The organism is Vibrio sp. R78045, assembly GCF_042466085.1.
GTDB lineage: Bacteria > Pseudomonadota > Gammaproteobacteria > Enterobacterales > Vibrionaceae > Vibrio > Vibrio cyclitrophicus.
Map to the genome: position 1 here is coordinate 749,728 of NZ_JAXHBS010000013.1, position 115,343 is coordinate 865,070.

Sequence of the window (115,343 nt, forward strand, 5' to 3'; positions counted from 1 at the left end):
AAAGATCACCATCGCCAGAAGCAATTTCAACCATCGCTTTTTCAACATTTTGAATCGGTTTAACGATAAAGCGATTCGACAACCATAACGCGAAAGCAGCAGCCAGGATCGCCACACCCATGCCGACTTCAATGATCACCTTGCTTGATTCAATAGATTCATCGGCTTGTTGACGAAGTTCTTTCTGCTTCAATTCGATCAAGGTTCTGATGTCACGAAGTTGATCTCGAATAATCGCAAACTCAGCATCTAACGCAGGAGAGTAATCAATGTTGTATTGGTATGCATTCTCAGGGTCGGCAAACATAGGTTCGTGCAATGCCACCCACTTGCTCATCGCGTTAACAAGCTTTGATAATTCACCACGAGAAGATGGATCCAACACCCCTGCTTGATATAAGGTTTCGACACTTTGAAAACGAGGCACTGCTTTGTAAGCATTGTCTTTAAATTCAAACTTTTGGTACTCAATCGCCGCTTGGTCTTTTGCTAATAATAGACCTTGAGCAGAAGCGATAACTTGGTAAATATCACGATAGCCATCTTCCAAATTATCTAACACTGGCTGAACCACATTATTCAACTCATGGTTGATTGCAGCTTGAGCGTTAGATTTAAGAACATTAAGCACAGTAACAGTAGAAAAAACGATCACGATAACCATTAATGGGATCGCAATTTTACTCTTAATTGAAAGGTTGTTGATACTCATAAGGGGGCTTATAACCATACAATAAATAGGGACGCGCGCATAATATACAGTATCAATTTAAAAGCTAGCTAAAAGTTTGTGAACCTAGTCGCATAGCAAACGTTACCCTTGAATCGACTGTCTATTATTCAACCAAAGGTCAACATTAAAAAGTAGAGCCAAAGACATTTTTGCACTTATTTACCACAGACATGCTCAAATACTGGAGAAGTCATAGAAATAGCACCATAATGTACGGCTCAAAAGTAAATAGGTATGAACATGAAAATTTGTGGTGTTGAAATCAAAGGTAACGATGCTGTCATCTGTCTTCTTTCTCTGTCAGATGGTGTATTTAATATCCCTGATTGCCGAGTTTCTAAAGTTGCGATTAGCGACGCAAACGACACGCAGAATATGAAAGACTTTCAATTCTCTTTTGCAAAGTTGATGGAAGATTACCAAGTAGATAAAGTTGTAATTCGTCAACGCCAAACAAAAGGCAAATTTGCTGGCGGTGGCTTTGGCTTCAAACTAGAAGCAGCAATTCAACTGATCGACGGCCTAGACGTAACGGTTGTATCACCTGCTGACATCAAAGAGAGCCTAAAGCGCAACCCTCTTATGATGAAGTTCAAAGAGACTGGCCTTAAGCAATACCAAGAAGCACCGTTTACAACGGCTTACGCTTGCTTGATGCAGCGCTAATCAATAGACGCTAACCAATGATTAAAACGGAAAGAGCCTGAAGATTCAGGCTCTTTTTATATCTATCGATCAAGTGCTGCTTGCCTACGAACTTTTAGTAACTCTGGCTTTTTCACGACCAAATATACCGCTGTCGCTGACAACGCGAATCCCATTGCGCCGTAGATATCAAACGACTCTCCAAAAATAAGCCAAGCTTGAATTGCCGTCGTTGGTGGTACTAAATAAAACACCGATGCTACACTCGAAGAAGCCCCATGCTCCACCATGTACAACAACAACAGAATAGCAATGCAAGATAAGACAATCACTAACCAAGCTAACGTTAGTGTAAATTCAATAGTCCAATTCACATGCATGGTTTCGTAACGCACGGCGAAAGGTAAAAATAGCGAAGCCGCAGCAAGATATTGCACCATCGCACCACCGACCATGTCTGTCCCTTTGCAGAAACGCTTTTGGTACAATGTACCGACAGTGATACCCACCAGCGAAACCAAACACAACAACGTCGCCATGCCCTTTTGGTCATCAGATTGCCATTCAATATTGCCCATCAACACCAAACTAATACCCACAAAACCGAGGGCTAATCCTAGCCATTGTGCGAAATTAAAACGCTGCGAACTACAGCTGATCATAATCAATGCGGTAAGAATCGGTTGTAAGCCAACAAGTAGAGAACTCAACCCGGCAGGCATACCCATATCAATCGCCAGATAGGTGCCACCAAGGTAGAAACCATGAATCAAGATGCCGACCACACAAGCATGGAAGAATGCGCGACCAAGAGGGATACGACGCTTAAGGATTGCAATCAAAACCAAGAACAGCACCACGTTGGCTACCATCCTCAGTGAAAGTAATGTTGCGGGTTCCGCGTATTCCACACCAAGACGTGCACCGACAAAGCCTGACGACCACAATATTACAAACACAAACGGAATCATTTTAATCAGCATTACAAACCTCTGGTCAACTCTTCATCAATGCTGTTACCTTAGTTGGGTACAGATAACTAATAAAGATACAGATATAACACTTTAAATGGTTACAGATTGAGAGTGAGCAACGAGGGAGAAAAACGTGGAAGCAGAACTCAGCGGCAATAAATACCTTGCTACCGAACAACATATTAAGGCTCAGATCGATAAAGGACTCTTTCAACCAGACGATCGCCTTCCCTCAATTCGTCAATTAAGCGAGCAGCTTGGTGTGAGTAAAAATACCGTGATTCGCGCCTACCAAGAACTGGAAGCGACAGGCTGGGTTTATTCAGTACCTAAATCAGGCTATCGTGTGAAAGCGCCCAATACCACCAGCTGGGATGCACCAAGCCAACCTCAAAAAGTTGACCTCTTATCTGTCACTAAATCAGTTCTCTCTCGCCCCAAAGGTCGTTTAAAGCTTCTAGCTGGCTCTGCCCATCCCAACATCAATAACCCCGCAATACGAAGCTTGTACGCTGAGATCGGTCGCCACAGCCGATTGCAAACTCAGTTACCCGGTTACTACCAATTGCCTCCTGGTGACGAGCAATTAGTAAAACAATTGTTAAAGATCACCCACGATCTAGGCGTACCTGCGGGATCGAAAGAGATTGCGATTACGCATGGCGCACAACAGGCGATCAGTTTGGCTTTACGCGCGCTCACCAAACCGGGCGACATCGTGGCGGTAGAGTCACCGTGTTACTTCGGCAATTTGTTGTTGCTCGAGTCGCTAGGTTTAAAAGCCCTTGAAATACCAAGCAGTGTTAGCCACGGAATCGACATCCCTTCTCTACAAAGTGCACTGGATAAATGGGATGTAAAAACGCTAGTGCTAACACCAAACTTTACCAATCCAACGGGCTCACGGATGCCATTATCTAATCGAAAAACGCTGTTGGAGATAACCGGAACTTTGCCGATTATCGAGGATGATGTGTTTGGTAGCCTGGCGTTTGATGCACCTATTGCCAGCCTAAAAGAGCTTGATGACCAAGATCGAGTTATCTACGTGAATTCGCTCTCTAAAACCTTAGACTCACGCCTACGTATAGGTTGGTTGCTCTCGGGGCGTTACCAAGCTCAAGTCGAAAAATATCTCCTTTGTGACAACATGGGGAGCTCAAACCTGATGCAATCCGCAGTAGGTCAGTTTCTCACTACAGGCAAATACCGCAGTCATCTTTCTAAAATTAAACGACTCTATCAAACCAATCAAAAGCAGTTCCAAAGCCTATTAATCCATGCATTAGATAGCTACCCTCACCTTGTCGGGCGTTACCACCTATCAAAACCTGAAGGCTCATTTTTAAACTGGATAACACTACCGGAATCGGTCGACAGTTATTCCGTCTATCAAGATTGCTTAAAACATAAATTAGGTATTTTACCTGGTACTGTCTTTGGCACACACGACCAATACAAACACTGTTTGCGCTTCACGGTCGCGAACATTGAAGAGAACAAAGATTGGAAAGAAGGGATAGTGACACTGGCTATGATCATCGCTAAACATACACATTAACCGTTCACTTTCCTCAATTAGAACTGACACCAACAAAAAAGCCCCACTCAACCAAGCGGGGCTTTCACTATATCCATAGCCAAAGGTTAATTAGCGTAGCCTTCAAGCAACCTACTCTCTAAGCAAGTTGATATTTAAGCGATTAACCTTCCCAAGCAAACTGTTCAAATACTTTGTCTACTGGTGTTTGAGCAACGTGGTTTACGTAGTTACTGATCACTTTCTGCGACAAGCCAAGAATCACTTCTAGCACTTGTTGTTGACCGTAACCCGCAGCGAAAAAAGCTGCCATTTCACTTTCTGGCACATTGCCACGATTACGTACCATACTTAGCGTGAAATCATGCAGTGCTTGAAGTTTTTCAGTTGGCAGTGCAGCACGGTTACGCAGTGCTTCGGTAATCGCTGGGTCTACATTCATTGAATGTGCGATACCCGTATGTGCAGGAACGCAGTAGTGACACTCATGTTCAACGTTGATAGTTTGCCATACCACTGTCAGCTCATCGGCATCAAAAGATGACTCATTAAATGCTTGATGAAGCTGTGTGTAAGCTTTCAGAGTATTTGGTGATTCAGCCATCACACCAAAAAGACCAGGAACTCGGCCCATTTGTTTTACTGCACCCTCAAGAATAGGTTTGCTTTGTTCTGGTGCTGATTCTACTGAATGAATTTTAAAGTTGCTCATGTTCTATTCCTTTCGATTCTTTATCTTAATTTGGTTCACAATCGGAGTGATATGAGACTGTTCTCCGTTGGCGTGAAAACAATATAGAACAAACAAGAACGATCGTTCAAGTTTTATTTTGAACATTCGTTCAAATAGGCTGAATTTATCGAATCAACAATTATGGAATAACTATATTCATTTGAACAGTTCTAACTCTAACTGCATGATTTAAAATGAAAAACCAACCAGGTAACACCTGATGGGTTTTGTTCTAAGTCTGAATTATTACTTAAATCAACGCTCCAATATTAACGGCACAAGCCCTCAGGTGATCTAATCACATTTAATCTCATCACAAGGTTAGACATTTTCACCTTCAAACTGGTAAAGATCTCTAAGCGTGTCTTTTAGCCATAGAACGATTGGGTTATAAGCATTGCGTTTATGCCAAATCATGGTGAACGGGATTAGCAGCTTTTTGGCATTCTCTTCATCTAGAGGAATAGGCAGACAAGTAAGATTAGGATGAAGTTGTTCAACGTAACGTCGGCAGTAATTCGGTGCCACGGTAGTCATGGTGTGGTTTGACTGAGCCGCCATAAACAAAGACTGCTCAAAACCCGCTAGCGTAAGTGCGATATGTCGGTCGAGTTGCAAATCTGTGAGAATTTCATCCAACGCCCATGCTTCACTTTTCTCCCACACAATATTGATGTGAGGGTATTTGAGGAAAGCCTCAAGGTTCCACTCTTCTTGCAAGGCTGGGTGGTCTTTTCTCAGATACACCACGGGCAAATCGTGGAACAGCACCTCGAAATCAATGAAGTATGGCAGTGCGTCTAGAGATTCTTTCGAACGTGGGTGGCTTTCTCGCCCTGAAAATCCAATATCAGATTCGCCACGTACGATGGAATCTATCGAATCGTAATCCCAATTACGCATTTTAATCTTCGCATTGGGATAACGTTGATACACACTTTGCGTCAATTCGTTCAGCATGATCAATGATAACGGAGATTCAGCTTCTAAGTTTAAACGTAAATCCTTTGGGGCATCGTCGCCACGAGTAGTGAGTATTTGACTACCAATCTGCAACCAGTCTTGAAGATCTTTCACCATGCTCAGTGCAAGTGGTGTTGGCGTTAAGCCCCTCGGCGTTTTCACAAATAGAGGATCATCGAACCAGTCTCGCAGCTTAGTCAGTGATTTGCTTACCGTTGAAGGCGTTACGTTAAGCTTTTTGGCAGCTTTTGAAACACTCTGTTCTTGCAACAGCAATTGCAGAGTGAATAACAAATTCAGATCAAGACGGGCTAGTGGCTTCTTCATAATCACTTTTTACTTGGGAAGGACTTATCCATAGTATTAGAGCAATACTGATAACTCCACCAGCAGCCAATATAAATACCAACATATTCAATGCACTTAGCCCGATAACGCCCATAAGCCAGATAAACAGTGCTGAAGTACATACTTGGGAAACTCCGAGTATTGAACTTGCCACACCTGCGCGCTGTGAATAACAGCTCAATGCTTGGCTCATCGCGACACCAAAACCCAATGAGAAGCCGCCGCACACAAAAGCAAAGCCCAACAACGTCACGTAATGCCCTAACCCACCATCAATCGATGCGAGCAACAAGATAGCCGCAACGACAAAGCAAACTTGTGAAGTCAGCATTAAGTTCTTTTGCTTAAACACATTCAAAGCAAATGGTGCAGAGAATGACACCAACATACTCACCAATGCGGTTAATGCCATAGTGTAAGAATACTGACCTCGGTCGAAGCCAAGCTCTGTCATAATCAACAGTGGAGAGACATTCACATAAGTGAGAATTGCGGTCACTCCTAGGCTGGTCATGATCACTCGGCTGATAAACAACGGGTCTTTGAACGTTTCAGTTGAAGTCGGTTGAAATGTCTCAGATAAAGAAGCTTTCGCTAACACCGACCCTATAACTTTAGGTTTAGTCTCTTTTAGCACGAGCACCGACAACAAACACACCACCACACCCATGCTCGCCATGGTCGTGAACAAACTCGGCCACGGGTAAACCGTCATGATTAAGTGGCCAATCACAGGCGCAAGCACTGGTACGATGCAGGTAATGCCATTCATCATCGACAGCACCTTAGCGCGTTTTTGGTCATCCAATACATCTCGCAAGATAGCGAACGCCACCACATAACAAGAGCCAGCCCCCACACCTTGAAAGAAACGCACGAGAAGAAATGGTTCTGCACTGGTCACAACACCGCCGAACATCGAAGAGGTAGCAAAGACAATTGCACCGAAAATAGCGACAGGTTTTCTTCCTACACTGTCGGCAAATTTACCGGCAAACAACATGGTGGTTGCCATTCCTGCGAGATAAATAGAGAACGCGGCATGAAGCTGAGCCTCAGACGCATTTAGGTCCGCGGCAATTTGAGGCAACCCAACTAAATACAAATCAATAGCCGTCGGATACAAGAGAACAAGCGTAAAACTACAAAATAGAAAACGGTACATAACACCCCCACATAATTGGTGTGAGGATAATAAGAGCGAAACGCCAAACTACCGAGTGGCATCTACGACAACAGATCTTTCCATTTACGACAAACCATAATGCTACAACTGGATCCTCTCCTTCTTGACGCTCACCAATTAACTCTCATCAGATAAAGAAATAAGACAAGACTCCATAAAAGAAGCGAGGTTTGACTGGCTTTCACTTAAATTAATGCATCCATTAAACATCCGTATCAAGCGAATTACTAAACGGCTATTAATTTGAAAAAGTTATCAAAAAGCTAAAATAAATCACAAGGTGAATACCAAAAATCACCAACCATATACACCACAAATTCCTCTGAAATGATTTTAGAAAAATTCAAAAATTATTAGTATTTAACCCCTAACTTTAGTGAGTAATTTGATAGTCTTGGCAACAAATATTTACAATCCAACTAAAAATTAATTGGGTACCTCGAGGTTGTTTTCTTGAATATGAAATTATTCGGTAGTTCTTTGATTCTGTCAGGAACTGCATTAGGGGCTGGTATGCTTGCCATTCCCATGGTCCTGGCCCAATTTGGCTTCATGATCAGCTCTGCGCTGATGCTACTTATCTTTATCGGCACCACTTACTCAGCTCTTCTACTGGCAGAAGCGTGCACTAAAACTAAAGACAACAGTGGAATGAGCAGCGTTGCTTACCTAACTCTGGGCAGCAAAGGTAAACACTTTATCAATGCACTCTTTTACCTGCTGCTGGTATGCATGCTGATCGCTTATATCTTGGGTGTTGGCGATATCATTCATAAGCAATTGCTCGATGTGGGCGTAGACATCTCTGCATCGGCTGCTTATACCGTTTTCAGCCTATTAATGGGTGTGATTGTGGTAGCGGGTAAATCGTATATCGACAAGTTAAATCGCAGTTTATTCATCATGATGGTGGTGATGCTATTTATTGTTATCGCCTCTTTGTTTAGCAACATTCGCCTTGATTACCTGACTCAATCCAGCAAATACACGGCTAACGATGTGGTGCAATACAGTGCGGTTATCTTTACTAGCTTTGCCTCTATGGTGGTGATCCCGTCCCTGGTTATCTACAACCGAGAAGCGACTCAAAAACAGATCCGCAATATGATTCTGCTGGGCTCGGTGATTCCACTAATCTGCTACCTAACTTGGTTATTTGCGATTATCGGCAACCTTGGCACAGATGCAATCAGCCAATTCCATAATATTTCAGAACTGATCTCAGCGTTTAGCGGACAGTCTGCTTGGCTGAAAGTCGTGATTGCTTTGTTCTCAGCATTGGCATTGGTGACCTCTTTCCTTGGTGTGTCGATGGCACTTTACGACCAAAACAAAGATGCCGTCACCAATAACAAACTGCTAGCTTACGCTCTGACCTTTGTATTGCCTTTGGCACTCGCTGAACTGTTCGCGAGCCAGTTTGTGAGCATGCTGGATTATGCGGGCATGGTATTGGTGTTCTTAGCTATATGGGGCCCTCTCGCGATGGTAGTTAAGGTTCGTAGACCTGATTTCCCTCACCTTCAAACTGAAGGCAGCTATACTGCAGCCGGTGGCGACACGGCACTTATCGCAACATTCGGTTTTGGTGCTCTGATCTTTATATCTTGGTTCATGAGTTAGCCCCCAAACGAATGACATACCGACTGTCATTTAAACGATAGTCGGTACCAAAAAGCCTTGAACATAGAACGAGAGCCTAGAGCTTAACTATGTAAATCAACACGCCGACGATAAACATGAATGCCATTCTTACCTCAATGTAGAGAAAGCAGGATATCGAGATATTGCGATATCTTACTTTAAAGAGTATATTTCACGTTAGTCGAAAACAGCAGCCAAACGCCATGTCAGATATGAATGAAGTTTTAAAGTCAATCAACAACCCAGTACGAAGGGATATTCTACACTGGCTAAAGTCACCGCATGAGCACTTTAACCTAGAGAAACAACTCGTTGATACCGACGTTGAAGGGGTATGTGTCAGCATTATTCAAGAGAAAAGTGGCTTATCCCAATCGACCGTCTCGTCTTATCTTTCTAACTTGCAACGTGCAAAGCTGGTTACTTCAAAACGCATTGGCTCGTGGACGTACTACAAGCGTAATGACGAATACATCGAGAAGTTTTTAAAAGAGTTATCTAACTCACTCTAACAAGCAGAATCAAAACAGACTGGGTGGATAACGCCGCCCATTTTAATCTTGTCTATTTTTAGAAGATTAGATATCGAAATTTCTCAATATCTAGCTATGTAGATATGTAATTAAATAGAAAAAATATACGAAAAATTAAACGGAGTTGGTAAACATGAGCAAGTCTATTCAATCTTTTAATCCTAGTAATGGAGAACTGCTTGGTGAAGTCAATAGCGCCTCTAGAGATGAAGTCGTTCAAACGATCCGCCAGTCAAAGTCAGCACAAAAGGTATGGAAAAAACTCCCGATAAATGAGCGCGTGCGAACCATTATTAGAGCTTACCAACACCTTGATCAGTATGCAGATTCCCTCTCAGAACTACTTGCTCGCGAAATGGGTAAAGATATCCGACGCGCCACTGGTGAAGCAACAGGCGCAATTTACATGGGGCAGCATTATGCAGAAGAAGCACACCGCGCGCTCAACACTCGCAAATTGTCAGGGTCAACAGAGCTTCAATACCGCCCACTAGGTGTTGTCGGAGTTATATCTCCTTGGAACTACCCTGTGATGATGGCAAACAACCTCATTGTGCCAGCACTGGTCGCGGGCAATAGCGTGATTTTAAAACCTTCAGAAGAAACGCCTCTCATCGCTGAAGCATTCTTTGGTGAGCTGCAAAAACACCTACCCGAAGGCGTATTAACAATTTTGCATGGCGACCGAGAAACTGGTGAGGCATTAGTCGAAGGCGACATCCAAATGATCGCGTTCACTGGCTCAAAAGCAACAGGCCAAGACATCATGCGACGCGCAGCGAGCAAGGTAAAACGCTTGGTCATGGAGCTAGGTGGCAAAGACCCAATGATAGTGATGCGTGATGCCAACCTAGAACAAGCAGCTCGCTTTGCCGTCGCAGGCAGCTTTGAGAACTCAGGACAAATGTGTACTTCGATTGAACGTATCTATGTTGATGATCGTATCGCTGAAAAATTTGAACAACGTGTCACCGAGATCGCCAACATGTACCAGATTGGCCCGTGGGATATGCCTAACGTAAACATAGGACCGATCATCAATGCCACGCAGCATGGAAAAATCGTTGAACAATTAAAAGACGCACAACAAAAAGGGGCAACTTTCCTTCTAGGCGGGATTGAACAACCAGATCGTTATATCCGTCCTACTGTTATCACTGGAATGACTCCTGAAATGAAGTTAGAAACAGAAGAGACTTTTGGACCAGTGGTCGCTATCACTCGCTACTCCAACATTGATGATGCAATCGAACGTGCTAATGCCAGCGAGTATGGATTGGGAGCTGTGGTATTCGGCAACCAAGGTGCCAACGAGGTTGCTGATGAACTTGACGCTGGCATGGTTGGCATCAATCAAGGTCAGGGCGGTAGTGGTGACGCTCCCTGGGTTGGTGCGAAACAGAGTGGCCTTGGCTACCACGGTTCAGTAGATGGTCATCGTCAATTTGCTCAAGTGAAAGTAGTTTCAAAATAAGGATTCATAATGAATAACGAACAGAAATTCTACGTTGTTAGACGAGAAGCAGGCACTCAGTGCAGTGACCTACCAGTCTGGGCACCAAAATCGGCTAATCCATTTTCACTTAATGACAGCGTCAGCGCAGTATCACGCATTGAAGTAAACAATGTACCTGGAGCTTTCCAGCTAAGAGATGTACTTCTTCCTGAAGAGGTTAAGCGGATACTTGATGAAGCGAACCAACTTGGTTTCACAGAAGATGCCGCAGTTTCATTGCCAAGAGAAATACGCCATAACCGAAACCTCAACCTGATCGCCGATCCTAAAACACTCGAAATCATCTGGAACCGATGCAAAGATCATTTCGTTGATAAGTACGACCATTTTGCTGGTGTGAAACCACTTGGAATCAACGGTCGTTTTCGATTTTATCGCTACGATGAAGGGGATTTCTTTAAAATGCACACCGATGGCTCTTGGCCCGGTAGTCAAGTTGTCGGTGGAGAACTGATCGATGACTCTTTTGGCGACCGTTGGAGCATGTATACTTTCTTGCTTCTATTGAGTGATGATTTCGTCGGTGGTGAAACCCAATTCATGGTTAACCGTGACGACCCGAGTAAGCCTGCTCGTCGTCAAAGGCATGAGAATGCGGATATAGAATCGGTTAAAACACCTAGTGGTAGTGTCCTATGTTTTCCTCACGGTACTCACCCTGCCCATTGTATACACGGCTCAGCACCAATACTTTCTGGGACTAAATACATTATTCGTACTGACGTATTGTTTGAGCTTTAACTTGTCGTTTTTATAAAGCGCAGTCTTAGCCGCTTCAACCCTAAAAAATGTCCCGCACTAAGCGGGACATTTCGTTATGTAAGATAGCTCTTAACTCTTAACTTTAAGCCATTAGCCATTAGCCATTAGCCATTAGCCATTAGCCATGATCTCGGAAAAATTAACTCTTAAACGTATTCGAGAGTTCTTTTAGTGATGTTGCCAATTCTGCTTGTTCTTTCGCTGTCGCCGCAATTTGAGTCGCGCCCGTCGTAGATTCTGTCGACTTCTGCTCTACCGCCACTACGTTCTGAGCAATGTCTTGTGTCACTACCGCTTGCTCTTCTGTTGCCGTTGCAATCTGCTCTGTCATACTGAATATCTCGCTCACAGCACCAGAAATATCTTGTAGCGTTTGTTCTACGTCTCGCGAATCTTCAACCGCTCTTGATGACATTTTTTTACTGTTATCAATCACATTGAACGCTGTTTGTACATCAGACTGTAGCGAACTAATGAAGCCTTCAATTTCCAACGTCGACTCTTGAGTGCGTTGAGCCAATGTACGGACTTCATCAGCTACAACAGCGAAACCACGACCTTGTTCACCAGCACGAGCCGCTTCGATCGCAGCGTTTAGCGCCAACAAGTTTGTTTGATCAGCAACCGACTTAATCACATCGATCACGCTATTAATATTATTACTGCTTTCGTGTAGATGAGTAATTTTCTCAGCTAAGCCGTTAATCTCAGACGCTAAGATTTCAATCGATTCATAAGAGTGTTGGACCGTGCTCAAGCCCTCTTGTGACTGTTGATCCACCATTTTCGCCGAAGTCGCCGTTTGCTGCGTTTTAGCCGCGACTTCATTCACGGTTGCCGAAAGCTCCTCAGTTGCCGTTGCAATCAGCCCAATTTGGTTTTGTTGCTCAACCAAGGTATTGGAGTTGTATTGGCAAGTTTGCGCCGTCTCTTCTGCTGCCGAAGCGAGTGTTAAGCTCGATTGAGACAAGTTGTCGATCACCTGCGAGAACTTCTCTAAAGTTTCGTTAAGCGATAAAGATATCTGGCCAAGCTCGCTGCTACCTACGTAAGTCGCACGAACTGTCAAATCATTATCATCACGAACTTTTGAAAGCACTAAAGTAAGGTCTTTCACTCGTGTGGTTAGATCGGTTATAGCCTTGAAGCTAACAAAAGTTGCAAACAAAGTAATCACAACAAACATCGCGATACTCGCCATCATGGCAGTCTGCGCTTCTGTCGTTTTTTGTTCCGTGAGTGCGATCAGTGAATCAGCTAACTGGTTCTCTGTTTTCTTCAACTGAACAATACGCGCCGTTGATTGTGCAAACCAGTAAACAGGGTCAACATCAAAACCACTCATTTTCGATTGTGCAAGCTGTCGAAGTTTTTCAACTTCTGCGACAGATCGATCATTCAATTGTTGCTCAAAAAAACTCACATTGCTTGGGGTGCTCAGCACTTTAAAGTTAGAGAAATAGGTATTTTGCTCAGTCATTAAAGAGATAAACCTCACAAGCATACCCGGGCCAAACTCATTTTTAGAGAAGGTATTATTGAGTACAGCACGTTCAATACCAGCACGCTCTTTGCCTTGCAAGAAGTTGTAGTAAGCGATGGTTTCTGTAGTAATGGTGGCATCCGAACTCAACTCTGCAATCAATGCCGATACGCTCAATAACTTTGCGTTAAGTTGAGTGTAGTAACCTAGAGCCTCAGAAAGTGGGATAGATTGAGAGTCGACTCGATTACGAATAGAAGTGATCTGATTGAGGCTTCGGCTGATTTCTGTATTCAACTTTGTGATTTGCGGTAAATCGATATCAGCCGACTGCCAATATTCGCTTCTCTGGTCACGTCGAGTATCCGCACTTGCTCTTTGTGAACGTAGTTCACTGACAAACTGAGTACCCTGTGAGCCGATAAAACCGGCAGTCATTCCACGCTCTTTCTGTAACTCGTGCACTAATTCACTGTATACAACCGACAAACGCGTCAGTTGGTTTAATGATGACATTTCACTGGTGGTCTCTACGCCTTTTGATATCGCAGAAACACTAAGCCATAGAAAGCCTAAGATCGGCAAAATAAGCAAAGCGATGATTTTTTGCTTAAAAGACATATCGGTTAATTTCATTTTTATTCCCTAGCAGCTAACAAATCTCTTTCTGGTTGTAATTAGACACACTTATATATCAATGTGCCCTTGTTGAGATCATATAATTATTCAGTTTTAGTAATTACCATTCCCTATCGGCGGCAATCGATAAACCTAACACTTAACCTTGTAGAACTCATTGACTTGTTTATAAAACTGTTAGCTATGCAACTTAAGCGGAAAACAAATACGATCTTCAACATTTTTCCGGCGCAAGTGACTGAAAATTGACAGATTTTACATAACCACAAAGTGGTAGACCACACTAACTGTACAAGCCTTATCAAGCTATGTCCTCACGACCGTCTATATATTCAACATCAACTATGTATAATGCCGAGCTCGTAAAATTAACGTAGATGCATAATTAGAGGTTTTTTATGGATTGTCCTGCTTGCGAACAAAACATTGGATGGGAATGGGTAGAAGAGGCAGCAATTGAACCCAACGAAGAATTCAACTGCCCAGAATGCGATGAAATTTTAATGTATACCATTGATGAAGGCACCTATTACGGTGCGCAACATAAAACCGTAGAAGTTGTTGACGCATAAATTGCAGCCTGCAGTTACACACTAGCCATTTTGTTTCAATCATTTAGCAAATAACTAGACTAAGCAGCCTGTTTTCTTACTGGTGTGGCTTTACTAGAACGAGCGTTCAGCATAAAATATTGAGTATGTGTTCAGTTTAATGAAGTAGATGTTATGGCTAAAACGGCAAAGTTCGATAGACAAGATGTAGTAGACAAAGCAACTAACCTGTATTGGGAAAAAGGCTTTCACGCAACATCTATGCGTAACCTACAGGACGTGATTGATATGCGCCCGGGAAGCATCTACGCGACTTTTGGCAGCAAAGAAGGACTGTTTAAGGAAACTCTTGCTCGCTATACCGAACTTGGCATCCTCAATCTGAACCGCTTTCGCAATGAAACTGACTCGCCCATTCAAGCACTCGAAAACTTTGTAAGACGCGTTGTTGTCGAGTCTAAACAGAGTTCACCTAACGGCATGTGTATGCTGGCAAAAACGGTTGCTGAACTCACTGATGAACATTCAGAATTATTGGAAGAAGCAAAGAAATCACTAAAGATCATGGAAGGTGAATTTGCTAAAGTGATTGCGGAAGCACAAGAGCTAGGTGAGATAAGCAAAGAGCGAGAACCGGCTCAACTTGCTCGACATGTTCAGGTTCAAATCGCCGGCTTGCGTACCTACGCAAAAACCTGTGACGATATCGATTTACTCAATTCAATGGTTGAAGACGTATTTAAATACCACCCTTTTTAGCGTCTGACCTGTTAGATTGAGCACAATACAAAAAGACTCCACTTTCACCTTAACAGGTCTAGAGCGGAGTCTTTTTAGTTTGGAGCCGATAAACTGTGCGGTCTAAGGATTACACCTTTCTCATGATCAACGCCTGCGCATTAAGCATCGCCTCTTTGGTGCTGACATCTAACGTTTTGACATTCGCAAAGCGCTCGACTTCCTTAATCGCCACATCGTGAGCGAAGATCACCAACCTTGCCCTTTCAATGTCTTTTTGTGTAATGCGATTACCTATCCCGTTGGCACCTTGTGTTTCGACTTTAATCCGAACCCCAAGATGATGCGCCGCCTTTTCCAAAGACTTAGCCGCTAGGAAAGTGTGGGCAACACCAGATGGACAAGACGTGATCGCAAGTACATCCGCTTGCCCTTCTTCTGTCACCGAACAACCCGCAAACTGGTTAGAGTGAGCCTCACCTTCGACCACATTCTTTTTCAGCAGTATCACAATTAAAGCTGTTGTTAGTGCTCCCGCGAGTGTGCCAATGATGTAGCCAATCTTGCCATCTACCACAGGCAGCACAATCCAACCACCCCATGGCGCATGGTTAACCACATGAAACATAAAGCCAACCACATTACCGACAATACCACCAGCCACGACAGCAGGCAGAACACGAGCAGGGTCGGCGGCTGCAAAGGGAATCGCACCTTCACTGATGCCGATCATTCCCATGATTCCCGCTGCTTTTCCGGCTTCGCGTTCGTCTCGTTTAAACTTCTTCGGCGATATGAAAGTCGCCAATGCCATGCCAAGTGGCGGTGTACAAATTGCTATCCCGACGCCTCCCATCAACCATGGCTGAGTATTCACCTGCGTTTGAGCAAACAGTGTAGCGACCTTGTTGATCGGGCCGCCCATATCAAAGGCCGTCATCGCGCCTAAAATACTGCCGAGCACCATCTTTCCTGAACCCGCCATGCCCGTGAGCATTTGGTTCATTTCAAGCATTACTTGAGCTATCGGAGAGCCAATCACCCACATCACCGCCCCACAAGTGACGAAGGTGCCAACGAGTGGATAGATGAAGATAGAGCTTAACGAGATCATACTGTCTGGCAGCTTGATCTTCTTTAGTAGGTTCACCACAAAACCCGCAAAGAAGCCGACCACTATCGCCCCAAGAAAGCCTGTGTTGTATTGATTCACCGCAACCCAAGAACCAATCATACCGGGCGCTAAACCCGGTTTGTCGGCCATTGAGTAGGCGATGTAGCCGCCTAATACGGCAGTAAAGAGGGTTAAGCCAGCGATGCCCATCTGCGCGATATCTGCCAGCACGCCACTCTCTGGTACTGCGCCGTGACCCGACATCATCACCGACAAAGACAACAACACACCGCCCGCGACCACGAATGGGATCATGTGCGAAGTTCCGTACAGCAGGTGTTCTTTTAGACGATTAAGAGATTGAGCCCAAGGGCTAAGTGGTTCGACGTAAACTTCATGATGGCTTGAGGCGTAACTATCGAACGATTCAGAATTAGCTTCGAGAAACAACTCTTGAGCTTCCTCGACCGACTCAACCGCCTTTAATTTTGTAACAAAGTTATCTTCAATCAGCTTGGTCGAGATCTGAGCCAGTACCTCGATATGATGGTCATCATTGTTGTCAGGCGAAGCGAGCATGAAGAACACATCAGACAGTTCACCACCATCAGCACCATAATCAATACCCGCTCGGCTAATCCCAACCGCAACGGCAGGCTTAGCAACCGCGGTACTTTTCGCGTGTGGAATGGCGATACCATCGTCAAAGCCCGTATTACCAATGGCCTCACGCTTCCAAATGTCATCAAGGAATTCACTTTTATTGGAAAGCTTACCAGCACGGTCGAGCAGTTCGACAAGCTCTTCAAATACCGCCTGTTTTGAGTCTGCTTTCAATTCCAAGCAGATAATCTCGGGCTCGATAATGTCAGTGATATCCATGTGCTGCCTCGTCCGAGTACCAATTTGAATGAATGAGATAAAGAGGTTAATAAGATGAAAAGATTAACGGTGTGGGGGCACTCAATATATAGGACGAAAGGTGCATTAACTGGATTATTGTAACCAAGAACTCAGAGTGTGACTTTCACCTTGGAATAAAAAACGCCAATCCATAAAATCCACAGAACCCATAACAATATCGCCCCTCCCCTATGCGAGCTTTCCATACTGGATTTCCCACGCAAGATAGCTTTTGCAAAATAGCTTCTGAAAGGTAGCTTATGTAACGTAACAGGGACGAGATTAAGCCGAGAATAATAATGAGAATTGTAGCGGTAACTGCGTGCCCTACAGGCATCGCACACACCTATATGGCAGCTGATGCTTTAAATAAAACAGCCCCTAAATTCAACGTTTCAATCAAAGTTGAAACACAAGGCGCTATGGGTATTGAAAACTTACTCTCTGCACAGGACATTAGCCTCGCAGACAAGGTGTTGATCGTCTCTGATATCGACATTGAACAGCCAAGCCGCTTCGACCCAGCTAAAACCTTATTCATTCCAATGGAAGAAGTGTTGTTGAGTGTCGATAAAGTCTTTATTAAGCATTGTCGAACCTAAACCTTTCATGAACGAATATCAGATCACCTTCTTCGTTGACGATCCTGCAGCTAACTCACACGTTGCGCAGCCACTTAGCCGCTTAGCAAAGAAATTCAAAAGTACCATCCGAATTATCAACATCACTCAAAATCGAACGGCTGATCTCTCCAAATCTGTTGCGATGTTGCAAGTGGGCCTACTTCGTGGCGATTTGTGCCAGATCACTGCCATTGGCATCGATGCCGAGCTAGCGTGTTTCGTTCTTAAAGATGTGATTGCTGAGCATTACGCCATGGTCGGCTCACAAGTGAACCATGAGTTCTCGAAAGACTTAATCCAGCGCATGCCGCAGATATGCCCGCCTTGTGACATCAAGTGGCACCATGCCAAAGCACAAACTCAACTGACCAAATTTGAATGCTTGAAAGGGCTTGCTCATCTGGTGTATCCACAAGATCCGGATGAACTGATTCTGGCGTTTATTAAACGAGAGGAACGCTCTTCGACGTGTGTGTCACCTGGGATCGCACTGCCGCATGTGATGTTTGAATCGACTCAAGATCTCTCGATTGCAGTCATTGTCAGTGATGATCCTATTGATTGGGCATCACGCATTGGTGAAGTGCATGTTGCCATCGCTTTGGTACTGCCTACCAAGCCACAGCGAGAGCACATTGTGGCGGCCACTAATCTAACCAGAAACCTGCTTCATGATCAGGTCAATGAACGTCTACAAAAGACCCGAAGCAGTGTCGACCTACAAGCCCTGTTGATGTACATCTCTTCACGTCTGATTTAATTCTTCTCTCCCTTTTAAATTCATTTCCTTGATTAACTAAGTTACTCGCTCCATTGGTTATAATCTCCATTGTTCACACAATAAAAAACGGCTGAGCAATTACGCTCAGCCGTTCTATTCTAAATGGCTTATCTTGTAGGTTTAGTTACCTAAGCCGTTTTGTTCTCTTGTTTCGCATCTTCCACCGAGTCGTCCACGGCTTTCACCAGCATCAGACCAACGATAAACACGATACCGCCACACAGTACGAACATCATTCTTCCCCAGAATGGGTTCGGTAGAGCAAACATCGCCATTACTGCCACACCAGATACTGCAATCAGTGAGCCCAGCATGTGACGTTGTTTGTTATCCAATTTCTTCTGTGCTGTTGATTCAGAAACCAACGGTGTCGCAAGGTTGTTGAAGAAGGTATCGACATCTTTCTGACGAGACGCTTCTAATGGTTTGTAGAACAAAGTCGACAGAATGAAGAAGCCACCGGTAAACGTTAAGTGAGCAATCAGACCTACCGCTACTTTCAAATCAGACCATTCACGGCCTGTTAGCGGCTCTAGATTGAACCAGTTTTGTAGCATTTCAGCGGTAATCACGAAACCTACGATGTAAGACACAATCGCGCCAACCACTAGCGTGCCCCAACCTGCCCAGTCCGGAGTCTTCTTAATGAAGAAGCCACAGAATGCTGGAATCGTCATTGGGAAACCGATTAATGCACCAACGTACATCATAGTGTCGAACAAGCTCAAACCTTTCAGCGAGTTGATAAACAGTGCGATAAGGATGATAGCGACACCGAAAACCGAAGACATCAACTTAGACACAACCATCAACTCTTTCTCTGTCGCGTTTGGACGAAGAATAGGTTGGTAGAAGTTGATAACAAAGATACCTGAGTTACGGTTTAAACCTGAGTCCATTGAAGACATAGTTGCTGCAAACATTGCTGCGATGAGAAGCCCCACCATACCTGCTGGCATGTATTGCTCTACGAAGTATAGGTAAGCGAAGTCGCCCGCTTTAGAACCAGCATCTGGGTAATGCGCCGCAAGATCAACGCCTTGCCCTGCCACGAACCAAGGTGGCATGAACCAAATGATTGGACCAATTGTCATCAGAATACACGCCAACAGAGCCGCTTTTTTCGCATTCTTTGAATCTTTTGCAGCTAAGTAACGATAAGAGTTCAACATGTTGTTGGTGATACTGAACTGTTTGAAGAAGATGAAGAATGCCCAGATTCCGAAGATGCTTACGTAGTTCAGATTGTTACCAGAAACAAATGACGCGCCTTCTGCAACAGGGAAATCGTTGATGATTTCAGTAACGCCACCACCCTGCACGATAGCCACAGCTGCACACGTTACCGTTACCGCCATGATGATAACCATCTGCATGAAGTCAGACGCGATAACCGCCCATGAACCGCCAGTAACCGACATCACCAGTACAACAAGACCGGTTAGAACGATGGTTGTCGTCATATCGAAGCCAAAGATGCCCGATGCAATAATCGCCAAGCCATTTAGCCAGATACCCGCAGAAACAATACTGTTCGGCATGCCAGACCAAGTAAACACTTGCTCGTTGAAGCTACCAAATCGCATGCGTATCGCGTCAATTGGCGTTACTACACGCAGTTGACGAAATTTCGGAGCAAAGTACAGGTAGTTCATCAAGTAACCAAATGCGTTTGCTAGGAAGATTACCGCGACAGCCATACCATCGGCATACGCTTTACCTGCTGCACCGGTGAAAGTCCAAGCACTGAACTGAGTCATAAACGCAGTTGCGCCAACCATCCACCAAAGCATGTTACCGCCCCCGCGGAAATAGTCACTGGTTGTACTGGTGAACGTTCTAAACATCCAACCTATTGCGATAAGGAAAAGGAAATAAATTCCTACGATCAGAGTATTGAGTTCCATGAATTAAGTCTTCTTTATTATTAATATCTGAAGAGCATATTATCCATAGAAAATTTAATTTGTAGTATTATAAGTCAAGATTGTGATGGGACATATAAACCTGAATATTCTATTTCGAGGCATTAATTACGCGCTAGTAAACAAAGAATAATCCGACATGAAGTAAACATTTAAAATCAATCACTTAAAAGAACCTCAATCAGTAACTCGGACAACAATAACAAGATTTTGTCGTCTCGATAAGTGGTTTTTAATTTACTTAACATTCATTAAATGCATCGCGTTAATACATCAACTCTCACACGTTTAATTCAATTAATAGAGAGCGGAAATAATAAGCAACTCGCAAAGCTAACTCTTAATGTTATTAATTAGGGGTATTTAGTGAAGTGGGATAAATAGAAAAACGAGCTTAGAGATGAAGCGTAGGAATAAACACTAGAGGAAAACACAAAGTAAGTGACCACCACAGCTCAGAGCCAGCAGTGATGCTCTAGTCATACAAATTTCGGTCGTATAAGCTCAGGTCAGAAAAGGGAACTTTAGAGTATATTAGATTGAACCACGATATTCGGTTGGGGTTTTTCCTGTTCGGTTTTTAAATACTCGGCAGAAGTAGTTCACATCTTTAAAGCCACAGCGGACTGACACTTCATTGAGTTTGAAGTTGTACTTCTTAAGCATGAACTTAGCGCGGTCGACACGAACACGGGTAATGTACTCCGCCAGGGTCATGTGGCCTTGTTGACGGAACATTCGCGACAAGTGGTTCGATGAAATGCTAAAGCGAGAGGCAATGCTGTCTCGGGTTATTTGGCGGTGGAAGTTCTCTTGAATGTAGATACAGATCCCCTGATACACATCCTGTACTCGGCTATGAGATTTTTCTACGGGCGCTTCCAACATCGTCTTGCTGTATTGCAGTAGAGCTTGCAACAATAACTCATCCATCGGCTGCTTGTTACTCTCTCTCGCTAACGAACTTAGCGCCTCCAAAATGTTATCAATCGCAAACCCAGAACGAGTCTGAATACTGTGCTTTTGAATATCGTAAAAGCTCTCCTCGCCTTTGCGCTTACTCACCAAACTTAAACCCAGCTGACGACGACCAAATAGCATGCTCAACACCGAACAGTCGGTATCCCAGTTAGGTTTATTCCAACAGTTCGGAGGGATGAAAATTGCGTCTCCGGCTTTGGCAATAACGTTGGTTATTTTGCGATCATGACTCTCCATTTCATTAACGTACTCTCCGTCTAGCACCAACTCTAAACGTGGAAAGTTCACCTGGTAACTGCACGCTGGAGGCGTATGAAAATCTCCAGCAAACCAGATGTTGTGAAACGGTTCTCGCTCATTTAATACAGAGGAGATTAAGTCATGAAATATCATTTTTAAAACTCTTATGGGCAGCAATAAAGCTATGGGAATAGATATACTCCTTAGTGAAACATAGTGCTATTGAGCAAAATCACAATTTGAGATCTAGGTTACAAAAATCCAGTTTTAGAAATAAATTTCCAGTGCGGAAATTGATGAAGCACGTTGTTTCCTGGATAACGAAATACGCCCAAGCCCTTATAAATAAAAGCCTCAAAACATCTTAAACTCTGTCAACACAAGCCTAAAAACGACCACTCGACCGATCAAAATCACACTCCATTTATAACGCAACAATCATCCAGTAAATGCATTTTTTCTTCACTACAGAAGCTAAGCCATAGATTCCAAAATACCCCTAACAAAATAAAAATAGAGTAGGGGTTCATTATGATCACAACATTGATCAATCAAGATTTGATTAAGCTTTCGCTTAGCGCTGATTCAAAAGAAGACGTATTTAAAGAGCTGATAGACGTACTTTATGCGCAAGGTCGAATTTCAGACAAAGCACAGTTTCTTGCCGACATTAAGGCGCGTGAAGAACAAGGCAACACAGGGTTTGAAGAAGGCATCGCCCTGCCACATGCGAAAAGCGCTGCGGTGATCAAACCCGCGGTTGTTATCGGCGTCCATAAACAGGGCATCGAATACGGCGCCGATGACGGTCAGCCATCAAAACTGTTCTTCATGATTGCCTCTCCTGATGGCGGCGATAATCACCACATCGAAGTATTGGCAGAGCTTTCTTCAAAACTGATTAAAGAAGGCTTTATTGAAAGCTTTATGAATGCTCAATCTGAACAAGAAGCATTAGAACTACTGCTTAGCAAACCTGAGCCTTCAGAAACGGAAACCAACGTTGAGAAACAAGGCTTCATCATTGGTGTGACAGGCTGCCCAGCTGGCGTTGCGCACACTTATTTGGCAGCTGAAGCGCTAGAGAAAGGCGCGGCGGCTCTTGGCTACGACATCAAGGTCGAAACTAACGGTTCTATTGGTGTTAAAAACAGCCCGACTCAAGAAGAGATCGAACGCGCCGACGCGATTGTCGTGGCTTGTGATAAACAGGTCGACATGGCTCGCTTTGCCGGAAAACGCGTCATCAGCACCAACGTAAAAGCACCAATCAAAGACGCACAAGACTTGATTAAGCAAGCGCTCAACGCACCTAGTTACCAATCTGAACAAACGCCGACCAACCAATCTGTTGTAGAAAAAGCCTCACAAGCGCGTTCAGACCTTTATCGTTACCTGATGAATGGCGTATCACACATGATCCCATTCGTAGTCACTGGCGGCCTATTGATTGCCCTTGCACTGGCGATTGGCGGCGAGCCAAGTGAATCAGGCATGGCGATTCCTGCTGGCAGCATGTGGAACCAAATTCTAGAAGTCGGTGTGGTTGCGTTCACCCTGATGATCCCAATCTTGGCTGGCTACATTGCTTACGCGATTGCTGACCGCCCTGCCCTAACCCCTGGCCTTATCGGTGGTTGGATTGCTAACAACGGCTCTTTCTACGGCGCTGACGCAGGTACAGGCTTTATTGGCGCAATCATCGCTGGCCTATTAGTCGGCTACTTCGTTAAATGGATTACCTCGTTTAACTACCACAAGTTCGTTCAACCGCTTGTGCCTATCATGATCGCTCCGATCACAGGTTCTCTATTCATCGCGGGTCTATTCATCTTTGTTATCGGTGCACCTATCGCAGGGCTAATGGATGCTCTAACTGCACTACTAACGAGCATGAGTACAGGCAACGTGGTTCTGCTAGGCATCGTACTGGGTGGCATGGCCGGTTTCGATATGGGCGGTCCGTTCAACAAGGTGGCGTTCCTATTCTCAGTCGGCATGATTGCCAGCGGTCAAACTCAGTTCATGGGTGCAATGGCATGTGCAATTCCTGTCGCTCCACTGGGTATGGCTATCGCAACCAGACTTGGCCGTAAGTTCGACCTGTTCGAATCTTCTGAAATTGAAGCGGGTAAAGCAGCAGGCGCGATGGGCTTAGTAGGTATCTCTGAAGGTGCAATTCCTTTCGCGGCTCAAGACCCGATGTCGGTTATCCCTGCCAACGTACTTGGCTCAATGACTGCTGCGGTAATGGCGTTCTCATTTGGTATCACCAACAGCGTTGCCCACGGTGGTCCAGTTGTCGCTCTATTAGGCGCTATGAACTACCCAATGCTGGCACTTCTGTGTATGGCTTCAGGTGCGGGCGTGACTGCGGTTACTTGCATCGCACTTAAAAATCTACGCAAAGCCAAGCTAACGACAGCAGCGGCTTAAACCATTTCAACTCCAATGGCTTGAACCCTTCTACTCTCCTTTTTTTAGTCGCTAATACTTTAGTTGCAAATAGGTCGAATAGAGCTCAAGCCATGTTTCCCTTCATGGTGATTTCGATGTCTGATTTTTCTTTAGCGAACGATTCGTTCGTACAACGCTTTTTCTACCCTATGACCAACGTGATTCAAAACTACGCATGGGGTAGCCCTTCTTCGTTTAGCCAACTGTTTGGTATTGATAACCAGTCTGGTGAGCCGCAAGCGGAGATCTGGATGGGTGCTCACCCGAATGGTTGCTCAATGGTCACTGATAACGGGCAGCAGACCACATTATCGAGCTTGATTTCTAAGAACCTCAACCTGTTCTTAAGCGAGAAAGTAGCAAGTCGTTTTGGTGAGCTGCCATATCTATTCAAGGTGTTAGCAGCAGAGAAAGCGCTGTCTGTTCAAGTTCACCCGAACAAGCAACAAGCGGAATCTGGATATGCTCTTGAAGAGCAGCAAGGCATTCCGATGACAGCGGGTAACCGTAACTACAAGGATCCCAACCACAAACCAGAGCTGGTGTATGCCCTAACCGACTACACCGCGATGAATGGCTTTAGGTCGATCAACGAGATTCTTGAGCACTTCCATTACCTTGATATTCCCGAACTGCATTCGATGGTCAATGACCTCGCGGGCGACCAAACGCCTAATGGATTAGCGAGCTTCTTCGCGAGCTTATTGTCTTTGCAAGGTGAACAAAAAGGCATGGCGCTGACCATGTTGCTGGTGAAGGCGAAGCTTTCAGATACACCTGTGTTTCAGTTGATTTCAGAGCTGGAAGATCAATACCCAGGTGATGTCGGCCTATTCGCACCACTGCTATTGAACGTGATCACCCTAAAGCCGGGGCAAGCCATGTATCTGGATGCCGAAACGCCCCACGCTTACATCAAAGGGACAGGCTTAGAGATCATGGCGAACTCAGACAATGTGTTGCGCGCTGGGTTGACGCCTAAATACATGGACGTGAATGAGCTGGTTTCTTGTACTCGATTTAATGAAAAGCCTGCGGATAGATTACTGCTCAGCCCTATTGAACAAGGTGATGTGATGGAATACGAAATTCCAGTGGAGGATTTTAAGTTCTCTATCGTGCAAAACTCACATCAACGACAGATCACCACCGAAGGTGCCGAGATCCTATTGCCGCTTGACGAATCTATGGTGCTCACTCACCAATGTGGCGAAACCTGCGTGATAGAGAAAGGCCAGTCCGTGTTCATTCCTGCTTATGCAGAGAGCTATAAACTGGATTGCGCTGGACGCGTAGCGCGCGCTTACAGCTAGCTCCCTTAGAACTCAGTACAAAGTCTTACTGCCCTGCTCATGCGGGGCATTTTTGTTTCTGAGGAGGTCGCTCGGCGTATCAAAAACATAATCAAATATGACCTATCTCGCACTGCATTAATGATGCAAATCACACTTAATTTTGCTGGATACAAATGTACAGTGAAGGGCTTTTATTTGCTATTTCGCGAATGCCGTTAATCCATTAATTTTAATTCAAGAACTTCAAAAGTGAATGAGTTAATAAATGATCACACAGCTAACTAACGTCAACTTAATTAATAACAACCTTCAAGCGAATAATAAAAAAGAACTGTTTGAAGAATTGGCAGGTATGTTATTTGAGAACAACCGAATCAGTAATAAAGAAGCCTTCTTGGCAGACATCGAAATTCGTGAATCTCAAAGCATTACCTCAATGGACGGTATCGCTTATCCGCACTCAAAAAGCAAGGCTGTCACTGAGCCAGCAATCGCTGTCGGTGTTAAGCGTGAAGGCATTGAGTATGGCGATGAAGACGGCATCAATCCAACCGTGTTTTTTATGATCGCATCACCCGACAACGGTGCTGACCATCATATTTATGTACTACAAGAACTGTTTGGAAAATTCAGCGATGAATTTATCCAGAATATCCATAACGCAAAAGATGAACATCAAATCCTTGATATTTTAATTAATTCATAAGGCGTAGAAAATTATGAGCACCCTAGCAAATCAAGCTACGAATACCAGTAGCAATTCTAATAATAGAAATAGTAGTAGCGACTATAAAAAAATCCTCAGTACCATGAAAGGCCATCTGCTTTTCGGAACCTCACACATGCTGCCTTTCATCGTAGCCGGTGGTGTTCTGTTGGCCTTAGCGGTCATGGCATCAGGCAAAGGTGCGGTTCCAGCCGACGGTTTGCTGGCAGACATCTCTAATATCGGTATCAAGGGCCTTGTTCTTTTCCCAATCATTCTTGGCGGCTTTATTGGTTACTCAATTGCAGATAAACCAGCACTTGCTCCTGCGATGATCTCTTCTGGCATCATGGCTGACATGGGCGGTGGCTTCCTTGGTTGTATCGTGGCAGGCTTTATCGCCGGTGGCGTGGTGTTCCAACTTAAGAAGATCCCGCTTTCTGCAAACATGACTGCGCTGGGTGCTTACTTCATCTACCCGCTTCTAGGCACGTTAATCTCTGCTGGTATCGTACTGTGGGGCATCGGTGAGCCAATCAAACTGTTCATGTCTTCAATGAACGAATTCCTAGCTTCAATGGCTGGCGCATCTAAGATGGTTCTAGGCACAATCCTTGGCGGTATGACGGCGTTTGATATGGGCGGCCCTATCAACAAAGTAGCGACCCTATTTGCTCAAACTCAAGTAGACACGCAACCTTGGCTAATGGGCGGCGTAGGCATCGCAATTTGTACACCACCTCTAGGCATGGCACTGGCGACTTTCCTATTCAAAAACAAGTTCTCTAAACAAGAGCGAGAAGCAGGAAAAGCAGCAGCAATTATGGGTTCTATCGGTATCTCGGAAGGAGCTATCCCATTCGCAGCAAACGACCCAATGCGCGTACTTCCTTCAATCGTTGCCGGTGGTATCGTGGGCTGTGTATTCGGCTTCATGACAGACGTTCTACTGCACGCACCGTGGGGCGGCCTAATCACGGCACCAGTATCTAGCAACATTCCAATGTACGTTGTCGGTATTGCGCTAGGTTCACTGACAACAGCGGTTATCGTTGGTTTCTGGAAACCTGTAGCAGTTGAAACCGAAGAAGACATGGTTGAAGCACCAGTACAAGCTCAAGCAGCTCCTGTAGCAGGCGAAGGCGAGTACGACATCGTAGCCGTAACATGTTGCCCTTCTGGTGTTGCACACACCTTCATGGCAGCGAAAGCTCTAGAGAAAGCAGGCTTAGCAGCAGGCCTTAACATTAAGGTAGAAACTCAAGGGCAAAACGGTATTCAGAACCGCATCACTGACCTAGATGTGGCGAACGCAAGACTGGTTATCTTGGCTCACGATATTCAAGTGAAAGACGCTCACCGCTTTGCGAATGCGAACGTGATTGAGTGTTCAACGAAGGAAGCAATGAAGAAAGCTGCGACTATGGTGGCTATCTAAAATCTGAAACAAGTTAGAAGATAAAATTACTACCCCCTAGTAGCTAAAATCCCCATTCGTTTTGTCAGCGAATGGGGATTTTTTTATTGGTAGACCGACAAATCCTTCTCGATAATCAGTCATCTGAGTGTCTGTCATATAATATGAAAAGAAACTCGTTATGTTGCTGAACATGGTTCTGTTTCAGAAGTGATACTTTCTTTTAACTGTTTGGACGGCACCGGATAGCCAAGATAATAACCTTGGGCTTGTTCGCAATTTAACGTTTTTAAAATTGACAACTGTTGGGCATTTTCAACCCCTTCAGCCACCACATGAATGCCAAATCCTCGAGCTATATCAATGATCCCAGACGTTATGGCTCTAGAACGATAATCATCTTCTAACCCATTGATATAACTGCGATCAACTTTAATCTCATCAACATCCAACTTACTGAATATACCAAAAGAAGTGTAACCAACACCAAAGTCATCTATCGAAAAAGATACCCCATGCTTTTTTAATTTTTGAACAGCGATTGCACACTGATCTATATCTTTTAAAATAGCGGTTTCAGTGATTTCAAGACAAAGTAAGCGAGCAAATTCGGGGTCCTTTCGTAGATAATTATCCAGATGGTCCATGTCATCCACGCTATTTAGCTCTACCGCTGAAATATTGACCGAGACACTATTAAGGACACTCCCAAGCAAACCACAAGCTCTTAGTTGTACCGCAGTTTTCTCTAGAACTAACGTGGTCAAATCTCGACAAAAATGATTCTCTTCTGCTAGCGCGACAAAGATATCAGGTGAAACAACACCATAGCGTTCATGCGTCCAACGGGATAACACTTCCACACCTGAGACGAGTCTATTTTCAATGTTGTATTTCGGCTGAAAAACAATATCAATCGCTTTGTCATCAATCGCTTTACGTAACTCTTGCACCATTTCTTGACGCTGGCGTTCAAGCTCTGTGAGTTTGGGGTCATGAAATTCAATCGAATTTTTGCTTTTTTTTGCTTCCGTTAAAGCATGGGTCGCTGACGCCATAAGTTGTTTGGCATTATGACCATCCGAAGGAAATAGGGCGGCACCGATACAGCAAGTTGCGTTGGTATTATAACGATAAGCACATTGGTTAAATCTACGATGTACGAGAGCAATGTAGGATTCAATATCTTCTTTATCATTGAGTTTGACTAAACACGCAAAACCATCGGAGTGTACCCGAGACGAAAGCGGTAGATGCTCAATAGGAAGTTCAATAGATCGTGCGATATCTTTTAAAAATGAATTAGTGTTTTCAAACCCAATCTGGTCAGCGACAGATTTGAAGTTATCAATGTCGAGTAAGAAGAGGACATAATGATCAGTGACCTGGGACTTTTTCAGTCTTTTGTTTAAATATCGATAAAAAACTGATGGGCTATGAAGTCCAGTTACACTATCAAGGTCGTTGGCGCTCTCTAAATCACGATTATTTTTCCGAACCATTATCCACAATAAAGTAGACGTCAGAACGATAAAGATCAGACCTTTGATTGTCTGTGCTAAAGCATGTTCTTGTAAGTCATTTGATAGTGATTCAACCGCAAGATCAGAGAAAAAAACCCATAATGATGACAGTATTAAGTAGCTGAGTACTATATTTACCGGATATCGTTTTATCTTATTCATCGTTAGCTGCTGTCTCTCAATCTAATGTGTCATGACTCATATGTTATAAATTGTCCATAACGTAGCACTAACATAAGTCACAATCTACCGTTCGAGCTTTTATTTTTTAACCTTAGTTTGGCAATTTTCATCACAGCTCTAGGCAACAAAAAATTTTAAGGTTAAAACATTACAAAAACAATTTGTGAGAATGCTAGGTATCCACTGAACTAACTCTTAGTCAAACTAGGAGTTGCTTACCGCTTTTGTTGGTATCGAGTAATTGTTATGTGACTCTTCAATCACAATGGTATTTCGTCCTTTGAGCTTTGCTTGATAAAGAGCTCTGTCCGCGCGCGCGACACAGTCTTTCCAATTTTCATTTTCTGATAGCAAGCTAATACCAAAACTTGACGTAATTTTCAGGGATGGTTGTTGCTCAAGTCTGATCTTCTGAATCGCCGAGCGTAGCTTTTCTGAAAGCGCAGCGGCTCGTTCCAGGTTCGAATTGGGTAACCAGATAAGAATTTCATCTCCTCCAAGCCGGAAGACCGTATTAGGTAAATCGATTAACCTCAATACCGTTGTCGCTAAAGCTTTAATCGCATCGTCACCTACAAGATGCCCAAACTGATCGTTCACTTGTTTAAAGTTATCGATATCCAGTAATACAATGCAAACCGGCTTATAATTCACCTGTACTTGATGTTTTTTTACTGCCTGATCCAGAGCTCGACGGTTCTTTAGTGCCGTAAGAGGATCCTGTTGTGAAAGGCATTGAAGTGAATGTACGAGCCTCGCGTTTATCAACCAAAGCATTGAGAAGGACATAGATACAATAAGAATAATACTTAAAATATACGTATATTCATTTAAGTAGTTCGCGCTGATAAGGCTATTCATCTCGTTCAATGAAAAATGCGTTTTTATAGCTCGAAAAGTCATAAAAAAGCTATAAATAATAAAAGGCAAAGCCATCATATTTACAGCCAACGAAAGATCATTCCTTTTCCCGTTCAGTATCACTATAGCCGAACTTGCGGTTACGAATGCTAAGTAGAGACTCATAACAATAATGCGGTTTTGAATAGACTGTTCGTAATAAGTAAATTGAACAAAACTTACTAAAACCAAAAACAGTGCAATGCGACTATATTGAACAATCTGACGTGAATGACGACGAAAAACAGTCAAACTATGTAGTACCAAATGAAAACCATAAGCAATGGTTAAATTTCCAACAATAATACTCATAAAGTCCGAGATAGAGCCTCTCAAGCTTAATAGTATGGTACCACTGCCAATCACGAACATAGATGATGAAAAAAGGGAAAGCCCCAGAACTTGTTTCTGAGCTGACTGGAATAATAACAAGCCAATACTAAAGATAAGTGAGAATATAATGAAAATTATACTTAGAGTTCTTATATCTAACGGGAAATTATCCATATTTTTCCTTAAATAGGATAGAAAATCATATCATATTGCTTTTATTAAACATGACATGTTGCTTTCTACCTTCCTTCTCTCATTTCAATTTTTCATCAAGCAAATTAAAATGCACTAAACTGCATAGCACCGCAACAATACAGGCGGCCGAGTATAGCAATTTTTAATACAAATCACATCTCTGAACCATTTCTCCTACCTTGAGAGATTTTGTTCTATGGAACGAACTGATATAAGGGTTAGTAAAAAATCAAATAGCTCCATAAGCGATAATCCAGTTCTTTAAGTTACTGCCTTTCTTAGTTAATCCATTATAAATAAAGTGGGTAACAGTTGAAATATGTCACTACCTGAAATAGGGTTAAACAGGTATTTTCATAATAAGAACATCAGAAGGACATTGATCAGATATTGATGATCAACGTCCCTTTTCTTCTATTTCTTATTTCTATTTTTATACTCAATGCCTTCGCTTCGTCATATCAGAGCTCGCATCAGGATTATCTATTCTTTGATATAAAGATCCTTAGAATAGATGCGCCCTTCAACGTTGTTCTTAGCAAAACCACCGACACTTGGTCGCACTAGGCGGGCCTGCATGTAGTAATAGATTGGCGCGATAGGCATATCTTCAGCCAGTAACTGCTCGGCTTGATCATAGAAACTTTGGCGATCTTGCTCATTGGTTGCGGCTAATGCGCTGTCCATCGCTGAGTCGTACTTGTCGTTGTTGTAACGAGCAAAATTACCCGATGACTCAGAGCGCAATAGGCTCAAGAAGGTCGACGCTTCATTGTAGTCACCACACCAAGACGCTCGCATTACATCAAAATCACCTTGGCGACGTGATACTAGGTAAGACTTCCACTCTTGGTTTTCCAGCTCAACTTGCGCGCCTAGGTTACCTTTCAACATTGAAGCGATGGCCACTGCAATCGACTTGTTCGACTCACTGGTGTTGTAGAGCAATTTGAAATCCAATGGATTAGCTGCATCGTACCCCGCTTCTTTCAGTAGCTCTTTTGCTTTTTGGTCACGTTCCTTTTGAGTCCATGTGCTGTATTCAGGCTGAGTCGCATCAAAACCTGCCGTGTACTCATGGGCAAAAGTATAAGCAGGTAGGTTACCCACCTGAGTGACACCATTGGTGATCACATCACGCATCATTGAATACGATACCGCTTTACGCACTCGTGAATCGTCAAACGGTGGACGCGTGGTATTGAACGCGTAGTAGTAGGTACACAACAAAGGTACCGCGGTAAACGCATCTTGGTATTTGGTTTTAAGCTGCTGCGCCATGTGTGTTGGTACGTCAGACGTGATATCGACCTCGCCCACCGCATAACGGTTAATCGAAGCGTTTTGGTTTTCGAACGGAATGTAAGTCACTTGGGTTAGATTGGTATCTGAGCTATCCCAGTAGTTAGAATTCTTCTTCAGTTCAATCCGTTCGTTAACCACCCACTCATCTAAAACAAAAGCGCCATTCCCTACAAACTGCTTAGGGTCGCTCCACGGCTTATCGCTGTTTTCTAGCGTTGCCTTATGAACGGGCATCATAGATGTGTGACCCGTCATCGCAACAAAGTATGGCACTTTGCTATCAAGATCGAACTTCACCGTGTGTTTATCGACAGCAGAGATACCGAGCTCTTCGACGGGCTTTTTACCTTCTGCTACGTCAGCAATATTGTTGATTTTGGTAAGCTTGAGATACCAAACATTCGGCGAAGCAAGTTTCGGGTCTACCGCACGTCTTATCGCATACACGAAATCATCGGCTGTCACCGGATCGCCATTCGACCATTTAGCATCTTTACGTAGGTGGAATACAAACGTCTGGTTGTCTTCGGTTTCCCAAGATTCCGCAACACCAGGAGTAATGTTGCCATCGCGATCTTGAATCACTAAACCTTCAAATAGGTCTCGTAAAATGTGCATTTCAGGCAGGCCTTCAGCTTTCGCAGGATCGAGTGTCGCCGCTTCTGCATCATTGGCACGAACTAAGTGTTGGTCTTTTGCCAATGAAACACCAGCAGGTAAGGTTTCAGCAACGGCTGTCACTGCGATAAAAGGGGTCAATAGAGATGAAATGAGTAAAGCCGTTGAATGTTTTTTAAAATCCATGTTTTTTTGCTCTCCTAGCCTATCTTTGAAGCAAGTAATAAAATTAACAATGTGACGGTTGACGAGTTTTGACGCTATGGTTTATTAAATAGAGGTCATCTAAATAGTAGTTATAGCAATCACAGTAAGTAAGTGTTCAAAAATAGCGCAGGAAAAAAGCTTGAGAACAAGGCGGCTTTTTTCGATAAGTAGTTATTCTACAATCAAAAAATCTAACGACGTTATCGAGATTTTTAACAAGCTAGGGTGAACAGTTATTTACTACGATTGGTTTTACTATTTGATAGTACTTGATCAATCAGGAGATTAAGGTGAGTTTAATTCCAAGAACGGAAAGAGCTGCGTTTTCGATAAAGCCGCTGTCATATGGAAAATCGGTGTTAGGTGCGCCTTTGCTCTACTTCCCCGCACAAATAGAAAGCGAATCTCGCGGGCTGATTTTAGCAGGCACACACGGCGATGAAACCGCTTCTATCGCGGGTTTGTCTTGCGCCCTAAGAAGCTTGCCTGCCGCCAACTTACGACACGATGTGATTCTGTCGATGAACCCAGATGGCAATCAGCTAGGTACCCGCGCTAATGCTAACCAAGTCGATTTGAACCGCGCCTTTCCGACTCAAAACTGGACTGAAAACGGCACCGTCTATCGCTGGAGTTCCCACACACCTGTCAGAGATGTCAAAGTGAAAACCGGCCAAGCCAACCAGCTCGAACCAGAAGTGCAGTCACTCATCAACCTCATTGAGCAACGCAAACCCAAGTTCGTCATCTCTTTCCACGAACCTCTCGCCATGGTCGACGACCCAAACCAATCAGAACTCGCCTCTTGGTTAGGCAAACAGTTCAACCTACCAATCGTCGAAGACGTTGATTACGAAACCCCAGGCTCATTCGGCACTTGGTGCCAAGAAAGAAACCTACCGTGTATTACCGTAGAATTACCACCCGTTTCTGCGGATTTGACTATCGAACAGTATTTGGATGCGTTTGTGGTGGTGTTGAGGTGTGAGGGTATTGTTTAGAGAAACACGTTTGGGATATTTCTGAGTTAGAGAGAGGCGTAAAAGAGTTTCATATGTTTTACGCCTTTTTGTAGATTAATTTAGAGCTAGCTAATAAAAAACACTAAATCGCCAATAGATACGATTTCACAGACGCAAGACGTAAAGTGGCCCCACCAATGATGTCTATAAAACCGAGTATAGGGTAAGGCTTAGACGCACTGATCCATGCTGAGCCTGTCGCGCCAATCGGTATTTTTTTCATCGTTTCTTCATCAATTTCTAAAATAACGGTTCGACCAATTGCTGGAGAGCCCCTTTGAATGTGTGCCGAAACTCGCTGCTCTTGTGGTAGTAAATTTCCTTGAGCCTCACCGGTTGCTTTTACTTTACTGTGAACTCGAGAGCGGAAAATTTGCCCTGGAAAAGTATCAATAAAGAACTCGCTAAACTGACCTTTTTCGATATTGGCAAACGCTTGATCAGGGATACGCATTTCGACAAACTTCTTCGATGTATCCCACACATGCAGAGAACCAACTCGAGATCCATCAGCAATAAAAACATGGGTGATCATGCCATCAAATGGCGCTCGAACCGTAAGGCGGTCAAGGTCAAACATCAAGCTTTGTTTCTTAGCGAGCAAACCATCTTTCTTGGCATGCAACACGTTCAACTCAGCCATAAAAAACTCAACGTTGTCTTGAGTTTCTTCTAACTCTTTAAGGCTAACATGTTGCTCTAAGTTCTGGTTACGCGATAGGTTTCGCTTAGCTTGGGCCACTTTCACTTCTTGAGCTTCAATGGTTCTATCAATTTCAATCAGACCAGAATCAACCTCAGAAATCGACGCAGAGATCAGATCATCTTTGAGAGTGTAAAGTACTTCGCCTTTTTTCACATCGCTATTATGATCAACGTATATTTTGTCGATGTGTTGACCAAGCGTTGGAGACATCACAGCATGGGGGGCTTTGACAGTGGTTGAATTGGTCAAATCAATCGGCGAATAGAAACGATGGCCGACAAACAAACTCACCAGTAACAGCAAGCCAATCACAACAGACACAAAGTAATTCTTAGGGGTTCGTTTGAGTACATTAAATTTGAATAACAACCAAACCACTAATATGTAGGGGAGCATGATCTCTTTCATTGCGAAGCGCCTCTAATCCACTGTTGTAATTTATCCCAGTCCGTCACAATCGCGAGCACCGCAATAATCCAGAGCGGTTTGTAAAACATGCCCAATATGCACAGCCAAAAAATCAACTTGGCCTGAGCCAAACCACGCTCTTTAGCAAGATGTTTGGGAATAGAATGGACATACCATAGCTTGCTCAATGTCCATACAAGGATGCCCAACGTGACTGCCACAATGAACCACATGAACAATGTCGATTCTAGAATGTTGTAGACCGAAGGATACGCATCGTAAACTAAGGTAGTTGGATGAATCTTCATACGATTTCCTAAATTATCATCCCGCCTCTAAGGCAAAGCCATTGGGACTATTCCAATCACTTAAGCACTTGTGTACTTATATACTTACGCACTTAAGTACTGAGCCCGGAATGAACGAAAAAAGCCGCCTATCAATACCCATTGTCATCGGTATCAATAGACGGCATACACTTTATTGTTCTAGGTACTTAACACGAACTTCTTTGATTTTGCCGTCAAATTTGAACGGCATCTCATCATAATAAGCTTGTGATACTGGCGAGCCTAAATCAGAGCCAATATCAAACCCATCATTGAATGAGAAGAACGAAGGCGCTGTTTTTGGAACCACACCAGAGGCGAACGCTTCACCATTCACCTTGATGGTGATATCGAAAGGCGTAAACGGCCCCGGCTTAGTGGCTTTAGATTCAACTTCTATCGTCACTTCACCTTCTGGTAACACTTTCTCAGATTGGATATGTGTGTGTTCCATCAAAAACAGGTTGTACTCATAGTTAAGCTTTCCGTCTTTCACGTACACCGTCATACCACCTGAGAATGCACCGACCGCGTAGAGCACACCATTCGTATCAGGAGTAACCACCGCATCAAACTCGACGAGCGTAGAACGGTTGCCGACTTTTGGTGCTGCAATTTCAGGGATTCTGGTGATTTCATCAGGATACGTCCATTGCGTATATTTACTCTCTGGCGCATCTTGCGGGCTGTGTGCTGCAGTAGACCATAATGATCCACCAATCGGGAAGGCTTTGTTATCCTGCGCTTCTTGCTTGAAAATCGCCTTCATTTCTTCCAGTTTTTCAGGGTACTTATCAGCCAGATCAACCGCTTGAGACCAGTCCTCATCAATGTGGTATAGCTCCCATTTATCCGTCTCAGGACTCCACTCTCTAAAACCTTCGGGCATACCTTGAACCCAAGGAGCTCTTGGCCCAAACGCACTCGCAAACCAACCATCATGATAGATACCGCGACTACCTAAGATCTCAAAGTATTGGGTTTTCTTCTGCCCTTTCACATCCGCATCGTCAAACGAATAAGTCATGCTTTTACCATCGATTTCATCTTGAACATGACCGTTGACCACTTTAGGTGGTGTAATGTCTAAAATGTCGTAGATAGTAGGCGCGATGTCGTTAACGTGATGGAATTGCGAGCGTGGCGTCGCATCGGGTTCAATTTTCGCTGGCCAACGCACCGCAAGAGGTTGACGTGTCCCACCAAAATGAGCCGCAACTAACTTGGTTGATTTATAAGGTGAGCTGCCTGCCCAAGCCCATGCTGCATGCGCCATGTTTTCAAATTTAGGACCGCCTAACTCATCAATTGAACCGACCTTGTTCATCGCTTCAATTTGTTGCTTTGTCGTGGTTGGAATGGCGTTTTGAGCGAGCAATTCAGCAAGCGTGCCGTTTTGCCCTTCCGATGACGCGCCATTGTCACCCCACAAGTAGAAGAAGACAGTGTTGTCTTTGTAGCCAAGCTCATCGATTTCATCGACCAAACGACCAACCTGAGCGTCGGTATGCTCAATGAAGCCGGCGTACACTTCCATTAAACGTGCTTGGAATGCTTTTTCATCTTCAGGTACATCGTCCCACGCAGGCATACTTTCTGGCCTTGGTGTTAGCTGCGCGTTTTCAGGAATCCAGCCCATTTTCTTGGCTTTTTCGTATACGTCTTTTCTGTATTCATCCCAACCAGCGTCGAATTTGCCCTTGTACTTATCAGCCCATTCTTTGGTTACATGGTGAGGGCCGTGTGCCGCACCACTAGACCAATACATCATGAAAGGTTTGTCAGGCTGCAAAGACTTGTGCTGACGCATCCATTTGATCGCTTGATCCGCAAGATCTTCACTCATGTGATAGCCTTCGCGGTGGATTTTTTCTGGATCAACAAACGTGGTGTTTTCCACCATAGTCGGTTCATATTGAGATGCACCAGCACCAACAAACCCATAGAAATATTCAAAACCATAACCCGTAGGCCAATTATCAAAAGGCCCCGCAGCTGTGGAATCTAACGGGTGAGTGTTGTGCCATTTACCAAAAGCAGAGGTTGAATAACCGTAGTTTTTAAGTACTTCAGGAAAGGTCGCACTGGTTTTCGGGATCACCCCTGCATAACCATCCCAATCGTTAGCATATTCCGCAATAACACCCGCGCCAACACGGTGATGGTTTCGACCAGTAAGCAATGAAGCTCGTGTAGGCGAACACATCGCTGTCGAGTGGAAACGGTTGTAGGAAATACCTTCACCAGAGATTTCATCTAATGTAGGCGTATCGATTGGACCGCCGTAAGTCGACGTTTGGCCAGGACCTACATCATCGATCATCACGATGACGATATTAGGAGCATCTTCAGGTAAATGGTTGGAAATAGGACGCTTGCTATGAGTAGATTCAGCAAGAGTATGTTTGGCCACCGAGGTCGATGGCTGACTAGGAAACGGTAAGACCTCTTGTGCGACAGAACCCGCAGCAAAACAAGACATCATGATGGCACTAAGCTTTTTCATTCGGACACCTTTGAGAACAGGAATTAACTCCGGTCTACCTGTTGTGCTAAAGACATCCGTATACCGTCATTTAGCGAAGCAAAATAGATCAGAGATGTAAAACTCAATGGCGAGGGGTCAAAGAAAATAGCCTCAGCACCAATGTAGTTTTTCAGTGCTAAGGTTATTCAAAAGGGGGATATGCAGGTAGAGCGTGGCGTTTATATCAGCAATAAGTGGGGTTTATAGTACTAATCCGCGCATCCTAGGTGTGCTCGAATAGTTTCTCTAACTTTTATGTGGTTTTCTGTTTTTTGATAGCGTCGATGGTAAGCCAGACAGTATTCCAATGGCTTATGCTCTATCGGGTTTTCCAGTACTTGAAAATTTAAACGCTCTTGCCAATTGAGTGCAAGATGTCGAGGTACGATCGCAACTCTATCGCTGATGGTGACATCAAGCAGCATCGCTGAAATTGAATGGGTCTTGCATTGGATATTCCTACTTTTTGGACTCTCCAAGCGGATATGTTCGAATCCATCCATTCCTTTCCATTGGGTAGCTAATGCGACATGCCCCTCTTCATAGAATTGATTCCGTGAAATATGACCATGAATTCTTGGATGGTCACGACGGCACACAATAACGGTCGATTCGCTGAATAACGGCTCAGTGACAATGGAGTGATCTTTGACCATAAATATACCCACGGCTAAATCGACAGATAACGATTTAAGTTGGTGCAGCAGTATTTCCTGATCTAATGGAGTATGTTCTATCATCATTGACGGTAGAACGGGCAAATCCAATGCCAGCGCCTCGTTCACATAAACCGAATAAGTAAAACGCTCACTCAAGGCATTTTGTATTTCATCAAACCCAACGCGAAATCGAGTGGCTAAACGAATGGCCATCGCGGTCGGTTTCATCGTCCGCCCCTCTCGATAAAACAGGGGCTCACCAATCTCTTGTTCCATTCGCTTTATAGATGCACTCACCGCTGGTTGCGTGATACCTATGGTTTCAGAGGCTTTGGTATAAGAGTGATACTGGTAAACTTCTAAGAATACTTTTATCAAATTCAGATCAAAATCCATGGTTTACCTTCTTACTCCGCAGCAATGTTTGTATTTTATACCACTTCCACAAGAACAGGATTGATTACGACCAATGGTCACCGAGCTTTTGCTTACAACTGCTGTCAGCTTCACATCTTGATAAGCCAATGCCCACATGATTTCATCTGCAAAACGACCAACAGATAATAGCCTACGCATTTCTTTCATGTATTGAGCACTGTACTCGAAGAATTTTTTATAGCCTTGGCAAAAATAGTTATGCCCTGGATGTCCGCTTGAACTGCGTTCAAAACGATGTTTTGGACACCCTCCATTGCAGGCAAACTGAAATGGGCATTTTTTACAGTCGGGAGTCAATGTTGTTTGTTTTTGTAGACCGAATTCAATGGCTTGCTGGCTGTTATTGCATTCAGAAATCGATTTATGATGAATATTGCCCAAACGATGTTCAGGGTATACATAATGGTCGCAATTGTATAAGTCCCCGTTCGCCTCAAGAGCAAAAGCATGACCACAACGTTCAGTAAAATGACACATTCCAGACTGCTGTCCGCACCAAGCACTCAACGTACTATCAAACATATTCACAAAAATGGAGCCCACATCTTTGCGTACCCATACATCAAAAATATCACAAAGAAATTCGCCATAGGCTTGCGAAGGCACCGACCATGACGTCACTTCCGCTAAAGGCTCATCGGGTAAGACAAGTTTTAAATCCGTTTCAGAACATGTTTGCTTCGCTCGTTCGACCAACGGAATAAACTGAATATACGTTGAACCAATCTCTTTCAAATGCTGATACACCCGCTTTGGATGCTTTACATTTTCATTATTGACGACGGTAAGCGTATTAAACTCAACACCATGCTTTTTTAACAATTCGATACCTTGCATAACTTGAGCATGTGTTTGTTTACCCGAGCGGGTGACTCGGTAAGCATCGTGTAGATCTTGTGGCCCATCAATGGACACACCGACTAAAAAGTGATGTTTTTTGAAAAACTCACACCAAGCATCGTTAAGCAAAATGCCGTTGGTTTGAAAGGTGTGTTCAAGTTTTTTTCCCTTTCCGTACTGTTCACATAACTGCATGGCTTTTTCAAAAAACGCGAGCCCCATCATTGTTGGTTCACCGCCCTGCCAAGTAAATTGAACATGGTTGTTGCTTTGAGCTTCAATGGTCTGCTTTATATAGGAACTTAGCGTGTCATCACTCATTCGCCAGTTTGTTTGACGTTCAGGATAGAGTTGGTGTTTTTCAAGATAGAAACAGTAACTGCAATCAAGATTACAGACAGAGCCGGTCGGCTTGGCCATTACGTGACAATTGTGAGGTGCTTGCATGAGTGAACCTTATAGTCAGCCCATCCATTGTGGCTAATTAGTGAGAAGCGTCCATAAGTGTGTATCACCATTCTATAGGTTCAGTTTCTGGCTAAATAGTCGGTGGTGGTTACATTTACTATAAACAGGATTTATAGTTCATACCTCTGAATAGCTCAAATCCACGACCACCGACAAATATCGACACATTTTAGTGATTAACCAAAGCCTTCTTCTGCTCTCTACTCTTATATTCTTCTGCTTTGGTTCTGGGTGAGTTTAAAGTGTATAACTCGACATCTAGGCTTGTTAAACGAATCAGTGACGATAAGAAAGGGTCACAAAGTGAATACGGTTATCTTCATAACTTCCTGTTGGCTGGAGTGTCACGTTGTCGGCTGTGATATCCGCGGTTCCATTATTTTGATATTGATACGCTAAACCTAACTTGTTGCCAGATTCAAGCTCATACTCACTACCAAACCCAATGCGCCATTGCTGGTCAACGGGCAGTAGTACGTCTCGCTCATTCTCGTTCACTGGAGAAGAGTCGTAGCTAGCGCCACCATAAATCGTAAACTTATCCATCTTATGCGCTGCGCCAACGCCTACAGAATAGGTCCATGTATATTTGTCGTCATAATCTTCCCAGTTTTCAAACTTAGCGTTAACCATTACATCGGTTTGTTTGGAAAGAGCATGCTTAAGCCCCAAGTCGATACTAGTAACCCAAGACAAATTCGCGGTTGGATTCACATCTAGCGACGTTTCAATATCAATTTCATGGTCTGTTTTATGGCGATATTGCAGACCCAAGTGTGTATTGTCGCTCAACGTGTAGTAAGAGCTCAGAGCAAAAGAAGGAGCAACACTGTCACCGGTAGCAAGTTCTTCCCATTGAGTGTTCACGCCACCAACGACGTCTATCTTCATGTATTGAAGAATCAAAGAACCGCCAAGGGAGAGCTTGTCTGTAACTTGATATGAAACACCAGTTGTAATATCGACGACAGCAATAGCATTCTCTGAAATGGCATTGATTGGATTAGCGCCGACACCATTGCTATATTCAGCACCTAAGCCACCCGCGGAATGAAGACTAATTCCAAGTACCGCTTTCTTATTCACTCTTTTAGCATAAGAGGCGTGAGGTGCGATTAATCCCTTTGAGGCTTCAGTGCTTTCTCCTGAATCATCACGAGTGAACTGGTTGAATACATTGATATACTGAGCGCCCGAAACATACGAGCGCTCTTCAATGCCAGAAAGTGCAGCGGCGTTTGAGATTGTTGCAGAAGAGTCAGAACTATTTGTAACGTTGGCGGCCCCTGCTGTTGCAACGCTTTTGGTTGTCGCTATTTGAGACATGCTTAAGCCAGCACTATTGACCCAAAAGGGGGAGAGAGTGGCACATGCAACCACAACATTGAGAGCGACTTGCGTCATCTTCATTTTATAGATTCCTTAGGATGTTTCGAGAGAATTTTTCGGCGTATTGCACACATGCAACAAGCCCACACTTGAACCATCCGCAATAAAAGCTAGAGCGTTCACGTAATTAGTAATTAAGTGGCGCCCGAACCTTTCTTGTCATTCAACTCAGCCACAAAACTCAATATTGTCTTGGATTTCGTTTAACTTAGACCAATTTCACTTGTAGATTTTCGATGCCCCGATTCATATCCGCATTTAACGTGTCATCACTCATTTAACAATTGATTAGGTGTCCAGGACAGAGTTGGTGTGTTTCGAAATAGAAAAGGGAGTTGCAACCAAAATGACAAACAGAACCCGTCGACTTGGCCATTAATGAAAACGGTCCATATAAGTGTGTTCCACTATTCTATAGGTTCGGTTTTGGTCTAAATAGTTGGTGGTGATTACATTTACTATAAACAGAATTTATACTTACTAACTTCGCAGTAGCGGGCTGAAGTTGGTTGCTTAGTCGGAGGTAATCTTGGGGAATATATCCACTTAATGAGGTTACTATTTGTAAGTCAGACTCCACTATCTGGAATAAGTGGGAGTAGACAACGTAACGCAGAGTTGGGCACTTTTGAGCTAGAAAGTGCCACGGTAAAAGTTCAACCTGAGAAGATTCTGGACAGAAACTTGCTAGCTCTTCAGCTCTAATTACAGCGTTCCGGTTAATTTTTAGTATCGCAAGCCATCATTAACAGCCAGTAAACGAGTAAAGGAATATTGAAAACCTAAAAAGCGACTGTTCGTTATTGCCTTTCCAACAGTATCTTTCTCAACAAACTTGCCAACTGATCTTGTTCTTGGCTACTAAGTACGCTCAGCATGTTATCCATATTAGCAACATGTGCATTTAATGCTGTGTCCACCAACTCAACTCCCTTTTGAGTCAGGGTAACTTTACAGCTGCGTCTGTCTTCTTCACTGGCAATACGTTGGACAAAACCACGTTTTACCAACTGTTCAATACGTGTACTGACCGCACCAGACGAAAGCATCAGAGTTTGATACAGCTCAGTAGGAGTGACCACTGTATCGCTGCGGCGCATAGTAGCCAAAATATCAAACTCAATACTACTCAGCCCATGTTCTTGAAAAACCGACTCCAAATTCTTCTTCCATATACCACTGGTTCGACGTAATCGCCCGACAACACCCATTGCTGAGCAATCCAGATCCGGCCTGACTGCAAGCCATTGAGCAAGAATTTTATCAACTTTATCTGATGTCATTTTTATCTCTCAAGTAAATATCTTTTCAAAAATATACTTGATTAAAGATTAGGCTTCCATTACTTTAATAAAAGTATCTTTTGTAAAAGATACTTTTATTAAAGTAATAACCAGTCAGTTAAGGAGAGTTATGAACAGGATTCAACAAGTTAAGACAATAGCGTTAACCGCAATTGCACCTATTATCTGGGGCAGTACCTATATAGTCACAACGGAAGCGCTACCTCCAGAAAGTCCGCTTATTGCTTCAACAATCCGTTCGCTTCCTGCTGGTATATTGCTTGTGCTTATTAGCCGAACGGGGCTAACTGGATTGTGGTGGCTCCGTATGGCAGTGCTAGGTTTTCTGAACATCGGGCTATTTTTCTATTGCTTATTTTTCGCGGCAACCTACCTACCGGGTGGCATGGCATCGATGGTGATGTCTATTCAGCCGGTGATTGTAATGATCATGAGTTGGTACCTATTGAGTGCCAACTTCTCTTCACAACAACTGACCGCTAGTGTGTTGGGAATTCTCGGCGTAGGCCTGCTAGTGCTTAACAGCTCAGCCGAAATCAATATTGAAGGTGTGGCTACCGCCATACTTGGAACGCTGAGCATGGCTTTAGGCGTGGTGCTGACAAAAAAATGGGGACGTCCTACGGGCATGACGATGCTTGGGTTTACAGGTTGGCAATTGTTATTTGGCGGCATCATTTTGCTACCAGTCTCGCTTTGGCTAGAAGGCGTTCCAAACCAACTTACGTCAATCAACTACCTAGGCTATGGATACCTAAGCCTGATTGGTGCCGTTTTGGGTTACTTTCTGTGGTTTCGCGGTATCGAGAAACTGCCTCCGGTGACCGTCTCTTTTCTCGGATTTCTAAGCAGTGTTTCTGCCTGTTTTCTTGGATATCTAATCCTAAATCAAACACTGACTTGGCCCCAATTACTTGGTGCCTCTGTAATTCTATTTTCAATTGTGCTGGCTACGCCTCGCTCACCATCAAACCAATCAACTAACACAATTTCAGACCGTAAAAAGGAATTAATATGAATATTACAATCGTATCAGGAAGTCAAAGAGCGCATTCTCAGAGCCTAAATGTTGCCTATTACCTACAAACACTGGCTGAGCCTCATTTTGACAAGGCAACCGTTCTCGATTTACACCAACTGAATCTACCGTTTTGGAATGAAGGAGTATGGCAAGACAGTGAGGAGTGGAAACAATGGAAACCTGTCGCTCAAATCCTTAAGAAATCGGACGCGTTCATTTTTATTACCCCAGAATGGCATGGAATGGCAACGCCGGCATTAAAGAACTTTTTGATGCTGACCACTGACCAGGAACTGGCTCATAAAGCAGCGCTGCTGGTGAGCGTTTCAGCGAGCGTAAATGGTGTCTACCCGATCAGTGAATTACGGATGACGGGTAATAAAAACAATCATGTGTGTTTTCTGCCTGATCATCTGATGTTTCGTAACTGCGAAGATATTCTGACAACTGAACACGAATGTACCGACCTGCATCTGCATGACCGCAGCGAATATACCATGAAGCTACTAGCTGCCTACGCTAATGCACTAGCTCCAGTGCATCGCGATATGGTCAATATAGGTAAAAAGTTCCGCTATGGGATGTAGCCACTAGCAATACAAAAGTCACCAGCCCAAACATGTGGTTCTTGTTAAGAACGAAGATGAGTAGTCATACGCTCGCTTATAATTATCCTAATTATTCGAATACACCGTATAAGGATAAAGTGAGCGTAGTACCCTATTCATCTTCATATTAGCTCTGGGATTGAATGCCTGAATTAACAGCCTATAAATAAAAATTAGCACTAACAATAATTGGATCAGAAGCGGTTTAGATAGTTCCATTGACTGTGCTTCCACAAGCTCTTACTACAAAGGGGTCACTTCAAATGCCTGCCGCCATCAAGGTGCAAAGTCCTTCCTGTCATATAATGACTAGCCAGAACAAACTTAATACCATCTATCACTTCTTCAAAGCCTGCCTCGGCCGGAATCAGAGCTTTTTTCAGAGCTTTGGTTTTGTACGCCTCATCGTCATTTTCATTAAACTTAATCATAGCTGGAGAAACGGTATTTACTTTCACCTTGGGAGCCAGCATTGCAGAAAACGATAGCGTCAGGTTGTTGAGCGCTGCTTTACTAGCAGCGTAGGCAATGTGTTTTTTACTGCCTTTTTCCGCAACGTAGTCACTGATGTGAATGATGTCTGAAGTGTGATCGTCAGACATCAGTTGGTCTTTGAGTGTTAAGTTGATCAGATAAGGCACGGTGGCGTGAATCGTCATCATCTGGTGCATGATTTGTGATGCATTTTCACTTGGATCTTTCTTGTTCTCAGGCTTCCAGTCGGAAGCGTTGTGTATGATGGCTCGAATTACCTTGTATTCTTGACTAACGTAGTCAAGAAAGCCCTCTAAGCTACTTTGTTGATAAAAGTCTACCTGTTGCAAGTCTGCCCCGTTGTCTCGCAATAGCTGTAGTTGGGGATAGTGGCTGCGGTAGGTGCCAACCACTTTGTACCCTTCCGCTAGAAGTTGCTGCGCCAAAGCGAAGCCTAGACGTTTTCCAACGCCAGTTATTAGTATGGTTTCACTCATCGTAAAAACTCAGCTCTGGTTTGAGGGTTAGTTTTGAAGATACCACCGAGAGCGGTTGTTGAAGTTTCAGAGTTGGCGTCCATGACACCTCTGGATTTAACACAATAGTGGGTTGCTTTAATCGTCACGGCCACGTTTTCTGTTTCAACTAGAGTCTGTATCGCGACCAAGATTTGCTGGGTAAGGCGCTCTTGGACCTGAGGGCGCTGAGCAAAGAATCGTACAATGCGGTTTATTTTAGACAGCCCAAGAATCTTGTTTTCAGGGATATAGGCCACTTCTGCTAAACCATCAATGGTAATGAAGTGATGTTCGCACGTCGAAGTTAAATCTATATTCGATACCTTGACCATTTCATCAACCGACATTTTGTTGTCTATCACACTGATTTTTGGAAAGTTATCATAATCTAGACCTGAAAATATTTCATGAACGTACATCTTTGCAATGCGATGGGGTGTTTCAGCGAGACTGTCATCGGTTAGATCCAACCCAAGCGTACTGACAACTTCCGTTAAAAGCCCTTTGATGCGGTTGTACTTCTGATCAGGATTCATTTCGCTCGGTATCATCGGGGTTTCAAGTCCTTTTTCGAGCAAAGCTTCTCTTACTTTTTCGGCTTCCGTATTTAACATGACTCACTCCTTATGAATTATTGTCGTTATCTGCTTCATAGCTCAGGGTGAGCGAAACAGAGTCGGCAAAACGCAGAGCATGAGGCTTGTCAATTCTCACTTGAGCGTATTGAACCCATGGATGGTCGATACAAATGCCGAGTACGTCGCTTGTTAACTTTTCTAGAAGCAGAAATCTTCCTGATTCGACGTGTTGAATAATTTTTTTGCAGATATTTTTGTAGTTGAGAGCATTGTCCACATCATCAGAGAGACAAAGCTTATTAGCGGGGTAATGGATTTCTGCATTGATGACGATGTCTTGCTGCTTGGTTTTTTCTTCTTCGTTAAAGCCGATGAAAGTTCTTAATCTGAGATTTGTGATGGTAATGATAGCGTTGTGATTCATAACAGTGTCCAATCCTTAGAAAGTGAAGTCAGTTACGTGCATGTTTTAAGAAAAGATCATTAGAACGCGAGCGATTACAATTTCAGTCATTCATTTTGCAGTCGTTGCAAGGGCTTAATGAAACTGAGATCAAAAGGGATGGGTTTAGTTTTCTGACTTAACTGGTCAAAATTTTTCCAGATCTGTTGAAACGAAATGTCTAGAGTGGGGTGAAGTGTTTGCGCGGCAATATCGACTAACGGCCTGAGCACAAAAGCGTATTCGGTGATTTCGCCTCTAGGCAGTTCTACCCCGTCGATCATGCCCACTTGATTGCCATAAAGAAGTATATCGATATCCATCGTACGTGAAGCATACGCTTTAGTCTGACGCTTACGATCATTCTCTATTTCAATTTGATGTAGAACCTTAACCAGTTCTGCGACAGAGAAGTCACATTCGAATCCAACGACTAGATTTAGGAAATTATCCCCTTCAAAACCAACAGGCTCGCAATCGTAGAAATTAGAAATGTGTAGGGGTGCAAAGAGGTGACTTAATGCCTTAAGAGATTCTGTGATGTGATGTTCGCGGTTAATGTTGCTTCCGATGCTTACATAGACTGTAGCCATATTATTTTCTTCCTTTTTAGTTGGCCTATACGTCCAACTCGCTATGAAGATCAGCTATGTACTCCTTTTAATGTCAGGAAGATAAAAGAAAAATACGCATCTGTGGCAAATTTAGATATTCACGCAATAGAACCATTATCTAGAACAATTCCCATGCGAGCGCATATGACGGTTGATAAGCTGTAACACCAATCTTGAAGATGATGATGCACAGAGCTACAAATAGCATTAGCACTAGACGCACCCCACTGACAGCCTGCTCTGAGCACAACAAGCATGGTGTGCTCCTCATCATGATTATCGACTCTTTTCGATGCATGCTTGGAGGGGGTGCCATCGTGGATAAGCAGTATCGGTTTGATTTTTGACCTAAACCATTGTTGGACAGAGCTTTGTCAACATGAATAACACCGATTGAGAGGTTCGATAGGGGTAAGCGAGTTTTATAACCCCCTACCCCTTTCGCTTACTCTTTGGTCTGGTGCCCCGTCTTCTTCGCAAACTTTTGCATCGCCTCGGCAAACGTTGTTGTCCCGCCTTTCGCTTGAACTTGCACCACCTTATATCCCATATTTTCCAGCGCTACACGCTCTGCTAACACGGCTTTGTCATCTTGTTGACTGCCTTTAACTGGCTGATGAATGTAACACCCCTCTAGTTGACCATCTTCGACCAGTTGGTGGTGTTTCAGTGCATTGATATCAAAATTCATAGTAAGTCTTTTAGTTTAAGTTGGGGAGTCACTGCAGCAAGGCCGGAAGTATTTACAACTTTATCGCATATACCAAAAGGCATTTTAACCCCAAAAAGCTGACGCTGATACAGGAATCCACTGACATGTAATCGAGTACTATTTACCTTAGAAAGGGAGAGGTATGCAACGCTCCACCAAATGGTTCGATCCATGCTCAAAGCACAAGAAACGCGAGCTAGACCTTGCTCAGTGGCTCACAGACGATGAAAACAGGTTGATAATCACTACGCCAGATAAAATCAAACCGATCCCAATCACCGCGTAGATATCGAGTTTCTGCCCGTAAACCAACCAAGACAGTGCCGCGACCAACACGATGCCAGCTCCACACCAAACTGCATACGCCACCCCCAAAGAAATAGTTTGTACCGTGAGAGACAACAAGTAAAAAGCGAAACCGTAGCTAACCAATACAGCAATTGTTGCAGGTACAGAAGTAAACTGCTGCGTTTTAGGTAATAGAGAAGTCGCGACAACTTCAAGCACGATGGCAAGTGATAGCATCACCGGGGGCGGGAGAGATAAAAGCATGTTTGACTCCACAACATTAAATTCGGCGGCTAGAATATTGTAGTTTTGTGTCTAATTCATGTGTTTTTCAGTAAGTAATTATTATTACGTCCCCTAAAAGGTCTTAACCAAAGAAATCCATCAATAGGTCTTTAGATCTTCATATACTTACAAAATAAAAGAACCCGCTAACTCATAGCTAACAGGCTCTTTTTTAATCGAGAAATCAAGACACTTAGTCTTTAAAAAAGCAAAGCTGCAACGTTTAGTTTACTGTCGTAGAGCCTCTAAGAATATCGCGCTTCACTTCACCTTTCAGATCGGTCAAGGTTTGCTGGTCGATATCGATCAAGAAGTGGTCACTCGCTTGGCCTGTTGCGAATTTTTCAAGAATCACGAACAAGCTACCAAAACGAGAGCGGAATACTTCACCAACGGTATATTGGCCAAGGTCACCCAGTTCAGAATCCACCGTGCCATCAAACTCTGAAAGCTCTCGGCTTAGCAACTCGTATTGGCGAAGTTGTGTTTCACCGATATCACGGAATGCCAGTTCGTCTGCATTACGTAGTCGGTAGAAATCTGTCGCTAGTAGCTCACCGCTCCACTCTGCAAAATCAGCTAATTCTAGTCCTTCTAAAGAAGCCAGCTTTTGAGCAACAACCTTAGCTGTCTCCCAATCTCGTTGAAACTGTTCGTAATCATCCACACCATTTTCAACGCAAGTCCCTACGTCGTAGCCGAGTTCATTCGCTAGCTGACAAACCGTGAAGTTGGTTTTTAGCTGAGACATGATCATCATCTCTTCACCGTTCATTTCCATGATCATTGCGCGCATCTCTAGCGGCCAGTCACCCGGAAGGAAACGCAGACGCGTTAGTTCACGAATGTGCCAATCAGTCAGTTCGTAGTAGTTTTCTGAATCCAAAATGTCTTTGTTCCAGATTTTCGCTTGTGCTTCTGGGTCTCCGACTGCAGCTTGAGTAAGGTACTCATGCTCTTCTTCATAGTGACTGAATAACTCGTTGTAACGTGCCACTTGGTCGATAATTACTGTCTCAACTTCGATCTGATTATCTGGGCGAATATTTAAGAGCTTATATGCAGGAACATAACCCGCTAGCGATGGTGCTTGGATATTAAAAAGGGTGTGCTGAACGCCATCAAAATTGAAGCTCTTCTTACCTGTATCGTTAAAGTGCATGTGACCGCCAACGTGGATATTTAAGCCAGTCGCTGCCAATGCGCGGCTGGTATTGTCATCAGGCTCACGTGCAAGTTGGTGGCTACCTTCACCAAACAAGTCTTCAATCTCTTCAGAAGCGCCGTTATAGAAATCGGTCATCGGGAAGTGCGAGAAGGAAACCAGCGTCTTGTTCTGCTCTTTCGCCGCCTTTACCACATCAGAGATCCAATCGATCACATGCTCTTTGTGAGTCAGCATCATGTTGTAACCAGCGTTGCTTGAACCGTCAAACGTGCCACCATCGACAGAATTATCAGACGAGTTTTCTTTCGGGCGATAAACGTTCGCGTCGATCGCCAACAACCAAAGTCCTTTCACTGGCTCTACTAAGTAACTCGTATCCGGCACTTCAGAACAGCTTGTGTAACCATTTTCTTTGTAACTGCCACCTGTGCCTTCGTAACAGATCTCATACATGCGTTTATCAAAGGCCGCTTCTTCTTTCGCTAAATCATAGCTGTAATTAGTTCGAGCTTGGTCGGTGCTGTAAGGGGTTTCAAAGTAGAGGTAATCTGGTTGAGGGTAGAAGCCGTGAGTACCAAGAATACTCATGATCTCTTCATAGCCCCACTCACGTACTTCTTCAGTACAAATCGTGTCTAGGCTGTCACCTTGGCCTGGAATAGTTGTCCATTCATCGTCATAACCAACACACTCTTCTTTACCAAGGCTGAAGATGCGTTGCTCTTTACCACCTTCTCCTAGGTAATCAGATTTACCTGCGGGGATAGTAAATGGGCGTACTGGATCGTGGTTACCAGGTGCTGCGAAAAATTCGAGGCCGTGTGTATCACGGTAATGATCAAAAATGCTGACCAAACCACGCATATGGACTGGCTGACCGTCATCACTAAAGTCACCCGGCAAGGCCACATACTTCACGCCACGCGCAACCACATCATCCAGTGCTGCGATCATCGCAAAGTAGTTTTCATTAAATAGACGGGTAGAGTTCATCTGAGACTCCATCGTTCGAATTGTCGCATACTCACGACTATCTGAGTTGTAGAGCCCTGCGAACGAACCATCTTGAAAGTCACCGTAGACATCATGGAAATGAATATCAGGCATGAATGCGACTTGTACTGCGCTCTCTAGATTACCGTTGTCATCACCTGATGAACTATCACTTGGCGAATTCGAATTGCAACCAACCAGCGTGGCTGCTATCAAGCCTGACAGTACGGTCAATGTACTCTTTTTCATTTTCTCTTTCCAAAAGTTAGAACTCAAAATTTGGCGAGGAGATTAGATGAGAAAAATGACACTATTGTTTCTAATATCTTACAAAACGTCGCACAGAGATTGCTTATGCGACATTGATCCAATCATTAAAATTCAATAAGTTACCATCTATCTCAGAAGCTGATAGTTCGACAGCATGAATTGGCGATTAATATACAATTCATCATAAACCTTTCGCTTAAATATCCATAAAAGCAATGTATTCAGACCCATTGGATAATACACGTGTCCTCGAAACATAAGCCGTTCTGATTCAGATAATTGCCAAAATAAGTTCATCGCCTTATATCAATTATTACAAATAAGTAATAATCATTTTCCATTTAGGGGGATTATCAAGATCTATAGTCGCCCCTATACTAGCTCCAACAAAACGAGAGAGCGGAAACAAACTTGCTCAACTAAGCTTAACGAGTTGAGCATATTGAGAATCAAAAAGTCCGCTGTAATGACATAAATAGGAAGCATCCAATGACTATCGAAATCAAACCTGGTCAAACTCATATCCAATCTAAAGCAATGGTCGCTTGGAAAGCGGGTGAACCTCTAAAACGTGAAACTGTTGACGTTGAACTGCCAAAAGCAGGTGAAGTTCTTGTTCGTATCGTAGCGACTGGTGTTTGTCACACTGACGCATTCACATTATCAGGTGACGATCCAGAAGGTATCTTCCCTTCAATTCTTGGTCACGAAGGTGGCGGTATCGTTGAGATGATCGGCGAAGGCGTTACCAGTGTTGAAGTTGGCGACCACGTTATCCCACTTTACACAGCAGAGTGTGGTGAATGTAAGTTCTGTAAATCGGGTAAAACTAACCTGTGCCAAGCCGTTCGTGAAACGCAAGGTAAAGGCCTAATGCCAGACGGTACAAGCCGCTTCTCTATCAATGGTGAGACAATCTTCCACTACATGGGTTGTTCTACTTTCTCTGAGTACACAGTACTTCCAGAAATCTCACTAGCGAAAGTAAGCAAAGAAGCACCACTTGAAGAAGTTTGTCTTCTAGGTTGTGGTGTAACTACAGGTATGGGCGCTGTACTGAACACAGCTAAAGTTGAAAAAGGCGACAACGTTGCTGTATTCGGCCTAGGTGGTATCGGTCTTTCTGCAATCATTGGTGCTCGCATGGCTGGTGCTAACCGCATCATCGGTGTTGATATCAACGAAAGCAAATTCGAGCTAGCGAAACAGCTTGGTGCGACAGATTGCATCAACCCAACTAAATTCGACAAGCCAATCCAAGACGTTATCGTTGAGATGACAGACGGCGGTGTTGAGTACTCTTTCGAGTGTATCGGTAACGTAAACGTAATGCGTCAAGCACTTGAGTGCTGCCACAAAGGTTGGGGCGAATCAGTAATCATTGGTGTTGCGGGTGCAGGCCAAGAGATCGCAACTCGTCCATTCCAACTAGTGACTGGTCGTGTATGGCGTGGTTCGGCTTTCGGTGGTGTTAAAGGCCGCTCTGAGCTTCCAGAAATCGTAAACCGTTACATGGCGGGTGAATTTGGTCTTCAAGAGTTCATCACTCACACAATGAGCCTTGACGAAGTAAACGACGCATTCGACCTAATGCACAAAGGTGAATCTATCCGTACTGTTCTACACATGGATAGATAATACCTCATGGTCTTGGCACTTAGGTGTCGAGACCACAATTCTGACTTAAACATCAGAGCGAAACTGTCTTCACCACCTCCTGCCCGGTGGGTGGTGAAACTTTAAGTGATATAGACAAATTTACTCCCAAACCATCAACCTAACGGAGCACAATAGATGACAATCGAAAACATTAGCCAAGCAAAGGTTGCTGGTGGTTGGCACAAACAATACACCCACTTTTCTGCAACGCTTGACTGCAACATGCGTTTTGCGATTTTCTTGCCACCTAACGCAAGCAAAGAAAACCCAGTTCCTGTTTTGTATTGGTTATCAGGCTTAACCTGTACCGATGAAAACTTCATGCAAAAAGCCGGTGCTTTCAAAGCCGCGGCTGAGCAAGGTATTGCTATTGTCGCGCCCGATACTAGTCCGCGCGGCGAAGGCGTTGCCGACAACGCAAGCTACGATTTAGGCCAAGGGGCAGGCTTCTACGTGAATGCCACTCAAGCACCATGGGACAGTCATTACCACATGTACGATTACGTGGTAACAGAGCTTCCAGCCCTGATTGAATCATTCTTCCCAGTGACTTCGGTGAAATCGATTTCTGGTCACAGCATGGGCGGACACGGTGCCTTAACGATTGGCATTAAAAACGAAGATAGCTACCGTTCTATCTCGGCATTCAGCCCAATCACCAACCCAATGCAATGCCCTTGGGGACAGAAAGCATTCAACCAATATCTAGGCTTAGATATTGAAGAGTGGAAACACTACGACGCTTCTGAACTTCTAAAAACCAAAGGCACTAAGCTGCCAATGTTGGTAGACCAAGGAGAAGCGGACAACTTCCTAATTGAGCAGCTAAAGCCTGAGCAATTGGTAGAAGCAGCAAAGACAACCAATGCCGATTTAGAACTACGTATGCAGCCAGGTTACGACCATAGCTACTACTTCATCTCTAGCTTTATTGATGAGCATATTGAGTTCCATGCCGCTTACCTAAACAAGTAATCACCGTTATTTAACCCACACCTTGCAACCGTAAGGTGTGGGCTTTTTTATGACTGTTCATTACTCGCACAAATAAATGTAAACCAAGGTTTATGAACAGTGTGTCAATTCATTCAAACTTCCTAACAGACAGGTGATACTTTCACTCATTCATACTCTTACAATCAGCAAATCAAACCTGTTACCATAGCGCCTTCAACATCACCTATTTTGAAGGTTGCTATGAAAGCAATTAAGATTCTTTTCTTCCTGATGGTTTTATTGAGCGGTCTGTTTACCGCTTGGCTGTTTATTCCAATTCCAGCGACCATGGACAAGCAAACGCTCGATGTTCCATTAACGGAACCATTCAAGCTTGTGGCGTACCGCAGCAACCCGAATGACGCGAGCAAGCCGCTGACATACCACTACTATGTGATTTCAGATGTGGTTGGCGTGGACGACATGGACCCGTTCCTAGTTACCACAGACCAGTTCGTGAAGCTTGGCGAATTCGACGAAAACACGTTCAATTTAACGGTTAACGGTAAGATCGAGAGCTACACCAACGATTTATGGATCAAAAAATCTGACGGCAAGCTTCAGCACTGGTACGTGAGTATTGATGCAAACTATATTCGTTAGCGTCGAACTCAAATAGACCCGATTCTAAAACTGCGCTTAAGCTTCCAAGCGCAGTTTTTGTTTCTAGCGCAATTTTTTCAAGCCGCCCGCTTTAAACTCTCCCTCACTTTTTGCCCACCACTACCGTGCTCTTAAAAATGCTACAAGCAGAGCAGGTTTTATAAGCTCTTGAGATAAGATAAGCTCCACCTATGCTCGACTCCCTATAAATCAAAAATAATAAAGGATCACTAGTGGAATTTACGCTCGACAAATTTAACGGCATCATCATTGACCCAGCAACAGCACCTCACAATGTTGATTCATTCAATGCCGAACTCAGCGAGATCACCGAATTTTCAAAGCAGAATAACAAAGGCATCATTTGGATTAGCTTGCCTATTTCACTCTCGCACCTTATTCCGGTGGCGACTGAGCTTGGCTTTGTGTTTCACAACTGTCTAGAAGACGAGATTACGCTGATCCACAAATCCGAGATTGTAGAGTTTGTACCTTTCATCCCTACCCACACCTTGGGCGCTGGCGCGTTGATCACCAACGAACACAACCAAGTGCTGATGATCAAAGAGCATGGCATGACAGGCTACAAATTACCTGGCGGCCACATTGAACTTGGCGAGGGTATTGAAGAGTCTGTGGTTCGAGAAACATTAGAAGAGACAGGTATCGAAGCAACGTTCGTTTCTGTGGTTGGCATGGCGACGAGACACCCGTATCAGTTTGGCAAATCGAACCTCTACTTTATTTGCCACCTTATCGCTCAAACCCAAGAGATTGCGATTCAAGACACAGATGAAATTGCAGAAGCTAAATGGATTGATGTTGAAGAGTATATTAACAACCCCGACAGCTACCCGTTTAACCGCCAATTGGTTGGTACTCTGATAGGAAAGCAAGGTTTGGAACTCACTCAGTTAGAAGGCAACTATGGCCCTGTCCACAAGCCAGAGATCTTCTTTTCGCAAAGCTAGAGCGATTCAGATATAAAAACGCCCAATTCGAATGAATCGGGCGTTTTGGTTTTACTTTTTGTTTTTCTTAATTAAGCCAACTGCGTTGTTAGTTATTCTTTGTACCTATGATTCATTCTCATACTTTTAAAACGAATCTGTATTAAAAGAAGCCTAACGGATTAGTATCGTAGCTGATCAACAGGTTCTTAGTATTTTGGTAGTGATCGAGCATCATTTTATGTGTCTCACGACCAATGCCTGATTTCTTGTAACCACCGAACGCGGCATGTGCTGGATAAGCGTGGTAACAGTTCACCCAAATACGCCCCGCTTCGATGTTACGTCCCATGCGATACGCTAGGTTTGCATCACGCGTCCACACACCTGCACCCAAGCCATATTCGGTGTCATTGGCAATTTCTAGTGCTTCCGCTTCATCTTTAAACGTCGTTACTGCGATAACAGGGCCGAAGATCTCTTCTTGGAATACACGCATCTTGTTGTGCCCTTCCAGCATGGTTGGCTGAATGTAGTAACCGTTGCCGAGATCATCTGGTTGCTGCGCAATTTCACCACCTGTTAGCACTTTCGCACCTTCTTGACGACCGATTTCTAGGTAGCTAAGAATCTTATCGAACTGTTCTTTAGAGGCTTGTGCGCCAACCTGCGTATCAGTATCTAACGGGTTACCTTGTTTAATAGTTTGAGCACGCTCGACCACCTTGGCGATGAACTTGTCGTACACCGATTCATGGATCAACACACGTGATGGACAAGTACACACTTCACCTTGGTTGAAGAACGCAAGCAGCATGCCTTCGACACACTTATCGAGGTATTCGTCTTCATGGTTAAAGATATCTGGGAAATAGATGTTTGGAGACTTACCGCCAAGCTCAACCGTTGATGGAATCAAGCTTTCTGCGGCACATTTCAGAATATGATGTCCAACTTCAGTTGAGCCAGTAAACGCCAACTTAGCCAAACGATCGCTAGTTGCTAATGCTTGGCCTGCTTCGCTACCAAAACCATTCACGATGTTGACCACACCAGCAGGTAGAAGATCGGCGATCTTCTCCATCATCACCAAAATCGATGTCGGTGTTTGTTCGGCGGGTTTCATCACCACACAACAGCCCGCTGCCAGCGCTGGTGCCAGTTTCCAAGCTGCCATTAAAATCGGGAAGTTCCAAGGAATGATCTGCCCCACCACACCAATAGGTTCTGGGAAGTGGTAGCTTGCGGTGTTTGAATCTAGCTCTGCTGCGCTGCCTTCTTGCGCTCGAATACAACCCGCAAAGTAACGGAAGTGATCGACAACCAAAGGAATGTCTGCTGCTAAGGTTTCACGCACAGGCTTGCCGTTTTCCCACGTCTCGGCGACTGCGATTTCTTCAAGGTTTGCTTCAATGCGGTCGGCAATTTTAAGCAGGATGTTGGAGCGCTCAGTCACACTGGTCGAAGCCCAACTAGCACGAGCAGCATGCGCGGCATCAAGTGCCAAGCTAATGTCCGCCTCGGTTGAACGCGCCACTTGGCAATACACCTGACCATTCACTGGGGAAGTGTTATCAAAATACTCGCCGCTGACAGGCTTCACCCACTCGCCACCGATAAAATTATCGTATTGCGCTTTAAAGTTAACCACTGCGTTATCACTACCCGGCTGTGCGTAAATCATAGTTAGATCCTTCTTAGATTTTTAGTCGTTGTTTATTCGTTATTGAGCTTATGTTGTCGAGCTAGCATGGTGGCTTCCCTTGAGAACAGATCTCGTGAGAAGAAAGCTCGTAAGAAGAGAGCCACCATGTTTATGCTTTCTGTTTAAAACACTGATACTTCGTGTTTTCTTCACAACAGTAACAACGCAAATCACACGCCAGAACTTCAAAACTTGTTGTTAATAAATTGTAAAACTATGATTACCAAACGTTTACAACCCAAAGTGAGTTGGCATTGAACGGACGTATGGAAACCACTCCAGTGTTCAACTGTTCCAAATTGGTACACCCTCACTGTTACGACATGGAACAGTCATGCACCTTCAACAAGCAAACACCTCAGATTGGCTTTCGTCTTCTTGGCACCGCAGCACAGAAGCGGGTCTAAAACAGAGACGACTTCCCGAAGACATTCGCCTGCCACAATCGATACTTAAACAGCGACGTCATCAATCGGCTGACTTGATCCACATCGTCGAACGTAATGCTCTACCTCTGTTTAATCAGATGTTTGCACGCACTGACAGTCGTTTGATTCTGACCGATATTGAGGGCGTCATTCTGGCAAGTTGGGGACAGGAGCGGTTTAAGGAGAAACTGACATCAATTGCACTCAGCTCAGGAGCGTGTTGGCAGGAGCAACTGAAAGGCACCAACGCGATTGGCACCGCCATTGTTGAAGCGAAACCAGTATCCATCATTGGCGAACAACACTTCATCCACCAGCATCGATTTATCAGTTGTTCAGCAAGCCCAGTGTTTGATCATCAAGGGCAAATGGTTGGCATATTAGACATTACTAGCGAGCAGCAACAACACGACAGTTCCGTACAATTGCTGGTTCAAAATATGGTTCAGCTTGTTGAAAACCAGCTACTGAGTCATATCCCGCAAGGCACTACTCGAATCGACCTCGCATGTGAGAAATCGTTGCTGTACAGTGGTTGGCAAGGAATTGTGATAGCCAACGAAGCCGGAGAAGTGGTAGCGCACAATCAAGTCGCCTCTCAACTGTTGGATCAAACCTCGATCGTTGGCGAATGCATCGATACTCTCTTCAATCGAACCTCATTGGACACGCCCTTTGTATTTGAGAAACAACACCTCAAGCAACCAACCACCAAATGCACGCGCTCCATTTCAGCATCGTGTGATCTGCACCATGGCGAACAACAAATTGAACACGCTTGGCAACAAGCCAATAAGGTTATCGATAAAGGGATCAGCCTATTAATTCTAGGAGAAACAGGGGTCGGCAAAGGAGAGTTTGTTAAAGCGTTACACAAGCAAAGCCAGCGTAAATCGTCGCCCTTAGTTGCGGTGAACTGCGGTGCACTACCGAAAGATCTTATTGAATCCGAACTGTTTGGTTACGCACCGGGCGCTTTTACGGGCGCAAGCCACAAAGGATTCCAAGGTAAGATCCGTCAAGCAGATAAAGGTATTCTATTTCTTGATGAGATTGCCGACATGCCATTAGAGGCTCAGTGCCGACTACTGCATGTTCTGCAAGACAAATCCGTGGTGCCGGTTGGTTCCAATCAAAGCTATCAAGTCGATTGCCAGATCATCGCTGCCACACATAAAAACTTAGAGCAGTTAGTCGCAACTGGAGAATTTCGACAAGATCTCTTTTATCGCCTAAATGGCTTAGCCTTCACTTTACCAAGCCTGCAACACAGACAAGACAAACAAGCCTTAATCGAAAACATTCATAATAAATACGCTGAAAACCAACAAGCAATCTGCCCACATTTGATGAGTTTGTTATGCGCCTATTCTTGGCCTGGCAATATCCGCGAGTTAGACAACTTACTTAAAGTCGCTGCCCTACTCGCCGGTGAGGAAGCACAACTCACACTAGAACATGTACCGAGCCATCTTGCTCAACAGCTGACATCGCTGACAGAAGATAATCATCATAAGCCCATGGCGCTTAACACCATCGAAAGTACGCCAAAGTCAGATTTAAAAAGCACCGTTGAAGATACTTTGCTACAAACCTATCAAGCCAACCAAGGAAATATCAGCAAGACATCACGAATACTCGGCATCAGCCGCAACACTATTTATCGAAAACTGAAGAGCTTAGGGATTATTAATAAACAATAAGTACCCGACACTCTTATTTGTGGCTTTTCTTAGCAATAAAAAATTGCACATCTAGTGAGAAATTTTGACCTCTGCTACGTAATGCTTCAAAACGACAGAGGGTTCAGATGCAAACAATTAACATAGTGTGGCTAAAACGAGATTTACGCCTTACCGATCACGAGCCATTGCAGCAGGCTTTATCAGAGCAACACCCAACGGTATTACTTTACATCTTTGAGCCCATGCTGTTAGACAATGCGCATTATTCAGAACGGCACTGGAGATTTATTTGGCAATCGCTCCAATGCATGAACCTGTCATTGAGCGAGCATGGACATCAAGTATCAATACTCTATGGTAACGCTATCGACTGCTTCGAAGCGGTCCAATCTCGTTACCACATCCAAAATGTATTCTCCCATCAAGAGGTAGGCTTAAATTGTACTTTCGATCGTGACAAGCAAATTTCTGACTGGTTTCAAGAACACAACATCTATTGGCAAGAGTCTGCTCAGGGCGCTGTCGTCAGAGGGGCGAAAGACCGAATCGGTTGGGATAAACACTGGAACAGTGTCATGCGCGCCCCCATAATCCAAACCAAATTGACAACAGAATCATTGCATACTCTGGATGCTAATGAGCTTGGGTTAGCAATAGTGCCTCCAGAAGCCTGGTTAACCAAAAGCAATGGTATACAAACGGGCGGCAGTACGTTGGCATGGGCAACCTTGCATGACTTCTTTCAGCGACGAGGTCGCGATTACTACCGCAGTATCTCAAGCCCAGAAGCATCGAGACATGCTTGCACTCGCCTGTCCCCGTATTTGGCTTGGGGTAACATTTCGCTGCGTGAAGTTTATCAACATCTGTTGGAACACTGGCAGGTCGCAGGCTTTCGTCGTAGCCTCATCGCTCTCTCTTCAAGGCTTCATTGGCACTGTCATTTCATACAGAAGTTTGAATCGGAATGTGACATGGAATTTCGCTGTGTAAATTTCGCCTATGAGGCGCTGTTGTACAATGAAACGGTAAACGACCCAACACGATTAAAAGCATGGAAACTCGGTTTAACGGGAGTGCCATTGGTCGATGCCTGCATGCGTTGTTTGCATCACACGGGGTATATCAACTTTCGGATGCGTTCGATGTTAGTGAGCTTTCTCACTCACCACATGAATATGGACTGGCGAAATGGCGTGACTCATTTAGCACAACTCTTCCTCGATTTCGAACCCGGTATTCATTATCCGCAGTTTCAAATGCAAGCTGGAGTAACTGGAATCAATACCATAAGAATTTATAACCCAACGAAGCAAGCACAAGAACACGACCCCGATGGTGATTTTATTCGAAAATGGGTCCCAGAACTCTCAGAGGTTCCGACGCCATTATTATTTGAGCCCTGGAAGATGACGCCGATGGAAATGATGATGCATAAATTTGAACCTAACTCTCCTTACCTCAATCCTGTCATAGATCTCGAAACCAGCGCAAAAGAGGCACGGGTACGTTTATGGTCATGGCGAAAACTGACTGAGGTAAAGCAAGAAAATAGTCGGGTCTTATCTCGGCATGTCAGGCCATCAAAGAAGAAATCTAATTAGTTCCCAACTCGACAAGTTGATTGAGCACTTCTTTGTCTAATACAGGATGATGCTTACTCGCAAGAATAAGCACAATGTCCACCGAAGGCAGTGGAGGCATGTCTTCAAGGATCTTCAAATCAGGGGTAACACTGAGCTTACCCATCGCCCCAATAGCTAAACCGGCCTTCACGATTGCACGCTGCGCCGAAGCAGTATTACTGCATGCCAACAGTTGGTAAGACGTACCTTGCTTGGTTAAACCGTTCACCGCCGCCGCGTGATACTTACAATCAGTCTGAAACAGCGCCAATGGAACTGGCCTAACGTCATCAAACGCAAACTCAGGGCTACTAATCCAAACTCCGACATCATGAGTCAGCCAATATCCCTCTTCGCTGTCAGGCGCTCGGGTGACAATCGCTGCATCTAATCGGCCATCATCTAGCCACTCTCTGAGCGTAATACTTGGTAGGCTGAATACTTGAATAGAACAGGTGGGTTCTGCTTGCTGCAACAGTCGAATCACTTTCGGAAGAATGGTGTCGTTGTAATCTTCTGGGCAACCTAACCGAAGCGGCTGTTTGTCCCCATATCGCTTTACCTGTTTCAGGGCCGAATTGTGGAGGGCAACCAATTGCTCCGCGTGAGAACGTAGCGCTAAGCCCGCTTCAGTGAGCACAAGATTGCGTCCTTCTTTTTGAAAAAGAGTTACATTAAGTTCTTCTTCCAACTTACGCATCTGAGCACTGAATGCCGATTGGGTGCGGTTGATCTGTTTCGCGGCTCGCGTGAAGCTGCTGGTTTCCACAAAAGCGAGAAAGCCTCGCAACGCATCAATATCCATATTGAACTCACCACCCATCGCTTTTATTAATGTATTCCATCAAAATTATCCGTTAGTGCTCCGCAATACAATCCCCTAAGCTCAAAACATACTCACCAAACGCAAGGAAGCACCTATGCAGCTTTATATTGGAAACCAGAATTACTCAACTTGGTCATTACGAGCATGGCTGATATTTGATAACTACAACCTGAATACAGACATCATCAAGCTTAAACTTTTTACCTCTGATTTCTACGATACGTTGGCTGCCGTTACACCAACGGCCAAAGTTCCAACCTTAGTCGATGGTGATATTGCCGTCTGGGATTCGTTAGCCATTCTTGAATACGTCAACGACGCACATTTGAACGGCGCGGCATGGCCTAATTCAGTTGCAGATCGCGCCCATGCCCGAGCAATTTCTGCAGAGATGCATTCTGGTTTTTTTGCCGTCAGAAATGAAATGCCGATGAACTGCCGAGCTAAAAGAAAGCTCGTTTTGAGTGAAGATGCACTGAAAGACATCGCTCGTATCGATGCAATATGGTCTGCACAAATGGAACAATACCCAGAGGAATGGTTGTTTGGTGAATGGTCGATTGCCGATGCGATGTTTGCACCTGTGGCTTTACGTGTAGAAACCTATGGAATACAACTTTCCGAAAAGGCATCACAGTATCAACAACGCGTGCTTAACAGCCCTTCAATACAAAAATGGTTAGCAGAAGCAAGCTTGGAAACCGATGTGGTTGAAGAGGATGAAGCCGGTCAACTCGCTTAAAATATGAAGTTCACAAGCTTAAAAAGGCCGCTGGTAAACAGCGGCTTTTGTAACTGAAATGAAAGAGGACTATTCATCCAACCCTTTAATTGAACTCATCGAGTGATAAACGGCTTCCATGTCACCGGCAATCGACAACAACTTCAAATCATCGATGAAGAAACGACTGGTCATTGTATGTTTACCGCCATTGATAAAAATTTCGATCACCGATTTATCGACATAAACTTCGATAGTTTGCTCAACACTTAACCTCGGCGCTTTTCTCACACAGCCAAACTCTTCCGCGTAAAGTTGAGACATCTTACTGCGATCAAGCATGAATTCCGTCTCTGTGGCACTGAACACGATATTCTCGCCCGCGGCGTTGGCAAGCGTAAACTCAAACTTGTCCGCACCTGTTTCGATCTCAATCATGAAGCTGGTTGTATTCAGTTCAAGAGTGTTCTCAACCACCACAGCCTCACCCTGCAGCGCTTTCGATTCAGGTAAAGCAGATTGAACAAGATAACCATCTTGGATTTTCAACTCACGAGGTAATGACAACATACCCGCCCATTGGTGCGCTACAGATGGAGCGTCGATATCAGGAAGGCCTACCCAAGCAATCAAGATCCGGCGACCGGAATCGTCTAAGTAAGTCTGAGGTGCGTAAAAATCAAATCCGTAATCAGGCTGCGCGATATCTTGATGGTTTTCAAATTCCATCGAATCTAAATTCAAACAATCACCAACAATGTAAGCCACTGAGTAAATATTTTTAAAATCGTACGGATTATCGCTAGAGACACCTTGTGGAGAAAACAACATCACTGACTGGGTATCTATCTCGAAAAAGTCAGGGCATTCCCACATATAGCCAAGATTGTTGTAACGAGTTTGAATAGAACCTTTATGCTGCCAGTTCATGAGATCACGACTTCTGTACAGCGCCATTGAACCACGTTTTTCTTGGGTCTGAGCCCCAACAACCATCAAGTAATCGTCACCGTCCTTCCACACTTTTGGGTCGCGGAAATGTTCTGTGTAGTGTTCATTTTCGATAACCACACCATGCTTTTCTATTTGCCCTTTGACGGACATCTTTGCAACACACTGAGTTGAGGACCTTTCCCAGTTTTCATCACGATGATTTCCCGTGAAGAATAAAATAGCTTCGTCGTTTTCAACGAGAGCTCCACCAGAATAAACCCCATGAGAATCGTAGTCTTGATCTGGATGCAGTCCAATGCCATGGTCTTCGAAGTGAACAAAATCTTTTGTAGACAGGTGATACCAATACTTCATGCCATGAACAGGGCCAACCGGCGTCCATTGGTAAAAAATATGATGCTCGCCGTTGAAGTAACACAAACCATTTGGGTCATTCAGCAAGCCAAATTTGGGAGCAATATGGTAACTAGGGTATCCAGAATCTTGCTTACGCTGTTTTACCATCGCATCCATACTGTCTTGAGAAATCTGCTCTACGCGACAGTACCTTTTCTCTACTGTCCAGTTCGAATTCAAACTCATACACTCTCCTCTACGGCATTCGTATTTGAAGAGTCTTTTTGAATAAACTGAGTGAGAGCCTCTTGCGTGGGAAGTGCAGTCATCGCGCCTTTTTGCGTGATTGCCAATGCACCGCAACCATTCGCCCACTGAATTGCAGAATCAACGACTCGTTGATTATTCCACTCTTCATGTTGAGAAAGCTTTGCAAGCAAACCGCCAACAAAAGCATCGCCTGCACCCGTGGTATCCACAGGCGTCACTGAGCAACCTGAAATCAACACACCTTGGTTTTCAAATACTCGCCAAACGCCTTTCGCGCCCTGCGTAACCAAAACAAGCCTGTTGTTAAGATCTGCAATGTTAGCTAAACCTTGTTCGATAGAAGTTGAATCGGTTAAGAAATCCAGCTCTTCTTCTGAGAATTTAACCACATCAGCCAATTCAACCGCTTTCATGACCACAGACTTAATTTCAGATGGGTTTTGCCATACTTCATCACGAAGGTTTGGATCGAAACTGATGTAACCGCCCACGGCTTTCATGCGTCGGATAGCTTCAAAGGTACTGCTTCGGCTTGGTTCATTAGCTAAAGAGATTGAGCAGACGTGTAACCACTCGTTTTCCTTAAATTCGGGAATGTCTTCAACAGACATAAACTGGTCGGCACTTGGCTTAACCATAAACGTAAAACTGCGCTCGCCTTGGTCATCAAGATCTACCACCACGGTTGATGTGCGTTGTTCAGGGTCCTTCACCAAACGCTCGGTATTCACACCTTCCTTTTGCAGATTCACTTCCATAAAAGTGCCAAACGGGTCGTTACCCACTCGGCCGAAAAATGCGCTTTTGCCTAAAAGGCGAGAAATCGCTACCGCGACATTGGCAGGCGCACCGCCCGGACATTTCAATAATGTCGAGTCAGTCTCCGGAATGAGGTCGACGACAGCGTCTCCAGTTACCCAAACTTGATTCATCTTTCTTACCTTAAAACTGAAAATCATGACAACCGAAAGCGATGGCCATCGAAAGCAGTAGCAACCGAAAGCAAGGTGACACTTCACGCTGTCATATAAAAATATAAAAAGGCTAGCTAAGCCAAATCACCTAGCTAGCACCCCAAAGCTTAGGAAATGAAGTGAAAAAGGGGGCTTCACTTCTAGGGAGAAACGTTAAGCTGTTGCTTTAATGTTTTGCTTGCTGCGCTCACGCAGACCTAAAACAACGGTCAGAGCAAAGGCAGTCACGAACGCGATAATCATACCTACCACGTAGTAGCCAATTTTTTCTGGTGATATTGAGATGATGCCCGGAATACCCGCCGCACCCAGTGCTTGTGCTTTCACATTGAACATAGTGATAAACGCGCTTGAAACCGCAGCTGCACAGACCGCAGCAATGAATGGATAGCGAAGCTTCAAGTTCACACCGAACATTGCAGGTTCAGTAATACCAAGCAAACCGGTCACACCAGAAGGAATCGCGATACCTTTCATTTTCTTATCTTTACTCATGAAACCAACCGCCAGTGCCGCTGCACCTTGTGACACGTTAGACATCGCCGCGATAGGGAAGATGAACGTACCGCCAGTCGTTGCGATATCCGCAAGCAGCTGAGTTTCAATAGCAATAAAGCTATGGTGCATACCAGTAATAACGAACGGCGCATAAATTAAACCAAATACCGCACCACCAATGAAGCCAGCGCTGTTGTATAGCCAGTTAAGACCGTCACCCAGTAAGAAACCGATATCACGTGTAAATGGACCCACAACCGTAAATGTCAGAAGGCCAGTCACGAAAATAGCCAGTAGCGGCGTTAGCAAGTTATCCAGAACCGAAGGAATAACTTTACGTAGGCCAAGCTCAACTTTCGCTAGAATAAACGCAGAAACAAGAACGGGCAGTACTGAACCTTGATAGCCCACTTTCTCGATTTCGAAACCTAAAATGTTCCAAACTGGAATACTGCCCGAAACCGATGCGCCACCGAAGCCCCAGCCGTTAAGCAAGTCTGGGTGAACCATCAACATACCTAGAGCCGCGCCAAGGTATGGGTTACCACCAAACTTCTTACTCGCTGAAAATGCTAATAAAATAGGTAGGTAGACAAAAGGAGCATTAGCAAATGTATTGATCATGTTTGCTAAGTCGGTCAAACCCGGATTAGCGTCGATTAAAGATTTGCCATCAATGAACAAGCCTTGAGCCGTCAATAAGTTGTAGATACCCATCAAAAGACCACCAGCAACAATCGCCGGAATGATTGGTACAAAAATATCAGACAGACCTTTCACTGCGCGTTGCAGGATATTTTGGTTGTCAGCACCTGCAGACGCTACATCGTTGGTCGACATTTCCGTCATTTCAGTCAGCTTAGCCAACTCAGCATAAACTTGGTTTACGATGCCTGAGCCAAAGATGATCTGATATTGACCTGCCACTTTAAACTGGCCCTTAACCCCTTCTAGGTTATCAATCGCCTGTTCATCAATTTTGTCTTGGTCTGCAACCGCAAGACGCAGACGAGTCGCACAGTGTGCAAGTGCGGTGATATTACTTTTACCACCTAATAGAGAAAGCAGCTCTTTTGCTATTTTTGGATAATTCATTACATACCCCATTGGATTATCATTTGAGCTTTTGAATTTTCGGGAACGTTTGCAAAACAAATTTTTGCCTATAAATAACAAATGTTCAAAGATAATGGCTCCATAATGTGAGAATGATCTTTAAATTATCTCCCTAGGATGAAGTGACAAGGTTAAAATCGCCTTACAAACAGGAAATGTTATTCCAGGTTTGCAAACAATCCCAAAACTAAAATTACAAATGGATAATGAATAATGGCTAGTCTTCATGATGTTGCTCGTCTCGCTGGAGTTTCCAAGTCGACGGTTTCTAGAGTAATCAACGATGAATATGGTGTAAAAGACGCGACCAAAGTGAAGGTGCGTAAAGCGGTCGAAGAGTGTGGCTATCTCCCAAACCAAGTCGCTAAAGACTTGAAATCTCAGAAAACTAATCTCGTTGGTGTGATTGTCCCTAGGGTTTCTTCCCACGCTACCTCTCAAGGTGTCGACGGTTTAACCGCAGTCTTAGAGCAAGCGGGCAAGCATGTTTTATTAGCGAGCACACACCAAACACACCACAAAGAACTTGAATATATTCAGATATTTAACCAAAAGCGAGTAGAAGGCATCATCCTATACGCGACTCATCTAGACAAGCAATTAGTTAAAGCCATTCAAAGCTCTGCTGTGCCGGTGGTATTGGTTGGTCAAGACGGATCTATGTTTAACATCCCAAGCATTGTGCACGATGATGCACGTGTAGGGTTCGAAGCGGGTAATCGCCTAATCGCGAAAGGTTGTAAGAATATGGGGTTCATTGGCGTTCAAGGCGATGACATCGCGGTCGACAAGATGAGATCGGAAGGATTTACTCAATCGCTCCAATTCAACGACCTCATACTGCAATTTCACGCGCGAGGCGACTTCACCATAGATTCCGGCTACCAGCTGGCTAAGCAGTCTCTCAAAGAGCACAAGAAGCTCGACGGCCTGTTCTGTGCCACTGACCGTATCGCAATCGGTGCGATCAGAGCGATTCAGGAAGCAGGGTTCATTCCAGGGAAAGATGTATTGGTGCTCGGTGTGGGTGACGATGAACTCGCTTCCGTATGCACACCAACGCTGTCTACGTTTAACTATGCGTTTGATAAAGCGGGAGAAAATGGAGCCAAACTGTTGCTCGACCGTATTGAGAAAAAAGGCTTTGAAATGAGTAAAATGGTGCTGACCTTCACCACCATTGACCGAGAATCTTGCTAGTTAATCAGTTCAACAGCTAGTAAAAAGAGCCAGAGTATTAACTAGTCAAACATCTAAACACAGATGCCAAAATGCCAACCTACAAGTTAAAATGATAAGGTTGGCATTTAATGATGCAAATATCACATCATGATTGACGATCTCTATCTCAACGATATATCAAGCAATTAGAACCAAGTTTCCATCTGCAGTGCAAACAGAACCTCGCCGCCCTCTCCCATCGTTGCTGCATCTGCCTCAGTGCTGATCGAGTAACCATTCAGGTCTTCACTCCAATCTACATAGCTTACAGCGAAACGTAGTTCTGGTCGGTCAAAAAAACCAGTGCTGGTTGAAAGCTTCAGTGTTGGTGCAATTGTCGCTTTGTAGAAACCTCCGCTCGCTTGCTCTGTCGAGTTGTCTAAATCCATGTACTGCAATGAACCTTCGTAAACCATCTCAAAGTTTTCTGAGAGCTCTTGAGCTAATCGAAAGTTTAAAGAAGCCCATGTGAACTCGTCATTCTTCTTCAGACGGTCTTGGCTATGCTCTGCCATCAATGCAGGCGCTAAACGCCAGTTGTCGCCAATACGAGTGACGCCGTAGCTAAACAGGCGAACGGCTTTTGCGTCATCCAGCAGGTCACCATTGGAACCGATGCCTTTTAGCTCTGCACCTAGGCCGCTACCCACTAACATGCCCGTTTTAGAGAAGCCTTCGCTCAAACCAAAGAAGTTGTCTCCATGGTACGTAAACATTGCATGTACACCGCTTTCAGCAGCACCATTTAGGCGACTATCGTTGTCTGCTGAAGTCATGCCACTCAACATAACTTGCCATTGGCCAATACGGTTATTCATCGTTGCAATGTAGTTTTCTACATCTGTCGATGAACTATCAATCTCACCAAAATCTCGGCCATAAATAGAGAAATTCGCTTTCCAGTTTTCGCTCATCTGAACGTCGTAAACGCCCGCACCAGTACCTGATAAGAAGACAATATCCGAATCGAAAAAGTGAATATCAAAATTGTCACGATCGAATCGTTTACCCGCCCAAAACGTTGCTTCAGAAAACGCTTCGGATTCAGAGAACATGCTCAGACGGTTCAGTTCTGAATACACTTGTCGTACATTCAACTGGCTTTCACTGGCTGTCCATTCGTTATTTGTTTCAGTACTGTCGGCTAACATGATACGAAACAAGGCACTAGAACCATCATCCGCAAAACGCTTGTGAATCAAGTTCGCTTCAACGTAATGATCATCTTCCACACCAAGTCGTCCAATAGGCGCACCAATCGCACCCGCCGCTGTCATGTAAGGACCAGTACCTGTCGCGCCGTTTAGGTCGTCGTTGATCAATAACCCAGAGCGCGCATAGCCGTGAAACTCAAACGAAGAAGCCTTTTCATTGGCTTCGGTAGAAACCTGCTCCGTTTGTGCAACTCTTTGTTCTAATTCATTAATACGTTGCTCTAATGCTGCAACGTCTTCACTTGCTAATACCGATGTAGTCATTAGCCCCATTGTTACAGCAACCGCTAAAGTGTGTAGTTTCATTCTTATGTTCTCACGTTAATTGTTTTGGATTATTTGCAAACGTTCCCAAAATAATTCGTAAGCGCATTTCGGCTTATAATTTTGATGTATAAGCTCTATATCGAAGAAGAAATAGAAATCAGTCGTGTTGATTACTTCACTTTTGTATCTGGGTGGATGATAGATCGATAATTTCGGGAACGTTACCGAAAATGCATGATTCTGATAACTTTGTCACAAGTGAAATTGATTAATGGGCTAAAAATAGTGTATCGCGCACATAGCTCAACGAATAAAAACGAGCCTATGATTGAGCCTAAGCGTATTAAAGTCTTCCATTGAAGCGAAGGTAACAATTAAGTGAACATCAATTAGGAAAAGCAGAGGCAAAGCCTGAGGTGAAATTTTCAGGCTTTTTAAATGCAGAACATTCTCACCAACAGTGGGAGATGTTTTCGAAGCTAGGTTAGCCTTTCTAGCCGTGGTTGAAAAAGGTATAGATTCGTTGAAGCCGTTACTTTCTTTTACCCTGCTCAACTAGCTTTTCATTCCATGCCGTATTACCGTCACGTTTAGAGACATCGTATTCAGAACAGAACTGCGAGATAGTCATATTGTTATCGCCAGTCGCTAGCTTTAATGCTAATTGGACTTGTTGAAGTTTGCTTTGCAGGCGCAAGATTTGACCTGCATTTGGACTTTTCTCTTTGGCATACTTTAAGGCGGCATGTTTACGCTCGGCAGCACCTGCTCGGCGATCCGCTTCTGATAGCAGATATTTTAGCTGAGCAACACTCTTGCCTTTCTTGAAAGCAGGGTCGAGCAGCTCAACACATTCATCAAACGACGGATTGATAACATATGGGTCAACTTTATGAGCTTGTTGACGCATCCACTCTAGTGCGAGTTTTTCATCTGACATAATTGAATCTTTACCAAATAAATAGCCTTATATGGTATCGCTCAATAGCAAACTGCTGCAATAGCAAATTGAGCGAGTTCGTACATTTTTAGACTTTCCGCGTGGCTGCTGTTATCAGCCTCAGCCCCAAGAAGCTATCTTACTCCGAATTAAAGACGCGTATTTCATCTGATCAACGCATCACAAATAATTCTTCATGGTAATTTTTTTCAATATTAAATTGATACGCATCGAGCTCTTTTTTCAGTGATTTTGAGAATAACTCAGGCCCACAGAAATAGAGTTCGTAATCATTTAGATCACCACATCGGTTCAAAATTTGCTCTGCGTTTAACCGTGGTGAATGAGCAGTATCTATCACGTTCAACTTCACGCCTACTTGATGTGCGAGATGCCATAGTTCATCGACTAAGTTTTCATCAACGCCGCGAGTGCAATAAAACAATTCAATCCGAGGATGACTCGTCTTTATTTTGAGAGCTTCTAGTGTCGCAAAAAATGAAGCGATCCCGACTCCACCAGCAACCCAAATTTGTGGCTTACTTAGGTCAAACTCAAGACGCCCATAAGGCCCCTCAATTGTGACGCCGTCACCAATATTAACTCGACCATACAAATCTGTAGTAAAATCGCCTAGCTCTTTGATCAAGAAACGGAGTTCTGACTCTTCACTACCTGAAACGATGGTAAATGGATGCGGGTCTTCATTGCCAAAGCATAAATACGCGAACTGTCCAGCTTTATGGCCTTGCCAAGATACATTCGGCTTTAATATCAATTCCATTACTGATGCTTGGGGGAAATAGCGAGTCGAAACTACAGTGGAAGAATGGCGATTACGACGCCCAACAAAACCTAATAAGCTGTATACCGCCGCAATAGAACCCATCACAGCAAAAGCCAAAGTTAGGTAATAAATAGGCTCACCCCAATACGCTCGTTTGATAAGTAACACCGAATGAAAGGCGAGCAATAGATACGCCAACGACATAAGGCGATGTGACAGTTTAAATGGTTTGTACTTGATTGCCGCCCATAACGAGGCAACAAGTAAAACAAGCAATAAATAGAACCCCCACTCCCCGATGTTCTGAGCAAAACCACGTAATTCATTGGCCCAAGCTTCCCAACCAGACAAAACACCTTGAGGGCCTAAACCGTCATGATGAATCGGTTTCTCCAGCACTCCAGACATAACCAACCACTTAGGGACTTGGTACCACAGCCAATGCGCGACACCTAGAGACACCCCACCGATACCAAGCCACTTATGCACGCGATACGCTTTGTCCATACCGTTAAGCCAATTCTCGATCATAGGAAAACGCATCGCTAACAGCATGGCTATCGACATCAACATCAGAGACAAAATACCCGAATACTGAATCATGGCCGAGCGCCATTCAAATACGTTATTTGAAGCGAAGAGTTGCGGTTCCATCGCAAACCAAAATACTGACATCGTGGCAACCATTACCCAAATGACATTACGAACTGTTTTCATTTTTCTGCACTCTCATAGACTATAACTTTACTTTAGTTTCTGGGATGTAAAGAGAAGTCAAAGTGCGTAAATCTATGCAAAGAGTTATCGCTGCGGAAAGAGAAACACCACATAACGAGTAATGACCTCGCGTAGTTGTCACTAGCGTCACTCTAAATCGCTATTTAATGAAAACCTGTTGATCGATAGAGAGTAGTGCTGCGTACATATTGATCCGTTAGTGAGCAAAGTTGTGATAAAAATGAAAACTAGAGAAAACATGAAGGACGTCACCCTTGCAAAGCATGATCTGCAAACAATGGATCAAAGGCATCGGACTCGCTTGATTAACTCTCTGTCGGGGTTCAAAAGTGCTAACCTTATTGGTACCTGCGATAAAGAAGGCTTAGATAACCTTGCGGTTATCAGCTCGGTCGTTCATTTAGGATCGAATCCACCATTGTTTGGCTTTATCGTGCGCCCCAGTGAAAGTAGACGCCACACATTAGAGAATATTCTAGAAACGAAGCACTTCACCATTAATAGCATTGGTGCAGAATTTGTTAGAAAAGCGCATCAAACTTCGGCTCGCTATCCTAAACCAATCTCAGAATTCAATGCGGTCGGTCTCACGCCATATTACGACGATGTATTTCCAGCCCCGTTTGTCTTGGAAAGCCCACTGAAAATAGGCTTAACCTTCAAAGAGAAAATTACAATAGAAAGTAATCAAACTCAGATGTTGATTGGTGAAGTTATTACGATTCACGCACCAAAGCGCGCCATGATGCCGGATGGCTACCTCGATTTAGAAGCGTTAGACTTGGTCACAATATCAGGATTGGATAGCTACCACGTCACTCAAAGACTGCATCGTTTAAGTTATGCAAAACCACACGAGTCTTTGTTTCCTCTGACTCGCGAAGGTAACCCAACCTCATGGGAGGCTTTTGAATTTAATCTAACTCATTTTGATCGGTAATTTGCAGTCAAAAGTGCTAACTTCCTTTAATCACAAGAGATGCAGCTCAAAGTGGCTCCAAAAGGGTGCAACTAAACATCATGCAACCCCAAAATAGCATCTCATTCAACCCTATTTCTGTTTCCAAGGCCCCCTTTGAAGCTAACCCACTTTAAATACAAGACTCGTAAAGGCCCAGACTACCGACATGGCGATCAGGTGTCTTTTATGGACATCAAACAGACCTTTGGTATGGGCAGCATTCGTGTCGGAGCTTGGGTGACGAAAGAAGAGAAAGAATTGGCTGCAAATCTGATATTCGATTCTTTAGCAGATTTGGCCTATATCTTGGCTCTACCACCTGAAGCAATTGGCCTTCGAGGCACGTTAGGTTTAGCATTCGGCAGTGGTGGTAGAAAAGGTGTACAAGCACACTACGCCCCAAATCAAAGAGAACTCGCCCTAGCCAAGAACGCCGGCGCTGGTGCGCTAGCGCATGAGTTCTGGCATGCCTTTGATCACTATATAGCTGAGAAAGCATTTGAGATTGGCGATACCTCAGGTCCTCGTAAGCAGATCTTGTTTGCCACCGATTGTTGGTTGCACGATAGAAAAGTACGGCCTCATCCATTAAACGAGTATTTGATGTCTCTCTTCGATGCTACCCTGCTAAGCGACAACAACCTGGATAAACACGATTACGTTGCACGTAGTGTTATTGCAGACAAAGCAATGTCTACCCGTTACTTCTCACTACCTACAGAGATGATGGCGCGCGCCTTTGAAGCTACCATAGAATCTTGCTCAGAGATCGAAAACTCTTATTTAGTCGATGGTACGACCAAAACGGATATGCTCCCTCTCTATCCAGACCTCACGCATCGCAAAGAGATTTATCAAGCACTCCAAGGTTATTTCGCGCCGTTGGGTCGTTCTCTAAGTAAGTAACGTTTTAAATCGTTAGGAGGAATAGGTGATCCAACAGCGGAAAGTGTTTATAGTCGGTACTCAAATTTCAACATCCATGATTTAGAGGCAGTAATGATCAGTTGGCCATCTTTGGTAAAACTCGACGGTGACGATGAGCTTATTTACGTCGCATCCGAGAACGATTTTCAGGCAGAATGCTCAGACATGATCTTGGGCGAAGATGATTATCTCATTGATTCTGAAGGCGATAGCTACTCGCTTCAATCAAACTCAAATCAACTGTCTCTAGCGAAACGAGCAAACCAATATTCGGTTGAAAGCGTGACTAAACTTATTCGAAATCACGAGTTCCAGAAGGCAGAAGTGTGTCTGATGAAGATCCACTTCCTGACCATTGAAGAAGCGATTCAGTCTTTGGCTTTTGAGCCACGTTAATATTGGTTTAGAGCTCGTATCAAAGCTAATGCCCAAGACAGATTAAACAAAAACAGCGCCTCAATAGGCGCTGTTTTTCGTTTCTTATCTCGTTATCGCTAGTTTAATTAAGCGATAAAAATCTGAGCCAATGCGTAGCCTAAACAACATGCGCCTACTACACCGATTAAACCAACCGACATGAATGAGTGGTTGAAGTACCACTTACCAATCTTGGTTGTGCCAGAGACATCGAAGTTCACTGTTGCGATGTCTGATGGGTAGTTCGGGATAAAGAAGTAGCCGTAAACTGCTGGCATCAAGCCGATAAGCAGTGCTGGGTCTAGCCCTAAGCCAAGGCCAACAGGTAGCATCATACGTGCAGTTGCTGCTTGAGAGTTCACCACAACCGATACAATGAATAGCGCTAGTGCGAACGTCCATGGGTAGTTAGTCACCATTTCCACGATGCCCGACTTAAATTGAGGCATTGCATATTGGAAGTAAGTATCCGACATCCATGCGATACCGAAGATAGCAATCGCCGCCACCATACCCGATTTGAATACCACGCCGTTTGGAACATCACGCGGATCAGTTTTAGTTGCCAGCAAAATGATACCGCCGAAACAGAGCATCATCATCTGGATGATCACTGACATCTTGATTGGCTTGTCGCCGTCTACGATGGTTCGGATCTCTGGCACCATTGCCACGATGACAATCACGACAATCGACAATAGGAAAATCAAAACCGCATTACGAGCCGAAGTTGGCAGAACTTCATCCAAAGAGGTCGCGGTGGTGCTTTCAATGCGTTTTTTCCACTCAGGATCTTTTAGGCGTGCTTGGTATTCAGGATCGTCGTTCAATTCTTTCCCGCGTTTTAAGCTATACAAAGAAAGTAAGAACGTACCAAACAATGTTGCAGGAACCGTCACCATCAAAATAGAAAGCAGAGTAATAGAATGTTGAATATCAGATAGCTGCGCGAGGTAGTACACCACAGCCGCAGAGATTGGTGATGCCGTAATCGCCAACTGAGATGCTACCGACGCAGCTGCCATTGGACGCTCAGGACGAATACCGTTCTTCAATGCCACATCGCCGATGATTGGCATAATAGAGTAAACCGCGTGGCCTGTACCCAATAAGAAAGTCATCGAGTAAGTCACGAACGGTGCTATCAAGGTGACGCGTTTCGGGTTCTTTCTCAGTACCCTTTCCGCAACTTGCAGCATGTATTTCAAGCCTCCCGCCGCTTCTAAAATCGAAGCACAAGTCACAACAGCGAGGATGATCAACATGACGGTGACAGGTGGAGACGTTGGTGGCATCTTGAAGACAAACACCTCGATAACCAAACCAATACCAGAAACAACACCTAAGCCAATACCACCATACCGAGACCCGATATAAAGTACGACTAATAAAAATAGAAACTCAAAATACAACATAAGCAACCCTGCTAAAAATATGGACTAATGATATTTTGTCTCTAAGCTCAGCCATTTACTTATTGCTTGGTCACACTATCATTGAAGGCTACCGCAAATTGTTTTTTATAAGATTATGGTCACGCTAACAAGCCTGTAAGTTTATGAAATGTAATAGTAAAACAAACACCCGACCTCGATTTGTTATGTATAACAGTCATAATTGTATCTGTTAGATCTCGATGACCTATAAAAGATTAGGCTCATAACTGAACGATATTATTTCAGCTTGAATTAATGAGATTTCAAGTCATTCAGAAGCATATTGCACACCCAATACTTCCGATTCTAACTCAATGCTGACTCGCCTATCCTTAGACACTATGTCAAAATACTCATTCTCACGACGACAATAGATAAAGAACCACGGATATGAATTTTCAAGCTGCTATTTTTGATATGGATGGACTACTGCTCGACACCGAGCGACTTTGTATGCAGGTTTTTGAAGAAGCATGTCACGCGCAAGGTGTTCCGTTTTTGCAAGATGTCTACCTAGGCATTATTGGCTGTAACGCAAAAACCATCGAACAGATCTTTAGAAATGGTTACGGTGAAGGCTTAGATTATCCTGCGTTAAACAACGAATGGCGAACTCGTTACAGTGCGATTGTTAAGAACCAAGCGATCCCTGTAAAAGACGGCGTGATTGAGCTTCTTGAATGGCTCAAATCAAACGACATTCCAATCGCGGTGGCGACCTCGACTCAGCTTGATATTGCAAAAAAGAAGCTTGAGTTGGCTGGCCTAGATTCTTACTTCACCTCGTTAAGCACAGGCTGCGAAGTAACTCACGGTAAGCCTCATCCAGAGATCTACCTGCTAGCGGCAGAACGCCTCGGTGTTGCACCTGAAACCTGCCTAGCGTTTGAAGATTCAAACAACGGTATTCGCGCGTCGATGGCTGCAAACATGATCAGTTTCCAGATCCCAGATCTGGTTGAGCCTTGCGAAGAAGTCAAAGCCCTTGGTCACACGATCAGCCCTTCCCTGCATCATGTGTTAGCACAGCTTCAACAAGCCGCTGCTTAAGTTCTGATTACCGTTGATAACGCTTTACCTGTCTCGTCCTAAAATACATAGACAAGCCTCTCTATCAAGCCGACTCACAAAGTCGGTTTTTTTGTGGGTACTCCTTTTATAAAAGATAAAAACTCGCGCTTGAAACTGTTACAGTCGAGGTGGAATATATCCTAAGTAATAAGCCAGATTGCTAACATCTACATATGGAGAAAGAGACGCGTGAAGGAAAAGTTTGAAGACCAACTGCTTGATTTTGCACAGCGAGAGATGACACAAGATGCAGCTCACGACATCAGCCACATCAAGCGCGTAGTCAAAACCGCTAAGGCGTTGTGTGTCCAAGAACAGGCCAAGCTTGAAGTCGTTCTACCCGCCGCTTACCTTCATGATTGCTTCACCTTTCCTAAGAACCACCCGGACAGAGCCCAAAGCTCGCAAATGGCAGCAGACAAGGCGATTTCTTTCCTCAAATCTATCGACTATCCTGCGTCCTATTTGGATGAGGTCCATCATGCCATTGTCACGCACAGCTACAGTGCCAACATCACTCCAGAAACCTTGGAAGCTCAAATCGTCCAAGATGCCGATCGACTAGATTCTCTCGGTGCGATTGGTATTGCTCGCTGCCTGTATGTGGGCCAGAGCTTTAACGCAGAACTCTATAACCACCAAGACCCGTTTGCGAAGCAACGTGACTTGGATGACAAACATTACAGTGTCGACCACTTTTACGTGAAGCTATTCAAGCTGGCTGAAACAATGAATACAGAATCTGCCAAATTAGAAGCCAACAAGCGCACCGACTACATGCGTGGTTTTCTCGCTCAATTGGCGACAGAAGCTTAAGCTCCTTTTCATATAGAAATTAGTCCCCATATCATAAAGAATCGCTTTAGTTTGGAACCTTCAATGACCCAAGAAAAATTCGACACCATTTATCAACGTGCGGCTCACCGTAAAGGCGGAGCGGCCGAACTCGAAAAGATTGTCCGTGCGCCCCTTTCACAAGCCGAGTTATCACAAATCACTGATGACCGTTGGCTGGCCGCTTTTACCGAAAAGGTCTTCCAGTGTGGTATTTCGTGGAATGTGGTGAGAAAGAAGTGGCCACAATTTGAAGAAGTATTCTTTGAGTTCGATATTGAAAAGATGCTGATGCTGCCGAATGAGATGTGGGAACAGAAAGCGCAAGACCCGCGCATTATTCGCCACCTCACCAAGGTAATGACCATCCCTGCCAACGCCATGATGATCCACAATGCCAAGCGTGAAGCGGATTCCTTCTCGCAAATGGTTGCCGACTGGCCATCAGAACGTATCACCGAGCTGTGGGATTACCTGAAAAAACACGGCAAGCGATTAGGTGGTAATACTGGAGCCTACACTCTGCGCCAAATGGGTAAAGATACCTTCATCTTGTCATCAGATGTTGAAGCACACCTACGCAGCACAGACGTGGTTGATAGCGGTCGTAACACCAAGCGAGCACAACTGGCAGCGAGTAAAGCCTTCAACGAATGGCAGCAACAGTCAGGTCGTAGCCTGAGCGAAATCAGTCAGATCGTGGCATACAGCTGCGGCGATAATCGAGTATAGCTTTAAACAGAACGCGCATTTAGCTTTAATTACATACACACTTAGCTTCGACCAGATGCGCACTAAGCTTTAAACCAAAACTCACTTTTTAAAAAGTACATAGTTCAATATTGCACCGATTTGTACGAAACTGAATGTTATAAGTCGTTAACAAATAAGCGTACATCGCACTTTCAGCCAGTGGCATTGTATAGATAAGTGTATACAATGTAAGGTAACACTCACGAATCATGCTCAACCCACCCTACTCGACTAAACAAGGGCCCTTATCTCTATGACAGCTCTCAAAAACTCTGTCTCCAAAGGTATAAATACAAAAGTATCAGGCCAGACTCAAGACGATGTTGTTTACTGCCATATCTTCGACGCGATACTAGAACAAAGGCTGCCACCAGCCACCAAATTAAGCGAAGAAGCCCTCGCAGAAATCTTTGGCGTTAGCCGTACTATTATCCGTCGTGCCTTACTACGACTCTCTTTGGAGCAAGTTGTGGTGATCCGCCCTAACCGAGGAGCTGTGATTGCGGCTCCAACAGTAGACGAAGCCAAACAGATATTTAAAGCACGTGAAGTAATGGAAATTGCTATCACCGAGCTAGCCGTTAAAAACGCGACCAAAGCTCAAATCGAAGAGTGCAGAAAATTGGTCGCGAAAGAGAACTGTGCTTTCGACCAAGGTGATTACGGCTCTGGCTTACGTTTGTCTGGAGAGTTCCACATCAAACTGGCTGAAATGGCCGAAAACGCTCCACTGCTGGCTTTCCAACGCAGTTTAGTATCGCAAACCTCACTGCTGATCGCTCAATACGAAACGGGCAACCACTCAAACTGTTCTTTAGACGAACACTCCGGCTTACTGGATGCAATAGAGTCAGGCAACGAACAACAAGCCGTCGAGTTGATGCAAGAACATCTAAGCCATATTCGTTCTAAACTCAACCTAGACAGCAGCACAGCTTCTAGTGATCTACATGTGGTATTCTCCGATCTGCTTAAGAAGAAATCATAGTCCTTTAAACAACAATTTTTATAAATCGACAGAAGTGAACCAATTGTGTTCACTTCTCTTCTTTATACCTGAATCCCTCTTTTTACCTTATAAAATCAACGCAGCTTTGCCCGGAAATTTTGCTCTGTATTACCTCAACACTTCAGAAAAGTTGAATAGTAACGATACTTCACATCACAAAAACTCCTCTTAATTTGTATACATAGTCAAAACCCAACCTTCACCAAAAAACTTCTAAATACCCAGTCAAGTCCATATAAAACAAGTCACTACAATAGAAATTAAATTGTACACAATCCACCAAGGCGCCATATTGTTGCGTTTTTGTAAATAAATAGTTGACCCTTAGGTCAGGATGGATAATTATTGACCTAGAAGTCAAAAAGAATACACATGGAAATATGTCGATTTACAAGGAGGTCTCTTGATTACTTTTTTGCTCAATCAGGAAATAAGACGTGAAGATAATCTGTCGCCAAATATGACAGTGCTCAACTACCTTCGTACCAAAGTTAATAAAACGGGTACAAAAGAAGGTTGTGGGTCGGGTGACTGTGGTGCATGTACGGTAGTTCTGGGTGAAGTGGTTAATGGACAGCTGCAATACCGCTCGGTGAACTCTTGCCTAACTTTCGTTTCAGCGCTGCATGGCAAGCAACTGATCACAGTAGAAGATCTACAAAACCGAGATCGCTCTTTGCACCCAGTACAGAAGGCGGTGGTAGATTTTCACGGTTCACAGTGTGGTTACTGCACACCGGGCTTCATCATGTCGATGTTTGCACTAGGCAAGAACAAACCCGATGCAAGTAAAGAAGACGTCATGGAATCACTGGCGGGTAACTTATGTCGCTGTACTGGCTACCGACCAATTGTTGATGCTGCGATGTCACTTTCAACAGACCAGCCTTTGATCGACCAATTTGCTGAGCTTGAACGCAACACCATCAAGAAGCTAGAAAGTATTCAAGACACCGAAGCCAACTTACGCCTTGGTCACCTCACCGCTTTTTCCCCGAAAAGCACCGATGAACTGGCCAAGCTTTTTCAAGCGCATCCGAACGCTAAGCTGGTTGCTGGCGGTACGGATTTAGCACTGGAAGTGACGCAATTCCATCGCGAGATTGAAACACTGATCAGCGTGAACCTTGTTGAAGACATGAAGGTATGTGAAGAGAGCGACACCGATTTAATCATTGGTGCCAACCTGCCTATCAGTGATTCTTACTCACTACTGAAAAAGCACTACCCAGATTTTGGTGAACTGTTGCATCGCTTTGCTTCACTGCAAGTACGCAACCAAGGCACCATCGGCGGCAATGTAGCCAATGCTTCACCTATCGGTGACACCCCTCCTCTGCTGATTGCCCTGAACGCGAAGATCAAACTTCGTTGCGGTGACGAGTCTCGCACAATGCCGATTGAAGATTACTTCATCAGCTACAAAGTGACAGCGCAGAAAGAGAGTGAGTTCATTGAACAGATCATCATTCCTAAAACAAGCAACGACAGCTTTCGAGCTTACAAACTGTCTAAACGTTTAGACGATGACATCTCTGCGGTGTGTGGTGCGTTTGATATTCAAATCGAAGATGGCAAGGTTTCTTACGCTCGTATCGCCTTCGGTGGTATGGCTGCAACACCTAAGCGCGCGGCGCGTTGTGAAAATACGTTATTAGGTAAACCGTGGACAGACGCTAATATTAAGTTAGCGATGCAGGAACTGTATAACGACTTTGAGCCGCTATCTGATTTCCGTGCCAGCCAAGAATACCGTTCATTGTCGGCGGCCAATATGTTGCGCCGTTACTTCATTGAACGACAGAACAAAAACAACCAAATCGAAACAAGGGTAACGTCTTATGTCTAAATCACACGAGCATGCGATGACCCACGAAGAGATGGTTACCATTGCAAAACAAGACCTAAAAACTGGCGTAGGTAAAAGCGTTAAACACGATAGTGCAGCCAAGCAAGTCACAGGCGAAGCGGTGTACATTGATGACCGCCTAGAGTTCCCAAATCAACTGCACGTCTACGCACGCCTGAGCACTCAAGCGCACGCCAACATCACCAAAATAGACCTATCTCCGTGTTACGAATTCGAAGGCGTGGCGATTGCCATTCAAGCCAAGGACGTACCGGGTGAACTAGATATCGGTGCCATCTTACCGGGTGACCCACTGCTCGCTGATGGCAAAGTAGAATACTACGGCCAACCTGTGATTGCCGTGGCAGCCAACGATTTAGAGACGGCACGCAAAGCCGCACATGCAGCCATTATTGAATACGAAGAGCTACCCGCCATTCTTGATGTAAAAGAAGCGCTAGAGAAAGAGCACTTCGTAACAGAAAGCCACACTCAACAACGTGGTGACTCGAAAGCCGCGCTGGCAAAAGCAAAACACGTGATCTCAGGTGATCTAGAGATCGGCGGCCAAGAGCACTTCTACCTAGAAACTCAAATCAGTAGCGTGATGCCAACCGAAGACGGCGGTATGATCGTGTACACCTCGACTCAAAACCCGACCGAAGTTCAAAAGTTGGTTGCGGAAGTGATTGGCGTGCCGATGCACAAAGTCGTGATTGATATGCGTCGTATGGGTGGTGGTTTCGGTGGTAAAGAGACTCAAGCGGCCTCTCCAGCATGTATGGCTGCGGTTATTGCCCACCTTACAGGCCGACCAACCAAAATGCGTTTGCTGCGCAATGAAGACATGCAGCAAACCGGTAAACGCCACCCGTTCTACAACCAATATACGGTCGGTTTTGACGACAATGGTATGATTCAAGGTGCCGACATTACCGTTGCAGGTAACTGTGGTTACTCGCCAGATTTATCAAGTTCTATCGTCGACCGAGCAATGTTCCACTCAGACAACGCCTATTACTTAGGTGATGCAACTGTGGTCGGTCATCGATGCAAAACCAACACGGCATCGAATACCGCTTACCGTGGCTTTGGTGGTCCGCAAGGCATGATGACCATCGAACACATCATGGACGAGATTGCGCGTTACCTGAAAAAAGATCCTTTGGAAGTACGTAAGGCGAACTACTACGGCGAAGAAGGCCGTAACGTGACCCATTACTACCAAACCGTTGAAGACAACTTTTTACCTGAGATAACTGAACAGCTTGAACGCAGCAGTGACTATCACGCACGTCGTAAAGACATTGCCGAGTTCAACAAGCAAAGCCCTATTTTGAAGAAAGGCCTTGCGATCACACCAGTGAAATTTGGCATCTCGTTTACTGCGACTTTCTTGAACCAAGCAGGTGCGCTCATCCATATCTACACCGATGGCAGTATTCATTTGAATCACGGTGGTACGGAAATGGGGCAAGGCTTGAACATCAAAGTGGCACAAATCGTTGCACAGGAGTTCCAAGTCGATGTCGAACGTATCCAGATCACCGCTACAAACACAGGCAAAGTTCCGAACACATCACCAACCGCAGCCTCATCGGGCACCGACCTCAACGGTAAGGCCGCGCAAAACGCCGCAATGACCATTAAGCAGCGTCTGATTGACTTCGCGGCTTCGCACTTCAAAGTGTGGCCTGAAGAAGTGGTATTTAAGAACGGCATGGTGCAAATCCGCGATGAGATCATGACCTTCAACTCGTTTGTTGAACTGGCTTGGTTTAACCAAATCTCGCTGTCGAGCACTGGCTTCTACCGCACTCCGAAGATCTATTACGATCACGAGAACGCGCGCGGTCGCCCGTTCTACTACTACGCATACGGAGCATCTTGCTCAGAAGTTATCATCGATACCCTAACCGGTGAAAACAAGATTCTGCGTGTCGATATTCTGCATGATGTGGGCGCTTCACTGAACCCTGCGATTGATATCGGCCAAGTCGAAGGTGGCTTTGTGCAAGGTGTCGGTTGGTTAACGACGGAAGAGTTGGTTTGGAACCAGCAAGGCCGCTTGATGACCAATGGTCCTGCGAGTTACAAGATCCCGGCGATTGCTGATATGCCAATTGATTTCAGAACGCATCTTTTAGAAAACCGTAACAACCCAGAAGACACCGTCTTCAACTCGAAAGCCGTGGGTGAACCGCCTTTCATGTTGGGTATGTCGGTATGGAGCGCACTGAAAGATGCGATTAGCTATGTCGCCGTCGATGGGGCGATTCCTAAGCTCAACACACCTGCAACGCCAGAACGTATTCTGATGGCGATTCAGGAAGTCACTGAAACGGCTCCGACTTCGGTCGATGCTCAATCAGAAACGGCTTAAGGCTCATATAGATCGTTTAGCTTGGGAAGCATAAAAAGGGATTTAGGAGGACATATGTTTAAGGATAATTGGATTCACGAACTGGCAAAACTGGAAGAGAACTACGAGCCATGTGTAATGGTGACGGTGCTCGAAGACAGGGGGTCTGTTCCACGCGATGCGGGCACAAAAATGCTTGTCACTCGTGACCGAATCATAGCCACGATTGGTGGTGGTCACCTTGAACATGTGGCCACTAAAATGGCTCGCGAAATGCTGATTGCCAGCGAAAAATCGCTCAAAGTGGAACGCTTCAACCTAGGCGCTCGTTTAGGCCAATGTTGTGGCGGAGTGGCAACGTTAAGCTTCGAACCGATTGGCACTCAGCAGAACCACCTTGTGCTGTTCGGCGCAGGCCATGTTGCCAAAGCGCTGCTGCACATTGTCGCAACCCTGCCCTTCCGCGTGACCTGGATTGATGAGCGTGAAGAAGTATTCCCTGAAACGCTGCCACACGGTGTTAAAAAGCTTGTCTCAGATGATCCGGTTGGCGAAGTGAAACACATGCCACCGAACAGCTATTACCTTGTGATGACGCACAACCACCAGCTCGATTTCGACCTGACCAAAGCGATTATTGACCGTGAAGATAGCCGTTACTTTGGCATGATTGGTTCGCTTACGAAGCGTAAGAAATTCGACTTCCGCTTAGAGCAGCGTGGCTACAGCCAGGAACAGATAGAAACTATGCTTTGCCCGATTGGCATTAGCACAGTGAATGGCAAACACCCTGCGGAAATTGCGGTATCGGTTGCAGGTGAATTGATCGCACACTATCAAGGCCAAGCGCTTGAACAAAAGCGCCCGACCAAACACTATCGAAATCAAGATTTGACCGTTCAACACAGTCAATCAAGCGATATAGGTGAGCCACCATTGGAAGAAAAGATCGCCTAACACAAGTCGCAAAGCTTCAATGGACAAGATCTCACTGAAGTCATTAAAAGGAAGTAAACATGACAACGCAACGCAAAGCTTATCGCGCCAGTATTTTACATAGCGTAGCCGATCCAAAAGATGTCGGTATCGATGAGTCTTACGACTATTTTGAAGACGGTGTTTTAGTCATAGAGAACGGCCATGTCGTCGATTTAGGGCATGCCAATGAAGTATTGGCTCGCCAACCAAAAACACTCGAAGTAAAAGAATACAAAGATAAGCTGATCACCTCTGGCTTTATTGATACGCACATCCACTACCCTCAAACAGGGATGATTGCATCTTATGGTGAGCAGCTTCTTGATTGGTTAGAAAACTACACCTTTCCAGAAGAAAAGCGCTTCAAGAACCCCGTCTACGCACAAAAAGTAGCCAAACTATTTCTTGACGAACTGGCCAGCAACGGTACGACTACAGCATTGGTATTCGGCACCGTACACAAAGAGTCGGTGAATGTATTCTTTGAAGAAGCCGAAAAGCGTAACCTACGCATGATAGCGGGCAAGGTACTGATGGATCGCAATGCGCCCGATTACCTCACAGATACACCAGAATCAGGCTATGCTGAATCCAAGGAACTGATTGAGAAATGGCACAACCGCAGACGTTTGCTTTACGCCGTGACACCTCGCTTTGCCCCAACCAGTACACCAGAGCAACTTGCTACTGTCGGTAAACTGCTAGAAGAATATCCCGATGTGTACATGCATACTCACCTTTCTGAAAACGAGAAAGAGATCGAGTGGGTGAAATCGTTGTTCCCAGAGCGCAACAGTTACCTAGATGTGTATGACCATTACGGATTGCTTCACAAGCGTTCGGTATTTGCTCATGGTATTCACCTTTCTGATTGTGAATGCAAACGCCTTGCCGATACTGAATCTGCCATCGCATTTTGCCCAACCTCAAACCTATTCTTAGGCTCGGGCTTGTTTCGATTACCTGAGATGGAAGATCACGGCATTCGTGTCGGTATAGGTACCGACGTAGGCGCTGGTACTAGCTTCTCAATCCTGCAAACCATGAGTGAAGCGTACAAAATCATGCAGCTACAACATAAGAAGCTGCACCCGGCTAAGTCGCTGTTCTTAGCAACACTAGGCGGGGCACGTTCACTGCATTTAGAAGACAAGATTGGGAACTTGGAAGTCGGAAAAGAAGCGGATTTCGTGGTATTGGATCTACACGCCACTCAGCTGATGCGTTTTAGAATGGAACAAACCACTAAGCTTGAAGAGAAACTGTTTGTATTAATGAGCTTGGGTGACGACAGAACCGTTAGCGAGACTTATATCTACGGCGAAAAAGCCTACGACGTTAACTTTAAAGATTATAAGAAGCTCGTTAGCTAATCTTAAAGTCGAGTAACAATCGCTAGATAGTGGCAACCGTCGTTTATTAAATAATCCGTCCAGATTTATCTAGCTTTTAAAGACCAGCCGTTAACACTGCTGGTCTTTTTTTGTCATTAATTCAAAGAAATATAAATTATTGCTCATCGTGTGCTTCATACCCATGACGTGGCCGGCTTATATTGATAGGTTAGGTTTACTCGGTGAGAGTTTGCACATTTTTTCAGACAGTCAGCTTTTTCCGTTTAAAACAGAACCAACACTCTCTTAGAAAGGAATTCTATGTTTGAACAGGTCGTCAGCATTCTGTTTCCCGTTTTTGCTTTAGCCAGTGCTGGCTTTGCAGTCGGTCGTTGGCTTAAGCCCGATTTTAAACCAATCAATCGCATCAACATGGATGTGTGTATTCCTGCGCTAGTATTTGCATCGCTGACCACCATGCCTCTCGACACAGAACAACTGCCACTCATCACCGCTTCTTTAGTTGCGGTACTAGTGCCAGCATTGTTGATGATTCCGATCTGTAAGATCTTTAAGCTCAACTTCAAAGCTTGGGCTCCCCCACACATGTTTCGTAACAGTGGCAACCTTGCAATTCCCCTGTTCACTTATACCTTTGGCGAAAGCGCATTAGCCCCTGCAGTACTGCTATTTGTGGTGTCGGCATGTGTCCATATTAGTGTAGGTTTGGCATTACTAAGTGATGGTAACCCGATAAAACAGATTCTTAAGATGCCGATCTTCTTAGCCGCTGCATTAGCGATGACGCTCAACCTGTCTGGCATTGCAGTGTGGAATCCAATCTATGAAGCCACATCGCTACTCGGCCAAGCCGCCGTGCCTATCATGTTGTTGTCGCTGGGCTCGCAAATGGTGAACTTAAAGCTAAGCGGACTCAAAGTTGGCTTATTTTGTACCGCTCAATCGCTGTTTACAGGATCCATCGCCTTTACCATCATCTACTTCTTTATCCCGTTGCCTACGTTGCACCTACAAATGATGGTGTTGTTCACCATGTTGCCACCCGCCGTGATGAACTACCTGTTCGCTGAAAGGTTCAATGTAGAACCTCCGAAGGTCGCGTCTATGGTGTTGTTTGGTAACTTCTTGAGCGTGATTACCTTACCGATTTTGCTGTCGTTCGCGCTGTCTTTGTCGCCTTAAAGAACCACGAACCTTCAGGTTTACGACCTTTAAAACTTAACAAATCAATAAAAAGGGAGCGCAACTTAGCAGAGTTGGCGCTCCCTTTTCAGACTATATTTTCTGTTTATCTTAGGCTGTGTTTCTTTCAGCAAGTACTTCCTTGAAAGCAAACATGCCATTGAGTGCCGAAGGGAATCCCGCATAGACCGACATCTGCAATATCACTTCTTTGATCTCTTCCTCGCTACATCCAACATTGAGTGCTGCATTCAAATGTACCTTAAGCTGAGGCGCACAATTGCCAAGTGCAGTGAGAGCTGCCACGGTCGCAATCTCTCGCGATTTCAAATCCAAACCGGTGCGTGAATAGACGTCACCAAAGGGATACTCGATAGTATATTTGGCAAGATCAGGACAGATATCTTGCAGGCTTTCGATAACCTGTTGCCCTGCTTCTCCGTCGATATGATTAAGCCTTTCTAAGCCAGTTTCAAAACGTGATTGATTCATGAGTCTGTTCCTGTATTTATAGTTCACAGGAACACCTTACAAGTTAGAGTCGACTCTAAGTCAACGGACTTTTCCATCTCGATACAAACTAATTTTTTGCTCTAACGCTGCCAGATGTTTTTGTTGCTCTTCGATATGAGCTCGCAAATTCTGTTGATGTTGTTCGAGTAACACTTGCCGCTGAGAAGTCGACTCTGGCCCTAACTCCCTCAGCTTTGCGTACTCTAGAATTTCATCCAGTGGCATTGCGGTATCTTTCAGGCGCTTCACAAACTCAATCCAAGTAACGTCCTTCGATGTATACACTCGATGGCCGCTACTGTTTCGTTGAATATTTTTCAGCAAGCCTATTTTTTCATAATAGCGAAGCGTGTGAGCCGACAACCCCACCAACCGAGAAAACTCACTCACATTCATTACTTCACCTTTTCTATCTGGGTATAAGTACTAGGAACTCAAACTATGCGCACTTATCTAATTTGAGCTCTGCGGTCACTTTCGTCAAACGTAAAGCAATAGCAAAACACACTAAGTAAGGACTCACATACCAAAAGATGCTTTCTAGTGGCTGCTTCACCTGCGCTTCTCTGGTTTTTATGTACTGGTTTTTCTGCTTCTCATACTGACTCAGCATACCACTCACCCACACGGCGTCGCTTTCCACCAGCGATACGCTAGGTTCAGGAACCGTAAAATCGGCAGCATTGGGCAACAGAGTGAAATCGACATCTTTGAATGTGATCGCTGTATTCAAATACCACAAACACGCTTCGTGGTACTGACCATTAATGTCTAAAGACGGCTGACCGGTGCAGAGATCACTTCTTAATTTATCCAAAGAAAACTGCTGAATCGACTCTAAAATAGCGACCGCTCTGGTTTGTTCTGTCTCAACCCAATCACCGGCCACCGATGCGCGAATTTCAGACACAGCACCAAGCATGCCGATACCCGCCAACAACGGCCATAAATAATCCATCAATTTCCACTTTCGTCGGCTCAAGTTGAACCCACACAAAATTGGAATATGTAAGATGAGCGTTAGCCCTAGTGATAGCAAAACGAAATTCAAAGAGCTAGAGAGCATGAGTTCGCTATCGAAGAAGTTCTTCATAATGAGAAACTTGCCTGTATAACAAAGAGAAATTTGATACTAGGTTCGATATTTGAAAAGAGTGTAAGGGGAAGGTAAAAACAGCACCAAGATTGGCGTTGGCGCTGTTTATTTGAGCATATAGTTACCGAGACTAAACTTACTTCGGAATTATTTGATGGTACTAAAATCGAGGTTTCTAGGAACAGCAACACTAACAACCTGGCTTCCCGCGATTAAGTCATGCAAGCAACGTCTGTTTTTACGTAAAGCAAATAGATAGTTTAGCAACGCAATAAATTGACCAATCAAAGGGATATATATAACGACTGTCATCGGTAGGACTCGTTTACCCAGTATATTGAACAACCCCATTTGTTCGCCCTTCATATCGACAATCGCGATTTCCATTACATTTTTGCCAATAGTCTGCCCTTTCTTATGCAGTAAATAACCATTCAACAAAAGGAACACGAACCAACCGTAAGCAGTGACAGCTATTAGTTCTGCTGTATCAGCCGTCCCTGTTTCAAATATTTTTTGGAAATAATCGGTATAGAGATAAATTGGCGTCACAGTAGCTACAGCAATTAGGACATCAATAAAAATGGCCCAAAAGCGTAACCATCTAGACGCAAGTCTTACTTCAGGTACATTTTCAACTGTCGGTGACAGGCTTTCTAATGATTCGTGCTTATTTTTCCCCAAATTGTTGGCTGACACACTAACAACTTGAGTGCCTGCGATTAAGTCATGCAAGCAACGTCTGTTTTTTCGGAAAATAAAAAGAGAATCCAACATGGATATTAAATGGCCAGTGATAGGTATAATAGTAAAGGTAATCATAGGTATCATTCGTTTACCCACTATTTTATATAACCCTATAGATTTACCTTCCATATCGACAATCGCAATTTCCATTAGATGTTTGCCAATCGTCTGTCCCTTCTTATTCAGTAAATACCCATGTACCAATAAAAACATCAGCCCTAAATAGGCATAGACAGCAGCGACTTCTCTAAGGTCTATCACCCCTGTATCGATTGTTTTTTGAAAATAATCTGTATACATAAAGATTGGCGCAATGATGGCAGCCGTAATAACACCATCAATAAAAAACGCTAAAAGACGAGGCCATCGAGATGCAGGGATAACTTCCGTTGTATTTTCACTAATTTCAGAGTTGTCGCTACCTGAACTTTTCTTTGAAACAATGACAACTTGAGTGCCAGCGATTAAGTCATGTAAGCAGCGTTTGTCTTTGCGAAAAACAAACAGATAATCTAACGTCGGTATAAATGGACCAATAAAAGGTATGTAAGCTATAGCCACCATAGGAATGATTCGTTTGCCCACTATGTTTAGCAAACCTATTTGTTTACCTTCCATATCGACAATCGCAATATCCATTAGATTTTTACCAATTGTCTGCCCCTTCTTGTGAAGTAAGTACCCTTGGCACAAAAAGTAAACCACCCAACCATAAACAGTCAGAGCAACTTGTTCTGTTAGCTCAATGGTTTCACTGGAAAGCAATTTATCGTACAAACCGCCATATAGAAAAACAGGAACAATGAAAATCGCACACACGAAAACATCAATGATAGATGCCCATAAACGAGACCATCGAGACGCGAGTACAATTGCAGGGGTGTTTTCTATTGCTTCAGACATGTCCTTTCCTAAGGTGGTATTGATTATTGGCGTAGAGGAATCGATTTTGATAGCGCCAAGTTGACGTACTGATAGACAAATCTTGAAATTATTCCGAAAGAAAACACTTTGCTTTCAACGGATAAGTCACGCTTTATAAAATCACGCGAAACATAACACAAACCTATAACTCCACTAATATTCCATGCAATATATGTGAGCTTAGTTGCGTAAATTTTAGCAATTAAACCTTGGTAAGATAGTTTGAAGGAAATTTAAGAGGATAAATCTTCACAGGCTCGTTGTTTTTGCTTAACACTCTGTATTAATAAGATTTTTGTTAATTAAAAAATGAGATATTAGGGGCACTGTTGCTATTTCACAGCCAGCACATGCTCGATAAAGTCAGACTTCTTTTCACGGTACTCATCTTGTGGCCAACCTTCGCAAGACATTTTGAAGGTGTTATATTGCTGAACTAATGCCGGATTCGCACGTAGCTTGTCACGAAACCTTAGAAAGCATTCGAACTCAGAACCATTGGCGACCACTTGCAACGCCACATCATCCCCTGATGTAGACGCCAACATACAAAGTTCGGGTGTTCTTAAGGTATCGAGTTTCTCTTTAAAGCCAAGTGTTGTGAGTCTCTCTATAACATCCTCAAGTTCGCCAAGTTCAACACCTACGAAGATATCCAAATCACCCTTAGACAAGGCAAAAGGAATAGAAGATGCGCCTACGTGCTCAACTCTCGCGTTAGGGATGAGCTTTTTGATGTCACGTCCGTATCGGACAAACAGCTCATTGCAAGCCGCTTGATATTGTTCAGCGGGGTAAAATTTCATGTATCCTCACTCCGAATCACAAACTATTGAACACACCAATTACTAACAGAAACAACACGATGCTAATAGCTCCGATATAGGAGATTCTGATTCGCTCTTTTTCAGTTGGAATCAATGAGGGAAAGCGCCCTAGTGTGAATGCTTTACAGACTATCCAGCCAGATCCGTAACCAATGAACTCAATCACTAACGACTGAAACATATATCTGAAGAATGCACTTAATGCCCTAAAATACGCGACTATCACCTCTTCCATTTTCTGCCCTAATTAAAGTCAATTTAGAACAGAAAGTGCCATGGGTAGAGATTCAGATCAAGAACCTTATATGGAACTATCGGTGCGATAACCAGCCCTATTTCATTCTACTCAATGAGGCAATAAAAAATGCAGCTAGGGAAAGCGCCAACTGTTTTAATTAGCGCCTTAAGTCAGTTAAACAAAAAATTTATTCGCTCACTAACAAACCTGATTAGAACAACGAACAGCGAGACAATCAACTAATTCACGTTGATATTTCTCGACAACTGAAAAAGAAAGAATAGGCTTAAGTAGTTGCTGAATGTCCTCAACTGAAGTATTAGAAAGTAGTGTTCCTTTATAATTTATCGATAGATTTTCTTGAGAGTTAGGGCTCTTAGTTCCTAACAATATGTTTAGCTTAACCATACGAGCAAGCTCTTCCTGATATAAAAAGAAATTGCGTAAATGCGTATCGTTAACATAAGATTTAGCGTCTTGATGAATAGTTAACACATCTTCAATCATCTTATTTAGCTTACTTCGAGATTCAATAGCGGTTTCCATTATTTTTAGCCATTGGTTTTCTTCTTGGGTCAACAATGATAATAAAAATAACGTCCGAGCCTTATTATAATCAATAAACCCCGGCCACATAATATCATCGCCACACGCTAGATGCGCTCGCTCAAACTGCTCACATGCTGATCTAAAGTACAAGATTGCATCTTCTTTATGAGAAGGAGATATAGAGCTCACTTTGTCTAGTAACAAATCAACGCCGCCAATAGACAGAATATCTACGTCCTTCAAACCCAAAGAACTAGAAAGAACATACATTGCTTTTTTATTAAAATAGAGTCCTAAGTAATTATGATATATCGTTTTAGTAACTGGATTACGAAGAATTGGGCCTCTAACGTGCAGTAAATCAGCATGAATGTTGAAATTCCTATCCGCTACAAAACTCTGATAAGAAACGACAGCTTTGAACAACTTTATCGTCTCGGTAATCTGAATAGCATTACCTTTACTAATGGAATGCAAGATACCACGCCTTCTCTCTACTTCAACAAGGATAGAGTCCATACGTTTTCGATACTCCAGCTTATCAATATCGCTGGCGTTAAACACCGCTGGAAACAATACGATCAGGTCAATCATATATTGAAGAGTATCGGCGAAAAGAACAGCTGTGTCAGATTCCTTTTTTAACTTAATTTCTATTGATTTGAATAACTCTTCACCGAGCTCTTTTTCATTACTATGCTGGAATCGATTCACTAGTTCAGGTACCGATATTACATAGTTTTCATTATCAAGAATATTACCGTCCATTTTAGTAATATTGTTTACACTATCAATTGATGTATAGGTACGAACAGCTATAAAAAGAGCCAAGACAGCTATACAAAAGCCAACAATTGATATAGTAAAGTTAAGTAGGTCTTTACCTTCTTTTATGTAGTAAATCCAAATCGCAAATGCTGCTGATAGAGCAACAAGTATCGCAATCACAAAATATATTATCCTAATCGCTCTCATACATTCCCTTTAATATTTTTATTAGATAATACTAAAATATGAGATGAGTTTCATCCATATAGATAATTCACTTTCCCGATTGCCCAAAAACAAAAAGCCCCGGTTATAGGAACCGGGGAAACAGGGTGGGATGAGTTTGGCGCGTGCCCGAAACTAAACTCTCCCCAAGCCTCACCTAAGACTCATGCTCTTAGGTAAAGGGTGCTGATTACTGTTATTGCAAAGTACTGTTATTGCAAAGTACTGTTATTACAAAGTACTGTTATTACAAAGTACTGTTATTGAAGCGTCGCGCCTTGCTCAACCCAAGTGCCGATGAGTGCACGTTCTGCATCGGTCATTTGAGTCATGTTGCCAAGCGGCATCACCTTGGTTGTTACGGTTTGAGCAACAATTCTTGGTACGTTGGCTTTAATCTCTTCTGGGGTATCAAACATCACACCGGCTGGCGCAGCAGCAAAAGCGGCGTGGCTCGGGGTTGAGGAGTGACACACAGAACAGCGCTCTTGAATGACTTTGTTGATGGTTTCAAAGCTTACGCCTGCGCTAGCCGTTTGCATTGCGTGGTCTGCAGGAACAGCTTGAGAACGAGTCGTCGTTGAAGCTGTGCCGTTCGAAACAGCCTCTTCTGTCGTCGATTCAGTCGCGCTTACTTGCACTTCTTGAACCACTGGCGCTTGTACAACCGGAGTCATCTGCTTTTTCGCGTAAGGCGAGGTAACAAATGCAAGCGTGATCATCCCCAATGCCGCTACAGGTACTGTCCATGCAAACTTCTGGCTACCATGACGGGTGTTGAAGTAGTGACGTACCAAGATACTAAAGATCGCTAGCCCAGCAAGAATCAACCAGTTGTATTCCGAGCCATAAGTGCTTGGAAAGTGGTTACTGATCATGATGAACAGCACTGGCAGTGTCATGTAGTTGTTGTGACGAGAACGCAGTAAGCCTTTCGCTGGCAATGCAGGATCCGGTTCGCGCTTCTCTTCAATCGCTTTCACTAAGTTACGCTGCGCCGGCATGATAACGCGGAATACGTTACCCACCATGATGGTACCAATGATGGCCCCTACGTGGATGTAAGCGCCACGACCACTGAACACTTGAGTTAGGCCATATGTTGCAGCGACTAGTAGTACAAACAGCACAACGCCAAGCAACACGGGGGTTTTACCTAATGGCGAGTCACACAGTAAGTCGTAAATAAACCAACCAGCAACGAATGAACCAATACCAATCGCGATTGCCGTTGTTGAATCAAGGCCAGAGCCCGGTGCAATCAGGTAAATTTCAGCGTTGAGGTAGTAAACCACACCCAGTAGACACACACCGGTGATCCACGTGAAGTAAGCTTCCCATTTGAACCAGTGCAGGTGCTCTGGCATCTCTGGTGGCGCAAGTTTGTACTTCTCTAGATGATAGATACCACCGCCGTGAATCGCCCATAAGTCACCTGAAAGGCCCGTTTTAGGGTTAACTCGGTTAAGGTTGTTTTCTAACCAAACAAAGTAAAATGATGCGCCTATCCACGCAACACCAACAATCATGTGAGCCCAGCGTATTGCTAAATTCAACCATTCTGTAATATGCGGATCCATAATAAACTCCTGTATCACAACGCTTTAGCTAAGCGTTGCTCTTCCTTGTTGTCTTCCGTTGGCAAATCTTCCAAATGCAATGCCACTCGATCGCTGTCGAAATAAACTTCGTCACAGTTGTGCCCTTCGCCGCCTCTATCGACGATCAAGAACTGGTCTTGATCGGTGAGGGCGAGAACTGGGTGATGCCACACCCCTTTGTGATAGTTCACTCCTTGACGGCCGTTGCTCATGAAAGCTCGGCTATTGGCTAATGTCGGATCGTCGCCTTTTGGCGCAACAACAATTAAATAGGGTTGACCAAGTAATGGAATGAATGCCTGAGAGCCAAGTGGATGACGCTCTAACATTTTGATGGTCAGTGGGTAGCTCAACGGTGTGGCTTGGAAGATGCTGATGATCGCTTCTCCTTCTTGGTCTTGCACATCCGTTGTCGCTAGCTTGTGGTAACGACGTGTTGATCCACTGTTGATCATGAAGAAATCACTATTATCAGACTCGATAACATCGCCAAACTCTGCAAAAGCCTGCTTGGTTAACGGTTCGATAGATAAACGACGTATTCCATTACTCATACTCATTTCCTTACCTATTTCGCTTTCGTACCAAATAGACGCAAACGGCTGATACCACCATCTGGGAATATGTTTGCACGTACGTGGGTAATCGCACCAAGGTCGTTAACCTCAGAAATGAATTCGTGAATTTCATGTGCTTGCAGTTTTTGTGCTGGCAAGAGTTCACGCCAGAATAGGCTTTGTGTTTCAACTTGGTCGTCGGTGCCACCTTTCACGTAAGCCGCTTGAATTGAGCAGCTGTCTGGGTAGTTACCTTTGAAGTGTGCCGTATCCACAACGATACGTTCGATATTACCTGGGTGGCCTAATGCCACGATTACCCAGTCGTTACCCGGTGTACGACGACGTGCTGTTTCCCAGCCATCACCCATGTTTTCACCGCGCCCAGGGCCTAAGATGTTGGCTTTGTTGCCATAATGTTCATCGCTACATGCGAGTGCTCGGCCACCGTGCTCAACGGCTGCTAGGTCAACTTGTTGCTGAGAGTCTATTGCGTCCCAATCCACGCTTGGTCGGCCATAAACACGTAAGCGTGCGACACCGCCATCTGGGTAGATGTTCAAACGTAGGTGCGTAAATACTTGGTCGCTTTCGATGTCTTCAAGATGATGATGATCGCCTTGTAGTGCCATTGAAGGCAGAATCTCTTGCCACTCTGTTGAGTCTGTTGGCTCACCTTGTGGTGAATAACACGCGTCAATTGATGCCGAAGGTGGGAAGTTACCTGTGAAGAATGAGGTATCAATATCAACGCCAGCAATGGTGCCAGCTAGGCCAAGGCGAACGACACAATAATCGTAACCTTCGCCGCGTTTACGTCTGCTTTCCCAGCCGTCCATCCACTTGCCGTTATCGTCGTATAAGTCGTCTTTCCACTCTGGTGCTGCGTGGCTGAGTAGACGGCTTTTATCTGCGAAAAAATCATCTGTTGCAAAAATAGCTTTTGCGCCGAGTTTTTCATCTGCAAGGTTTATGTACTGTTCAAATTTATGGGTCATGTCCGTGTAATCCTATGAAATTAATCAAGTAATAATAAAATGAGAACTTAGTGGCTTATTCGCTTATAAAGCATACTCTTAGCGCACTAAGACTGGGCTGAGATAGCTGTTAACTCCGTTAACTTACATATCCCAGAGACGAAACATCGCGATCTTATTGATCTCTTGAATCGCCGTAGCAAACTCAGTTTCACTATCATTTCCTAATCGCATCTCGAACGACTCAAGAATTTGGTAACGATTGGCTCCCTTCACCGCCATGATAAAAGGGAAATTGAAGCGACTTTTGTAGCTGTTGTTATAAGAAGTGAATTTTTCAAATTCTTCGGCGTTGCACTGGTCGATGCCCGCCCCCGCTTGTTCTTTGGTCGACGACTCGGTAAGTTCGCCGTTTACTGCTGCTCGACCGGCTAAATCCGGGTGAGCATTGATCAAAGCCAACTGTTTACCTTGGTCTGCACTTAACAAAGTCGATGCCATTTTCAGATGAAGATTCTCGATATGGTCGTCTTCGGCATTCAAACCTTGGTCATACACCAGTTCTGCAACCCACGGGCTGTGTTCGTAGACGTCAGCGAAGTGAGCGACAAAGATATCGCGGTCCATGGTTGTTGGTTGGCATGATCGAAATTTAGTCACGTTAAGCCTCCTTGCTTCACTGCTACTTTTGCGGTTGATGAATAGCGTTATTTGGTTGATATGGATGATGTTGGTGCCAGTGGTTAGCAATATCGATTCTACGACACAACCACACGCTGTCGTGCTGTTTGACGTAATCTAAGAAACGTCTTAATGCAGCAATACGACCGGGGCGGCCAATCAAACGACAGTGAAGCCCAACCGACATCATTTTCGGTGCGGTTTCACCTTCCATATAAAGGGTGTCAAACGTGTCTTTTAGGTATTGGAAGAACTGCTCACCCGAGTTGAAGCCTTGCGCCGTTGAAAAACGCATGTCGTTCACATCGAGTGTGTAAGGGATCACCAATTGCGGATGACCGGTTTCGATGTGCCAATAAGGCAGGTCATCATCGTAGGCATCCGAGTCGTAAAGAAAACCGCCCTCTTCTGCTACCAAGCGACGCGTATTTGGACCCGTTCGACCTGTGTACCAACCTTGTGGGCGTTGACCCGTCACTTGTTGGATGATCTCAATCGCTTTGCTCATGTGGTCGCGCTCTTCAGACTCATCAATGTATTGATAGTCAATCCAACGATAACCATGACTACAGATTTCGTGACCCGCCTCGACCATGGCTTTAGCAACGTCTGGATGACGCTCAATCGCCATAGCAACCGCAAAGACGGTCAATGGGATTTCATATTCATCGAACAAGCGAAGAACACGCCATACACCCGCGCGGCTACCATATTCATAAATGGATTCCATGCTCATGTGACGTTCGCCTTTGATCGGCTGTGCTGACGGGATCTCTGAAAGAAAAGCTTCAGACTCGTCGTCTCCATGTAACAAACAACGCTCACCGCCCTCTTCATAGTTCAATACAAAAGAAACCGCGACGCGCGCATTACCTGGCCATTGAGGGTTTGGAGGGTTAGCTCCATAACCGATCAAATTCCTTGAATAATCCTTATTCATCCAAGTACTCCTAACATAAGTGGTTGGCTTGGCCGCTCTTTCACTGGTTCATCAAAATAAATCAGTTAATGGACTTTCCAAAAATCGAGTAACCTTACCCCTGTACATTTATTGTATACAATTATTTATCTCGATGTAAAGATTTTGTTATTCAAGTTAAATGGTCGCAACTTTTTGAATTAAAAACAACAAGTTAACAAAATTCAAGTTCATTAAAAAGCGATAATCAAGATCTATAAAGTCAAGAAAAACGACAGGTTAGCCAACATTTTTGTAACAATTCGCTTTACTAATTGTGTACAGTTCGTACATAGTTAGTGATAACAAAGTGACCAGTTGCATTCTTTGCAAGGTCGAAATAGACAGATAAACCACGGAACAGAGGAGCGCCAAAAGCGCTATTAAAGGACTATGGGAAGACTAACAACACACATATTAGACACTACTCACGGCTTACCGGGTGCAGAGATAAAGGTAGAGCTTTTTAAGGTCAACGAAGGCTCAACAGAAAAGCTGGTGACGGTACTCACCAACTCCGATGGCCGAACCGATGCACCGATTCTGGCAGGGAATGATTTCCGACCGGGGAAGTATCAATTGGTGTTTTACGTAGCCGATTACTACAGAAGTAAAGGCGTAGAGCTGGATGGCGTGCCTTTCCTAGACGACGTGGTTATTCGTTTCGGCTTAGATGATCCAGAAGCGCATTATCACGTTCCTCTTCTCGTCTCGCCTTACAGTTTCTCCACCTATCGGGGCAGTTAGTCCCGTGACCTAGAACTTCGAACTAAGCTCAACCGTCGAATAATAAACAGATTCACGTGTACATCCCAAAGGGTGTGCACTCACTAAACACGCTCATATAAAAATACTAACAACGTTATTAGTTAGAGAGTTGATGACTAAACAACAGATAACTAAAGAAATAACGGCTAGGAAAAAACCATAAAACTTAATATTGAAACCTCGCTGTATTCAATAAATGGATCACAACATAAAAGGACTTGCTGACATGAGTGAGAGTAAAACAGAAATACTCAACCAAGACGCGAATAACGGAATTTTAGAGAAACTCTTTAAAATTAAGGCCCACGGAAGCAGCGTGAAAGATGAATTAATGGGGGGTGTGACTACCTTCGCCACTATGGCTTACATCATCTTCGTTAACCCACAAATTATGGCTGCGTCAGGCATGGATGCAGGAGCGGTATTCGTCGCAACCTGTATTGGTGCTGCGATCGGTTGTTTGTTAATGGGGTTATTTGCGAACTGGCCTGTCGGACTTGCGCCGGGCATGGGCTTGAATGCCTTTTTCTCGTTCACGGTAGTAAGCGAAATGGGCTACAGCTGGGAAGTGGCACTGGGTGCGGTGTTTATCTCAGGTATCTTGTTTGTCGGGATGAGTTTCTACAAAGTCCGCCAATGGATCATTGAAAGTATCCCTGTGAGTTTACGTTACTCCATGACTGCGGGCGTTGGTTTGTTCTTAGGTCTAATTGGTCTTAAAACAGCAGGTATCGTCGTCGAAAATACAGCGACTTTGGTTTCTTTAGGGGATTTTACTAAACCAGAAGCGCTACTGGCCGCTATCGCCTTCTTGATCATCGCGGTACTCAGTGAGCGTAAAATATTTGGTGCCGTGTTAATCGGAATTTTGAGTGTGACTCTGGTTGGCATGATGCTTGGCTTAGTGCAGTACAACGGCTTCTTCGCAGCTCCACCAAGTTTAGCGCCTACGTTCCTAAAAATGGACATTATGGGCGCTCTCGATGTTTCAATGATCAGCGTTATCTTGGCTTTCCTTTTTGTAAACATGTTCGATACCGCGGGTACTTTGATGGGCGTGGCTGAGCGTGCAAACCTAACTAACCCTGAAACGGGAAAAATTGAAGGCCTAAGCAAAGCGCTTAAAGCCGACAGTATTTCAAGCGTGGCAGGTGCGTGTGTGGGTTGTCCACCAGTCACCAGTTACGTAGAAAGTGCCGCAGGCGTTGCAGCAGGTGCGCGAACTGGCTTATCAGCGATTGTGGTTGGCGTATTGTTCTTAGCGGCAATTTTCCTATCACCGCTTGCAGGCATGATCCCCGCTTACGCAACGTCTGGTGCTCTTATTTACGTCGCATTCGTGATGATGAGCAGTATGCAGCACGTCGATTGGAAAGACTTTACCAACGGTGCTCCCGCTGCAATCACTGCACTGATGATGCCTCTGACCTTCTCTATCGCTAATGGTATCGCACTGGGTTTCATTACCTACACAGTGCTTAAACTGGCGACAGGTAAAACCAAAGATGTGTCTATCTCGATGTACTTCCTAGCCGCGATTTTTGTCGCGAAGCTCGTGTTCATCGGTTAATCAAATCGTTCTTGAGCCGTCTCTTAGACATTTGGTCATTTAGAGATGGCTCAAGAATGAGTGCTTGGTTTGTTCACAAGCCAAGCTATTAAGACACATGCTAGAACAACATTTTTAAGAAAAAGCTAATAGTGCTAATCAGCGGAGTGTAGACGCATTCCGCTCGGTTAGTGCACCTTTTTTATGACCCTACGCAGTTTGTAGAAGTCATTATTTGACCGCCAATCGTCTGTAAACGAAAACGCAGGCAGAGGAATATCAAATGAAACTTCTGTACACCCTAAATGAAAGACCGCCTCATGGGCTGACCCTCCTACTCGCACTGCAACACATGCTCGCCTCGATTGGTGGCATTGTTGCTGTTCCCCTCATTGTCGGCGCTTCTATCGGCCTACCTAACACAGAGATCGTCTCGCTGATCAATGCTGCGCTACTAGCGTCAGGTATTGTAACCGTCGCTCAATGTCTCGGCTTTGGCCCTGTTGGCATTCGACTGCCCGTTGTTATGGGTTCGAGCTTTGCCTTTTTAGGTGTCGCTATCTCAATCGGTAACGAAGGCGGTGTCGCCGCTATCATGGGCTCGGCGCTTATCGGCTCGTTTGTCGTGATTGGTGCCAGCTTCTATATGGACAAGGTTCGGAAACTGTTCCCAACCGTGGTAAGTGGTGTGGTGGTTACCCTAATCGGCTTAACCATTTTACCGGTTGCCATGAATTGGGTCGGAGATTCTCCTGCCAACACGGAACAATTCGCTACGCTACCAAAACTGTTTCTAGCTCTAGTCTCTTTGGGGATTGTGGTTGGTGTATCGGTTTACTGTAAAGGCGCGGTTGCCGCTTCAGCCATCGTGATTGGTTTAGCGGGCGGCTACATTGTGGCGCTATCGCTCGGTATGGTCGACCTTGAACAAATCAGCTCTGCCGCTTGGGTTGGCGGACCTGAACCTTTCAAATATGGCTTTACCTTTTCTGCCAGTGCCATCATCAGTATGAGCTTGGTGTACATCGTGGTGATCGCCGAAGCAACGGGTGACTTCATGGCATTGGGCAACAACTGCCAAACCCAAGTCAGCGGTAAAGATCTAAAACGTGGGCTGTTAGGCGATGGCCTTGGTAGTACCTTATCTTCGATTTTAACAGCGATGCCATTGGCGTCGTTCAGCCAAAACGTCGGCATTGTGGGTATCACAGGGGTAGCAAGTCGCTATGTAGTGGCTGCAACCGGTGGTTTACTAATTTTAGGCGGTTTATTCCCGAAATTAGCTGCTATTGCCGTCACGATTCCGAAACCTGTTTTGGGTGGTGTGGGCTTTGTGATGTTCGGTATGATTGCTTACGCGGGTATCCGCATGTTGATCAAAGCCGCAGACACCAAACGAAATGCCTTGGTAATCTGTGTAGGTTTGGCGTCTGGCTTGGCGGTAACTTTCGAACCAAGACTGCTGCAACACTTACCGCATGATTTGGCGAACTTCCTTCACTCGGGCATTACCACAGGCACCATCATGACGGTTCTGCTAAACCTTGTGTTACCAAAATCATCAAAAGCTGAAGAACAAGAAGCGTTAGCCGAGAGCCAAGCGCAAGTTGAGCTAGAAATGAAAGAACAGGCTGAAGAAGAACTACACTCAGGCGAGCAGTTAGAGATTCAACATGCAAGTACAGAAGCAGACGTTCAAGCGGCATCAGAAAATCCTGAGCCAAAAACGAACTAGCTGATCCCCCAATTTAACGGGTTCACTGACTAGCGTAAAACCGATTTTCACAGAATCAGGGAATGATTAGAACATTGAACGTTTTAACGCCCCCTGATTCGAATTTATCTATCAACAGCAAATACCAACAAAGACCCTCTTCCCTGAAAAGGCTGAGATGGCTAAGGACTACTATGAATGGAAACCATCTGGATTAAGAATCCTCTCGCAATCTACACTGGCTCACAGGCTGATGCAGAAGGCGGAATCGTCATTAAAGGTAATAAAGTCATTGAATTGGTTGGCAAACACAAAGAGCCGACCTTACCCGTAGATTACAGCGTCGACGCCTCTCGTCATGTTGTAACTCCCGGGCTTATCAATGCGCACCACCACTTCTATCAAACCCTAACGCGTGCCTACCCTGGCGCACTCAATAAAGAACTCTTCCATTGGCTACAAAGCCTCTACCCAGTTTGGGCTAACCTCGATTCTGAGATGATGAGCCTTGCTACAGAGCTAGCATTGGTCGAGTTAATGATGTCGGGCTGTACCACCGCGTCAGACCACCATTACTTGCTACCAAACGGGCTTGAGCATGCCATCGATTTACAAGTCGAAGCGGCAGAGAAGCTAGGTGTGAGAGCGATATTTACGCGTGGATCCATGAGCCTTGGAGAAGATGAAGGTGGACTACCTCCACGACACACCATTCAAACTGAACAAACCATTATTGATGACAGCCAACGCTTAATTCGCGATTACCACCAGCGTGATGAAGGGGCGATGATTCAAATCGCACTCGCGCCTTGTTCGCCGTTTTCAGTCACTACAGACCTGATGAAAGAAACCGCCAAGATCAGTGAGCGTGAGAACGTGATGATGCACACTCACCTATGCGAAACCTTGGATGAAGAAGACTTCTGTATTGAGAAATTTGGCCTACGCCCTGTGGATTACCTAGAAGATGTGGGGTGGCTGAATGAACGCACTTGGCTTGCTCATGGTATTCACTTCAATCCAGAAGAGATCAAACGTTTGGGTAAAGCGGGCATTGGTATCAGCCATTGCCCGACGTCCAACATGATGCTGGCTTCCGGTATTTGTAAGAACAACGATCTTGAAGCAGCAGGCGTAAAAGTCGGGTTGGGTGTTGATGGTTCCGCCTCAAACGACGGTTCAAATATGATTGCCGAAGTGCGCATGGCAATGTATCTACAACGCCTGCAATATGGTTCTGCCAATGTTTCACACCTCGATGCACTGCGCTGGGCAACGTCAGGCTCAGCACGCGCAATGGGCAGAACCGACATTGGTACGCTAGAGGTTGGCAAACAAGCCGACCTCGCAATGTTCAAACTCGATGATATTCGTTTCTCTGGTAGCCACGATCCACTCGCTGCATTACTACTTTGTGGTGCTCAACAAGCGGATAAAGTGATGGTGGCCGGAAAATGGCGAGTTAACGATGGTGCCGTTATTGGCGTAGACATGGAGCAACTGATGCACCGCCACCATTCTGCCGCAATGAAGCTAGGTAAACTGGCGATGAATAACAACTAACTAAGATACTTGCCCATCAAAGACTGTAGGCCAAAGCGAACGGCTTTGGTGGGTAAACTTATAAGCATTAGAAAACACCCGCAAGCATCCCAAAAAATCTGCAAACATGATTGCCTCTCAATCTGTATCAATCTATTTCTTTAAATAGTTCTACCTTTATTAAATCGGAAATACAAACAATAACTAATTAAATACAATCTAATTGAATATAATCTAATTTAATTACACCTAATATAAGATCACCTAATAAAACATTCGCTAATAAAAATTCCCGTCATTATAAAAACACCCGTACATTGTTTGGCACAGATCAAATTTAAAACGCTCGTTCTATTTATATATTCATTAAATTAATCAACAGATTTAGTAATAATAAGAATAATGGCGATAATTATATTTTTATCATTTAACACCTTTATGAATAGAATGAAAACCTCTCGAGGCCTTTCCATAACTAGCCTGACAAAAGAACCAAAACTAATGATTCAAATATCATTAAATTCAATAGATCAACAAACGACCAATATAAATCCAAATGTGTGACCTAAATAGAACTTTTCATTATAAATCTGCTATAGATTGACCAAATCTTATAAAAACAAAAAACACATTAAAGAGGTTAGTTTTAAAGAACAAAAAATAATCACAAAAATAACAATATTAAAATATTCAATAACCCTTCATAAATATTTAAAAAATGCCATCAAGTGGTAGGGGGATTATTGTCTTTGCAAAAAGCTAATAACAAATCTAACAGGGCTAAACGATGAAAAAAATCACAAAAACACTTGTATTATCTTCGATATCAATTGGGCTACTTTCCTCTTTTGCACTCACTTCTCAAGCCGCTCCAGTTCAAATCAACCAAGCGTCAGCTGAACAAAACATACCTCAAGTTACCTACGACACGATCATTGGTGAGAATGGCGTCTTTATCGATTTAGAAACTGACAACTTTATTCTTAAGCAACAAGAGTGGTATCAGATTCAAGCCTATGTAGAAGGTGCTTTGGCCCTACCCGTGACAGAAGCCAGTATGAAGTCGACTTTAAGTATTCCTAACGACATTCCTTTCTCTAATTTCCAAGCACTGGTTCAGCAATACTCAAATATTCACGATACCGCCTTTTATTGGAAAAAAGATCTTTATCCAAGCATCGTTGGTCTTTCATTAAGCTTGGCCAATTACGTCCAAATTAAAGACTACATGCTTAACCCACTTAGTGATGCTTTGAATGAAATGCTGGCCAAAGCATTCTCGCCGCTCCCAGAAGATATCGAAGCGGTAGAACGCAATAGAAAGGTGGCGATCGCTTACCTGAAAAGCCTGCAGAGTTTTTCCATGAGATACCAACAAGAAGTGTCTGACGTTGGCGGTAACCTATTGGAATTTTCAGCTACATTAGATACACAAAAATTGCAGTTAGATGTGTTGGAAGGCACTCACAACGGTTACCTAAGCGACGATGGCAGCGCGCTTCAGCAGCGAGTGAATGACATCAATGCGCGTATTACTCAACTCAACAAAGATTACACTCACTACGTTACGGTCGCCTCTACCGCGGTGACTTATGCATGGTTCCCTCTGGTTGCAGGTCCAATCATGGGCGTATATGGCGATAAAGCAGAAAAAGCACGCAAACTTCGTAACGAATTACAAAACGAAGTAAAAGAGCTTCAAGACCAGTTAACTTACACACAGAAAATATATAACTCTTATCATCGCTCTTCAGAGAGTATCGATATGATTTCTCAACAAATAGAAAATGCGATTCCACATATTAATAAGCTGAAACTAAATTGGCAGAAAATGAATGCCGACTTTACTTCACTGCTCGTTGCTTTAGAACAAGCCCAGAATAATGCCGACATCATGAAAGACGACGCAATGCTAGGCGCAATAGGCGCTCTTGCCAATACAACGGTTGCAGAAAGTAACTGGAGTAATATTAGTGAGAAAGCAAAAGCGTTCGCAAACAATGCATATATCCAAGAAATGGAATAGTCCATAGACCTCTCGATCATATAAAAACACAAAAATATAACGCAATAGCCAAAAATATATCCCTAACAGAAAGCCACACCTTATCAAAATTAAGGTGCTGGCTTCTGCTACCCAAAATTTGGCAAATACTAATTTCGACAGGACATCAATATGAGACTTCTACCTATTATTATTTCTCTTTCATTCTCTCCACAGGCTTTTTCTAGCGATTGGCTTGAACTGAACAATTTACCCAATTCAACCGAATACCCAACTTGGGTTCAATCGGCCTATTCCGATGTCGGCGTTCTATCTCGTTCCACATCCGATTTACACATCAACCTCAGTGATTGGATAGCAGAACAAAACCTTTACGTCACTCAACCCTCAAAAATCGTCGTTTTTGCAGATACCATTGAAATTCCAGAGAATTTCAACTTGCTTGTAAACAACCAAAACATCCTTATTTTTGCGCGGAAAATCGTTGGCCAAGGCACGCCGACGTTTGTGCTCGGACAGCAAGGCTCTGCAGCCTCAATTTCTGTGATTGCCGGCGAAATAGAAACACCGATTAATGTACTCGCTTTCCAAAGCGATGGCAGCATTACACGAGATGCCCTAACAGGAAATACAGGAGGTGGTGAATCCGTTGTCTTAGCAGGAGAGCACTACCGAAGAACGACCATTGACTCGAACATTACTGGGCAAATGAAACTGGCTACTGAACCTTTTACAGACATTGTTAATCGCTCGTTTGATATGGCAGCCAGCTTATACGATACCAACCCAAAGCTTAGCCTCGACCTCATCAACTGGATTGAACAGAGCTTGCGTTACTCAGGTTCAGTGGTGGAAGACGATCCGATTCTTTCCGACCTTTACCTACAAACGGTCGCGTTCAAGCAATTCATTAGCTTCAGCACCAAAGAGAGCAATTACGTTCCTTATCTCGACAAGGTGTTATATCAAGATAAATACGAAGCCTATTTGAACGCTATGATCGCGTATCAAACTCAATGGGACATTATTCAAGATAGAAACACGGTCATTGAAGACAAGATTGAAGCCGCCAAGTTAGCACTCGCTAACATCGAAGACGTTCTACGCGCTCAGAGTTCGATCATCACACAAACCCAATCCAACATAGACAAGATAGGCGATAGCCTGACCGAGGTCGATAGCCAATATAAAGCACAAGAACTAGTCACTCTCAGTTCAAAAACCACTTATTTAGTTGGTGTCGAGAATTGGAAAACCCAACAACAACTCAATGCGGCTCTCGCAATATTCAAAGCAATAGCCGAAATTGGAAGTGCCGTGAGTGGGGTATTCACAGGCAACCTTTCTGGTGTGAATGACCTAACCGAGCAATTGGCTAAAACACCTGAAGCATTAGAAAAAGCGAAAAACCTCGTCACCAATATCAAGTCCGTCACAGGCATTATTGATAGCGTGACCAAAACGATTTCTGGCATTTCTCAGTTAACCGCGGATATTAAATCAACCATCAAGCTCCAGAAGGTATCTGAAGCGATGGATGGCTTTAACTTCAACATCCCAACCATCAATGAAAGCAATCTGGCGTGGGATCTGATGATCACCGAGATCCGCAGCAACTTAAGATATGCCGATAGCTTAGGTATCAAAGGATCAAGACAATACCTACTCGAACTCGAAAAGCAGGTTCTGCTCGGTAAGGCAATTAACATCACGCAGCTTAACTTTGCTCACGAGCAAGCGAAGTTGGTAGACCTCTTACTCACCAATAATGTGACTATCAATCAACAACAAAGATTGAACGATGCGATCGAGGGTTATCAAGTAGACACTGACAGCTTCGATTCGATTGAACGTGAACTATCACGAGTGTTGATGCACTTTAAGCGTCCGATGTTCGTTGCTTTGTCTAACTATGTTCAGGCATACGAATATTGGGCATTGAAGCCAAGCGAAGTTACGCCTTCTCTGAATAAAAGCTACTTGGACTACCAGTTTAATTTGGCTACTGTCGAAAGTGAGTATGTAAATGCTCTGTCTTCTTTCCAACCAGCACCACAAGATTTCACCATCGACAACTACACCATTTCTAGCCCCGAGCAACTAGAGAGCTTTGCAACAACCGGACAACTAAACTTCACCATTCCACTAGAACAAGTCCAATTGTGTTCGTTTGACCGCGTTAGGCTTTCCACGGTACGAGTGTTCTTAGAGGGTGAAAACTTACCTTATGGCAAGCAACTCAACCTGCGAGTTTCCAGTTCGGGTAACTATTTAGACCGATATGAGAACAAGGACTATCAGTTCAGTTCTAACCCTGTTTCACGCGCGTTCTATTACCGCCTAGATGATCCAACCACCAACGATGTTAGCATCATCACCGATGGTGCCGTGGCGAATAAATTCGAATACGCCTACTTCCAACCCACTCCGTTTTCATCATGGAATGTCACGCTCAACAACTTTGATAAAACCGAGCAAACGAACAACCAGTACTTAAAAGATGTCGAACAGATTCGCGTCGAATTCTTAGGCAGCGGTATCCCGAATGGCAATAGCTGCTCTAATTAGCTAAGTGCTACTTTAGCTAACCGAAGCGTTGCGTTAATCCAAGAGACCGAGGTTAAGGGGATCAACCACCAACAAAAAGGCCGACGTGGTGTCGGCCTTGTTCATTCAGTTCGATTTTTAGAAACCGATTTACACCTTAATCCATCAAGCTCTTAGACTTAATCGCCTTCTTAGAAAGCTCTTTGGCAAAGGCTTTGATATCAGTTTCAAACTCATCGACGCTTTGACGAATGTCATCCAGTTGAACGGTCTGCATCACTCGATTTTCCATTACGATTTGGCCGTTAACAATAGTGGTGTCGATGTTGCTTGGGTTCGCTTGGTAAACCAAAGTCGCATATGGGTCGTAATTCGGCATCATGTTCGCCGATTGTGTCTCTACAATCACGATGTCTGCTTTCTTACCCGCTTCAAGAGAACCGATTTGGTCTTCCATGTGTAGGGCTTTCGCACCACCTAATGTCGCCATCTCAATCACTTGCTCAGGAATCATGATGGTGCGATCTGAATGCTTTAAGCGCTGCATATTAGCTGCGTAGCTTAGGGTGCGCATGATATCGACTTGGTTTGAACTCATTGGACCGTCTGTTCCTAAGCCAATGCGCATGTCGGCACGATACATCTCCCAAGCAGGCGCAATGCCTGTCGCCCCTTTGGCGTTCGCCATTGGGTTGTATGAGATACCCGCGTCAGCTTGCTTGAGTAGCTTTTGATCGTTCTCTGACAGGTGGATACCGTGAGCAATCACGACACGCTCATCAAGCACACCGATTTCATCCATGTATTCAACTGGCGATGTCGCTTTGGTTTCGTCTTTGATGCGCTTTTCTTCATTCGGGAATTCAGCAACGTGAATCAACACGGGTACATCGTATTGAGCCGACAGTTTATTGATTTCTTGCAGCTTATCTTTGCTCACGGTGTACACCGCGTGTGGTGCATAAGCAGGTGTGATTAACTCATCGTTTTTGTACTGCTCAATAAAGCCTTTGGCATACTCGATGCCGCCGTAAGGTTCTTTGGCATCAACCACTGGGAATTTAATCACGGTTTCACCCAGCACGGCGCGCAGGCCGACTTCTTTGGTCGCCTTAGCCATTTCGTCCATGTGGTAATACATGTCAGTGTAAGTCGTGACACCACTTTGCGCCAACTCGATAGAACCAAGTTTGGTTGCGTTGTAAATCAATTCACGGCTTAGCTTTTCTGCCTCTAGTGGGAAGAAGTAAGCAAACAGACGATTCGAGATGCCCTCTTCCCCCAAGCCACGAAACGCTATCATAGGCAAATGGTTGTGAGCATTGACCATGCCCGGCATAACGATTCCATCTTGAGCGTCAATCACCTTTTCAGCGCGGTATTGAGTAATCAAATCCTCGTTACCAACAGCGATGATCTGGTCATCTTTCACCACAACCACACCGTCTTCAATCACATCCATTTCTGAATTGATTGTTAGAACCTGTCCATTGGTGATGATCAGATCGGCGTTGTATGTTTGCGTCGCGACCGTCGAACCACAACCTGCCAGTAGAACTGTGCTGATGGTGCATGCCAAGCTTTTAAGCGTCATTGCTAAACCTTAATGTTGTGCGTGTAATAAATATAGAAGTCTAATATTAGCTTCTAGCTTTAATAAAAATGAGGTAATTGAATTTTTGCCGATACTATAACGCTAACTTTAAATAAAATGGCATACCTAATCGAGCCAAATTCAAGATAAATAAGTTATTGCACAACAGGTCACAAAAGTAGCTTTGCACATATGCTCACTCACATGCACAAACAAAAAAGGCCTGCAATCGCAGACCTAAATAAACGTTCAAACAACGTTAGCCTTTCACCCCACACCCTTTAATCACTAGCTGGGTGATGAATTCAGCGGCATCTTCATAGTCTTTATCATCGAGCTGCTCTTTCTGCATCACGCTACAAATCTGCCAGCCAAAATCGGCGTAGGTTTGGGTGGCTGCCCAGATGGTGAACATCAGGTGGTGTGCAGGAACGTCATCCATTAAGTCTTGTGCTGACCACGTTGAGAACTTATCGAGGATCATCTGGGATTGCTTATACAGTTCGTCACCAATCTCTTTCGGCAATACTTTAGCGCCAGACATCACTTCGTTTGCAAATACCTTAGAGGCGTGTGGATGGTCACGAGAGATGATCAACTTAGTTTGAATATATTGAGATAGGGCTTCAACAGGGTCGCTGAGCTCTTCAATCGGACGTGACGCTTCCAGTAAGGGCTGAGTGACTGTTTCTAGAACGGCATTGTAGAGCTTATCTTTGGAGCTGAAATAATAGAATACATTAGGTTTAGGGATGTCGGCCGCTTTCGCGATATCAGCCATTTTTGTTGCGGCATATCCATGAGTAGCGAATTGTTCACACGCGACTTCGATGATTAAATCTTGATTCTTTTGTCTGATCCTAGACATATTGCCCCCCTTACAGCTCATCAATAAAACCATAGTAATCAACGTGCTTTATTAGTCCAGAAGATAATTCCAGAACTCAAGGTCACCGCATCGATAACAATAAAATGGCCGCTCTATTTGTTAAGAAGCGACCATTCCATGCCGTGTTTTTGAACTGTTCAAGTTATAGAATCAATATTGCGCGGAAGTCATTCACATTGGTCAACGTCGGTCCCGTGGTAAGAAGCACATCGACTTGCTTGAAGAAATCGTAGCTGTTGTTGGCATCGAGATAGTCTTGCGCTTTAAGCGACAAGCTCGAACCTTGCTGCCATGTTTGTGGGGTAATCCACGCGCCCGCATTGTCCTCCACGCCATCAATCCCATCAGTATCAGCGGCCAAAGCGAAGATATTGTCTTGGCCCTTGAGCTCGTTATATAGACTCAACAAGAACTCACAATTACGCCCACCGCGACCATTTCCCTTAACTGTTACCGTGGTTTCGCCGCCGGAAAGTATCACGCAAGGCGTCGCAAATGGGTGCTTGTGATTGGCCACTTGCTTAGCCAATGCAGCGTGAACTTTCGCAACATCTCGCGCTTCTCCCTCTATACAATCACTCAACAGATAAGCCGGAATGCCTAAGCCTTCAGCTTCTGCTGCAGCGGATTCCAATGCCGACATCGGGGTGGCGATAATATGGTGCTCTGCATTTTTCCAACATACGTCATCTGGCTTTACGGTTTCTGACTCTGGATTATTTAACCATTCAAATGCCGAGCGTGGTGTTTCTATTTGATAACGTTCTAAAATTGCCATCGCATCAAAACGCGTGGTGGTGTCGGGTACGGTTGGGCCAGAGGCAATCACACTGATGTCATCACCCGGCACATCAGAAATCGCCAATGACACAACTCTTGCTGGATAAGCAGCTTTGGCTAAGCGACCGCCTTTTATCGAAGATAGATGTTTGCGAACACAGTTCATCTCATCAATGGCTGCGCCCGACTTGAGCAGCGCCTTATTGATTTGTTGCTTCTCAGCCAAGCTAATGTCGCCACCGGGCAGGCTTAGCAAAGCAGAACCGCCGCCAGACAGTAGACAAATAACGGTGTCGTCAGCACTCAGGCCACTCACTAATTCCAGCATACGTTGGCTCACTTCTAAGCCCATCGCATCCGGGACGGGGTGCGCCGCTTCGATCACCTCAATGTGTTCGCAAGGTGCGGTGTGTTCGTAGCGGGTCACGACGAGACCTTCAAGGTCACGCAGTGCGAGATCTTGCTGTTGCTTTGCTTGCCAAACCGCTTCAAGCTCAGCGGCCATCGACGCGGCTGCTTTTCCTGCGCCAATTACCACAGTTCGCCCAGCTTGGTTAGCTGAGCGGTAAAAAATATCTTGAGGAAGAAAAGGTTCGATGTGATTTTTAGGTAGCGCCTGATTAACAGCACTTGAGAAAAGGGTTTGTAGAAACTGCTTAGCATCAATGTCCATCAGCCACTCCTTAGTTGACGGAGAAAAAAAGAACCCCGATACAAGGCCAAAGGGTGCCTGCTAAGATCAAGTTGGAAAGGAACAACTTCAACCTCTGCCTCGTATCAGGAACGCGTATAAAAGGAGACGAAACTACGCGATTTATAAACAAACTGGTGGGCTACAAATCAATAGCAGCCCGAATTAATTAATGGATAATCGGTTGATTGACTAACCACTAAACGGACAAACCGTTAATTAGATTAACGAATCGAGTGGTCAGAACGTTTCTCAATCGCTTGGATAAGCGCAGAGTGGTCCCAACCTTCGCCGCCCATTGCGGCACACTCGCCAAATAGCTCTTGTGCGTTTGCCGTGTTCGGTAGTGCAACACCCAACTCTTGTGCACCCGTTAGCGCCAGATTCAAGTCTTTCTGGTGAAGTGAGATTCTAAATCCTGGATCAAAGGTACCTTCAACCATGCGCTCACCGTGTACTTCCAATATCTTAGAGTTAGCAAAGCCACCTAATAGAGCCTGACGCACGCGTGCTGGATCAGCACCAGCTTTCGAAGCAAATACGAGCGCCTCAGACACGGCTTCGATATTCAACGCCACGATGATTTGGTTTGCGACCTTACACGTTTGGCCTGCACCGTTATCACCCACCAGCGTAATATTCTTACCCATGATTTCAAATAGCGGACGTGCTTTGTCAAAGGCGTCTTGCTCACCACCCACCATGATAGTCAGCGCTGCATTAATAGCGCCTACTTCGCCGCCGGATACCGGAGCATCAAGGTATGACGCGCCGCCTTCGTTGATTCGAGCTGCGATTGCTTTGGTCGCGATTGGCGAGATCGAACTCATGTCGATAACCAGTTTTCCAGCTGCACCGCCCGCCGTTAGGCCTTTCTCTACGCCGTTGTCACCAAACAGAACATCTTCAACTTGAGGGGTATTCGGCACCATTAAGATAATGATATCCGCTGCTTCAGCCGCTTCTGCTGGTGAATGGCAGACCGTTGCACCCGCTGCCACAAGATCAGCAGGTGCTGCATTAAAGTGATCCGACAGAATCAAATCGTGACCTGCTTTTTGAAGGTTACTCGCCATAGGTTTACCCATGATGCCAGTTCCGATAAATGCAATTTTAGACATGTTGTTCTCCTTAACGTTTGAGGGTTACCAGACGCAATTAACGGTATTGGTGCAGCCAACCAAGGCCTTCTGTCGTTGTCGTTTTTGGTTTGTATTCGCAACCCACCCAGCCTTGATAGCCAAGCTCATCAAGATAATTGAGCACGAATGGGTAATTGATTTCGCCAGTACCCGGTTCGTGTCGGCCTGGGTTATCTGCCAGTTGCACGTGTGCGATTTGGCCAATGTTTTGTTGCATGGTCGGCGTAAGATCGCCTTCCATAATTTGCATGTGATAAATATCGTATTGGATAGAAAGGTTATCGCTCCCTACCTCTTTAATGACCGCTTTGGCTTGCTCTGTGGTGTTCAAGAAGAAGCCCGGAATATCACGGGTGTTGATCGCTTCTATCACTAGGCTGATGCCTTCTGCTGCTAGCGCGTTCGCCGCGTAATGCAGGTTGATCACAAACGCCGATTGCGCGTCTTGTTGGGTCACACCTTGCGGAACAATCCCGGCCAAGCAATTCACTTGTGTACAGCCAAGAGCCTTCGCGTAAGCAATCGCTTTAGGTACACCCGCTTGAAACTCTTCAACTCTTGCTGGGTCTACCGCGATACCGCGGTCGCCAGCGTCCCAATCACCCGCAGGCAAGTTAAATAGCACTTGCTCTAGGTTATTAGCGTCGAGCTTTTGTTTAATCTCATCCGCATCAAAGGCATATGGGAAAAGGTATTCGACACCTTGAAAGCCCGCTTCTGCGGCAGCTTCAAAGCGGTCCATAAAATCAACTTCCGTGAATAACATTGACAAGTTTGCTGCAAATTTTGCCATGACTCTGTCCTTATTCTTTATCTGGTAAAACTATGACGGTTTAGTGAAGCAACGGTTATTTGGTGGAGCTACGGTTGCTTAGCAAGCCTCGCTCTATTGGAGACTTTCCATAGAGCTAAACCTCAGCTCTACGGATACACATGACTTAATGATTACTTGTACGCTAGCGCTGTTGGGGCATCGCCACGGCTTTCGGCAAGCGGTTCAAATTCATTGATGGCGTTGATCTCCACGCCCATCGCAATGTTGGTCACTCGCTCAAGAATCAACTCAACAACAACCGGTACCTTATGCTTGTTCATCAGCTCTTTAGCTTGCTCAAACGCCGCCGCAATTTGGTCTGGCTCACTAACTCGAATCGCCTTACAGCCTAAACCTTCAACAACGGCTACATGGTCAACACCGTAGCCTTCAAGTTCTGGCGCATTCTGGTTATCGAACGCCAGTTGTACACAATAATCGATATCAAATTGACGCTGTGCTTGGCGAATCAAACCTAGATACGAGTTGTTCACCAACACATGAATGTATGGCAGGTTGAATTGAGCACCTACCGCCAGTTCTTCGATCATAAATTGGAAATCGTAATCACCAGAGATGGCAACGATATCGCGATTTGGATCAGCTGCTCTTACACCCAATGCGGCTGGTGTTGTCCAACCTAGTGGGCCAGCTTGACCACAGTTGATCCAGTTACGCGGCTTATAAACATGCAGGAACTGAGCGGCAGCGATTTGCGACAAACCAATCGTGCTCACATAACAAGTTTCACGACCAAATACCTTGTTCATCTCTTCATAAACACGCATCGGTTTCATTGGCGCTTCATCGAAATTGGTTTTACGCAGCATGGTCGATTTGCGTTCCTGACACTCACTTGCCCAAGCATTTCGGTTTGGCAGCTTGCCAGCATCACGCCACTCTTGCGCCACTTCAACCATTAGCTCTAGCGCTGCTTTCGCATCAGAGACAATGCCTAAATCTGGGCAGAACACGCGGCCTATTTGGGTTGGTTCAATGTCTACATGTACGAACTTTCGGCCTTCGGTATAAACATCCACAGAACCGGTATGACGGTTAGCCCAGCGGTTACCAACACCAAACACAAAATCAGAGTTCAGCATGGTTTCGTTACCGTAACGGTGAGAAGTTTGTAGCCCCACCATACCCGCCATTAACTCATGATCATCCGGGATCGATCCCCAACCCATTAAGGTTGGAATAACAGGAACACCAGTGATCTCGGCAAACTGTTGCAACAATTCAGACGCGCCAGCGTTAATCACGCCACCACCCGATACGATCAGCGGTTTTTCCGATTGAGACATCATGGTTAATGCTTTCTCAACCTGCGCGCGTGTCGCTTGTGGCTTATAAGGCTCTAACGGTTCATAGGTATCGATATCAAACTCAATCTCAGCCAGCTGAACATCAATCGGTAGATCAATCAGGATTGGACCCGGACGACCCGAACGCATTAAATGAAAGGCTTTTTGGAATGCGCGTGGCACTTGTGCAGGTTCCAGCACCGTGGTTGCCCATTTAGTGACTGGTTTAGCGATAGATTCAATATCAACCGCTTGGAAGTCTTCTTTATGAAGGCGAGCACGCGGAGCCTGACCTGTGATACATAGGATTGGGATTGAATCTGCAGACGCCGAATAAAGCCCCGTGATCATGTCCGTTCCCGCAGGGCCAGAGGTACCAATACACACACCGATATTGTCTTGATTGGTACGCGTGTACCCTTCGGCCATATGCGATGCACCTTCTACATGTCGAGCTAAGACGTGGTCGATTCCTCCGAGCTTTTTCATAGCCGCATACATAGGGTTTATTGCTGCGCCGGGAACACCAAATGCGATGTCTACACCTTCACGTTTAAGCACTTCTACCGCTGCTTCAATCGCTTTCATAATTGCCATTCGAACCTCCAGTTCAGATTGTATACAATTAAACTAACTTTTGTGTACTATGAATCATACTCAGCATTTATCAAGCCCAAAATGAAACATTTTCATTACATCAGCCCATCGCATTTAGTCCGCACTTACCCTGAAAAGCTTACAATTCATTGCTTTACATAAAATATCTTTACGTAAAAATAAATTACAAAAAGATTAAATGATAAATAAATGTTAAATACCGTTTGATTGTTTACAATTTCTACCATATAAATATCCTTAAAAAGAGAATTTTGTATACAAAATGACATCGTATTGTGTAAAGGAGACAGGCAATGATGAATGACGTGAAAGAGAGAGAA

The 115,343-nt window shown here is 44.4% G+C and carries 97 protein-coding genes (2 of these 97 only partly in view); 44 read left to right on the forward strand and 53 right to left on the reverse strand.

What is annotated here, in order from left to right:
* Positions 1-712 carry the 5' portion of a methyl-accepting chemotaxis protein gene (locus SJY39_RS13980; protein WP_010432978.1) on the reverse strand. It extends 926 nt beyond the left edge of the window, so 712 of the gene's 1,638 nt are visible here — the first part of the coding sequence; it begins with the start codon at positions 710-712; its stop codon lies beyond the left edge, outside the window.
* A 261-nt stretch (positions 713-973) separates the two neighbouring features.
* On the opposite strand from SJY39_RS13980, the gene SJY39_RS13985 reads away from it, so the two are divergent.
* Positions 974-1,399 (forward strand): DUF3010 family protein, encoded by a 426-nt coding sequence (locus SJY39_RS13985; RefSeq protein ID WP_010432976.1) that lies wholly within the window; start codon positions 974-976, stop codon positions 1,397-1,399.
* A 62-nt stretch (positions 1,400-1,461) separates the two neighbouring features.
* Here the strand turns inward: SJY39_RS13985 and SJY39_RS13990 are convergent, their stop codons facing one another.
* Complete coding sequence (locus SJY39_RS13990; RefSeq protein ID WP_016793197.1) at positions 1,462-2,361, reverse strand: DMT family transporter; 900 nt, start codon at positions 2,359-2,361, stop codon at positions 1,462-1,464.
* A 124-nt stretch (positions 2,362-2,485) separates the two neighbouring features.
* Here SJY39_RS13990 and SJY39_RS13995 point away from each other — a divergent pair, with 124 nt between their 5' ends.
* Positions 2,486-3,913 carry a PLP-dependent aminotransferase family protein gene (locus SJY39_RS13995; RefSeq protein ID WP_016793196.1) on the forward strand — a complete coding sequence of 476 codons (1,428 nt, stop codon included), beginning with the start codon at positions 2,486-2,488 and terminating at the stop codon, positions 3,911-3,913.
* 142 nt (positions 3,914-4,055) lie between these two features.
* On the opposite strand, the gene SJY39_RS14000 is transcribed toward SJY39_RS13995, so the two are convergent.
* The 3 genes from SJY39_RS14000 to SJY39_RS14010 form a co-directional block, all read right to left on the reverse strand.
* On the reverse strand, positions 4,056-4,604 hold the full coding sequence (locus SJY39_RS14000) for a carboxymuconolactone decarboxylase family protein (RefSeq protein ID WP_010432969.1): 549 nt from the start codon (positions 4,602-4,604) through the stop codon (positions 4,056-4,058).
* A 342-nt stretch (positions 4,605-4,946) separates the two neighbouring features.
* Positions 4,947-5,915: an HTH-type transcriptional regulator YidZ gene (gene yidZ, locus SJY39_RS14005; RefSeq protein ID WP_010432965.1), complete on the reverse strand. Its 969-nt coding sequence runs from the start codon at positions 5,913-5,915 to the stop codon at positions 4,947-4,949.
* A complete protein-coding gene (locus SJY39_RS14010) occupies positions 5,890-7,101 on the reverse strand; it encodes an MFS transporter (protein WP_016767007.1) in 1,212 nt (403 codons plus the stop codon). Before SJY39_RS14010 ends, yidZ begins: the two co-directional genes overlap by 26 nt.
* A gap of 480 nt (positions 7,102-7,581) precedes the next feature.
* On the opposite strand from SJY39_RS14010, the gene SJY39_RS14015 reads away from it, so the two are divergent.
* From SJY39_RS14015 to SJY39_RS14030, 4 genes are all read left to right on the forward strand, one after another.
* Entirely contained in the window at positions 7,582-8,745 is a 1,164-nt protein-coding gene (locus SJY39_RS14015) for an amino acid permease (RefSeq protein ID WP_016767006.1), read from the forward strand.
* A 224-nt stretch (positions 8,746-8,969) separates the two neighbouring features.
* On the forward strand, positions 8,970-9,278 hold the full coding sequence (locus tag SJY39_RS14020) for a helix-turn-helix transcriptional regulator (protein ID WP_010432957.1): 309 nt from the start codon (positions 8,970-8,972) through the stop codon (positions 9,276-9,278).
* A 154-nt stretch (positions 9,279-9,432) separates the two neighbouring features.
* Positions 9,433-10,773: an aldehyde dehydrogenase gene (locus tag SJY39_RS14025; protein WP_010432954.1), complete on the forward strand. Its 1,341-nt coding sequence runs from the start codon at positions 9,433-9,435 to the stop codon at positions 10,771-10,773.
* Positions 10,774-10,782: 9 nt separating this feature from the next.
* Positions 10,783-11,556 carry an oxidoreductase gene (locus SJY39_RS14030; protein WP_010432952.1) on the forward strand — a complete coding sequence of 258 codons (774 nt, stop codon included), beginning with the start codon at positions 10,783-10,785 and terminating at the stop codon, positions 11,554-11,556.
* A 160-nt stretch (positions 11,557-11,716) separates the two neighbouring features.
* Here the strand turns inward: SJY39_RS14030 and SJY39_RS14035 are convergent, their stop codons facing one another.
* A complete protein-coding gene (locus tag SJY39_RS14035) occupies positions 11,717-13,696 on the reverse strand; it encodes a methyl-accepting chemotaxis protein (RefSeq protein ID WP_010432949.1) in 1,980 nt (659 codons plus the stop codon).
* Between the two features lie 401 nt (positions 13,697-14,097).
* Here SJY39_RS14035 and SJY39_RS14040 point away from each other — a divergent pair, with 401 nt between their 5' ends.
* Together SJY39_RS14040 and SJY39_RS14045 are read left to right on the forward strand one after the other, a co-directional pair.
* A complete protein-coding gene (locus SJY39_RS14040) occupies positions 14,098-14,271 on the forward strand; it encodes a hypothetical protein (protein ID WP_010432946.1) in 174 nt (57 codons plus the stop codon).
* Between the two features lie 153 nt (positions 14,272-14,424).
* Positions 14,425-15,009: a TetR/AcrR family transcriptional regulator gene (locus tag SJY39_RS14045; protein WP_010432944.1), complete on the forward strand. Its 585-nt coding sequence runs from the start codon at positions 14,425-14,427 to the stop codon at positions 15,007-15,009.
* A 109-nt stretch (positions 15,010-15,118) separates the two neighbouring features.
* On the opposite strand, the gene SJY39_RS14050 is transcribed toward SJY39_RS14045, so the two are convergent.
* Positions 15,119-16,984, reverse strand: coding sequence for a fructose-specific PTS transporter subunit EIIC (locus SJY39_RS14050; protein ID WP_016785551.1), 1,866 nt, complete (start codon positions 16,982-16,984; stop codon positions 15,119-15,121).
* 320 nt (positions 16,985-17,304) lie between these two features.
* On the opposite strand from SJY39_RS14050, the gene SJY39_RS14055 reads away from it, so the two are divergent.
* Positions 17,305-17,607, forward strand: coding sequence for a PTS fructose transporter subunit IIB (locus tag SJY39_RS14055; protein ID WP_010432939.1), 303 nt, complete (start codon positions 17,305-17,307; stop codon positions 17,605-17,607).
* Positions 17,608-17,614: 7 nt separating this feature from the next.
* Positions 17,615-18,388, forward strand: a complete 774-nt coding sequence (locus SJY39_RS14060; protein WP_016767002.1) for a PTS sugar transporter subunit IIA — start codon at positions 17,615-17,617, stop codon at positions 18,386-18,388.
* A gap of 149 nt (positions 18,389-18,537) precedes the next feature.
* Here SJY39_RS14060 and SJY39_RS14065 read toward each other — a convergent pair whose 3' ends face one another.
* Together SJY39_RS14065 and SJY39_RS14070 are read right to left on the reverse strand one after the other, a co-directional pair.
* Positions 18,538-20,316 carry a sodium:solute symporter family protein gene (locus SJY39_RS14065; protein WP_010432926.1) on the reverse strand — a complete coding sequence of 593 codons (1,779 nt, stop codon included), beginning with the start codon at positions 20,314-20,316 and terminating at the stop codon, positions 18,538-18,540.
* 552 nt (positions 20,317-20,868) lie between these two features.
* Positions 20,869-21,708 carry a helix-turn-helix transcriptional regulator gene (locus SJY39_RS14070; RefSeq protein ID WP_016767000.1) on the reverse strand — a complete coding sequence of 280 codons (840 nt, stop codon included), beginning with the start codon at positions 21,706-21,708 and terminating at the stop codon, positions 20,869-20,871.
* 378 nt (positions 21,709-22,086) lie between these two features.
* Between SJY39_RS14070 and SJY39_RS14075 the strand changes: the two genes are divergently transcribed.
* The 4 genes from SJY39_RS14075 to SJY39_RS14090 all read left to right on the forward strand — a co-directional run bounded on the left by SJY39_RS14075 (position 22,087) and on the right by SJY39_RS14090 (position 27,451).
* On the forward strand, positions 22,087-23,991 hold the full coding sequence (locus SJY39_RS14075; RefSeq protein ID WP_016793195.1) for a fructose-specific PTS transporter subunit EIIC: 1,905 nt from the start codon (positions 22,087-22,089) through the stop codon (positions 23,989-23,991).
* A 116-nt stretch (positions 23,992-24,107) separates the two neighbouring features.
* On the forward strand, positions 24,108-25,325 hold the full coding sequence (manA, locus tag SJY39_RS14080) for a mannose-6-phosphate isomerase, class I (protein WP_010432916.1): 1,218 nt from the start codon (positions 24,108-24,110) through the stop codon (positions 25,323-25,325).
* Between the two features lie 247 nt (positions 25,326-25,572).
* The gene (locus SJY39_RS14085; RefSeq protein WP_372275190.1) at positions 25,573-26,013 is read left to right on the forward strand and encodes a PTS sugar transporter subunit IIA; all 441 of its coding nucleotides are present in this window, start codon (positions 25,573-25,575) and stop codon (positions 26,011-26,013) included.
* Between the two features lie 13 nt (positions 26,014-26,026).
* Positions 26,027-27,451, forward strand: a complete 1,425-nt coding sequence (locus SJY39_RS14090) for a fructose-specific PTS transporter subunit EIIC (protein WP_029203050.1) — start codon at positions 26,027-26,029, stop codon at positions 27,449-27,451.
* Between the two features lie 158 nt (positions 27,452-27,609).
* Here SJY39_RS14090 and SJY39_RS14095 read toward each other — a convergent pair whose 3' ends face one another.
* The 3 genes from SJY39_RS14095 to SJY39_RS14105 form a co-directional block, all read right to left on the reverse strand.
* Entirely contained in the window at positions 27,610-29,115 is a 1,506-nt protein-coding gene (locus SJY39_RS14095) for a bifunctional diguanylate cyclase/phosphodiesterase (RefSeq protein WP_016766994.1), read from the reverse strand.
* 225 nt (positions 29,116-29,340) lie between these two features.
* The gene (locus tag SJY39_RS14100) at positions 29,341-30,543 is read right to left on the reverse strand and encodes a diguanylate cyclase (protein WP_010432905.1); all 1,203 of its coding nucleotides are present in this window, start codon (positions 30,541-30,543) and stop codon (positions 29,341-29,343) included.
* Between the two features lie 504 nt (positions 30,544-31,047).
* Positions 31,048-32,673 (reverse strand): ABC transporter substrate-binding protein, encoded by a 1,626-nt coding sequence (locus tag SJY39_RS14105; protein WP_016766993.1) that lies wholly within the window; start codon positions 32,671-32,673, stop codon positions 31,048-31,050.
* Between the two features lie 320 nt (positions 32,674-32,993).
* Here SJY39_RS14105 and mpaA point away from each other — a divergent pair, with 320 nt between their 5' ends.
* The gene (gene mpaA / locus SJY39_RS14110; RefSeq protein ID WP_230554750.1) at positions 32,994-33,695 is read left to right on the forward strand and encodes a murein tripeptide amidase MpaA; all 702 of its coding nucleotides are present in this window, start codon (positions 32,994-32,996) and stop codon (positions 33,693-33,695) included.
* Positions 33,696-33,798: 103 nt separating this feature from the next.
* Here the strand turns inward: mpaA and SJY39_RS14115 are convergent, their stop codons facing one another.
* The 7 genes from SJY39_RS14115 to SJY39_RS14145 all read right to left on the reverse strand — a co-directional run bounded on the left by SJY39_RS14115 (position 33,799) and on the right by SJY39_RS14145 (position 42,763).
* Positions 33,799-34,830: an HlyD family secretion protein gene (locus tag SJY39_RS14115; protein ID WP_010432896.1), complete on the reverse strand. Its 1,032-nt coding sequence runs from the start codon at positions 34,828-34,830 to the stop codon at positions 33,799-33,801.
* Positions 34,827-35,138, reverse strand: a complete 312-nt coding sequence (locus SJY39_RS14120; RefSeq protein ID WP_010432893.1) for a hypothetical protein — start codon at positions 35,136-35,138, stop codon at positions 34,827-34,829. Before SJY39_RS14120 ends, SJY39_RS14115 begins: the two co-directional genes overlap by 4 nt.
* A 172-nt stretch (positions 35,139-35,310) precedes the next feature.
* Complete coding sequence (locus tag SJY39_RS14125; RefSeq protein ID WP_016796613.1) at positions 35,311-37,665, reverse strand: arylsulfatase; 2,355 nt, start codon at positions 37,663-37,665, stop codon at positions 35,311-35,313.
* Between the two features lie 230 nt (positions 37,666-37,895).
* Positions 37,896-38,741 (reverse strand): LysR family transcriptional regulator, encoded by an 846-nt coding sequence (locus SJY39_RS14130; RefSeq protein WP_010432889.1) that lies wholly within the window; start codon positions 38,739-38,741, stop codon positions 37,896-37,898.
* 3 nt (positions 38,742-38,744) lie between these two features.
* Positions 38,745-40,070 (reverse strand): anaerobic sulfatase maturase, encoded by a 1,326-nt coding sequence (locus SJY39_RS14135; RefSeq protein ID WP_016787559.1) that lies wholly within the window; start codon positions 40,068-40,070, stop codon positions 38,745-38,747.
* Between the two features lie 297 nt (positions 40,071-40,367).
* Positions 40,368-41,501 (reverse strand): OmpP1/FadL family transporter, encoded by a 1,134-nt coding sequence (locus SJY39_RS14140; protein ID WP_372275191.1) that lies wholly within the window; start codon positions 41,499-41,501, stop codon positions 40,368-40,370.
* Positions 41,502-42,280: 779 nt separating this feature from the next.
* The gene (locus tag SJY39_RS14145) at positions 42,281-42,763 is read right to left on the reverse strand and encodes a MarR family winged helix-turn-helix transcriptional regulator (RefSeq protein WP_010432882.1); all 483 of its coding nucleotides are present in this window, start codon (positions 42,761-42,763) and stop codon (positions 42,281-42,283) included.
* Positions 42,764-42,893: 130 nt separating this feature from the next.
* Between SJY39_RS14145 and SJY39_RS14150 the strand changes: the two genes are divergently transcribed.
* Together SJY39_RS14150 and SJY39_RS14155 are read left to right on the forward strand one after the other, a co-directional pair.
* Complete coding sequence (locus SJY39_RS14150) at positions 42,894-43,802, forward strand: DMT family transporter (protein WP_016785536.1); 909 nt, start codon at positions 42,894-42,896, stop codon at positions 43,800-43,802.
* Positions 43,799-44,392: an NADPH-dependent FMN reductase gene (locus SJY39_RS14155; protein WP_016785535.1), complete on the forward strand. Its 594-nt coding sequence runs from the start codon at positions 43,799-43,801 to the stop codon at positions 44,390-44,392. The genes SJY39_RS14150 and SJY39_RS14155 overlap by 4 nt, the downstream gene beginning before the upstream one ends.
* A 275-nt stretch (positions 44,393-44,667) precedes the next feature.
* Here SJY39_RS14155 and folM read toward each other — a convergent pair whose 3' ends face one another.
* The 7 genes from folM to SJY39_RS14190 all read right to left on the reverse strand — a co-directional run bounded on the left by folM (position 44,668) and on the right by SJY39_RS14190 (position 50,734).
* Positions 44,668-45,384 (reverse strand): dihydromonapterin reductase, encoded by a 717-nt coding sequence (gene folM / locus SJY39_RS14160; RefSeq protein ID WP_016766986.1) that lies wholly within the window; start codon positions 45,382-45,384, stop codon positions 44,668-44,670.
* Positions 45,381-46,019: a GTP cyclohydrolase I FolE gene (folE, locus tag SJY39_RS14165; protein ID WP_010432850.1), complete on the reverse strand. Its 639-nt coding sequence runs from the start codon at positions 46,017-46,019 to the stop codon at positions 45,381-45,383. The genes folM and folE overlap by 4 nt, the downstream gene beginning before the upstream one ends.
* A 10-nt stretch (positions 46,020-46,029) precedes the next feature.
* On the reverse strand, positions 46,030-46,407 hold the full coding sequence (gene folX / locus SJY39_RS14170; RefSeq protein ID WP_010432847.1) for a dihydroneopterin triphosphate 2'-epimerase: 378 nt from the start codon (positions 46,405-46,407) through the stop codon (positions 46,030-46,032).
* A gap of 86 nt (positions 46,408-46,493) precedes the next feature.
* Entirely contained in the window at positions 46,494-47,018 is a 525-nt protein-coding gene (gene folK, locus SJY39_RS14175; protein WP_016766985.1) for a 2-amino-4-hydroxy-6-hydroxymethyldihydropteridine diphosphokinase, read from the reverse strand.
* A 466-nt stretch (positions 47,019-47,484) separates the two neighbouring features.
* Entirely contained in the window at positions 47,485-47,730 is a 246-nt protein-coding gene (locus SJY39_RS14180) for a hypothetical protein (protein ID WP_010432840.1), read from the reverse strand.
* 228 nt (positions 47,731-47,958) lie between these two features.
* The gene (locus SJY39_RS14185) at positions 47,959-48,303 is read right to left on the reverse strand and encodes a multidrug efflux SMR transporter (RefSeq protein ID WP_010432838.1); all 345 of its coding nucleotides are present in this window, start codon (positions 48,301-48,303) and stop codon (positions 47,959-47,961) included.
* A 244-nt stretch (positions 48,304-48,547) separates the two neighbouring features.
* Positions 48,548-50,734, reverse strand: coding sequence for a phosphoesterase (locus SJY39_RS14190; RefSeq protein WP_016793185.1), 2,187 nt, complete (start codon positions 50,732-50,734; stop codon positions 48,548-48,550).
* 510 nt (positions 50,735-51,244) lie between these two features.
* Here SJY39_RS14190 and SJY39_RS14195 point away from each other — a divergent pair.
* The 4 genes from SJY39_RS14195 (at position 51,245) to SJY39_RS14210 (ending at position 54,984) form a co-directional block, all read left to right on the forward strand.
* Positions 51,245-52,393, forward strand: a complete 1,149-nt coding sequence (locus tag SJY39_RS14195; protein ID WP_016787555.1) for an S-(hydroxymethyl)glutathione dehydrogenase/class III alcohol dehydrogenase — start codon at positions 51,245-51,247, stop codon at positions 52,391-52,393.
* Positions 52,394-52,549: 156 nt separating this feature from the next.
* The gene (fghA, locus tag SJY39_RS14200; RefSeq protein WP_010432829.1) at positions 52,550-53,389 is read left to right on the forward strand and encodes an S-formylglutathione hydrolase; all 840 of its coding nucleotides are present in this window, start codon (positions 52,550-52,552) and stop codon (positions 53,387-53,389) included.
* Positions 53,390-53,611: 222 nt separating this feature from the next.
* Positions 53,612-54,013: a hypothetical protein gene (locus tag SJY39_RS14205; protein ID WP_010432828.1), complete on the forward strand. Its 402-nt coding sequence runs from the start codon at positions 53,612-53,614 to the stop codon at positions 54,011-54,013.
* A gap of 233 nt (positions 54,014-54,246) precedes the next feature.
* On the forward strand, positions 54,247-54,984 hold the full coding sequence (locus SJY39_RS14210; protein ID WP_016785532.1) for an NUDIX domain-containing protein: 738 nt from the start codon (positions 54,247-54,249) through the stop codon (positions 54,982-54,984).
* Between the two features lie 142 nt (positions 54,985-55,126).
* On the opposite strand, the gene SJY39_RS14215 is transcribed toward SJY39_RS14210, so the two are convergent.
* Entirely contained in the window at positions 55,127-56,647 is a 1,521-nt protein-coding gene (locus SJY39_RS14215; RefSeq protein ID WP_016785531.1) for an aldehyde dehydrogenase family protein, read from the reverse strand.
* 355 nt (positions 56,648-57,002) lie between these two features.
* Here SJY39_RS14215 and SJY39_RS14220 point away from each other — a divergent pair, with 355 nt between their 5' ends.
* Together SJY39_RS14220 and SJY39_RS14225 are read left to right on the forward strand one after the other, a co-directional pair.
* Complete coding sequence (locus SJY39_RS14220; RefSeq protein WP_016792718.1) at positions 57,003-58,799, forward strand: sigma-54-dependent Fis family transcriptional regulator; 1,797 nt, start codon at positions 57,003-57,005, stop codon at positions 58,797-58,799.
* 107 nt (positions 58,800-58,906) lie between these two features.
* The gene (locus tag SJY39_RS14225; protein WP_016785529.1) at positions 58,907-60,385 is read left to right on the forward strand and encodes a cryptochrome/deoxyribodipyrimidine photo-lyase family protein; all 1,479 of its coding nucleotides are present in this window, start codon (positions 58,907-58,909) and stop codon (positions 60,383-60,385) included.
* Here the strand turns inward: SJY39_RS14225 and SJY39_RS14230 are convergent.
* Positions 60,378-61,229, reverse strand: a complete 852-nt coding sequence (locus SJY39_RS14230) for a LysR family transcriptional regulator (RefSeq protein ID WP_016785528.1) — start codon at positions 61,227-61,229, stop codon at positions 60,378-60,380. The two genes, SJY39_RS14225 and SJY39_RS14230, sit on opposite strands and share 8 nt — an antisense overlap.
* 97 nt (positions 61,230-61,326) lie before the next feature.
* Between SJY39_RS14230 and SJY39_RS14235 the strand changes: the two genes are divergently transcribed.
* A complete protein-coding gene (locus tag SJY39_RS14235) occupies positions 61,327-61,974 on the forward strand; it encodes a glutathione S-transferase family protein (protein WP_016766975.1) in 648 nt (215 codons plus the stop codon).
* Between the two features lie 69 nt (positions 61,975-62,043).
* Here SJY39_RS14235 and SJY39_RS14240 read toward each other — a convergent pair whose 3' ends face one another.
* The 3 genes from SJY39_RS14240 to SJY39_RS14250 all read right to left on the reverse strand — a co-directional run bounded on the left by SJY39_RS14240 (position 62,044) and on the right by SJY39_RS14250 (position 66,080).
* A complete protein-coding gene (locus SJY39_RS14240) occupies positions 62,044-63,489 on the reverse strand; it encodes a sucrose-6-phosphate hydrolase (protein WP_016787552.1) in 1,446 nt (481 codons plus the stop codon).
* On the reverse strand, positions 63,486-64,445 hold the full coding sequence (locus SJY39_RS14245; RefSeq protein WP_016787551.1) for an aminoimidazole riboside kinase: 960 nt from the start codon (positions 64,443-64,445) through the stop codon (positions 63,486-63,488). Before SJY39_RS14245 ends, SJY39_RS14240 begins: the two co-directional genes overlap by 4 nt.
* Before the next feature lie 195 nt (positions 64,446-64,640).
* Positions 64,641-66,080, reverse strand: a complete 1,440-nt coding sequence (locus SJY39_RS14250; protein WP_010432806.1) for a sucrose-specific PTS transporter subunit IIBC — start codon at positions 66,078-66,080, stop codon at positions 64,641-64,643.
* A gap of 234 nt (positions 66,081-66,314) precedes the next feature.
* Here SJY39_RS14250 and SJY39_RS14255 point away from each other — a divergent pair, with 234 nt between their 5' ends.
* Positions 66,315-67,301: a LacI family DNA-binding transcriptional regulator gene (locus tag SJY39_RS14255; RefSeq protein ID WP_016787549.1), complete on the forward strand. Its 987-nt coding sequence runs from the start codon at positions 66,315-66,317 to the stop codon at positions 67,299-67,301.
* A gap of 167 nt (positions 67,302-67,468) precedes the next feature.
* On the opposite strand, the gene SJY39_RS14260 is transcribed toward SJY39_RS14255, so the two are convergent.
* The 3 genes from SJY39_RS14260 to SJY39_RS14270 all read right to left on the reverse strand — a co-directional run bounded on the left by SJY39_RS14260 (position 67,469) and on the right by SJY39_RS14270 (position 71,247).
* The gene (locus SJY39_RS14260) at positions 67,469-68,842 is read right to left on the reverse strand and encodes a carbohydrate porin (protein WP_016785524.1); all 1,374 of its coding nucleotides are present in this window, start codon (positions 68,840-68,842) and stop codon (positions 67,469-67,471) included.
* A gap of 493 nt (positions 68,843-69,335) precedes the next feature.
* Positions 69,336-69,743 carry a hypothetical protein gene (locus SJY39_RS14265; protein WP_010432797.1) on the reverse strand — a complete coding sequence of 136 codons (408 nt, stop codon included), beginning with the start codon at positions 69,741-69,743 and terminating at the stop codon, positions 69,336-69,338.
* A 172-nt stretch (positions 69,744-69,915) separates the two neighbouring features.
* The gene (locus tag SJY39_RS14270; protein ID WP_010432794.1) at positions 69,916-71,247 is read right to left on the reverse strand and encodes a ferric reductase-like transmembrane domain-containing protein; all 1,332 of its coding nucleotides are present in this window, start codon (positions 71,245-71,247) and stop codon (positions 69,916-69,918) included.
* Positions 71,248-71,506: 259 nt separating this feature from the next.
* On the opposite strand from SJY39_RS14270, the gene SJY39_RS14275 reads away from it, so the two are divergent.
* From SJY39_RS14275 to SJY39_RS14285, 3 genes are all read left to right on the forward strand, one after another.
* Positions 71,507-72,208: a flavin reductase family protein gene (locus tag SJY39_RS14275; protein WP_016766969.1), complete on the forward strand. Its 702-nt coding sequence runs from the start codon at positions 71,507-71,509 to the stop codon at positions 72,206-72,208.
* Between the two features lie 135 nt (positions 72,209-72,343).
* On the forward strand, positions 72,344-73,135 hold the full coding sequence (locus tag SJY39_RS14280; RefSeq protein ID WP_032544918.1) for a CLCA_X family protein: 792 nt from the start codon (positions 72,344-72,346) through the stop codon (positions 73,133-73,135).
* A gap of 93 nt (positions 73,136-73,228) precedes the next feature.
* Positions 73,229-73,552 (forward strand): DUF4144 domain-containing protein, encoded by a 324-nt coding sequence (locus SJY39_RS14285; RefSeq protein WP_010432783.1) that lies wholly within the window; start codon positions 73,229-73,231, stop codon positions 73,550-73,552.
* 107 nt (positions 73,553-73,659) lie between these two features.
* On the opposite strand, the gene SJY39_RS14290 is transcribed toward SJY39_RS14285, so the two are convergent.
* A complete protein-coding gene (locus tag SJY39_RS14290; RefSeq protein ID WP_010432780.1) occupies positions 73,660-74,988 on the reverse strand; it encodes an anaerobic C4-dicarboxylate transporter in 1,329 nt (442 codons plus the stop codon).
* Positions 74,989-75,399: 411 nt separating this feature from the next.
* Between SJY39_RS14290 and SJY39_RS14295 the strand changes: the two genes are divergently transcribed.
* The 9 genes from SJY39_RS14295 to SJY39_RS14335 all read left to right on the forward strand — a co-directional run bounded on the left by SJY39_RS14295 (position 75,400) and on the right by SJY39_RS14335 (position 86,402).
* Positions 75,400-76,059, forward strand: coding sequence for an HAD family phosphatase (locus SJY39_RS14295; protein WP_010432777.1), 660 nt, complete (start codon positions 75,400-75,402; stop codon positions 76,057-76,059).
* 210 nt (positions 76,060-76,269) lie between these two features.
* A complete protein-coding gene (locus SJY39_RS14300) occupies positions 76,270-76,896 on the forward strand; it encodes an HD domain-containing protein (protein ID WP_016766966.1) in 627 nt (208 codons plus the stop codon).
* Positions 76,897-76,959: 63 nt separating this feature from the next.
* Complete coding sequence (locus SJY39_RS14305; protein ID WP_016766965.1) at positions 76,960-77,646, forward strand: DNA-3-methyladenine glycosylase I; 687 nt, start codon at positions 76,960-76,962, stop codon at positions 77,644-77,646.
* A 274-nt stretch (positions 77,647-77,920) separates the two neighbouring features.
* Positions 77,921-78,655: a GntR family transcriptional regulator gene (locus tag SJY39_RS14310; RefSeq protein WP_016766964.1), complete on the forward strand. Its 735-nt coding sequence runs from the start codon at positions 77,921-77,923 to the stop codon at positions 78,653-78,655.
* A 424-nt stretch (positions 78,656-79,079) separates the two neighbouring features.
* Positions 79,080-80,525 carry a xanthine dehydrogenase small subunit gene (xdhA, locus tag SJY39_RS14315; protein ID WP_032546004.1) on the forward strand — a complete coding sequence of 482 codons (1,446 nt, stop codon included), beginning with the start codon at positions 79,080-79,082 and terminating at the stop codon, positions 80,523-80,525.
* On the forward strand, positions 80,518-82,908 hold the full coding sequence (gene xdhB / locus SJY39_RS14320) for a xanthine dehydrogenase molybdopterin binding subunit (protein ID WP_016793181.1): 2,391 nt from the start codon (positions 80,518-80,520) through the stop codon (positions 82,906-82,908). Before xdhA ends, xdhB begins: the two co-directional genes overlap by 8 nt.
* Before the next feature lie 54 nt (positions 82,909-82,962).
* Positions 82,963-83,844 carry a xanthine dehydrogenase accessory protein XdhC gene (gene xdhC, locus SJY39_RS14325; RefSeq protein ID WP_016785518.1) on the forward strand — a complete coding sequence of 294 codons (882 nt, stop codon included), beginning with the start codon at positions 82,963-82,965 and terminating at the stop codon, positions 83,842-83,844.
* Positions 83,845-83,903: 59 nt separating this feature from the next.
* Complete coding sequence (guaD, locus tag SJY39_RS14330; RefSeq protein ID WP_016793180.1) at positions 83,904-85,238, forward strand: guanine deaminase; 1,335 nt, start codon at positions 83,904-83,906, stop codon at positions 85,236-85,238.
* 282 nt (positions 85,239-85,520) lie between these two features.
* Positions 85,521-86,402, forward strand: coding sequence for an AEC family transporter (locus SJY39_RS14335; protein ID WP_010432753.1), 882 nt, complete (start codon positions 85,521-85,523; stop codon positions 86,400-86,402).
* A gap of 111 nt (positions 86,403-86,513) precedes the next feature.
* On the opposite strand, the gene SJY39_RS14340 is transcribed toward SJY39_RS14335, so the two are convergent.
* From SJY39_RS14340 to puuE, 12 genes are all read right to left on the reverse strand, one after another.
* Entirely contained in the window at positions 86,514-86,894 is a 381-nt protein-coding gene (locus SJY39_RS14340; RefSeq protein ID WP_016766958.1) for a carboxymuconolactone decarboxylase family protein, read from the reverse strand.
* A gap of 60 nt (positions 86,895-86,954) precedes the next feature.
* Entirely contained in the window at positions 86,955-87,311 is a 357-nt protein-coding gene (locus SJY39_RS14345) for a MerR family transcriptional regulator (protein ID WP_010432749.1), read from the reverse strand.
* Between the two features lie 43 nt (positions 87,312-87,354).
* Positions 87,355-87,873, reverse strand: a complete 519-nt coding sequence (locus SJY39_RS14350; RefSeq protein ID WP_010432746.1) for a hypothetical protein — start codon at positions 87,871-87,873, stop codon at positions 87,355-87,357.
* Between the two features lie 285 nt (positions 87,874-88,158).
* Positions 88,159-89,661: an RDD family protein gene (locus SJY39_RS14355; protein WP_010432742.1), complete on the reverse strand. Its 1,503-nt coding sequence runs from the start codon at positions 89,659-89,661 to the stop codon at positions 88,159-88,161.
* Positions 89,662-90,014: 353 nt separating this feature from the next.
* Positions 90,015-90,488: a GrpB family protein gene (locus tag SJY39_RS14360; protein WP_010432739.1), complete on the reverse strand. Its 474-nt coding sequence runs from the start codon at positions 90,486-90,488 to the stop codon at positions 90,015-90,017.
* A gap of 16 nt (positions 90,489-90,504) precedes the next feature.
* A complete protein-coding gene (locus SJY39_RS14365; protein WP_016787543.1) occupies positions 90,505-90,744 on the reverse strand; it encodes a hypothetical protein in 240 nt (79 codons plus the stop codon).
* 201 nt (positions 90,745-90,945) lie between these two features.
* Complete coding sequence (locus tag SJY39_RS14370; RefSeq protein WP_016793179.1) at positions 90,946-92,271, reverse strand: hypothetical protein; 1,326 nt, start codon at positions 92,269-92,271, stop codon at positions 90,946-90,948.
* Between the two features lie 278 nt (positions 92,272-92,549).
* Positions 92,550-93,869: a urate hydroxylase PuuD gene (locus SJY39_RS14375; RefSeq protein WP_016787541.1), complete on the reverse strand. Its 1,320-nt coding sequence runs from the start codon at positions 93,867-93,869 to the stop codon at positions 92,550-92,552.
* Positions 93,870-93,883: 14 nt separating this feature from the next.
* A complete protein-coding gene (locus tag SJY39_RS14380; RefSeq protein ID WP_010432729.1) occupies positions 93,884-94,444 on the reverse strand; it encodes an ureidoglycolate lyase in 561 nt (186 codons plus the stop codon).
* Positions 94,445-94,458: 14 nt separating this feature from the next.
* The gene (alc, locus tag SJY39_RS14385; protein WP_016793178.1) at positions 94,459-95,445 is read right to left on the reverse strand and encodes an allantoicase; all 987 of its coding nucleotides are present in this window, start codon (positions 95,443-95,445) and stop codon (positions 94,459-94,461) included.
* 123 nt (positions 95,446-95,568) lie between these two features.
* Positions 95,569-96,084, reverse strand: coding sequence for a 2-oxo-4-hydroxy-4-carboxy-5-ureidoimidazoline decarboxylase (gene uraD, locus SJY39_RS14390; RefSeq protein WP_010432721.1), 516 nt, complete (start codon positions 96,082-96,084; stop codon positions 95,569-95,571).
* Between the two features lie 22 nt (positions 96,085-96,106).
* Entirely contained in the window at positions 96,107-97,045 is a 939-nt protein-coding gene (puuE, locus tag SJY39_RS14395; RefSeq protein ID WP_010432718.1) for an allantoinase PuuE, read from the reverse strand.
* Between the two features lie 411 nt (positions 97,046-97,456).
* Here puuE and uraH point away from each other — a divergent pair, with 411 nt between their 5' ends.
* From uraH to SJY39_RS14425, 6 genes are all read left to right on the forward strand, one after another.
* The gene (gene uraH / locus SJY39_RS14400; RefSeq protein WP_016793177.1) at positions 97,457-97,810 is read left to right on the forward strand and encodes a hydroxyisourate hydrolase; all 354 of its coding nucleotides are present in this window, start codon (positions 97,457-97,459) and stop codon (positions 97,808-97,810) included.
* 247 nt (positions 97,811-98,057) lie between these two features.
* A complete protein-coding gene (locus tag SJY39_RS14405; protein WP_016793176.1) occupies positions 98,058-99,401 on the forward strand; it encodes an NCS2 family permease in 1,344 nt (447 codons plus the stop codon).
* Positions 99,402-99,663: 262 nt separating this feature from the next.
* The gene (locus tag SJY39_RS14410) at positions 99,664-101,115 is read left to right on the forward strand and encodes a nucleobase:cation symporter-2 family protein (protein ID WP_016793175.1); all 1,452 of its coding nucleotides are present in this window, start codon (positions 99,664-99,666) and stop codon (positions 101,113-101,115) included.
* Between the two features lie 177 nt (positions 101,116-101,292).
* Positions 101,293-102,657, forward strand: coding sequence for an 8-oxoguanine deaminase (locus tag SJY39_RS14415; RefSeq protein WP_010432708.1), 1,365 nt, complete (start codon positions 101,293-101,295; stop codon positions 102,655-102,657).
* Between the two features lie 766 nt (positions 102,658-103,423).
* The gene (locus tag SJY39_RS14420; protein WP_016785510.1) at positions 103,424-104,662 is read left to right on the forward strand and encodes an alpha-xenorhabdolysin family binary toxin subunit A; all 1,239 of its coding nucleotides are present in this window, start codon (positions 103,424-103,426) and stop codon (positions 104,660-104,662) included.
* Between the two features lie 150 nt (positions 104,663-104,812).
* Positions 104,813-107,209, forward strand: coding sequence for a hypothetical protein (locus SJY39_RS14425; RefSeq protein ID WP_016793174.1), 2,397 nt, complete (start codon positions 104,813-104,815; stop codon positions 107,207-107,209).
* Positions 107,210-107,345: 136 nt separating this feature from the next.
* On the opposite strand, the gene SJY39_RS14430 is transcribed toward SJY39_RS14425, so the two are convergent.
* The 6 genes from SJY39_RS14430 to gcl all read right to left on the reverse strand — a co-directional run bounded on the left by SJY39_RS14430 (position 107,346) and on the right by gcl (position 115,002).
* Entirely contained in the window at positions 107,346-108,782 is a 1,437-nt protein-coding gene (locus SJY39_RS14430) for an amidohydrolase (RefSeq protein WP_016793173.1), read from the reverse strand.
* A gap of 259 nt (positions 108,783-109,041) precedes the next feature.
* Positions 109,042-109,650 carry a TetR/AcrR family transcriptional regulator gene (locus SJY39_RS14435; RefSeq protein ID WP_010432697.1) on the reverse strand — a complete coding sequence of 203 codons (609 nt, stop codon included), beginning with the start codon at positions 109,648-109,650 and terminating at the stop codon, positions 109,042-109,044.
* Positions 109,651-109,813: 163 nt separating this feature from the next.
* Positions 109,814-111,124 carry a glycerate kinase gene (locus SJY39_RS14440; RefSeq protein WP_016793172.1) on the reverse strand — a complete coding sequence of 437 codons (1,311 nt, stop codon included), beginning with the start codon at positions 111,122-111,124 and terminating at the stop codon, positions 109,814-109,816.
* Positions 111,125-111,366: 242 nt separating this feature from the next.
* Positions 111,367-112,263 carry a 2-hydroxy-3-oxopropionate reductase gene (locus SJY39_RS14445; protein WP_016793171.1) on the reverse strand — a complete coding sequence of 299 codons (897 nt, stop codon included), beginning with the start codon at positions 112,261-112,263 and terminating at the stop codon, positions 111,367-111,369.
* A 37-nt stretch (positions 112,264-112,300) separates the two neighbouring features.
* Entirely contained in the window at positions 112,301-113,077 is a 777-nt protein-coding gene (gene hyi, locus SJY39_RS14450; RefSeq protein ID WP_010432688.1) for a hydroxypyruvate isomerase, read from the reverse strand.
* A gap of 152 nt (positions 113,078-113,229) precedes the next feature.
* Positions 113,230-115,002, reverse strand: coding sequence for a glyoxylate carboligase (gene gcl, locus SJY39_RS14455; protein WP_016793170.1), 1,773 nt, complete (start codon positions 115,000-115,002; stop codon positions 113,230-113,232).
* Positions 115,003-115,316: 314 nt separating this feature from the next.
* Here gcl and aceB point away from each other — a divergent pair, with 314 nt between their 5' ends.
* A protein-coding gene (gene aceB / locus SJY39_RS14460) for a malate synthase A (RefSeq protein WP_016793169.1) crosses the window boundary here: on the forward strand, positions 115,317-115,343 show its 5' portion. The gene runs 1,599 nt beyond the window's last position; only the first 27 of its 1,626 coding nucleotides appear in the window; the start codon lies at positions 115,317-115,319; the stop codon falls past the right edge of the window.

What these genes read in the sequence shown, in the direction of transcription:
- SJY39_RS14070 (WP_016767000.1), bottom strand. Translation starts at nt 21,708, where the DNA reads ATGATATTTCATGACTTAATCTCCTCTGTATTAAATGAGCGAGAACCG.
- SJY39_RS14445 (WP_016793171.1), bottom strand. Translation starts at nt 112,263, where the DNA reads ATGTCTAAAATTGCATTTATCGGAACTGGCATCATGGGTAAACCTATG.
- folX (WP_010432847.1), bottom strand. Translation starts at nt 46,407, where the DNA reads ATGAATCACAACGCTATCATTACCATCACAAATCTCAGATTAAGAACT.
- SJY39_RS14225 (WP_016785529.1), top strand. Translation starts at nt 58,907, where the DNA reads ATGCAAACAATTAACATAGTGTGGCTAAAACGAGATTTACGCCTTACC.
- folK (WP_016766985.1), bottom strand. Translation starts at nt 47,018, where the DNA reads ATGGCTACAGTCTATGTAAGCATCGGAAGCAACATTAACCGCGAACAT.
- SJY39_RS14150 (WP_016785536.1), top strand. Translation starts at nt 42,894, where the DNA reads ATGAACAGGATTCAACAAGTTAAGACAATAGCGTTAACCGCAATTGCA.
- SJY39_RS14310 (WP_016766964.1), top strand. Translation starts at nt 77,921, where the DNA reads ATGACAGCTCTCAAAAACTCTGTCTCCAAAGGTATAAATACAAAAGTA.
- SJY39_RS14245 (WP_016787551.1), bottom strand. Translation starts at nt 64,445, where the DNA reads ATGAATCAAGTTTGGGTAACTGGAGACGCTGTCGTCGACCTCATTCCG.
- SJY39_RS14130 (WP_010432889.1), bottom strand. Translation starts at nt 38,741, where the DNA reads ATGGATTTTGATCTGAATTTGATAAAAGTATTCTTAGAAGTTTACCAG.
- manA (WP_010432916.1), top strand. Translation starts at nt 24,108, where the DNA reads ATGTCTGATTTTTCTTTAGCGAACGATTCGTTCGTACAACGCTTTTTC.
- SJY39_RS14075 (WP_016793195.1), top strand. Translation starts at nt 22,087, where the DNA reads ATGATCACAACATTGATCAATCAAGATTTGATTAAGCTTTCGCTTAGC.
- SJY39_RS14025 (WP_010432954.1), top strand. Translation starts at nt 9,433, where the DNA reads ATGAGCAAGTCTATTCAATCTTTTAATCCTAGTAATGGAGAACTGCTT.
- SJY39_RS14050 (WP_016785551.1), bottom strand. Translation starts at nt 16,984, where the DNA reads ATGGATATCACTGACATTATCGAGCCCGAGATTATCTGCTTGGAATTG.
- SJY39_RS14425 (WP_016793174.1), top strand. Translation starts at nt 104,813, where the DNA reads ATGAGACTTCTACCTATTATTATTTCTCTTTCATTCTCTCCACAGGCT.
- SJY39_RS14365 (WP_016787543.1), bottom strand. Translation starts at nt 90,744, where the DNA reads ATGGAAGAGGTGATAGTCGCGTATTTTAGGGCATTAAGTGCATTCTTC.
- xdhC (WP_016785518.1), top strand. Translation starts at nt 82,963, where the DNA reads ATGTTTAAGGATAATTGGATTCACGAACTGGCAAAACTGGAAGAGAAC.
- SJY39_RS14090 (WP_029203050.1), top strand. Translation starts at nt 26,027, where the DNA reads ATGAGCACCCTAGCAAATCAAGCTACGAATACCAGTAGCAATTCTAAT.
- SJY39_RS14295 (WP_010432777.1), top strand. Translation starts at nt 75,400, where the DNA reads ATGAATTTTCAAGCTGCTATTTTTGATATGGATGGACTACTGCTCGAC.
- SJY39_RS14040 (WP_010432946.1), top strand. Translation starts at nt 14,098, where the DNA reads ATGGATTGTCCTGCTTGCGAACAAAACATTGGATGGGAATGGGTAGAA.
- SJY39_RS14035 (WP_010432949.1), bottom strand. Translation starts at nt 13,696, where the DNA reads ATGAAATTAACCGATATGTCTTTTAAGCAAAAAATCATCGCTTTGCTT.
- SJY39_RS14440 (WP_016793172.1), bottom strand. Translation starts at nt 111,124, where the DNA reads ATGGACATTGATGCTAAGCAGTTTCTACAAACCCTTTTCTCAAGTGCT.
- yidZ (WP_010432965.1), bottom strand. Translation starts at nt 5,915, where the DNA reads ATGAAGAAGCCACTAGCCCGTCTTGATCTGAATTTGTTATTCACTCTG.
- SJY39_RS14065 (WP_010432926.1), bottom strand. Translation starts at nt 20,316, where the DNA reads ATGGAACTCAATACTCTGATCGTAGGAATTTATTTCCTTTTCCTTATC.
- SJY39_RS14435 (WP_010432697.1), bottom strand. Translation starts at nt 109,650, where the DNA reads ATGTCTAGGATCAGACAAAAGAATCAAGATTTAATCATCGAAGTCGCG.
- SJY39_RS14180 (WP_010432840.1), bottom strand. Translation starts at nt 47,730, where the DNA reads ATGAATTTTGATATCAATGCACTGAAACACCACCAACTGGTCGAAGAT.
- SJY39_RS14410 (WP_016793175.1), top strand. Translation starts at nt 99,664, where the DNA reads ATGAAACTTCTGTACACCCTAAATGAAAGACCGCCTCATGGGCTGACC.
- uraH (WP_016793177.1), top strand. Translation starts at nt 97,457, where the DNA reads ATGGGAAGACTAACAACACACATATTAGACACTACTCACGGCTTACCG.
- SJY39_RS14430 (WP_016793173.1), bottom strand. Translation starts at nt 108,782, where the DNA reads ATGACGCTTAAAAGCTTGGCATGCACCATCAGCACAGTTCTACTGGCA.
- SJY39_RS14260 (WP_016785524.1), bottom strand. Translation starts at nt 68,842, where the DNA reads ATGAAACTACACACTTTAGCGGTTGCTGTAACAATGGGGCTAATGACT.
- SJY39_RS14290 (WP_010432780.1), bottom strand. Translation starts at nt 74,988, where the DNA reads ATGTTGTATTTTGAGTTTCTATTTTTATTAGTCGTACTTTATATCGGG.
- SJY39_RS14015 (WP_016767006.1), top strand. Translation starts at nt 7,582, where the DNA reads ATGAAATTATTCGGTAGTTCTTTGATTCTGTCAGGAACTGCATTAGGG.
- SJY39_RS14405 (WP_016793176.1), top strand. Translation starts at nt 98,058, where the DNA reads ATGAGTGAGAGTAAAACAGAAATACTCAACCAAGACGCGAATAACGGA.
- SJY39_RS14250 (WP_010432806.1), bottom strand. Translation starts at nt 66,080, where the DNA reads ATGAATTATCCAAAAATAGCAAAAGAGCTGCTTTCTCTATTAGGTGGT.
- SJY39_RS14270 (WP_010432794.1), bottom strand. Translation starts at nt 71,247, where the DNA reads ATGAAAACAGTTCGTAATGTCATTTGGGTAATGGTTGCCACGATGTCA.
- SJY39_RS14195 (WP_016787555.1), top strand. Translation starts at nt 51,245, where the DNA reads ATGACTATCGAAATCAAACCTGGTCAAACTCATATCCAATCTAAAGCA.
- guaD (WP_016793180.1), top strand. Translation starts at nt 83,904, where the DNA reads ATGACAACGCAACGCAAAGCTTATCGCGCCAGTATTTTACATAGCGTA.
- SJY39_RS14335 (WP_010432753.1), top strand. Translation starts at nt 85,521, where the DNA reads ATGTTTGAACAGGTCGTCAGCATTCTGTTTCCCGTTTTTGCTTTAGCC.
- SJY39_RS14360 (WP_010432739.1), bottom strand. Translation starts at nt 90,488, where the DNA reads ATGAAATTTTACCCCGCTGAACAATATCAAGCGGCTTGCAATGAGCTG.
- SJY39_RS14030 (WP_010432952.1), top strand. Translation starts at nt 10,783, where the DNA reads ATGAATAACGAACAGAAATTCTACGTTGTTAGACGAGAAGCAGGCACT.
- alc (WP_016793178.1), bottom strand. Translation starts at nt 95,445, where the DNA reads ATGACCCATAAATTTGAACAGTACATAAACCTTGCAGATGAAAAACTC.
- SJY39_RS14370 (WP_016793179.1), bottom strand. Translation starts at nt 92,271, where the DNA reads ATGAGAGCGATTAGGATAATATATTTTGTGATTGCGATACTTGTTGCT.
- SJY39_RS14220 (WP_016792718.1), top strand. Translation starts at nt 57,003, where the DNA reads ATGCACCTTCAACAAGCAAACACCTCAGATTGGCTTTCGTCTTCTTGG.
- SJY39_RS14095 (WP_016766994.1), bottom strand. Translation starts at nt 29,115, where the DNA reads ATGAATAAGATAAAACGATATCCGGTAAATATAGTACTCAGCTACTTA.
- SJY39_RS14105 (WP_016766993.1), bottom strand. Translation starts at nt 32,673, where the DNA reads ATGGATTTTAAAAAACATTCAACGGCTTTACTCATTTCATCTCTATTG.
- SJY39_RS14185 (WP_010432838.1), bottom strand. Translation starts at nt 48,303, where the DNA reads ATGCTTTTATCTCTCCCGCCCCCGGTGATGCTATCACTTGCCATCGTG.
- SJY39_RS14000 (WP_010432969.1), bottom strand. Translation starts at nt 4,604, where the DNA reads ATGAGCAACTTTAAAATTCATTCAGTAGAATCAGCACCAGAACAAAGC.
- SJY39_RS14420 (WP_016785510.1), top strand. Translation starts at nt 103,424, where the DNA reads ATGAAAAAAATCACAAAAACACTTGTATTATCTTCGATATCAATTGGG.
- SJY39_RS14305 (WP_016766965.1), top strand. Translation starts at nt 76,960, where the DNA reads ATGACCCAAGAAAAATTCGACACCATTTATCAACGTGCGGCTCACCGT.
- SJY39_RS14155 (WP_016785535.1), top strand. Translation starts at nt 43,799, where the DNA reads ATGAATATTACAATCGTATCAGGAAGTCAAAGAGCGCATTCTCAGAGC.
- SJY39_RS13985 (WP_010432976.1), top strand. Translation starts at nt 974, where the DNA reads ATGAAAATTTGTGGTGTTGAAATCAAAGGTAACGATGCTGTCATCTGT.
- SJY39_RS14060 (WP_016767002.1), top strand. Translation starts at nt 17,615, where the DNA reads ATGAACGAATATCAGATCACCTTCTTCGTTGACGATCCTGCAGCTAAC.
- SJY39_RS14135 (WP_016787559.1), bottom strand. Translation starts at nt 40,070, where the DNA reads ATGCAAGCACCTCACAATTGTCACGTAATGGCCAAGCCGACCGGCTCT.
- SJY39_RS14085 (WP_372275190.1), top strand. Translation starts at nt 25,573, where the DNA reads ATGATCACACAGCTAACTAACGTCAACTTAATTAATAACAACCTTCAA.
- SJY39_RS14380 (WP_010432729.1), bottom strand. Translation starts at nt 94,444, where the DNA reads ATGAGTAATGGAATACGTCGTTTATCTATCGAACCGTTAACCAAGCAG.
- SJY39_RS14010 (WP_016767007.1), bottom strand. Translation starts at nt 7,101, where the DNA reads ATGTACCGTTTTCTATTTTGTAGTTTTACGCTTGTTCTCTTGTATCCG.
- SJY39_RS14125 (WP_016796613.1), bottom strand. Translation starts at nt 37,665, where the DNA reads ATGAAAAAGCTTAGTGCCATCATGATGTCTTGTTTTGCTGCGGGTTCT.
- SJY39_RS14120 (WP_010432893.1), bottom strand. Translation starts at nt 35,138, where the DNA reads ATGAAGATTCATCCAACTACCTTAGTTTACGATGCGTATCCTTCGGTC.
- SJY39_RS14215 (WP_016785531.1), bottom strand. Translation starts at nt 56,647, where the DNA reads ATGATTTACGCACAGCCGGGTAGTGATAACGCAGTGGTTAACTTTAAA.
- fghA (WP_010432829.1), top strand. Translation starts at nt 52,550, where the DNA reads ATGACAATCGAAAACATTAGCCAAGCAAAGGTTGCTGGTGGTTGGCAC.
- hyi (WP_010432688.1), bottom strand. Translation starts at nt 113,077, where the DNA reads ATGGCAAAATTTGCAGCAAACTTGTCAATGTTATTCACGGAAGTTGAT.
- puuE (WP_010432718.1), bottom strand. Translation starts at nt 97,045, where the DNA reads ATGAATAAGGATTATTCAAGGAATTTGATCGGTTATGGAGCTAACCCT.
- folM (WP_016766986.1), bottom strand. Translation starts at nt 45,384, where the DNA reads ATGAGTGAAACCATACTAATAACTGGCGTTGGAAAACGTCTAGGCTTC.
- SJY39_RS14140 (WP_372275191.1), bottom strand. Translation starts at nt 41,501, where the DNA reads ATGAAGATGACGCAAGTCGCTCTCAATGTTGTGGTTGCATGTGCCACT.
- SJY39_RS14115 (WP_010432896.1), bottom strand. Translation starts at nt 34,830, where the DNA reads ATGAAAGAGATCATGCTCCCCTACATATTAGTGGTTTGGTTGTTATTC.
- SJY39_RS14255 (WP_016787549.1), top strand. Translation starts at nt 66,315, where the DNA reads ATGGCTAGTCTTCATGATGTTGCTCGTCTCGCTGGAGTTTCCAAGTCG.
- SJY39_RS14415 (WP_010432708.1), top strand. Translation starts at nt 101,293, where the DNA reads ATGGAAACCATCTGGATTAAGAATCCTCTCGCAATCTACACTGGCTCA.
- SJY39_RS14340 (WP_016766958.1), bottom strand. Translation starts at nt 86,894, where the DNA reads ATGAATCAATCACGTTTTGAAACTGGCTTAGAAAGGCTTAATCATATC.
- SJY39_RS14190 (WP_016793185.1), bottom strand. Translation starts at nt 50,734, where the DNA reads ATGAAAAAGAGTACATTGACCGTACTGTCAGGCTTGATAGCAGCCACG.
- SJY39_RS14205 (WP_010432828.1), top strand. Translation starts at nt 53,612, where the DNA reads ATGAAAGCAATTAAGATTCTTTTCTTCCTGATGGTTTTATTGAGCGGT.
- SJY39_RS14020 (WP_010432957.1), top strand. Translation starts at nt 8,970, where the DNA reads ATGTCAGATATGAATGAAGTTTTAAAGTCAATCAACAACCCAGTACGA.
- SJY39_RS14275 (WP_016766969.1), top strand. Translation starts at nt 71,507, where the DNA reads ATGAAGGACGTCACCCTTGCAAAGCATGATCTGCAAACAATGGATCAA.
- SJY39_RS14230 (WP_016785528.1), bottom strand. Translation starts at nt 61,229, where the DNA reads ATGGGTGGTGAGTTCAATATGGATATTGATGCGTTGCGAGGCTTTCTC.
- SJY39_RS14235 (WP_016766975.1), top strand. Translation starts at nt 61,327, where the DNA reads ATGCAGCTTTATATTGGAAACCAGAATTACTCAACTTGGTCATTACGA.
- SJY39_RS14055 (WP_010432939.1), top strand. Translation starts at nt 17,305, where the DNA reads ATGAGAATTGTAGCGGTAACTGCGTGCCCTACAGGCATCGCACACACC.
- SJY39_RS13990 (WP_016793197.1), bottom strand. Translation starts at nt 2,361, where the DNA reads ATGCTGATTAAAATGATTCCGTTTGTGTTTGTAATATTGTGGTCGTCA.
- SJY39_RS14100 (WP_010432905.1), bottom strand. Translation starts at nt 30,543, where the DNA reads ATGGATAATTTCCCGTTAGATATAAGAACTCTAAGTATAATTTTCATT.
- xdhB (WP_016793181.1), top strand. Translation starts at nt 80,518, where the DNA reads ATGTCTAAATCACACGAGCATGCGATGACCCACGAAGAGATGGTTACC.
- SJY39_RS14240 (WP_016787552.1), bottom strand. Translation starts at nt 63,489, where the DNA reads ATGAGTTTGAATTCGAACTGGACAGTAGAGAAAAGGTACTGTCGCGTA.
- SJY39_RS14265 (WP_010432797.1), bottom strand. Translation starts at nt 69,743, where the DNA reads ATGTCAGATGAAAAACTCGCACTAGAGTGGATGCGTCAACAAGCTCAT.
- SJY39_RS14375 (WP_016787541.1), bottom strand. Translation starts at nt 93,869, where the DNA reads ATGGATCCGCATATTACAGAATGGTTGAATTTAGCAATACGCTGGGCT.
- folE (WP_010432850.1), bottom strand. Translation starts at nt 46,019, where the DNA reads ATGTTAAATACGGAAGCCGAAAAAGTAAGAGAAGCTTTGCTCGAAAAA.
- SJY39_RS14350 (WP_010432746.1), bottom strand. Translation starts at nt 87,873, where the DNA reads ATGGATTATTTATGGCCGTTGTTGGCGGGTATCGGCATGCTTGGTGCT.
- SJY39_RS14285 (WP_010432783.1), top strand. Translation starts at nt 73,229, where the DNA reads ATGATCAGTTGGCCATCTTTGGTAAAACTCGACGGTGACGATGAGCTT.
- SJY39_RS14145 (WP_010432882.1), bottom strand. Translation starts at nt 42,763, where the DNA reads ATGACATCAGATAAAGTTGATAAAATTCTTGCTCAATGGCTTGCAGTC.
- SJY39_RS14355 (WP_010432742.1), bottom strand. Translation starts at nt 89,661, where the DNA reads ATGTCTGAAGCAATAGAAAACACCCCTGCAATTGTACTCGCGTCTCGA.
- gcl (WP_016793170.1), bottom strand. Translation starts at nt 115,002, where the DNA reads ATGGCAATTATGAAAGCGATTGAAGCAGCGGTAGAAGTGCTTAAACGT.
- SJY39_RS14045 (WP_010432944.1), top strand. Translation starts at nt 14,425, where the DNA reads ATGGCTAAAACGGCAAAGTTCGATAGACAAGATGTAGTAGACAAAGCA.
- SJY39_RS14345 (WP_010432749.1), bottom strand. Translation starts at nt 87,311, where the DNA reads ATGAATGTGAGTGAGTTTTCTCGGTTGGTGGGGTTGTCGGCTCACACG.